Below are 113,254 nucleotides of genomic sequence, written 5' to 3' on the forward strand. Positions count from 1 at the left end.
GCGCGACGAGTTCGCCGAAGCCCAGCCCGGTGGCCTGCGCGATGCGCAGCGGGACATCGCCGACCCGCTCGCGCAGCGCCCGGCCCTGCTCGGTGAGGCCCACCTCGACCCGCCGCTCGTCGAGGGCGGACCGCCGTCGCACCACCAGGCCCGCCCCTTCCAGCCGCTTGAGCAGCGGGGAGAGCGTGCCGGAGTCCAGGCGCAGCTCGGTGCCCAACTCGGACACCGTCGGGGCGTCGTCGGGGCGCTCCCAGAGCACCAGCAGCGCCAGGTACTGCGGGTAGGTCAACCCGACCTCGTCGAGGATCGGCCGGTAGACGTCGGTCAGTGCGCGCGACGCGGCGTAGAGCGCGAAGCACACCTGCCGGCGCAGCACCAGGTCATCCGTCACCACCGAACCGTAGCCCACAATTAAGTTGTGCACAACTTATCGGACTACGGGACCCCTCAGGTGCCGCCAGGGCGATCACCTCAACGATCGCCGAGGTACGCCTCCAACTCCACCTCGACCAGGTGCTCCGGGTCCAGCAGAGCGGCCACCACCACCAGGGTCGCCACCGGCCGGACCGCGCCGAAGACCGCGTTGTGCGCCAGACCCACCTCGTCGGCGTGCAGCCGGTCCGTCACGTACATCCGGGTCCGGACCACGTCCCCCGGCTCCGCACCCACCTCGGCGAGCGCCGCCAGCCCGATCCGCAGCGCCTGCGCCATCTGTGCGGCCGGGTCACCGACGTGCACCACCCGGCCGTCCACAGTTGCCGTGCACCCGGCCGTCCACGCCCACTCACCGGCCCGGACCACCCGGGAGTACCCGTAGCGCTGCTCCCACGGGCCGCCCGACCCCAGTCGGGTCGTCGTCACGCCTCGGCCAGCGTCCGCAGCGCCTCGGCCACCGTGAAGGCGCCCGCGTAGAGCGCCTTGCCGGCGATCACACCCTCCACCCCGGCCGACTCCAGGGTCGCCAACGCCCGCAGGTCGTCCAGCGTGGACACCCCGCCCGAGGCGATCACCGGCCGGTCCGTACGGGCACACACCTCGCGCAGCAGATCCAGGTTCGGCCCGCGCATCGTGCCGTCCTTGGTGATGTCGGTGACCACGTACCGACTCGCGCCCGCCTTGTCCAGCCGCTCCAGCACCTCGTACAGGTCACCGCCGTCGCGGGTCCACCCCCGCGCCGACAGGGTGTTGCCCCGCACGTCCAGCCCGATGGCCACCCGGTCGCCGTACTCCGCGACCACCCGGTCACACCAGACCGGGTCCTCCAGGGCGGCGGTGCCGATGTTCACCCGGGCCGCCCCGGTGCCCAGCGCCGCGCGCAGCGACTCGTCGTCACGGATGCCCCCGGAGAGCTCCACCTTCACGTCCAACTGGCGCACCACCTCCGCCAGCAGGTGCGCGTTGGTGCCCCGACCGAAGGCCGCGTCCAGGTCGACCAGGTGGATCCACTCCGCGCCGTCCTGCTGCCAGGCCAGCGCCGCGTCCAACGGGTCGCCGTAGATGCTCTCGCTTCCGACGGCGCCCTGCACGAGCCGGACGGCCCGGCCGTCAGCGACATCCACCGCGGGTAACAGGGTGAGGCTCAAGGTCTTCTCCTCGATCAGGTACGACGGTCCAGGGCGATCACCACGATCGCCGGCAGTACGAGCAGCAAGAGCGCGATCAGCGCGATACGCAACGCCAGGTTGTCGACAAACGTCCAGATCAGCAGCAACGCCGCGCCGGTGAGCAGCACGATCGCGGCCCGCTCACCCCGAGTGTGCCGGGCCAGCCGCCCGGAGCGACCCCGCCGCAGCCGCGGCGTCAGACTGCGGACCACCGCGCGACGCCGTTGCCGGCGGGCGACCTGACGCTGCCGGACCGCCCGTTCCCGGGCCTGCTCCGCCTCCCGCTCGGCCCGTCGGCGGGCGCGCTCCCGGCTCACCGCGACGCCCCTCGCCCGGGCACCGCGCGACGGCGCTCAGTCACCGCTGGGCAACGTGGCGAGCCAGTTGCGCAACAGCGCGGCACCGGTGTCGGCGGACTTCTCCGGGTGGAACTGGGCCGCCGACAACGAGCCCCGCTCCACCGCCGCGACGAAATCCGTGTCGTGGTGGGCGGTGGTCACCGCGGCACCGGCGGCGGCCAACGCCGCCGGGTCGCCCATCGCGTACGAGTGGACGAAGTAGAACCGGCTCTGCTCCGTCAACCCGGCGAACAGCACCGACTCCCGCGGAGCCCGGACCGTGTTCCAGCCCATGTGCGGCAACCGGGTGGCGGCCAACCGGGTCACCCCGCCGGGCAGCAGCCCCAGCCCCTTGGTCACCACGCCGTGCTCGTCACCGTGCTCGAAGAGCACCTGCATGCCCACGCAGATTCCGAGCACCGGCCGGCCGGCGGCCACCCGTTCGGCGATCACCGGGCCGGCGCCCAGCGCCTCGATCCCCGCCATGCACGCCGCGTACGCGCCCACACCGGGCACCACCAGACCGTCGGCGGCAGCCGCCGCGGCCAGGTCGGAAGTCACCCGGACGTCCGCTCCGGCGGCGGCCAGCGCCCGCTCCGCCGAACGCAGGTTGCCCGAGCCGTAGTCGAGCACCACCACGTCACTCATGTCGTCACCCCGATCACCCGTTCTCCGGCAGCAGCCGCAGCACCCCGGCGACGGTGGCGAGCACCGCGAGCGCCGCGGTGATCAGCACGGCGGCCTTGGGCGCGCCCTGCCGGTAGAGCGACCAGGTGCCGCCCACCAGCACCCCGGCCAGGATCAGCAGCAACGTCGGCAACGCGGCACCCATCAGAGCCGCCCTTCATTCACGACTGCGGGGCTCCGCCGCGCTGCGCTCCTCGCGCTCATCAGAGCGCACCCTTCGTGCTCGGAATCGCTCCGGCGGAACGCGGGTCGATCGAGGTGGCCTCGCGCAACGCGCGGGAGACCGCCTTGAACTGCGCCTCCACCACGTGGTGCGCGTCCGGGTGACCACCCGGCCGGGCCGCCCGCAGCACGTCGACGTGCAGCGTGACCCGGGCCGCCTGGCCGAAGGACTCCCAGATGTGCCGCGTCATGCTGGTCGCGTACACCGGCCCGATGTACGGGGCGAGCACCGGCTCGTCGTGCACCACGTACGGCCGACCGGAGAGGTCCACAGCGGCCCGGACCAGCACCTCGTCCATCGGCACCGTCGCCGAGCCGTACCGTCGGATGCCGGCCTTGTCGCCCAGCGCCTGGTCGAACGCCGAACCCAGCGCCAGCGCGGTGTCCTCGATCGTGTGGTGCGCGTCGATCTCCAGGTCACCCACCGTGCGCACGGTCAGGTCGAAGCCGCCGTGCCGGGCGATCTGGTGCAGCATGTGGTCGTAGAAGCCGACGCCGGTGCTGATCTCGGCGGCACCGGTGCCATCGAGATCGATCTCGACGAGGACCTTGGTCTCCTTGGTGATCCGTTCCACCCGGGCGGTCCGACTCATTGCGAAGTCTCCATTGCAGAAAGGAAGGCGTCGGTCTCGGCGGCGGTGCCGGCGGTCACCCGCAGCCAGCCGGGCAGGCCGACGTCACGGACCAGCACCCCCTGCGCCAGCAGGGCGTTCCAGACGATGGTCTGGTCGCCGCCCACCTCGAAGAGCACGAAGTTGGCGTCGCTGTCGGCGACCCGCAACCCCCGCTCGCGCAGCGTCGCCACGATCCGGTCCCGCTGCGCCATGATCGCGCTCACCGTACCGAGAAGGGCATCGCGGTGCGCCACCGCCGCGCGTGCGGCGGCCTGGGTGAGCGCGGAGAGATGGTACGGCAGACGGACGAGCTGCACCGCCCGCACCACCGCCGGGTCGGCGGCCAGGTAACCCAGCCGGCCACCGGCGAAGCCGAACGCCTTGCTCATCGTCCGGGTGACCACCAGCCGCGGGTGGCCGGGCAGCACCGCGAGGGCGCTGACCGTCCCGGGCCGGGCGAACTCGGCGTACGCCTCGTCCACGACGACCATGCCGGGCGCGACGTCGAGCACCGCGGCGATCACCGCCGGGTCCAGCGCCGTGCCGGTGGGGTTGTTCGGCGAGCAGAGGAAGACCACGTCCGGCCGGTGCTCCCGGACCTGCGCGACCGCCTCCTCGGCGGTCAACCCGAAGTCGACGCCGCGCGCGGCGGGCACCCACCGGGTGCCGGTGCCGAGGGCCAGCAGCGGGTGCATCGAGTACGCCGGCACGAAGCCGAGCGCGGTGCGCCCCGGCCCGCCGAACGCCTGGAGCAGCTGCTGCTGGATCTCGTTGGAGCCGTTGGCCGCCCACACCTGCTCGACGGTGAGCCCGTGCCCGAGATAGTCGGCCAGGTCGGCGCGGAGCGCCACCGCGTCCCGGTCCGGGTAACGGTTCAGCTCGCGCAGCTCGGCCGCGAGCGCCTTGCCGATCGCCTCGACCACCGGCTCGGGGACCGGGTGGGAATTCTCGTTGGTGTTGAGCCGCACCGGCACGTCCAACTGCGGCGCCCCGTACGGCGACAGCCCTCGCAGGTCGTCGCGGATCGGAAGGTCGTCCAGACTGGTCACGCCGGCCCTCCCGGGAAACGCGCCTGGACCGCCTGGCCGTGCGCGGGCAGGTCCTCCACGGTGGCCAGGGTGACCACGTGCGGGGCCACGTCACGCAGCGCGGCCTCGGTGTATTCGATCAGGTGCACACCGCGCAGGAACGACTGCACGGACAGGCCGGAGGAGTGCCGGGCGCAACCGCCGGTGGGCAGCACGTGGTTGGAGCCGGCGCAGTAGTCGCCGAGCGACACCGGCGACCAGGCGCCCACGAAGATCGCCCCGGCGTTGCGGACCCGCAGCGCCCACTCCCGGGCGTCGACCGTCTGGATCTCCAGGTGCTCGGCCGCGTACGCGTCGACCACCCGCAGCCCAGCCTCAAGGTCGTCGACCAGGACCACGCCGCTCTGCTCACCGGTCAACGCCGTGGTGACCCGCTCGGTGTGCTTGGTCGCCGGCACCTGCCGGGCCAGCTCCGCCTCGACCGCCTCGACCAGCGCCACCGACGGGGTGATCAGCACGCTCGCGGCGAGCGGGTCGTGCTCGGCCTGACTGATCAGGTCGGCGGCCACGTGCGCCGGGTCGGCGGTGTCGTCGGCCAGGATGGCGATCTCGGTCGGCCCGGCCTCGGCGTCGATGCCGACCACGCCGCGCAGCAGTCGCTTGGCGGCGGTCACCCAGATGTTGCCGGGGCCGGTGATCAGGTCGACCGGGTCGCACCGCAGCTCGCCCAGCGGGTCGACCGCCGCGCCGTAGGCCAGCATCGCCACCGCCTGGGCACCGCCCACGGCGTACACCTCGTCGACGCCGAGCAGCGCGCACGCGGCGAGCACCCGGGCGTCGGGCAGGCCGCCGTTGTCCTTCTGCGGCGGGCTGACCACCACCAGCGAGCGCACCCCGGCCGCCTGGGCGGGCACCACGTTCATCACCACCGTCGACGGGTACATCGCCAGGCCACCGGGCACGTAGAGGCCGACCCGGTCGACCGGCAGCCACCTCTCGGTGACAGTGCCGCCGGGCACCACCTGGGTGACGTGGTCGGTGCGCCGCTGGTCGGCGTGCACCCGGCGGGCTCGGGCGATGGACTCCAGCAGCGCGGCACGCACCGCCGGGTCGAGCACCCCCTCCGCCTCGGTGATCGCCTCGACCGGCACCCGCAGCACCTCCGGGGAGATGCCGTCGAACCGCTCGCTGGCTTCCCGGATCGCCGGGTACCCATGCTCACGGACCGCCTCCACCAGCGGACGGATGCGCTCGACGGCGACGGACACGTCGAGCTGGGCACGGGGCAGCAGGCGGCGCGGGTCACCGAGACCGTCGCGCAGGTCGATCCGATTCAGCACCCTTGCGAGTCTAGGCGGCCGGTCCGACGCCCACCCGAGCCGCCCGTACGCCGGGACGGTGAGCCGGGCCACGCCGCCACGGGTGAGATTGGTTAGGCTCGACCATGTGACCGCACGGCTGCCGGTGTTCCCGCTCGCAACGGTGCTCTTCCCCGGGTTGGTGCTGCCGCTGCACATCTTCGAGGAGCGCTACCGGGCGCTGGTCCGACACCTGGTCGGCCTGCCCGACGGTGCTCCGCGCGAGTTCGGCGTGGTGGCCATCCAGTCCGGCTGGGAGGTCGCGCCCGCCGGTCCCGCCGGCGCGCCGGCCGCCCCGGGCGTCGGCCAAGTGACGCTGCACGAGGTGGGCTGCACCGCCGAGCTGCGCCAGGTGACCGAGTTGACCGACGGTGGTTACGACATCGTCACTGTCGGTCGGCGTCGTTTCCGGATCGCCGAGGTCGACGACAGCGCCGAGCCCTACCTGACCGCCGACGTCGAGTGGCTGCCCGACCAGGGCGGCCCGGACGAGGTGGCCGACCTGCTGGCCGCCCGGGTGATCGCGGTGTTCCGGCAGTACCTCGGCCTGATCCGCTCCGACCCGGAAGAGATCTCCGAGCAGTTGCCGGAGGACCCGACCGTGCTCTCGCACCTGGTGGCGGCGACCGCGGCGCTCACCGTCGACGACCGGCAACGGCTGCTGGCGATCGACGACACCGCCTCCCGGCTCCGCGCCGAGCTGCGGTTGCTCAACCGCGAGGCGGCTCTGCTGCGTCAGGTGCGGGCGGTTCCGGTGCCGCTGTCGGAGCTGGCGTCCCCGCCGGCACCCAACTGAACTCCCCCGGCTCGGGTTCGGGGCGCAGCCCCGGCCACCGCGACCAGCCGGCGAGCAGGGTGTACATGACCGCGGCCCCGAACGCCGGCAGCAGCAGGTTGCCGTGCGGCACCGGCAGCACGCCGAGCAGCCAGTCCACCCCACCGGCGCGCAGGTCGGCGGGTTTGCTGAACGCCTGCCCGGCCGGAGCGGTCGCCAGCAGCCGTTCGAAGGTGGCCAGACCGATCCGCCGGCCCACCTGCCAGGCCACCGGCGCGGCGACCAGGGTGCCGAGCACCGCGGCCAGCAACCCGACCGGGCCGCGCCGCCGTCGCAGCACGAACCACAGAGCGAGCGCCACGAGCAGCCCGAAGGCGAGCCCGAGCAGGCTGAACCAGCCGTCGGCGGCGATCGGCTGCTCCGGTTGCGGCTCGGCGTAGATCGCCCCCTCGGCGGTCTTGAGCACCGGAGTGTCCGGGGCGAGCGCGGCCCAGAGCAGCCCGAGCGGAACACCCAGCGCGGCGAGCGCGAGCACGACGCCCAGCACCGTCGCCAGGGCACGCAGCGGACGACGCGGTTCGTCGAACCGCAGCTCCAGCGAGCTCAGGTACGCCGCCGAGGCCAGCGGTTGACCCGGACCGAACTCGCCCGGCGCCGTCCCGGCCGACGGGTCGACCTGCGGCGGTTGCGCGTCCGGCGTACGGGGTGGCGTGGGTTGGTCGGGCTCGTCGACGGGCCGCTCACGGTCGGGGTTGTCCGGGCTCACCCGATGATCCTCTCAGGCCCGGTGCCCGGCCGGGGCTCCGGTGGCGGCAGAGCAGCTCACCGGGCGAACGGCTCCACCATCATCGCCGCGGCCCGCAGCCACGCCTGCCGGGTCTCCGGCTGGAGCTGGTGGTACTCGATCGACGACCCGGTCTCCAGCGCCGGGTCGTACGGTACGACGGCCACGCCCCTGGTACGGGTGGCGAAGTGCCGTTCCAGGTCGTCCTGGAGCGTCGAGCGACCCGGGGTCGGGCAGGAGATGAGAGTGATCGCGTTGTCCGCCAACTCGCCCATGCCCTCCTCGTGCAGCAGGTCGAGCATCCAGTCCGCGCTGAACGCCGCGTCCTCCCGGGGCACCGTGGTCACCACCAGTTGGTCGGCGGCCTGCATCACGGTGCGCCAGTTGGGGCTCTCCACGTTGTTGCCGGTGTCGACGCAGACCACGTCGTGGGTGCGCCGCAGCAGCTCCAGCACCCGCCGGACGGTGAACTGGTCCAGTCGCTGGGCGAAGCGCGGGCTCTCCTCGCCGGCCAGCACGTCGTACGAGCCGTCGGAGGCGTGCCGCAGGTAGTCGTCCAGCCGGTCCAGCAGGGTCGCGCCCTCCAGGATCTCGATCTGGGCGAGGTCGCTGATCAGGTGCCGGATCGTCCGGGCGTGCCGGGCGCTGCCGGCGCGCAGACCGAGGGTGCCGCGCAGCTCGTTGTCGTCCCAGGCCAGCACGCCCTTGCCGCGGACGCTGCCGACCGTCGCCGCGGCGAGCACGGTGGCGGTCGTCTTGTGCACTCCGCCCTTGGGGTTGGCGAAGGCGAAGACCCGGGGTGTGCCGAGGTCCCGTTGGAGCACCCCGTTGGCGCGCTCCTGCTCTTGGTCCACGGCCGGTGGACGCCATTCGACCCGGGCCGGGTAGGCACGTTCGGCGACCGCCGAGCCGACCGCCGGGGCGGGTGGTGGCGGGACGGGCACGGCAACCGGCGGCGCGGCGACCGGCGGTGGCGGGGCGGCCGGGTAGCCGGTCTCCGGCTGGTAGCCGGTCTCCAGCAGGGCGTACCGCGATTCCGCCGGCGGGTCGCCCGGTCGGTAGCCGTTGTCCAGCAACGCGTAGCGCGACGGGACCGGGTCGGGGCCGCGGGCCGGCGGCTCGGGCTCGGCCGGGTACGCCGGCTCGGCCCGGTAGTCCGGCTCGGCCCGGTACGCCGGCTCGGCCCGGTAGGGCGGGTCCGCCCGGTAGTCCGGCTCGGCCCGGTAGCCGGGCGTCGCGCGGTAGTCCGGCTCAGCGCGGTAGCCGGGCGTCGCGCGGTAGTCCGGCTCAGCCCGGTAGCCGGGCTCGGCGCGGTAGTCCGGCTGCTCGGTCCGGTACGCCGGTTCCGCTCGATAGTCCGGCTCGGCCCGATAACCCGGCTCGGTCCGGTACGCGGGCTCGGCCCGGTAATCCGGCTCGGCCCGGTACGCGGGGTCGACCCGGTAGGTCGCCTCGGCCCGGTAAGCAGGCTCCGCGCCGTACGACAGGTCGGCCGGATGCCCGATGGCGGGTGCCCGCCCGGCGTAGCCGTTGGGGGCCGCACGCCGTGGCAGCGGGTCCGGCGGCGGTTCCTCGCCACGCCGATCCGGCTCGGTCTGCTCCGCGCCGCGACCGCCCAGCCGGGCACGGTCCAACAGCGCGCGCCACCGCGGCGCTGGTTCGGCCGGCCGGCCCCAGCCGGTCTCACTGCCCTCCACGGCCCGCCCTCCCAGCGCCATCGATCTCTGTCTGACAGGCTACGAACCCAACCCTATTCGGACCACACCTCAGAGCGCACACCAGCCGGCGCAGATCACGACGACGGCGATGGCGGCAAGGGCTCGCTGAGGGTGGCGTCCGGCGAGGTGGTGACACTCGGCGGCGTCGACTCGGTGGGCTCCGGCGTCGACGGTTCGGGTGACGGAATCGTCACGACTGGTGCGGGTTCCGACGATTCGCCCACGGAGGCCGACGGCGCCGGCGCGCTGACCATCGGCGCCGGCCGCTCGGACCGGGTCGGCACCGGGCTCGGCCCCGTGTCGGCCGGCGGGCGCACCACGTCACGCTGCTCCGGCAGGGGTGGCGTGAAAACCGTCCGGTCCAGCCGGTACACCTCGGGGGCGGGGTCGACCGCCCGTACGTCCGGCCGGGCCGCCACACCGCGCAGCGCCACCGGCGTCGCGCGCACCACCGCCGCGTAGACGCAGGCGCAGCCGGTGCGGTAAGCGGCCGCCTCGGCGGCGGCCACCTCGGCGCCGCTGACGTACTGCTCCCGCAACTCCCGCTGGCCAACCCCGTCGCCGTCGACGGCGGCGGCCCTGGCCCGGTAGTCGGCCGCCTCGGTCTCCTTGCGGGCCGCCACCTGTTCCATCCCGGCGACCACGTCGTCGGGCACCCGCAGCGCGGGGATCTTGACGATCTCGGTCTGCCGGCCGGGCAGCGGAACCCGCCCGAAGACGGTGGAGACCCCCACGTCGCCAAGCACCGTCGCCAGCCGCTGCGGAGGCAGGTACACGTCGAGCGTGACCAGCGCGTACGTCCCGCCCTCGGCGGCCGCAGCGGACGCGGGCAGCGCCGCCAGGTCGGCCGCGGCGGAGCGCAGGTAGCCGGGGACGGAGTCGCCGTCGGCAACGCCGACCCGGGTCACCTCGCCGACAGTCCGGTCGCCGACCGGGCTGTCGTCGACGGCCCAGACGGCGGTGCCCAACACCGCCGCCGCGGAGAGCACCGCGGCCCAACTGAGCACGCCGGAGCGCGCCGACCGGTCGCCCAGCCGGGCCACCGCCCGGGTCAGCGGCGGCAGCAACCGCTGGTCCAGCTGCCGCAGCAGGTTGCCGGCGCGCACGGGCGGGATCCCCTCTGTGAAACGGTGTCGGGCGGTCGCCGCTCAGTCACGCAGGATCTGAAGCGCACGGTCCAGATCGTCAGGGTAGTCGCTGACGAACCGGACCTCGTCCCCCGTTCGGGGATGCAAAAAGCTCAGTTCGCGGGCGTGCAGCCACTGTCGGGCCAGGCCGAGACGGGCCGACAGGGTGGGATCGGCGCCGTAGGTGAGGTCACCCACACAGGGGTGCCGCAGGGTGGAGAAGTGCACCCGGATCTGGTGGGTCCGGCCGGTCTCCAGCCGGACGTCGACCAGACTCGCCGCCGGGAACGCCTCCAGGGTGTCGTAGTGGGTGATGCTCGGCTTGCCGCCGGACACCACAGCCCAGCGGTAGTCGTGGGTGGGGTGCCGGTCGATCGGCGCGTCGACGGTGCCCCGCAGCGGGTCCAGATGACCCTGCACCACCGCGTGGTAGCCCTTGTCGACCTCGCGGTACTTGAAGGCCCGCTTCAACGCCGTGTACGCCTGCTCGCTCTTGGCCACCACCATGATCCCGGTGGTGCCCACGTCGAGCCGGTGCACCACGCCCTGGCGTTCGGCGGCGCCGCTGGTGGAGATGCGGTGCCCGATCGCGGCGAGCGCGCCGATCACCGTCGGCCCGGTCCACCCGGGGCTCGGGTGCGCGGCCACCCCGACCGGCTTGTCGACCACGACGATGTCGTCGTCGGCGTAGACGACCCGCAGGCCGGGCACCGCCTGCGGCACCACCGTCGGCGGTGCGACCGGGGCGGGCAGCGTGACATCCAGCCAGGAGCCGGCCTTGACCTTGTGCGAGTTGGGCCGGGCGGAGCCGTCGACCAGCGCGTCCCCGGCGTCGACCAGGGCGGCGGCGGCGGTGCGGGAGAGCCCGAACAGGCGGGACACGGCCTGGTCCAGGCGCATGCCGTCGAGGCCGTCCGGGACCGGAAGGGAACGGTGGTCGCCGCCAGCGGCGAATGCCGAGGTCATGCCCGCTCCCGCTGCTCGGTGCCCGGCGCGGCGTCCGTCGTGGCCGGGTCGCCGTCGCGCCCCGCCCGCCGGCCGTCACGCTGGCGGCCGGTCAGCTCCAACAGGACGGCCAGCAGCACGCCGCAGACCAGCGAGCTGTCCGCCAGGTTGAACACCGGCCAGACCTGACCGTACGGGTCGAAGAGGCTGATCATGTCGACCACGTGCCCGTGGAACGGGGACGGCGCCCGGAAGATCCGGTCGACGAGGTTGCCCAACGCGCCGCCGAGCACCAGGCCGAGCGACACCGCCCAGGGCAGCGAGCGCAGCCGCAGCGCCATCCACACGATCCAGCCGACCACACCGATGGTGATCAGTGGGAAGACCCAGGTGTGGTCCGCGCCGATGCTCCAGGCCGCACCGCTGTTGCGGGTCAGGCTCAGGTAGACGAACCCGCCGAGCAGCCGGACCGGCTCCCGGTCGGTCAGCGCGGCCAGCGCGAGGTGCTTGGTGACCAGGTCGGCCAGCAGGGCCACCAGGGCGACCCCGGCGAGAATCGCGACGGCCCGGGGCCGGCGGGTTCCGCCGCCCGGATCGGTGCGGCCGGGTTCGGCGGACGGTACTGCGGTCATGCGCTCCCCATCGACAGTCTCGGCGGTGATCACTCACCGTCTCATCGCCGCCGGGGAACGGACCTCAGCGCCGCTCCTCCAGCTGCTTGCACGTCACACACAGGGTGGCCGACGGGAAGGCGGCGAGGCGCTCGACCGGGATCGGGTTGCCGCACCGCTCGCACCAGCCGTAACCACCCTCGTCGAGGCGCTCCAGAGCGCGCTCCACCTGCGTGATCCGTTCCAGAATGCTGTTGGCGAGAGAGATCTCCTGCTCCCGCTCGAGCGTCTTGGTGCCCGTGTCGGCCTGGTCGTCCCCGGCCGAGTCGGTCAGCCGATCGCGCTGCAGCTCGGTGATCTCACTCAGCGTCTGATCGTACTCGGCACGAAGGTCGTCCCGCCGCGCCGCCAGCGCCGCCCGGATCTTCTCGGTCTCCGCCGTGCTGCGGGTGGCCTTCGCCACCGGCTTGCGCCCGGCGGTCCTGGTGTCGGATGGCTTCGCCATGGGTCGCTCCCTCGGCCGGGGAACCGCGCGGGCCGCGGCGCCTGGTCAGGGGGCGCCGACAAAGGCGTCCCCTATGGACGAAAAGGGGCGCACGGCGACGATGGCCGCGCACTCCCGAGGTTGGCAAGAATACGGAACGTACAGGCGTCCGACAACGTGCCGCACCGCCGCACCGTCTAACAGCCCCTAGCCATGCCTAACTGGGGCAAAGGGAACGCTAGCAGATCAATTGGGCGCCTCATCGCCGTACTCACCAAACCATCGGGCCAGCCGACCCCGCCGACTGACCGCCCGCAGCCGCCGTTCCGCCGCGTCCCGCACCCCGGCGGTCGCCACGATCAGCAGACTGTCGCCGGTCTTCAACCGGGTGTCCGGGGCCGGCACGAAGCCCACGCCGTCGCGCAGCACCAGGGTCACCGACGCGCCCAGCGGAAGGCGCAGCTCGTCGACGTGCACGCCGGCCAGTCGTGAGCCCGGTGGCACCTCCACCTGGAGCAGGTCCGCCCGCATCCGCTCCAGCGGCGCGGTCTCCACGTGGATCTCGGCGGCCTCAGCCGGCGCGGTCACCCGCAGCCGGCGGGCGAACGGCCCCAACGTCCCGGTCTGCACCAGCGTGAAGATCACCACCAGCACGAAGACCACGTCGAAGAGCCGCTCCGCGCCGGGCACCCGCTCGGAGAGCGGAATGGTGGCCAGCACGATCGGCACCGCCCCGCGCAGCCCGGCCCAGGACAGGAACGCCTGCTCCCGAAGCCCGACCCGGAACGGCAACGCCGAGACGGCCACCGACAACGGCCGGGCCAGGAGCACCAGAGCCAGCCCGGCGACCACCGCGGGCAGCACCGCCGCGTCCAGCCGGCCCGGCGAGGCCAGCAACCCGAGCAGCACGAACAACCCGATCTGGGCGAGCCAGGCCAACCCGTCCGCGAAACCGAGAATCGCCTGCCGGTGCGACAGGCGGGCATTGCCCAGCAGCACCCCGGCCACATAGACGGCGAGGAAGCCCGAGGCGTGCAGGACGGCCCCGGCGGCGTACGCCAGCACCGTGATGCCCACCGCGGCGATCGGGTAGAGCCCGGCCGAGGGCAGCGCGGCCCGGCGCAGCGCCCACGTGCCGGCGACGCCGGCGGCGACGCCCACCGCCGCGCCGACGCCCAGCTCGTAACAGACCAGCGCGACCTCGTACCACCACGGGTGTGCGAAACCCCGGTGGGACAGCAGCACCACCAGCAGCACCACCGGGGCGTCGTTCATCCCCGACTCGGCCTCCAGGGTCGCCACCAGCCGGGGCGGCAACCGCAGTCGGCGCAGAGTGGCGAAGACGGCCGCCGCGTCGGTGGACGAGAGCACCGCGCCGTAGAGCAGAGCCAACCGCCAGTCCAGCCCCAGCAGCAGGTGCACGGCCACGCCGACCACCACGATGCTGACGACCACGCCGACAGTGGACAGCGCGGAGGCCAGCCCCAGCACCGGGCGCAGCGTGGTCCACCGGGCGGTGAGCCCGCCCTCCGCGATGATCACGATCAGCGCGCAGAAGCCGAGGGTCCGGGTCAGCTCGACGTCGTCGAAACGGATGCCCAACCCGCCCTCGCCGATCGCCACACCCAGAGCCAGGTAGACCAGGAGGCTGGGCACACCGAGCCGGGTGGAGAGTCGCACCGCGCCGACAGCGACCAGCAGCACCGCCGCACCGAGCAGCAGCGCGATGTCCAACCCGGGCGTCACGGCTGCCTTGCCTGGGCTGTCCTCACTCGGCGGATCCGTCACGCAGACGGCGCAGCACCTCGGGCAGGTCCGGGCCGGGCCGATCGACGAGGAAGAGCTTGTCCCGGCTGGCCGCGCCGGCACGCAGCGACACGAGGGCCGGCCGGACGCCCAACGCGCCGGCCAACGCCCGCCGGGCGGCCTCGGTGGCCCGCCCGTCGACGGCCGGGTCGTGGACCGCAATCACGAGGGCAGGCCCGTGCGGGCCGTCGAAGCGGCCACCCACCCGGTCCCGGGAGGCGCCGGGCTTCACCCGTACCGCCACTGTGAGCGTGTCCTGCGCGGGCACCGGCGCCGCTTCAGATCGGACGGGCGTCGGCGAGGAGAGCGGTCGCCGGCGCGCAGTGCGCGCACGGGGTGAAGCCGAGGTCCACCGCCTCGGCGACCGGCAACGTCTCGGGCTGCCAGCCGATCAGGTGGGGGCAGCCGTCCAGGTGGTAACGGGGGCGGCCGTCGACGACCTCGACAGCGTCGAGCAGTCGGGCCACCCGGGCCGCCTCGGCGGGCGTGATCTGCTGGGCGGCCGGCTCGTCGGCCGCGACCGCCGGGTCGAACACGTCGCCGGTCGACTCCGTGAGGGGCGACGCCGGGCTGACCGGCCGGGCCCGCGCGGGCGTCTCGTCCGCCGCACTCGCCATCGGCGACGCGTCGTCGACACGCGGCGGGTCGACCGGCGGCACCTCATCGACCGGCGGCACATGGTCGACCGGCGGCTCGGGTGGTTGCCGCCACCCGGCGCCGCCGGTACCAAACGTCGTGGGCACGTGCTGAACCGGCACCTCCGGCTCGACCAGCGGCGGCCCGTACGCGACACCCGGTGTGGCCTGGCTGGCCGTGCGGGGCGCGTCGGGGTGTCGCCGGTCGGTCCGGCCGGGATCCGCCATGGCGCGGTTGGCAGCTGCCTGGCGGGCCCCCACCACCAACGCCACGGCGGCCAGCAGACTGGCCGCGATGGAGATGACCAACAAGAAGCTGGAGCCACCGGCCAGGCCGAGCACCAGTAGCACCACCGCGACGAGGATGAGCAGGAGACTTGCGACTATCACGGCTCACCCCCGCCGCGTCGAACCGTCCAGGCCGGGCCGGCGACCGTCACCATTGGCGGACAGCGATCGCCGGCCGGTGCTCAGCGTCCGGCTTCGAGGGCGCCGGAGCGCCCGCCGCCGCCGTACGAACCAGCGAGGCCCGCTGCGGCCAGCCCGTTGCCGCCAGTGACCCGGCCAGCTTCGGAGCGGGTCATCTCGGCTTCGAGGCCCTGGCCACGACCGTCGAGGTCACGCAGCTGGCTCTCCAGGTACGCCTTGAGCCGGGTGCGGTACTCGCGCTCGAACTGCTTGAGCTCCTCGATGTGCTTCTGCAGCGCCGTGCGCTTGGCGTCCAGGCCGCCCATGGCCTCCTGGTGCCGCTGGCGGGCGTCCCGCTCAAGGGCGTCAGCCTTGGCGCGCGCCTCCCGGGTCACCTCCTCGGCCTTGCCGCGAGCCTCGGACAACAGCTGGTCGGCCTCGCGGCGAGCGTCGGACACGTGGTCGTCGGCGGTGCGCTGGGCCATCATCAGCACGCGCAGGGCCTGCTGCTCGCCGTCACCGGTGACGCCGCCGGCCGGGCCGCCGGTCGCGCGGACCTGCTCCAGCTCGGCCTGCATCGCGCGGGCAGCTTGCTCGGCCGCCGACTTGTCGCGCTGCACCCGGTCCAGTTGGGCCTTGACATCGTTGAGCTCCGCCGCCAGTCGGGCGTCGCCGCCGGGGCCGGCGGGGGCACCGCCACGGCCGCCGCGCTCCACCTGGGCGCGCAGCTCGTTGTTCTCCTCGATGAGACGGGCGAGCTCGCGCTCGACCTCATCGAGGAAGGCGTCGACCTCCTCCTCGTCATACCCCCGTTTGCCGATCGGCGGCTTTTTGAAGGCGACGTTGTGGACGTCGGCCGGGGTCAGCGGCATCGAAACTCCTCGGGTCAGTTGCGGCCGCGAAAGCGCGTCGGTCATCAGGCAGATGCCCTGATCGACGGCCCTAACACGAACTCCATCAGCACGAACAGGATAACCAGGAGCACAAGGGAGGCCAGGTCGATGCTCACGGTACCAATTCGCAGCGGAGGGATCACACGCCTCAACGCGTTGAGAGGGGGATCAGTGACGCTCCACACGGATTCCAATCCTGCCGATGCTCCACGCCCCGGTTGCCAGCGACGGCCGTACTGCAGGACGGCGCTCAACACGAACCGGGACAGAAGAACTAGCAGGAAGACATAAAGGATCAGGTACAGCACTTGCAGTAAGATCGACAACACGGTCAGCGACGTCCCTCGGGTCGGGCGGGATCAACTCAGACTGAAAAAGCCGCCCTCAGCGATCTTGGCTTTGTCCTCTGCGGTGACCTGGACGTTAGCCGGTGAGAGCAGGAACACCCGATTGGTCACGCGCTCGATCGTACCGCGCAGGCCGAACGCCAGCCCGGCGGCGAAGTCCACCAGACGGCGGGCATCCGCCTCATCCATCTCGGTGAGATTGATGATCACAGGGACACCGTCGCGGAAGTGCTCACCGATGGTGCGCGCCTCCCGGTAGGTGGTGGGGTGCAGCGTGGTGATCTGGTAACGCTGCTCCTCCTCCGGCAGGGCCCGCTCACGCGCCGTGACCTGCGGCGCGAGGGCCAGATTGTCCCGAGTGTGGTAGGTCAGCGCACCGGAGGTCTCGCCCACCGACGAGCGGGTGATGGACCGGACGCTGGACCGCTCGACCCGCTCCGGCCGCTCACCGTCACCACGCTCGGACTCGCTCAACCGGCCGCTCGACCGCTCGGAGAGTCGACCCCGCCCACTGTCGCGCGGCCGGGGAGCCGGCGGCTCCTCGGCGTCGTCCTCGTCGTCGTCGGCGAACTCCTCGGAGTACCGGCTCTGCCGGTACCGCGAGTCGCGGTAGCCACCCTTGTCGTAGCCACCGTCGTCGTAGGCCCGCTCGTCGTCTTCTTCGACCAGACCGAGCCAGACCCCCGCCTTGCGCAGTGCACCCATCCCGCGCCCTTCCGTCCGCCGTGCGGCACGCGCCCCCGTGCCATGTCGCCCGTCGCGAATGGACAACCATGCCCATCGGACCGGAACAGCAATCCCCCCGGCGCGCGATTCGCGTCGCGCGCCACGACCCCCGACCGGGAGACGCCCGCCCCTGAAACAACACTGATGTAATTTGCTTGTCTCGCGGTCAGGCTACCGCAGCGTGGGACGCATTCCGAGCAACGCGCTACCGACGCGGACATGTGTCGCGCCGTAACGGATCGCGGTGTCGAAATCCCCGCTCATGCCGGCGGACAGCGCGGTGGCTCCCGGATGGACAGCCCGAAACGCGTCGGCGACCTCCGCGAGCCGGGCGAACGCCCGCTCCGGCTCCCACCCCAGCGGAGCGACAGCCATGAGACCGACCAGACGCAACCCCGCCGCCTCGGCGACCGCCTCCGCCACCGGCTCCAGACCGGCGGCCGGGTCCGCCGAGCCGGGCAGCGCGCCGCCCCGGGCCGCGTCGCCGTCGATGCTCACCTGGACCAGAGCGTCCAGCGGCTCGCGCCGGTCCGCGGTCGCGGTGGCCAACGCCCGGGCCAGCCGGACACTGTCGACGGAGTGCACCACGTCGGCGTAGCGGACCACCGAGCGGGCCTTGTTGCGCTGCAACTGGCCGATGAAGTGCCAGCGGGGACGCACCCCGGCGGCAGCCACCTCGGCGGCCTTGCCGGCGGCCTCCTGGTCCCGGTTCTCCCCCATGTCGGTCACCCCGAGCCCGGCCAGCGCCACCACGTCACTGGCCGGGTAGGTCTTCGTCACCGCGATCATGGTCACCTCGGCGGGGTCCCGGCCGGCCTGCGCGCAGGCGTCGTCGACCCGGGACCGGACCTGGGCCAGACCGGCCGCGAGTTCGGCGTGCCGATCCGGTCGTACCGTGGCTGAGCTGTCGGTCATCGGCGGTGCTCAGGACCCGTTCTTGAGGAAGTCGGGAACGTCCACGTCGTCGAAGAGCACGCGACGCGGCGACTGGGCCGGGGCCGGGTTGGTGGCCGGCACGGGCGCCGGGGTGCTCTGCGGTGCCGGCTGGTTGGTGTTGGTCTTGCGGGTCGGTTCGGCCGCCTTGTACGCGGGCGTGCCGCCGTCGAAGCCCGCCGCGATGACAGTCACCCGCACCTCGTCACCGAGCGCGTCGTCGATGACAGCGCCGAAGATGATGTTGGCGTCCGGGTGAGCCGCGTCGGTGACCAGCTGGGCGGCGTCGTTGATCTCGAACAGGCCCAGGTCGGAGCCGCCGGCGATGGAGAGCAGCACGCCCCGCGCGCCGTCCATGCTCTGCTCCAGCAGCGGGCTGGAGATGGCCGCCTCGGCCGCCTCGACCGCGCGGTTCTCGCCGCGGGCGCTGCCGATGCCCATCAACGCGCTGCCGGCGCCGCTCATCACGCTCTTGACGTCGGCGAAGTCCAGGTTGATCAGACCCGGGGTGGTGATCAGGTCGGTGATGCCCTGCACACCCGAGAGCAGCACCTGGTCGGCCGTGCGGAACGCGTCCATCATGCTGATGTTGCGGTCGCCCAGGGCCAGCAGTCGGTCGTTCGGGATGACGATCAACGTGTCGCACTGGTTGCGGAGCTCGTCTATCCCGGTCTCGGCCTGCACCTGGCGGCGCTTGCCCTCGAAGGAGAACGGCCGGGTCACCACGCCGATGGTCAGCGCGCCGAGCTTGCGGGCGATGTTGGCCACCACGGGCGCGCCGCCGGTGCCGGTGCCGCCGCCCTCGCCGCAGGTCACGAAGACCATGTCGGCGCCCTTGAGCACCTCCTCGATCTCGTCGCGGTGGTCCTCGGCGGCGTTCTTCCCGACGTCCGGGTTGGCCCCGGCCCCCAGGCCGCGGGTCAGCTCCCGACCGACGTCGAGCTTGACGTCGGCGTCGCTCATCAGCAGCGCCTGCGCGTCGGTGTTGATCGCGATGAACTCGACGCCCTTGAGCCCAACCTCGATCATCCGGTTGACGGCGTTGACGCCGCCACCCCCGATGCCGACGACCTTGATGACCGCCAGGTAGTTGTGCGGAGGTGTCATCTCCGGTCCTTTCCTTCGAGATTGGCTTCGGCCGACCGGTTACGGCGTGGCCAGACCAGCGGCCGACGACAGCTGTCTCCAACGAGGATCAGGGGGTGAACCCTAACCCTCTACTAGAGGCTTACAGTTATGTCAACCACTGAAGCTCTTCGAGGAAACGTAAGCGCCACCGCGCGATGAGCCAAGGACCCGGGCGGCGTGTCGCCGCGCGGAGCGCCACGGGTCACGCCACGCACGCTCACTGGTCAACGAAAGGTCACCACATCCGGCGCGCTCACGTCGATCCGGTCGGCGTCCTCGTCGAGCAGGGCGGTGGCCACCCGGGCCTTGTCCGTACCCCGGCTCGCGTCGCCCCAGACCACCGTCCGGTCGCCGCGCAACCGCAGGCTGATCCGGGCCAGCCCCGCCACGTTCACGTCCACCAGCTCCGCGCGCAGCTGCGGCGTCAGCGCGACGAGCACCTCCAACGCGGCCCGGGTGCCGGGGTCGTCGGCGGCCGGCCGGGCGACAGTCACCTGCGGCAGATCGGCCGGGCGTCGCTCCACCGTTCGGAACGCCACCCCGCTGCGGTCGATCAGGGCGAACACCTGGCCCTGCGGCACCACCGCCACCGCTGTCCGCTCGGTCACCCGCACCACCAGCGCCCCGGGCCAGTCCCGGGAGACCGTGGCCCGCTCCACCGGCGGCAGCGCGCCGACCCGACGGGCGACGGCGGCCAGGTCCACCCGGGCCAGCGGCACCCCGTCCGGCACCTCCGCCGCGTCGTGCACCTGCACCGGGCTGACCAGGTCGGCACCCTCCACGCGCACCTCCCGCACACCGAACAGCCCGGTGCCGAGCACCGTCCAGGCGACCAGCCCGGCCAGGGCGAGCACCCCGGCGGTCACCGCCCACGGCAGCGCCGCACGCATACGACGCTGCCGGGCACGGGCCATGAACCGGCGGGTCGAGGGCGGCACCGCGTCGCGGCCCGCCCGGACCAACTGCCACCGCCGGGCCGGACCGCGGCGCGGAGCGCCACCGTCGGCGGCGCTGGTCCGCCCTCGGGCCGGGCCGGGACTCATCCGGCCGTGGGCGCCGAGCCGCCGGGCACGGCGGTGCCACCGAGAGCCGCGCCGTCGCCGCCGGACGTCGTCCCACCCGGCACCGGGTCACCGATCGCCGGGGTGGTGGCCACCGGGTCGACGGTCGCTGTCGGCGCCGAGCCGGACGCACGCTCACCCAGGGCGGCCAGCAGTTCGTCGCCCATCAGCGAGATCGGCGGAGCGCCCATGGTGACCACCACGTCCCCGGAGCGGGCGCGACGGGCCACCTCGATCGGGGCCTGCTCCCACGACTCCACGAAGACCTTGCGGTCGGCGGGCAGATCCACCGCCGCGATCAGTGCCGCCGAGCCCTCGCCGGGCTGACGCAGCTCACCCGGCCCGAAGACCTCCAGGAGCACCACCTCGTCGGCGATGGCCAGCGCCTCGGCGATCTCCGCCTGGTTGTCGCGGGTGCGGTACAGCCGGTACGGCTGGAAGACGACGATCAGCCGGCCGTCCCCGGCGACCTCGCGCAACGTCTGGTTCGCCAACGTCATCGAGGTCGGGTGGTAGGCGTACTCGTCGTAGACCAGCACACCGTCCGCGACACCCTTGCGCTCGAAGCGCCGCCGCACCCCGGGAAAGACCGCCAGCGCGGCCTCCGCCGCCTCCAGCGGCAGTTCCAGCAGGTACGCGGCCAGCACCGCGGCGGCGCTGTTCAGCCCCATGTGTCGGCCCGGCACCGGCAGCCGGAACTCGCCCAGTGACCGCCCGTCGATGGCGGCCAGGTAGCGCACTCCACGCGCGGAGGAGACCATCTCGGTCAACCGCAGGTCGGCGTCGGCCGCCTCGCCGTAGGTGAACACCCGTCGTCCCTCGGACCGCAGGCTCTCGGCCAACCGCCGACCGCCGGGGTCGTCGACGCAGGTGATGATGAACCCGTCCGGGTCGGTCAGGCGGGCGAACTCCACGAACGCCGCCTCCAGCGTCGCGTAGTCGCCGTAGGTGTTCAGGTGGTCCGCCTCGACGTTCGTGATGATCGAGACGTACGGGCGGTAGATGAGGAACGAGCGGTCGCTCTCGTCCGCCTCGACCACGAAGTGCTCGCCGGTGCCGTGGTGGGCGCCCGAACCGACCTCGGAGATCTCCCCACCGATCACGAAGGACGGGTCCACACCGGCCTGCTGGAGCACCATCGTCACCATCGAGGTGGTGGTGGTCTTGCCGTGCGTGCCGGCGACGGCCACCGCCCGACGGCCGGTCATCGCCGCGGCGAGCGCCTCCGAGCGGTGCAGCACCCGCAGACCGCGCCGACGCGCCTCGACCAGCTCCAGGTGGTCCTGGGGAATGGCCGACGAGTAGACGACGGTGTCCACGCCGTCGAGGTTGCTCACCTCGTGACTGAGGTGGATGGTGCCGCCGAGCGCCCGCAGGCCGGCCAGCGAGGGCCACTCCCGCAGGTCGCTGCCGGAGACCCGGATACCGCGGGTGAGCAGCAGCCGGGCCACGCCGAGCATGCCCACCCCACCCACTCCGATCAGGTGGACGGCACCCAGGTCCTCGGCGGTGAGCGTGCCGGCCGGGGTGAACTGCGCGGTCATCGGGCCACCGCCGCCAGCACGAAGGAACGCAGCGCCTCGTCGCCGTCGCGCCGCCCGTACGACCCGGCGGCGGCACCCATGTTGTAGAGCCGCTGTGGATCACGGATGAGCGGGATGACGGTGCGCTCCAGCCAGTCCGGGGTGAGCTCCGCGTCGTCGACCAGCAGCCCACCGCCGGCCTCCACCACGGGCAGCGCGTTGCGCCGCTGCTCCTGGTTGCTGTGCGGGTACGGCACGTAGATGGTGGGCAGCCCGATCGCGGCCACCTCGGCGACGGTCATCGCCCCGCCCCGGGCCAGCATCAGGTCGGCGGCGGCGTAGCCCAGCTCCATCTCGGACAGGTACGGCAGCGTCACGTACGGCACCGGCAGGTCGGTCGGGATCGGCACCGGCTCGTTGCGGGCACCCATCACGTGCAGCACCTGCACGCCGTTGCGGGCCAGCTCCTTGGCCGCCCCGGAGACCGCCAGGTTGATCGAGCGGGCGCCGGACGAGCCGCCGGACACGAAGAGCACCGGCAGGTCCGGGCGGAGCCCGAAGTGGGCGCGGGCGGCGTTACGCAGGGCGTACCGGTCCAGACCGGCGATGGCGCGGCGCAGCGGCACACCGACGACCGTGGCGTCCCGCAGCGACTCGGCCTGGCTCGGCTGGTTCGGGAAGCCGACGGCCACATTCTTGGTGAACTTCATGCCCAGCTTGTTGGCCACGCCCGGCGGCACGTTCACCTCGTGGATCACCATGGGCAGCTCGCGGCGCCACGCGGCCAGGTAGGCCGGCACCGAGACGTACCCGCCGAAGCCGACGACCACGTCGGCGCGCACCTCGTCGATCACCTTGCCCGCGGCGCGCGCCGCGGTCCACATCCGACCGGGGGTACGGACCAGGTTCATGTTGACCGACCGGGGCAGCTGGTACGCCGGGATCTGCCGCAGGTCGTAACCCTGCGGCGGGATCAGGTCGTTCTCCATGCCCCGCGGTGTGCCGAGGCAGGTGATCCGGACGCCCGGGTCGTGTCGGCGCAGGCAGTCGGCGAAGGCGAGCAGCGGGTAGACGTGCCCCCCGGTGCCACCTCCCGCGAGCACCACCGAACGCAGCGGACCCATCAGCGTCTCCTCTCGCTCGCCGTACCACCGCGGCTGCGGTCCTGTCGGACCCCGCGCGGCGCGGCCTGATCGTCGTGGCGCCGCTCGCGGGACCGGGGTACGGACCCTCGGCCAGCGGGCGGCGTCGCCGGGCGGCGACGCCGGCCGGGAAGCGGCGGCAACGGGGCCCAGAGTAGTCGGACCCACCGGGCCGGCGGACGGGCATGCAGTGCTCTGGCCGCATCGGGTTCGGCGCGGGCGAAGGACGCCAGCATGCCGATGCCGGCCAACGTCACCACCAGGGCACTTCCGCCGTCGGAGATGAACGGCAACGGCAGACCGGTGATCGGCAGCAGCCCCACCACCCCACCAATGTTGATCACGGCCTGGCTGACCAGCCAGGTGGTCACGGCGGTGGCGGCGAGCCGGCGGAACGGGTCGTCGACCCGCCGGGCGATCCGGAAACCGGTGTACGCGAGGACCGCGAAGAGGCTGAGCACCACGACGCACCCGATCACGCCCAGCTCCTCGGCGACGATCGCGAAGATGAAGTCGTTGTGCGCCTCGGGGAGCCAGTCCCACTTCAGGCTGCCCTTGCCCAGCCCGACACCGAACCAGCCACCGTGCTCGATGGCCAGCCGCCCCTGGTAGAACTGGAGGCAGTCGTTGAGTTTGCAGGTCTCCGGGTCCGGCGGGTTGAAGAACATGTCCAGCCGGGCGAGGCGGTAGTTGTCCGCGCCGCGCTCGCCGGAGCCGGCGCCCAGTGAGGCCACCGCCACGAGCAGGCCGATGCCGACCAGCCCGGCCGTGGCCAGGGCCCCGAAGACCCGCATCCGCACCCCGGCGGCCCAGAGCAGGCCCACGACCAGGGCCAGCAGACAGAGCATCGTGCCGGTGTCGTTGTAGCCGACCAGGACGAAGAGCAGGCCGACCACCGGAAAGAGCGGGGTGGCCAGTTCGCGCCACCAACCGAGCGCGGCGCCCTTGCGGGCGACCAGGTGCGCACCCCAGAGCACCATCGCGAACTTGGCCAACTCCGATGGTTGGAGCTGGATCCCGCCGACGAACAGCCAGTTCAGATGCGCCTCGACCGGCCCGAAGCTGGCCGAATCCTGGCCGGTCAGCCGGGCGAACGCGACGAGCAGGTTGAGCACCACCAGGAGGGCGATCGAGGTGAACAGCAGCGGCCGGCCCAACGACCGGTAGGTGCTGGCCGGCAGGCGCTGGCAGATCCAGAACGCGCCGATGCCGATCACCGCGAAGATGGCCTGCTTGGTCACCGAGGCCGAGGCGTTGCCATCCTCGGCGTAGTCCTTCACGCTGGTCGCCGAGAAGACCATGGTCAGCCCGATCAGCAGCAGCAGGCCGGCGCAGGACAGCAGCAGGTAGTAGGAGGTCAGCGGCCGGTCCAGCAGGCCGCGCAGCGCGGCCAGCCCGCCGGCCGCGTCGAACCCACGCGGCGGTGTCGCCGCCACGGCCTCCGGCCCGCGTCCCGCCGCCCCGGGCTCCCGTGCCCCGGGTCCGGGTTCGCGGGCCGCCGCGCCGCGCTCCGGACCGCGCGCCCCGGCAGCCACCGGCGTACGCGCCGCGCTCGGCGAGCGTCGCGGTCGTCCGACAGTCCCATCCTCGGTGCCGATTTCCTCCCCCACCCCGACATCATCACCGCTGAACACGCCCCACCGCCCCACAACGCCCCACCGGGCGTGTCGAACCCACCCCCGCGCCGCCCCCACGGCCCTCCCACGCCGCCCTCCCGCGCCCCCCTCCCGCCCCCCTCCCGCGTCGATCTTGCACTTTGTGCACCGGCAAAACGCCCAGGAAAGGACGTTCCGCCAGCCGAAAGTGCAAGATCGACGGATGAGGGGGTGGGGCGCGGGGGCGCGGGGCTGCGGGTCAGGTCATGTTGGCGAGGAACTCGCTGTAGAACAGGCCCAGGGCGATGGCCACGCCGATGCCGGCGATGATCCAGAAGCGCACCACGATGTTGACCTCGCTCCAGCCGGCCAACTCGAAGTGGTGCTGGAGCGGAGACATTCGGAACACCCGTTTACCGGTGGTCTTGAAGGAGATGATCTGGATCACCACGGACATCGTGATGATCACGAAGAGCCCGCCGATGATCGGCAGCAGCAGGATGGTGCGGGTGGACATCGCCATGCCGGCGATCAACCCGCCCAGCCCCAGCGCCCCGGTGTCGCCCATGAAGATCCGCGCCGGGGAGGTGTTCCACCAGAGGAAGCCCACACAGGCTCCCGCCGCCGCCCCGGCGATCAACGCGATCTCCAACGGGTCGCGAACCTCGTAGCAGTACGGCTGGGTGTAGTTCGGGTCGGCGCACCAGTGCCGGTACTGCCAGAACGCGATCAGCGCGTACGCGGCGAGCACCATCACCGACGCGCCGGTGGCCAGGCCGTCCAGGCCGTCGGTGAGGTTGACGCCGTTCGTCGCGGCCATCACCACGAAGATGAAAATGATCACCGCGCCGACCTTGCTGACCTCCAGGAAGTCGATGTCCCGGATGAAGCTCAGCGTGGTGCTGCCCACCGTCTCGGTGTTTGTCGCCAGGCCCGAGCCGTTGGTCATCGTGCTCGGGAACCACAGCGCGATCACCCCGAAGACCGCGCCGACCAGGATCTGGCCGAGCAACTTGCCACGCTTGTTCAGCCCGGCACTGTTGCGCTTGCGCACCTTGAGGAAGTCGTCGAGGAAACCCACAGCGCCGGAGAAGACCATCAGCCCCAGCAGCACCAGCGCGGTGATGGTCGGCTCCACCTGGGCGATCTGCTGATCCGGCAGGGTGGTCAGGGCGAGGTGCCCGGCCACGTACGCGATCACCGTGGCCAGGATGAAGACCACACCACCCATCGTGGGGGTGCCCTTCTTGCCCTGGTGCATGGCCGGGCCGTCCGACCGGATCGGCTGACCGGCCTTGAGCCGGGTGAACACCTTGATCGCGATCGGGGTGCAGAAGAGCGAGACGAGGAAGGCCACCCCGATGGCGACGATCACCGCCCTCATCGGGTCGGCTCCCCACCGGCGTCGGCGCGCAGTGCGTCGGCCACCTCCCAGGTCCGGTACCGGGAGCCCTTGACCAGGACGACGTCACCCGGTCGTAGCTCGCTCCGCAGCACCTCGACGGCCGCCGCCTGATCGGTGAGCAGCACCGACTCTCCTCCCCAGTTTGCTACCGCTGTCGCGCCTTCGTGAATCGGCGCGGCCGGCTCACCCACCACGAGCAGCCGGTCGACACCCAACTCGGCCGCGAGTTGGCCGACCTCGGCGTGGCCGTCGTACTCGAACGGGCCCAGCTCGGCCATGTAACCAAGCACCGCGACGGTACGCCGCCCCTGGCCCATGCTGGCCAGCGCCCGCACCGCGACCGCCATCGAGGCCGGGTTCGCGTTGTACGAGTCGTCGATCACGGTCACCCCGTCGGGGCGGTCGAAGACGTCCATCCGTCGGGTCGAGACCAGCCCCAGCTCGCCGAGGGCCGTGGCCAGCTCGGCCAGCGGCATCCCCAGCTCCCGGGCGACCGCCGCCGCCGCGAGCGTGTTCCAGACCTGGTGGCGACCGGCCAGTCGGAGCCGCACCGGCGCGCGCCCCTCCGGGGTGACCAGGGTGTACGACGGGTGACCCCGTTCGTCGAGCGTGACGTCCTCGGCGCGCACGTCGGCGTCGGACGCCTCGCCGTAGCGGACCACCCGGGCCTGCGTGCGGCCCGCCATCGCGTCCACCAGTGGGTCGTCGGCGTTCAGCACGGCCAACCCGTCCGGTGGCAGCGCCTCGACCAGCTCGCCCTTGGCCACGGCGATCGCGTCCTGGGAGCCGAACTCGCCGATGTGCGACGTGCCGACGTTGAGCACCACGGAGATCCGGGGCGGCACCAGCTCGCACAGGTAACGGACGTGCCCGATCCCGCGCGCGCCCTTCTCCATCACCAGGTAACGGGTGTCCGGGTCGGCCCGCAGCGCGGTGTACGGGTGCCCCAGCTCGTTGTTGAACGAGCCGGGTGGCGCCACGGTGGCCCCGAGCCGGGAGGTGAGCTGCCCGATCAGGTCCTTCGTGGTGGTCTTGCCGGACGAGCCGGTCACGCCGATCACGGTCAGCCCGGTCAGCCGGTCCACCACCGCGCGGGCCAGTCGGCCCATCGCGGTCAGGGCGTCGTCGACGAGCACCATCGGCACCCCGGGCACCTCCCGGCTGCCGAGCACCGCCACCGCACCGGCCTGGATCGCCGTCGCCGCGTAGTCGTGCCCGTCGACCTTCTCCCCCGGGAAGGCCACGAAGAGCGAGCCGGGCCCCACCTTGCGCGAGTCGAACTCCACCGAACCGGTCACCGTGGCGGCCGGGTCGGCGGCCACCAGCCGCCCGTCGACCGCCGCGGCCACCTCGGCCAGGCTCAGCGTGATCACCGCTGACCCGCCAGGTCCCCGAAGCGGGCCCGCAGCGCCTCGGACAACTCGATGCTGTCGTCGAACGGGAGCACCTGACCCGCCACCTCCTGGCCGCGCTCGTGGCCCTTGCCGAGCAGCGCGATCACGTCGCCCGGCTCCGACAGCCGCACCGCCTCGTCGATCGCCGCGCGGCGGCCCGCCACCTCGATGATCCGAGCGGCCGTGCCGGCCCGGTACGCCCCGGCCAGCACCTCGGCGCGAATCTCCCCCGGATCCTCGGTACGCGGGTTGTCGTCGGTCACCAGCACCACGTCGGCTCCCTCCGCCGCGGCGGCGCCCATCACCGGCCGCTTGCCCCGGTCCCGGTCCCCACCGGCGCCGATCACACAGATCAGTCGGCCGGCGCTCAACTCGCGCAGCGCGGCGAGCGCGGCCACGATCGCGTCCGACTTGTGGGCGTAGTCGACCACCCCGCGCACCGGCGCGGTGACGTCGACCAGCTCCAGCCGGCCCGGGACGCCTCCGCAGGCAGCCACACCGGTCGCAGCGGTCCCCGGGTCCACCCCGGCACCGACGAGCGAGGCGATGGCCAGCAGCCCGTTGGCCACGTTGTGCCGGCCGGGCAGCGCGACACCGGCGGACACCGCCACGCCGTCCGGGCCGTGCGCGGTGAACCGCTGCGCGTACCCCTCGCCGCTCACCCCGTCGGCCCACCAGGTAGCGCCCTGGTCACCGCCCGCCGAGTAGGTGACGGTGGCCGGCTTGAGCAGCGGCTTCAACGCCGGGTCGTCGTGGTTGAGCACCTCGACCGCGCAGCGCCCGTCGAAGAGCAGGGCCTTCGCGGCGAAGTAGTCGTCGCTGTCGGCGTGGAAGTCCAGGTGGTCGGAGCCGAAGTTGGTGTAACCACCGACGGCGAACCGGACCCCGCCCACCCGGCCCATGGCCAGCGCGTGGCTGGAGACCTCCATGACCACGGCGGTGACCCCACGCTCGCGGGCGGTGGCCAGCATGGCGTGCAGGTCGGTCGCCTCGGGGGTGGTACGCACACTGTCGATCACCAGATCACCGAGGCGGGTCTCCACCGTTCCGACCAGTCCGGTGGTGTGCCCGGCGGCCCGCAGCCCCGACTCGATCAGGTACGCGGTGGACGTCTTGCCCGCGGTGCCGGTCACCCCGATCACGGTGAGATCGGCGGTCGGGTCGCCGTACACGGCCGAGGCCAGCTCGCCGAGCACGGCTCGCGGGTCGGGCACCACCAGGGCGGGCAGGCCGGTTCCCGCCGCCAACTCCGCACCGGCAGGGTCGGTCAGCAGCGCCACGGCACCCGCCTCGACGGCGCCGGCGGCGAACTCCGCCCCGTGCCGACGGGCACCGGGCAGCGCCGCGTACAGGTCGCCGGGGCGAACCTCCTGGCTGGCATGGGTGACCCCGGTGACGACCACCGCGGCGGCATCCGCCGGAAGGTCGACGGCGAGTCGGACGGCGAGATCACCGAGCCGGACTCCGGTCACGGTACGTGGACGTGGATTGCCGGGCACGGCGTCAGACCCTACCCGGTCGTCCGGTTCCGGCCGCACAGCCGCCCCGGTGGTTCGTCGGCACTCACCGATGATGTCCCGCCATCGCTGCTCAGGGCGGATAGACCACGAACTTGGGCGCGGATCCGCCGGTCGAGGGCGGCACCCGGTAGTGACGCAGAGTGAACTGCATCATGTCGCGGAACGCTGGATTGGCGATCGCCGCGCCCCCGCCGTTGGGCGCGTACACGAAGACCGCGATCACGTAGCGGGGGTTCTCGGCGGGGGCCATGCCGATGAACGACGACACCTCGCCGGGCTGCTTCTTGCCGTTCACCAGCCGCCACCCGGTCCCGGTCTTGCCGGCGACCCGGTAACCGGGGACGGCGGCGGTCAGGCCGGTGGCGTGGTCGACGGTGGTGACCGCCTCCAGCATGGTGCGCAGGGCCGCCGCGTTCTGCGGGCTGAGCACCGACCGGGTCACCGGGGCCGGCGCGGGGGTGCGCTTGCCGTCCGGGCCGATCACCTCCTTGACCAGGTGCGGCTGCACGTACGTACCGTTGTTGGCGATGGCGGCGTACGCGGCGGTCATCTGCAGCGGTGTGGCGTCGACGCTGTGCCCGATGGGCACCGACCCGTACGACGAACCGCTCCACTCGTCGGCCGGCAACAGGCGCCCGCTGGCCTCCCCGGGCATCCCCTCGCCGGTGGGCTTGCCCAGCCCGAATCGCTTCTGGTAGTCGATCAGCCGGTCCCGGCCGAGCCGGTCGGCGACAGTGATGGCGCCGACGTTGGACGAGTAGGCGAGCATGCCCGGGATGCTCATCCGCTTGCCGTCGGCCGGGTGTGTGTCGGGGAACCAGGTGTCGCCCATCTTGATGCCGTTGGCGACGGGGAACGTGGTGTCCGGGGTGATCACCCCCTCCTGCAACGCCGCGCCGTAGGTGATGGCCTTGTGCACCGAGCCGGGGTCGACCACGAAGCTGGTCGCGGCGTCCTCCCGGGCCACCGGGTCGCTGGGCGTCGGCTTCGCCGCGTTGTACGTCGGGTTGCTGGCCTGGGCCAGCACCGCGCCGGAGGGAATCTCCATGACCACTGCCGCGCCGGTGCCGCCCGGCGCCTTGGCCATGCCCGCGCTGAGGATCTGCTGGGTTCGGAACTGCAGGTCGCGGTTGAGGGTGAGAGCCAGCGAGCTGCCCGGCTTGGCGAGAGTGGTCCGGCTGTAGCCGCCCGGGATCGGCGCTCCGAGGTCGCCGAGGCCAGCCTCGTACACCCGTTTGCCGTCCTGCCCGGCGAGCACGTCGTCGTAGCGAGCCTCCAGCCCTTCCAACCCGTCCATGTCCTGGCTGGTGAAGCCGATCAGGTTGGCCGCCAGGTCACCGCCGGGCACCTCGCGACGCTCGTCGCGGTGCACCCCGATGCCGGGCAGTTCCAGCGCCTGCACCCGCTTGGCGGTGGAGATCTCCACGCCTCGGGCCAGGTAGGCGAACGTGGACGACTTGCCGTTCTCCAGCTTGCGGGGCTTCATCTGCTCGACGAGCTTCGACACCGCGATGCCGAGCAGCGGGGAGAGCGCCTTGGCGACGGCGGCGGAATCCTCCACCTCGGTCGGGTCGGCGTACACGTACCTCGCCTCGACGCTGCGGGCCAGCGCCGCGCCGGTGCCGTCGTAGATCGCGCCCCGCGGTGCCGGCAACTCAACGGTGCGGAGTCGATCAACGATGCCGCCACCGGCGTACGCCGGAGCGTCGACCGCCTGGAGGTAGATCAGTCGGATCCCGATGGTGGCGAAGAGCGTCAGGGCGAGCACAGTGCCCAGCCGCAGCCGCAGCCGCGAGTCGGCCAGCTTCGGCGGGCGTCGCGGCTTGCGCGACGGCCGCCGGGCCGCCGGTCGGTCGGTGCGCCGCGGCGCGCGGGGCGTGGTCCGGCGACGCGGCGGCGGCTCGTCGCCACCCGGGCCACGGGGGGTACGCGGTGTGACGGTGCGCACCACCCCACCGCGTCCGGCGGCCGGAGCGTCGCGCCGGCCGGCCCGGGCGGCGGCCCGACCGCCGTCGAGCACCTGCAACGCCGGCCGGAACGGGTCACCGGACCGGCTGCTGCGCGGCGTACGCCGCTGTTCGGCGCCCTGACCGCGCGCCGGCGTGCCGCGCTCCTCGCGGACGGTCCGGCCCCTCGGGGTGTACGCCCGGGCGCCGGAGATGCCCCCGATGCCCGGCTCGCCGGTGCGTGGCTCGCCGTCGGCGGGCCGGGCGTCACGCGCAGAACCGCGCCGGGACCCCGTAGGGTCCCGGCGCGGCTCGTCCGACCTTGGTGGCACCGGTCAGCCTCCCGCACCCTGGCTGGTCACCGACGGCTGGCCGTTCGCCGGCTGCGGCACCCCGATGGTCTTGCCGTCCGGCAGTCGGATGTAGCCCGGCTCGCCGGCGTCGACCAGGCCCAGCCGCCGTGCCTCGGCGGTCAGGTTGCCCGGCGCCTCGGCGTCGGCGATCTGCTTGTCCAGTTCCTGCTTCTCCAGGTCCAGTCGGGCCTGCTGCTGCTGCAACCGCTCCAGCCGGAACGCGTTCTCATTGATCTTGGTGTTGACCGCCAGGATGCCCAGCACCCCGCCGACCACCAGCACCACGATCAGCGCCGCGAACGGCGCACGCGGCACCGAGATCGGCGGCGGCGGCGCCACCCGCAGCCGCGGCGGCCGGGCACCGGTGGCGCTGGCGGCCTTCTCGACCGGTCGCAGCGCGGCGGTGCCCTGAGTCGGGAACTCGCGCGCCCCCCGGGCGCGAGTCTCCCCCTGCCGGTTCACTCGATCGATGCGTGACGTACCGTTACCGAGGCGCGGAGCCCGCTCCGCCGCGGTCCGGCCCCCCGACCGCGGTGCGCGCTGCCCGCCGCCGGTGACGTCCCGGCGGTCGCGCTTGTCAATGCTCATGTCCCTCCCCCTCAACGTCCGTCCCTCTAGCCGTCCCGGTGCCCCTGACCCCCCACGGATCAGGCGGACCCCGTGCCCGGTTGGTGCATTCCCTTCACCCGTCGGCGAGACCGTTCGCGGTCGGTCCGCCCCTGCTCTGTCGCGTTCGGGTCGAGTCGCTCCGCGGCCCGTAGCCGCACCGAGGCGGCCCGTGGGTTCGCGGCGACCTCCGCCTCCCCCGGCAGTTCGGCGCCCCGGCTGAGCAGCCGGAACGTCGGACCGGACCCGGGGAGCTCGACCGGGAGGTCAATCGGGCCCTTACTGCGAACCCGGTCCGTGAGGGCCGCCTTGGTGAGCCTGTCCTCCAGCGAGTGGTAGGACAGGACCACCATGCGACCGCCCACGGTCAGCGCGTCGAGTGCAGATGGCAACGCTGTCTCCAGCGCTGCCAGCTCTCTGTTTACCTCGATCCGTAAAGCCTGAAACGTTCTCTTTGCCGGGTGCCCACCCGTTCGTCGGGCTGGTGCCGGAATGGAGTCCCGAACCAGCTCCGCCAGCAGCGCGGACGAGGTGATCCGGGCCCGCTCCCGCTGCCGGATGATCGCCGAGGCGATCCGGCCTGCGAACTTCTCCTCGCCGTAGACCCGCAGCACCCGGGCCAGGTCCGGGTGCGCGTACGTGTTGACCACCTCCTCGGCGGTCACCCCCCGGGTCTGGTCCATCCGCATGTCCAACGGCGCGTCCTGGGCGTAGGCGAACCCCCGGTCGGGCGCGTCCAACTGCAACGACGAGACACCCAGGTCGAACAGGATGCCGTCGATGGCCGGATAGCCCAGCCGGTCCAGCACGTCCGGCAACTCGTCGTAGACGGCGTGCTCCAGGTGCACCCGGTCAGCGAACCGGGCCAGCCGGACCCGCGCGTGAGCGAGCGCCTCGGTGTCCCGGTCGAGCCCGATCAGCACCGTCTCCGGATGCGCCTCGAGCACCGCCTCTGCATGCCCGGCCAGACCGAGCGTCGCGTCGACGTAGACCGTCCGGCCGCCTCGACCCAGCGCGGGGGCCAGCAGCTCGAGACACCGCTCGAGCAGCACCGGCACGTGTGTGCCGCGCAACTCCCCCATGATGACCCCCACTGGTTGAAACGTCCGTTCTTCTCGTGCGCCTGTCGTCGGACGGCGCTGCCGTCGTACCGCCAGATCCCCATCCGCTCCCGCCTGACACCGGACCGTCGCCCAATGACCGGATCGTGCGCCTGGCACCGGGGAAGTGATGCCAGGAACTCGAAAGCGGCTGGAGATCTCGCAGTACGTCGGGCGCCGTTGCCGCCCTACAGACCGCCGGGCAGCACCCCCTCCTCGATGTCGGCGAAGTCGTCTTCGCTCTCGGCGAGGTAGGTCTCCCAGGCGACCTTGTCCCAGATCTCCACCCGCGTGCTCGCGCCGATCACGACCAACTCGCGGTCCAGTGCGGCATAGGCCCGCAGGTGAGCCGGGATGGTCACCCGGCCCTGCTTGTCCGGAACCTCGTCGTGCGCGCTGGCGAAGAAGACCCGGCTGTAGGCACGGGCCGCCTTGTGGGTCATCGGCTGTGCGCGCAACTGCTCCGCGATCCGCTGGAACTCAGGGGTCGGGAAGACGTAGAGGCAGCGCTCCTGCCCTTTGGTGACCACGACACCCCCCGCCAGCTCATCCCGAAACTTGGCCGGAAGGATCAACCGGCCCTTTTCGTCCAGGCGCGGAGTGTGGGTGCCGAGAAACATCGGCCCAACCCCCTCGCCCTTGAGCGGCGTTCGCGGCGCCGCTGACCCCCCGGGCCGGTGAGCCCTCCCGGCCTCACCATTGGTCCCCACTCTACTCCACTTCCCTCCACCCGCAACCAAATTCGCCCGCGTGGCGCGCCTGGCCCGAGGACAAAACCGCACGTCACAGGGGGTGGAGCGGAGTGGAGGGCTTCAGCCGCCCCTCGGCGTGGTCCGCTTTCCGACATTGATCGACTCCGTCCGGGGGACGCCGACCCGGCCGCCCGCGCGGTCACCACGGCCGAACGGTTCACCGTCGGCGGCGATCTGGCGAGGCCGGCGGTCCGGTAACCTCGCTCGCGTGACGGACGCGAAAATGCCCCTACGGGCCAAGGTGGCCAGCTCCGTGTCACGGACCGCCGCGGCGCTCTCCCGGGCGGCCGGCCGTGGCGACGGTTCAGTGATCGGCGGGTGGATCGGCCTGAAGATCGACCCGGACCTGCTGGCCCACCTGTCGGCCGGGCGCGCGATCGCGCTCGTCTCCGGCACCAACGGCAAGACCACCACCACCCGGTTGACCTCCGCCGCGGTCGGCGTGCTCGGCCGGGTCGCCACCAACTCGTTCGGCGCCAACATGCCCAGCGGGCACACCTCGGCGCTGGCCAAGGCCGGCAGCACCCCGTACGCGGTGCTGGAGGTCGACGAGCACTACCTGGCACAGGTGCTGGAGGCGACCGAGCCGCACGTGGTCGCGCTGCTGAACCTCTCCCGCGACCAGCTCGACCGCGCCAAGGAGGTCGCCATGATGGCGCAGCTCTGGCGTGCGGCGCTGGTCCGGCACACCAACGTACGGGTGGTGGCCAACGCCGACGACCCGCTGGTGGTGTGGGCCGCCACCCCACCGGGTGATCCCGCCCGGGGCATCAACCCGCCGCACGTCACGTGGTTCAGTGCCGGCCAGCGGTGGCACGACGACTCCTGGGTCTGCCCGGAGTGCGGCTCCACCATCCAGCGCTCCGGCGAGCAGTGGTGGTGCACCGGCTGCCCGCTACGCCGACCGGAGCCGCACTGGGTCGTCGAGGACGAGGGTGTGCTCGATCCCACCGGCGCCTGGCACAAGGTCTCCCTCCAGCTGCCCGGCAAGGTCAACCTCGGCAACGCCGCGACAGCGCTGGCGGTGGCCGCCGAGTTCGGCGTCCGCCCGGTCGACGCGGTGTCCCGCCTCGGCATCGTCACCTCGGTGGCAGGCCGTTACGCGCAGGTCGACAAGGACGGGCGCAACATCCGGCTGCTGCTGGCCAAGAACCCGGCCAGTTGGCTGGAGGCGTTCGACATGGCCGACAACGCGCCGACCCTGCTCTCCATCAACGCGCGCGATCCCGACGGTCTGGACACCTCCTGGCTCTACGACGTCGACTTCGCCCCGCTCCGGGGCCGGCAGGTGCTGATCACCGGCGACCGGGCATACGACCTGGCGGTTCGACTGGACGTCAACGACGTGCCGTTCCAGCACGTCCGCACGTTCGACGACGCCCTCCGGTCGGTCCCGCCCGGGCGGCTGGAGGTCATCGCGAACTACACCGCGTTCCAGGACATCCGAGCGGAGTTGGACCGTGTCATCTGAGAGTCTGCGCATCGTCTGGATCTACCCCGACCTGCTCTCCACCTACGGCGACCGGGGCAACGCCCTGATCCTCGCCCGGCGGGCCCGTCAGCGGGGGATGCCGGTCGAGGTGCTGGAGGTCCGCTCCGACGAACGGCTGCCGGCGACCGCCGACATCTACCTGGTCGGTGGCGGCGAGGACGGCCCGCAGGCGCTCGGCGCCCAGCGGCTGCTGGCCGACGGCGGCCTGCACCGCGCCGTCGCGCAGGGCTCGGTGGTGTTCGGCGTCTGCGCCGGCTACCAGCTGCTCGGCACCTCGTTCTTCGCCAAGGGTGTGCAGTGCCGCGGGCTGGAGCTGCTCGACCTGCACTCCGACCGGGGCGAGAGCCGGGCCGTGGGCGAGCTGGCCGGTGAGATCGACCCCCGGCTGGGTCTGCCCCCGCTGACCGGTTTCGAGAACCACGGCGGCCGCACCCACCTCGGTCCGGAGGTCTCGCCGCTGGCCCGGGTCACCGCCGGGGTCGGCAACGACAGCGCCACCGAGGGCGCGTGGCGCGGCAAGCTGCTGGGCACCTACTCGCACGGGCCGGCGCTGGCTCGCAACCCGGCCCTGGCCGACCTGCTGCTGCGCTGGGCCACCGGGGCGCACCAGCTGCCGCCGTTGGACGACACCTGGTCGGACCGGCTCCGCAACGAGCGCCGCTCCGCGGTGGCCGCCGCTCGGGCATGATCCGTGCCGTCCGGCGGCTGCTGCGGCAGCCGCCGGCCGCCCGGTTCGCCCTGCTCGTGCTGCTGATCGGCGGGTGCGGGTTACTGCTGCTGCTGGTGCCCCGGCCGGATCCGGCGCAGTTGCCGCTGGTCGCCGACCGGCTGGGCGACCTCGCCCCGGTGGCGGCGATCCTCGGTGGCGCGCTGCTGCTTGTAGCCCTGGTGCCCCGGACCTTCATCACACTCGCCGCGGGTGCGATCTTCGGCCCGCTGGAAGGTGCCGCGTACGCCCTGGGCGCCGCGCTGGTGGCGGCGGCGATCGGGTTCACTGTCGGCCGGTTGCTCGGTCGGGAGTTCGTGGCCGAACGCGTCCGGGGTCGACTGGCCCGCCTCGACGGCTGGTTCGCCCGGCAGAGCGTGCTCGGTGTGGTCACCGTCCGGCTGCTGCCGATCGCCGGCTTCGGCCTGGTCAGCTACGGCTACGGCACGACCGGCGCCCGAGTGCTGCCGTTCCTGGCCGGCAGCGTGATCGCGTCCGCGCCGACCGCCTTCGGTTACGCGGCGATCGGCGCTGCGGTCAGCTCCCCCGGCCACGTCAACTGGTACGCCGCCGCCCCGGCCAGCCTCGGCCTGATCGCCAGCCTGGTGCTCATCCACCAGTGGTGGCGCGCGGAGCGCCGCCGCCGCACCATGCCGGTCTGACCCCGACCGCCCCATCCCGTCCCCAACCTCCGCGATCTTGCACTTTCTGTCCCGGCATTACTGAACAAAAAGGGCATAACCCGCACCGAAACTGCAAGATCGCGGAGGCGGAGGGCGGGGGCGGAGGCGGGGCGGGGCGGGGGATGCGCCGAGGAGCGTGATGACTCAGAGACATATTGATGTCTCTGAGTCATCACGCTCGTTTCAGTGTTCGCTTCGGTGGAGGTTACTGTGCGTCTCGCTCACGACGCGGGGCACCGTTGTCAGGCGACGACCGAGACCATCCGGCCCTTGACCACGATGACCTTGCGCGGCTCCTTGCCGTTCAGGGTCGCCGCCACCGCGTCCAGGGCCGCCGCGCGGACGCTCTCCTCGGAGGCGTCGGCGGGGACCTCGACCCGGCCGCGGACCTTGCCGTTGACCTGCACCGGGTAGGTCACCGTGTCGGCCACCAGCAGAGCCGGATCGGCGGTCGGGAAGTCCGCGTACGTCAGCGAGGTGTCATGGCCCAGCTTGCGCCACAACTCCTCGGCCAGGTGCGGGGCGAACGGCGCGACCATCAGCACCAGCGGCTCGGCCACCTCGCGGGGCGTGGCCGACAGGCCGGTCAGCCCGTTGGTCAGCTGGATCAGCTTGGCGATCGCGGTGTTGAACCGGATGGCGTCCATGTCACCACGGACCCCGTCGATCACCGTGTGCAGCAGCCGGCGGGTCGCCTCGTCGGCCGGGTCCTCGGTGATCCGCAGGTCGCCGGTCTGCTCGTCGACGACGGCCCGCCACACCCGCTGCAGGAACCGGTACGAGCCGACCACCGCCCGGGTCTCCCAGGGGCGGGAGACCTCCAGCGGGCCCATCGACATCTCGTACACCCGGAAGGTGTCCGCGCCGTACGCGGCGCACATGTCGTCGGGGGTCACCACGTTCTTCAGGGACTTGCCCATTTTGCCGTACTCGCGGTTGACCACCAGGTCTTCCAGGTAGTACGCGCCGTCGCGCTCGACCACGTCCTCGGCCTGCACGTAGCTGCCACGCGAGTCGGTGTACGCGTACGCCTGGATCATGCCCTGGTTGAACAGCTTGCGGAACGGCTCGAACGACGACACGTGCCCCAGGTCGAACAGCACCTTGTGCCAGAAGCGCGCGTACAGCAGGTGCAGCACGGCGTGCTCGGCGCCACCGACGTACAGGTCGGTGCCCCCGCAGTCGCCGTCGCCGCGCGGACCCATCCAGTACCGCTCGTTCTCCGTGTTGACGAACCGCTCGCTGTTGGTCGGGTCCAGGTAACGCAGCTCGTACCAGCAGGAGCCGGCCCACTGCGGCATCACGTTGGTTTCCCGGGTGTAGCGCTTCGGCCCGTCACCCAGGTCCAGCTCGACCTCGACCCAGTCGCGCCGCCGCGACAGCGGGGTCTCCGGGTTGCTGTCGGCGTCGTCGGCGTCGAACGTCTTCGGGGAGAAGTCGTCCACCTCCGGCAGCTCGACCGGCAGCATCTCCTCCGGCAGGGCGATGGCCGCGCCGGTCTCGTCGTAGACGATCGGGAACGGTTCGCCCCAGTAACGCTGCCGGGAGAACAGCCAGTCACGCAGCCGGTAGGTCACCGCGCCGGTGCCGTGCCCGTTCGCCTCCAACCAGGCGATGATCGCCGCCTTGGCGTCGGCGACCCCCAGGCCGTTCAGGTCCAGGCCGCGCTCGGGCGCGGCGCTGTTGATCGCCGGGCCGTCCCCGGTGTACGCCTTGCCGTCGAAGCCCTCCGCCGGCTGCACGGTACGGACGATGGGCAGCTCGAAGACCTCGGCGAACGCCCAGTCCCGCTCGTCCTGCGCCGGCACCGCCATGATCGCGCCGGTGCCGTAGCCGGCCAGCACGTAGTCGGCGATGAAGATCGGGATCTGCCCGCCGGTGACCGGGTTGGTGGCGTACGCGCCGATGAAGACCCCGGTCTTCTCCTTGGTGTCGGACTGCCGCTCGACGTCGGTCTTGGCGCCCGCCGCCTTGCGGTACGCCTCGACGGCCTCCCGGGGGCTGGCGTGCCCACCGGTCCAGGCGTCCCTCGTCCCGTCCGGCCAGGCGGCCGGGGCCAACGTGTCGACCAGCTCGTGCTCGGGCGCCAGCACCATGTAGGTGGCCCCGAAGACGGTGTCCGGACGGGTCGTGAACACCCGCACCGGTGCCGCGCTGGTCGGGAAGTCGACGTGGGCGCCCTGGGAGCGACCGATCCAGTTGCGCTGCATCAGCTTGATCGGCTCAGGCCAGTCCAGGCTGTCCAGGTCGTCCAGCAGCCGGTCGCCGTAGGCGGTGATCCGCATCATCCACTGCTTCAGGTTGCGCTTGAAGACCGGGAAGTTGCCCCGCTCGGAACGGCCGTCGGCGGTGACCTCCTCGTTGGCCAGCACGGTGCCCAGCCCCGGGCACCAGTTCACCGGCGCCTGCGAGACGTACGCCAGGCGGTGGTCGTCGACGACCTGGCGGCGCTCGGCGACGCTCAGCTCGGCCCAGGCCCGGCCGTTTGGGGTGGGCCGGTTACCGCCCTCGAACTCGGCGATCAGCTCGGCGATCGGGCGGGCCCGGCCAGCCTCGCTGTCGTACCAGGAGTTGAAGATCTGCAGGAAGATCCACTGGGTCCAGCGGTAGAAGTCGGTGTCGATGGTGGCCACCGAACGACGCTCGTCGTGCGCCAGCCCCAGCCGGCGCAGCTGCGCCTTGTACCGCTCGATGTTCGCGACGGTGGTGGTCCGGGGGTGGGTGCCGGTCTGCACCGCATACTGCTCGGCGGGCAGGCCGAACGCGTCGAAGCCCATCGCGTGCAGCACGTTGCGACCGGCCATCCGCTGGTAGCGGGCGTAACAGTCGGTGCCGATGTAGCCCAGCGGGTGGCCGACGTGCAGCCCCGCTCCGGAGGGGTACGGGAACATGTCCAGCACGTACAGCTTCTCCGCGCCGGCGCGTGGGTGGGTCGGGTCGGCCAGCGGGCCGGTCGGGTTCGGTGCGTGGAAGGTGCCCTCGCGCGCCCAGGTGTCCTGCCAACGAATCTCGATCTCGTCGGCCAGGGCCGCGGTGTACCGGAACGGGGGGATGTCGCCCGCCGGTGCGGCTGCCTCACTCATCGTCTCTCCTCGCTTCGCTTCGCTTCGTCTCGGCACCACCGGGCCGGGCCGGCGGAGGGCACAAAAAAGCCCCTCGCGCAGGAGGGGCCGCCGTGCTGTCGCTGGGTTCAGCGCATCAGCACGGCCCGGTAAGAAGCAGGAAGACTCCGGCCATGCCCCGCAGTGTACCTCGCCGCCCGGTCCGCTGACGCGCCACTACCGCCGAGGCCGGACAGCCGGGGGCTCAGCGACCACGCTCGGCTGGCCGGCGAATATTCCGGGGAGTAACCGACGGACTACCTGCGGGGGTCGGCGATAACGACAAACATGGTTAGCCTGAGAGACTAGTGAGATTCCTGCGGCATACGAGGCTCGACGTCGCGAACCCAACGGCGGGTCCAGGTGCTCTCTAGAGAGCTGCCGTGACGGCGACGAGGAGGAGGCCCGTGACACAACAGACCTGGGACGAGGTGGGCGGCCTGTTGCCGCACGACGAGTTCCGAGCCGCCAGCGAGGCCATCGTGGCCAACATCGAGCAGGTCATCGAGGGTAAGACCGCCACCGTGCGGCTCGCCCTGGCCGTCCTGCTCGCCGAGGGTCACCTCCTGATCGAAGACGTCCCGGGTGTCGGCAAGACGAAGCTTGCCAAGGCCCTCGCGCGGTCCATCGACTGCACGGTACGACGGATCCAGTTCACCCCCGACCTCCTGCCCAGCGACGTCACCGGCGTCAGCGTCTACAACCAGGAGACGCACGACTTCGAGTTCCGCCCCGGGGCCGTGTTCGCCAACCTGGTGGTCGGCGACGAGATCAACCGGGCCTCGCCGAAGACCCAGTCGGCGTTGCTGGAGTGCATGGAGGAGCGGCAGGTCACCGTCGACGGGGTGACGTACCAGCTCCAGACCCCGTTCATGGTGATCGCCACCCAGAACCCGATCGAGATGGAGGGGACCTATCCGCTGCCGGAGGCGCAGCGCGACCGGTTCACCGCCCGCATCGCGATGGGTTACCCGGACTCCAACGCCGAGCTGGCCATGCTCGACGGGCACGGCGCCACCGACCCGCTGCACGAGCTGCGCGCGGTCGCCGACGCGGCCATCGTCCGACAGCTGATCGCCACCGTCCGGCAGGTGCACGTGGCGGACGCCGTCAAGCAGTACGCGATCGACCTGGTCACCGCCACCCGCGAGGCCCCCGACCTCCGGCTCGGCGCGTCCCCCCGGGCGACCCTGCAACTGTTGCGCACCGCCCGGGCGGTGGCCGCCCTGGAGGGCCGCGACTACGTCCTCCCCGACGACCTTCAGGCCCTGGCGGTGCCGGTGCTGGCCCACCGGATCATCCCGAACGCCGACGCGCAGCTCGCCCGGCGCACCACCGACGCGATCGTCTCCGAGCTGGTGCACCGCCTGCCGCTGCCACACGACAGGCAGCGCAATCCGTACGACACCCGGCCCCCCGCCACCGGCAACGGTCGCGCACCCTACGAGCCGCGGAGGCCATGACGTGCGTGCCGGGCTACGCGGGCTGACCACCCGCGGCCGGTCCTTTCTTGCCGCTGCGGTCGCGGCGGCGATCTCAGCCGGCATCCTCGGCGAGAAGGACCTGCTCCGGGTGGCTGTGCTGTTGGCCATCCTGCCGTTGCTGGCCGCCGCCTACGTCGGGCGGAGCCGCTACAAGCTGGCCTGCAACCGTTCGCTCGACCCGCACCGGGTTCCGGTCGGCGCCAACTCCCGGGTGGTGCTGCGCCTACAGAACCTCTCCCGGCTGCCGACCGGCACCCTGCTCCTGGAAGACCGGCTGCCCTACGCGTTGGGCAGCCGACCCCGGGTGGTGTTGGAGCGACTCGGCGCTCACCAGGCCAGCTCGGTGGCGTACACGGTGCGGGCCGACGTGCGGGGCCGCTACGACGTGGGCCCGCTGGTCGTCCGGATGACCGATCCGTTCGGCCTCTGTGAACTCACCCGCTCCTTCCCCAGCACCGACCACCTGACGGTCATCCCGCAGGTCACCCCGCTGCCGTCGGTCCGGCTCCCCGGCGAGTACGCGGGCAGCGGCGACAGCCGGGCCCGCTCGGTGGCCGTGCACGGCGAGGACGACGCGGCGACCCGGGAGTACCGGCGCGGCGACGACCTGCGCCGGGTGCACTGGAAGTCCACCGCCCGCACCGGTGAGCTGATGGTGCGTCGCGAGGAGCAACCGTGGGAGAGCCGCGCCACCGTCGTCCTGGACACCCGGGCGTACGGCCACCGGGGCGAGGGGCCGACCGCCAGTTTCGAGTGGTCGGTCTCGGCCGCCGCGAGCATCGCCGTCCACCTGCGGCAGGCCGGTTACAAGTTGCGCCTGGTCACCGGTTCGGGGGCGGATGTGGACGCCTCGGAGGCCGGCGGGGACGGCACGCTGCTCGATCACCTCGCGGAGGTGCGACTGGACCAGCGTGCCGAGGTCACCGGCCTGGTGCAGCGGGTCCGCCAACGCGCCGACGGCGGCCTGATCATCGGCCTGTTCGGCGCGGTGAGCGTCGCCGAGGCGGAGGTACTGGCCGGGCTGCGGGGCAACGGCGCCACCTGCGTCGGCTTCCTCCTGAACAGCTCCACCTGGCTCAGCCTGCCGGAGAAGGCGCGCAGCGAGGCGGAGCACGCGCACGCCGCCGCCGTCCTCGCCATGGTGCAGAGTGGCTGGCGGGTGGTCGGCGTCGACCACGGCGGCCGGCTGCCGGCGCTGTGGCCGCAGGCCGGTCGGGGGGCCCAGGGGTTCGCCCTGCGGGCCGCGCTGGCCGAGACCGTCGCCGGCGGCGTGCGATGAACGGAAGGCTCCCCTCATGATCAGCAGTCGGAACATCGGCATGGTGGCGGCCGCTGCCACGCTGCTGGCCGCCGCGCCGCTGTCGGCCATCTTCCAGGGCTGGACGTGGCTGATCGAGTCCATCATCGCGGTTGCTGTGGTGGCCGGGGTGGCCGCGCTGACCCGCCTCGCCCGGGCACCGCTGTGGGGTCAGGTGCTGGGCATGCTGGCCGGGCTGATGCTCGCCCTGACCTGGCTGTTCCCCAGCGGCCAGGAGCTGTTCGCGATCCTGCCCACCCCGGGCACGTTCGCGTACTTCGGCGACCTGCTCGCCGGCTCCATGCAGGACATGCGCTCGTACGGGGTCGAGGTCCCGGACACCGACCCGTTGCTGTTCATCGCCGTGCTCGGCGTCGGCGGGGTCGCCGTGCTGGTGGACGTGCTGGCCGTGGGGCTGCGCCGGCCCGCACTGGCGGGGCTGCCGATGCTCGCCATCTACTCGGTGCCGGTCGCCGTCTACGTGGACAGCGTCCCCGCCGTGCCGTTCGTGGTGGGCGCCGCCGGTTACCTCTGGCTGCTGGTCACCGACAACGTCGACCGGGTGCGCCGCTTCGGGCGGCGGTTCACCGGTGACGGCCGCGACGTCGACGTGTGGGAGGCCTCTCCGCTGGCGTCCGCCGGCCGCCGGCTCGCGGCGGTCGGGGTGGCCCTGGCGGTGGTGCTGCCGCTGGCGGTGCCCGGCATGACCGGCGGACTGCTCGACTCGCTGAGCCGAGGGCCGGGCAACGGCACCGGCAACGGGTCCGGCTCGGGCGGCACGTCGGGTCGGATCGACCTGTTCGCCTCGCTCGCCGGCCAGCTCAACCAGTCCCAGGTAGCCGACCTGGTCAAGGTCAAGACGTCCGAGCAGAACCCGTTCTACCTGCGCTACGCGGTCGCCGACGAGCTACGACCCGCTGGTTTCCAGGCGCGCAACCCCAGCGGCCGGTCGGTCAACCGGGACCTGCCGAACCCGGCCGACCGGGCCGGTCCAGGCGTGCAGCAGACCACCTACAAGGCGACCGTCGAGGTCACCAAGAGCTTGAGCATGTCGCTGATGCCGGTCTACGCCGAACCGACCCGCGCCGACGACCTCAGCGACAACTGGCTCTACGACACCGGCCAGCAGGTCGTCTTCTCCAACCGGGAGAACTCCCGCGGTCGGAAGTACTCCTTCGACTACGTCCGCTCGACCTTCACGCCCGAGGCGTTGCGGGCCGCGCGATCACTGCCGACCGAGCACCCCCTACGCCGACAGATGACCGCCACCCCCGGGCCGGTGCCCGAGGTGGAGGAACTGGTCAAGGGCCTGATCCAGGGCAAGCGCACGGACTACGACCGGGTGCTGTCGATCTACCAGCACTTCTCGGCGGACAACGGTTTCAGCTACCGGTTGAGCACCGAGAGCGGCAGCAGCGGTCAGGACATCGTCAACTTCCTGACCAACAAGGTGGGCTACTGCCAGCAGTACGCCGCCGCGATGGCGTGGCTGGTCCGTTCGGCCGGCATTCCGGCCCGGGTGGCGTTCGGCTTCACCAACGGCAGCAAGCGCGACGGTGACACCTTCACGCTGACGAACCTCAACCTGCACGCCTGGACCGAGGTCTACTTCGACGGGGCCGGTTGGGTGCCGTTCGACGCCACCCCGGCGTACGGGGTGCCCGGCTCCACCCGGTCGGCCTGGGCACCGGACACTGACGCGCCGGAGGAGCCCAGCCCGAGTTCCGGCGCCACGAGCGCCCCGACGGACCCGGGCGCCTCGACGGAGCCGACCGGCCCGGACAACGCCGACCGGGACGCCGACGACGGGCTCTCTCTCGGCGGGACGACGCCGAACGAGCAGCCACCGGTCTGGCCCTGGTGGGCAGCGGGCCTGGTGGCCCTGCTGCTGCTGCTCGCGGTGCCCGCGCTGCGCCGGATGGCCCTGCGCCGCCGACGCAGTGGTCGCGCGACGAGCGGGGCGATGGCCTCCGCCACGGTCGGCGGCGACAGCGAGCCGGGGGCACGTCCGGTGGTGGTCAGCGCGGACGCCAACCGGGCCCGCGCGGACGCGCACGCCGCCTGGGCGGAGCTGCTCGACACGCTTGTCGACTTCCGGGTGCCGGTCGATCCGACCGAGACGCCCAGGGCAACCGCGGACCGGCTGGTCCGGGACTCCCTCGACGATGACGACGCGATCGGGTCGGCGCGGCTGCTCGGCCGGGCCGAGGAGCGGGCCCGCTACGCGCGGGATCCGCTGACCGGTGAGCCGTTGCTGCCGGCGCTGCGAGCGGTCCGTGCGGCGCTCGCGACACAGGCGGACCGACGGACCCGCCTGCGCGCCGCCGTGCTGCCGCCTTCGGTGCTGCTGCGCTGGCGCACCAGCATGGCCGACAGGTCCAGCCGGATGGTGGCGTTCACCGGGCAGGCCCGGTACCGACTGCTGCGGTGGAATCCTCGACGGCTGCTGGCCGGCCGGGCAGCTCGCTGACCGACCGGTCCCTGGGTTGGGACGGCGACTCACCCGCCGCCGTCCCAACCCAGCCCGTCCCAGCCCGTCCCAGCCCCGCCCGTCCTAGCCCGCCCGACCCAGCCCAGCGCAGCCCGCCCCGCCCAGCCCCAGCCCGCCCAGCCCGGCCCAACCCAGCCCAACTCAGCCAGCCCAGCCATCGCGCCAGCCTGCCCAGCCCATCGCGCCAGCCTGCCCAGCCCAGCCCGGCATCCCTACGCCCGGCTCACCATCCCTACGCCCGGCTCACCATTCCCATGATCATGTGATGAAAAGTAGGTCTCTCGGACCTTCGGTGCCTACTTTTCATCACATGATCATGCGTCAGGTGCCGGCACGCGACGCGGCCAGCCGGGCGACGCGGCCAGCGCGGCACCGAGAGCCAGCGCGGCGGTGCGGCGACGCAGCCGGCACAGCGACGAGAGCAGGCGCGGCGGCGGGACGCTGGCAGCGGCAGAGGGCGCGCGGATACGACGGAGGTCGCCGGGGGCTGTGCCCGGCGACCGCTCGTCGCGGCGTACGGCCCGCCTCAGCGGCGGGACCGGCTCAGCGGTGCCCCTCCGGGCGCTGCCGCCACCTGTCCTCCATGCGGTCCAGGATTGACGACCGGCGACCGGATCGGCCACCGCGGGGACGACGACGACTCGTCGTGCCGCCCACCACGTGCAGGTCGGGTGACTGCGCCCGCCGGTGCGACTGCACCGCGAACGCGGCCGACGCCAGCATGACGACGAAGCCCGCCACCGCCAGTGGTGGAGTCTTGATCACCGCGCCATAGACCAGTAGAGCCAAGCCAGCGATGATGACGCCGGCGGCGACGAGCAGGCGACGCCGCGCATGGAAGCGCGGATCGCTGGCGCGCACGGCCGAGGCGAATTTGGGGTCCTCGGCAAGCGACCGCTCGATCTGCTCGAACAGCCGCTGCTCGTGCTCCGAGAGCGGCACGGCACTCCTCCCCGGTCACGTTGGTCGGGCCCACTCGGGCCGACAGACCGTGGCAGCCAACCGGCTGCTTACCCGCAAGTCTACGAGGGGGCTCGCGCGTCGGAAAGCGGGACGACCTATGGGCGGGGTGGATTTTCGTTTCGACGGGGATCACGGTCGCCCATCAGACTGGCCGGACCTATGACGGACCGCCCGAAACGGGCAGCCGCGGCGTCCGCGGCAGCTTCCGCTTCGCGCCACCCGCGCTCGGGAGCGCCGAGGGTGAGTTGCCGGGGGGCGCCCTGCGCCGGGGCGAGCCCTTCCACCCGGACACCCACGAGTCGGATCCGCTCGCCCGGGTCCAATGCGGTGTAGAGCGCCCATACCGTGTCGAACATCTCGCGGGCGGTGTCGGTGGGAACGTCGAGGGTGCGAGATCGGCTGACGGTGCGGAAGTCGGCCAGCCGGACCTTGAGTGAGACGGTGCGCCCGACCTGCCCGGAGCCGCGCAGACGGACACCGACCTTCGCGCTGAGCGCGAGCAACGCACGGCGGATCTCCAGCGGGTCGGCCACGTCGACGTCGAAGGTCACCTCGGCGCCGATCGACTTGTCGACGTGCTCGGGGCTGACCCCGCGCGGGTCGCGCCCCCAGGCCAGCTCGTGCAGGTGCGAGGCCGAGGCGGCACCGACGGCTCGGCGGAGCATGCCGACCGGAGCCTCGGCGAGGTCGCCGACGGTGGCCAGACCGAGTCGGCGGAGCGCCTCGGCGGCGCGCTCCCCCACCCCCCACAGGGCGTCCACCGGCAGCGGGTGCAGAAAGTCGAGCACCTGCCCCGGGGGCACGACCAGCAGGCCGTCCGGCTTGGCCCGGGTGGAGCCGAGCTTGGCTACGAACTTGGTCGGGGCCACCCCGACCGAGCAGGTCAGCGCCTGCTCGTCGGCGACCCGGCGACGGATCAGCCGGGCGATGGTGGCCGGGGAGCCGAAGAGCCGACGGGCACCCGTCACGTCGAGGAACGCCTCGTCGAGGGAGAGCGGCTCGACCAGCGGCGTGACGTCCCGGAAGATCTGCATGACGGCCCGGGAGGCGGCCGTGTAGGCGGAAAAATCCGGTGGCAGGTAGACCGCGTGGGGGCAGCGGGCCCGGGCCTGACTGGTCGGCATCGCGCTGCGGACGCCGTACCGGCGGGCCTCGTAGCTGGCCGAGCTGACCACCCCGCGCGGGCCGACACCGCCGACGACCACCGGCCGGCCGCGCAGCTCCGGGCGACGGCGCACCTCGACGGCGGCGAAGAAGGCGTCCATGTCGACGTGCAGGATCGGGCTGGCGGAGTCGTCGGCGTCCGGTCCGAAGCGCGGATCGTCGCCCCGGGGCAACGACTGGCTGCGACCCATCCCGGCAGGTTAACCCGGAGGTACGACACCACCGTCGGCCGGCGGGCCGAACCGTCCGCCTGGGTCAGCCCCGGACGACGAGCAGCGGTACGGTCAGCTCCGCGGCGGTGTCCGACCCGTGGTAGGCCACCAACTTCGACGCCATCGGCCGCTCGGTGCGACTGGCCATGACCGCGTACGTGTCGTTGCAGATCACCACCACGTCGCCGATCCGACCCAGGTGCTCCTCGGCCACCGGCCCGAACCAGCCGGTGGCCACCATCTCGTCGCGGGTGCGTACCCGGGCCGTGGCGCCCAGCACCTCCGACCAGGTGGCCCGCACGTCGTCCACCGCGCCCGGCTCGACGTGCAGGTAGCGGACCCGGGCCTCGCCGGCCACCAGCCGCAGGCCTGCGCGCAGTCGCGGGTCGGTGTCCAGGTCGAAGCGGTGCGCGGCGGGGATGTCGAGCTGCCCGTGGTCGGCGGTCACCAGCAGCGCCGCGTCCGGCGGCAGCCCGTCGACCAGTCGGGCGAGAAGGGCGTCCACCTCGGTCGCGGCGACCCGCCAGGGTGCCGAGTCGACGCCGCTGAGGTGGCCGTGCCGGTCCAGGTCGGCGTGGTAGCCGGAGACCAGGGTGGGCCCGGCCCCGGCGGTCAGCGCGGCCAGCATGGCGGTGGCCACCGCGTCCGCGCCGGCGGCGCCCCGGAAGTCGCCACCCCGGTTGGCGGCCACTGTCAACCCGCTGCCGCCGAACTCCGGCCGGCTCACCACGCTCGTCGTGACTCCGGCGGCGCGGGCCCGCTCCAACTGGGTGGGCACCGGCTGCCAGCACAGCGGCGACGGATCGGCGGCCCAGTCGGTGTGGGTGAGCACCCGCTCGGTGCCGGGCACCCGCACGGTGAAGCCGAGCACACCGTGTGCGCCTGGCGCGACGCCGGTGCCCAGCGACACCAGGCTGGTCGGGGTGGTGGACGGGAAACCGGCGATGAGCGGCCGGGCCACCGTCGCGGCGAGTCCGGCGAGAGTCGGCGCGTACGGCGCCGCGGTCGGCAGCTGGTACCAGCCGAGCCCGTCGACGAGCAGCACCGCGATCCGGCGTACCCCGGCCAGCGCGGGCCGGAGCCCGAGCGGGTCGGTCGAGCCGGGCACCCCGAGCACGGCCAGTGCGCTGGGCAGCACGTCGGCGAGGCGACCGCCGCCGTGACCCGGCCCGAGGATGTCCAGCGCTGCCGGCTGGCCACCGGCCTCGGCGATCATGCCGGCCGGCGGGCGAACAGGTGCAGTTGGGCGGCCAGGTCCCGGTACGGCGGTTGGGCGGCCAGCGCCCGTTCCAGCTCGACCACGGCCGCGGACTGCCCGTCGGCGACGGCGGCCGGCAGCAGGTCGGCCAGCACGCGTACCCCGTGGATCTCCTCGACCTCCAGCCCGGCGGCGCCGAGCAGCGCGGCGGCGGTGGCGGCGTCGTAGCGTCGGCGCAGCGTGTCGCGCGGGCCGGCGGTGCCGGCCGGATCGGCGGCCAGGGTGGTCGCGACGTCCAGGTGCCCGTTCATCGCGCGGCCCAGCACGGCGGCGGCCCGGCCGGCCACCAGCACACTGGCCGCGCCACCCGGGCGCAGCGCGGTGGCCAGCGCGGTCACCACCGGCGTCGGGTCGTCGACCACCTCCAGGACGGCGTGGCAGAGCACCAGGTCGACGCCGGCCGGCTCGACCAGCCCGGCTAGGGCGTCACCGTCGCCCTGCACGGCGGCGATCCGGTCGGCCACCCCGGCCTCGGCGGCGCGGCGGGTGAGCGCGGCGAGCGCGTCGGGGCTGGCGTCGACGACGGTGACCCGGTGCCCGGCGCGGGCCAACGGAACGGCGAAACCACCGGTGCCGCCGCCCACGTCCAGCACTGTGAGCTCGGCGTCGCCGCGCCGGTCCAGCTCGGCGCGGAGCACCGACCAGATCACGGCGGTGCGGGGTGTCAGCGGCGGCTCGGCGAACCGGCCTCGGGTCTGCTCCACCCGGCCGAGCCTAGTCACTCGGCCCGGTGATGGTGTGGGCGTGTGGCGGGGGCGCCCACCACACGCCCGATCGGTGCGTGGCGCGGCGGCGGTCAGGCCTCGGTGCCCTCGGCCTCGTCCTCCGCCCGGGACCGGCGCTCGTTGGCCACCGGGCCGTTCGTCACCTCGTACTCGCGGGGGTCGGCGAGGTGCGACGGCACCCAGCCGGTGCCCAGTCGGGTCCGCCGGGCGTTGGCGATTCCACCGGTGTACGCGTGATTTCCCGTCACTGTCGTTCCCCCTCACGGATCACGGGCCGCTCTGCCCGCTCGGGACGAGTCTCCCGCCCGGCGGCTCCGGAAACCGTAATGTGGATCACTGAATTCAGCGGAAGTCGCGGGACGCCGGACGCACCGGAGGCTCGATGGCGTCCAGCCGGTCGGCGACCAGGTTGGTCACCCCCTCGTGCCGCTGCAACCGCCCCCGTACCACCAGCGCGGCACTGGTCCGCGCCACCCGCCGGTAGCGCTGCCACAGCCCCGGCGAACAGGTGACGTTGAGCATCCCCGTCTCGTCCTCCAGGTTGAGGAAGGTGACCCCGCCCGCGGTCGCCGGGCGTTGCCGGTGGGTGACGATGCCGCCGACCCGGATCCGTTGCCCCGGCTCCACCCGGCCGAGCCGGGCGATCGGCACCGCGCCGAGCACGTCGAGCTGCCCCCGGATGAAGCGGGCGGGGTGGCTCTCCGGCGACAACCCGGTGGCCCACACGTCGGCGACCAGCCGGTCCACCGCCTCCATCCCGGGCAGCGTGGGCGCCGCCGCGCCGGTCACCGTGCCGGGCAACCGGCCCGGTCGGTCCTGGGCCGCCGCACCGGCGGCCCACAGCGCCTGCCGCCGGGTCAACCCGAAACAGGCGAAGGCGTCCGCGGTGGCCAACGCCTCCAACTGCGCGGCGGTGAGACCGACCCGCCGGGCCAGGTCCGGCATGTCGGTGTACGGCCCGCGCCCGGCCCGCTCGGCCTCGATCCGCTCGGCCACGTCGGCACCGAGTGTGCGCACACTGGACAGGCCGAGCCGGACGGCGGGGCCGCCCAGCCCCCAGGCGTGCGGCGGCTCCCCCGGCCCGCTGCCCCACCGGGTCTCCGGAGTGGACTCCAGCACCGCCACCGCCCCGCTGGCGTTGATGTCCGGACGGCGGACCTCCACCCCGTGCCGACGGGCGTCGTCGACCAGGGTCTGCGGCGAGTAGAAACCCATCGGCTGGGCGTTGAGCAGCGCGGCCAGGAACGGCGCGGGGTGGTAACGCTTGAGCCAGGAGCTGGCGTAGACCAGGTAGGCGAAGCTCATCGCGTGGCTCTCCGGAAAGCCGTAGCTGGCGAACGCGGTGAGTTTGCGGTAGACGTCGTCGGCCAGCTCACCGGTGATGCCCCGCTCCGCCATCCCAGCGTAGAGCCGGTCGGCGATCCGGGTCATCCGCTCCACCGACCGTTTGGCGCCCATCGCCCGGCGCAACTGGTCGGCCTCGGCCGCGTCGAAGCCGGCCAGGTCGATGGCGAGCTGCATCAGCTGCTCCTGGAACAACGGCACACCCAGGGTCTTCTCCAGGGCGTTGCGCATCAGCGGGTGCGCGAAGGTCACCGGCTCCTGGCCGTTCTTGCGGCGGATGAACGGGTGCACCGAACCGCCCTGGATCGGGCCGGGACGGATCAGCGCCACCTCGACCACCAGGTCGTAGAACTCGCGGGGCTTGAGTCGGGGCAGGGTGGCCATCTGGGCCCGGCTCTCCACCTGGAACACCCCGACCGAGTCGGCCCGGCAGAGCATGTCGTAGACCTCCGGGTCGTCCAGGGTCATGTCACCGAGGTCGAGGCTCATCCCGATCATGTCGTAGCCGTAGTGCAGGGCGGAGAGCATGCCCAGGCCGAGCAGGTCGAACTTGACCAGGCCCACCGCGGCGCAGTCGTCCTTGTCCCATTGCAGGACGCTGCGCCCGGGCATCCGCCCCCACTCCACCGGGCAGACCTCGATCACCGGCCGGTCGCAGATCACCATGCCGCCGGAGTGGATGCCCAGGTGCCGCGGGAACGTCTGCAGCTCGTTGGCGTACTCCACCACCTGCTCGGGGATGTTCTCGACATCGACGGTGGCGACCGAGCCCCACCTGTCGATCTGCTTGCTCCAGGCGTCCTGCTGCCCCGGGGAGTAGCCGAACGCCTTGGCCACGTCCCGTACGGCCGACCGGGGCCGGTAGGAGATGACGTTGGCGACCTGGGCGGCGTGCTCCCGGCCGTAACGGGTGTAGACGTGCTGGATCACCTCCTCCCGGCGGTCGGACTCGATGTCCACGTCGATGTCGGGTGGGCCGTCCCGCTCCGGGGCGAGGAACCGCTCGAAGAGCAGTTGGTGCCGGACCGCGTCCACATTGGTGATCCGCAGCGCGTAACAGACCGCCGAGTTGGCCGCCGAACCCCGACCCTGGCAGTAGATGTCCTGGTCACGGCAGAACGTGACGATGTCGTAGACCACCAGGAAATAACCGGGGAAACCCAGCTCCTCGATCATGTTCAGTTCGTGCTCGAGTTGCGCGTACGCCGTCGGGTGCGCCTGCGGCGGCCCGTAGCGCTCGTGCGCACCGTCGGCTGTCAGCTTCCGCAGCCAACTCATCTCGGTGTGCCCCGGCGGCACCGGGTACGCCGGTAACTGCGGCGCGACGAGCTGAAGGTCGAAGGCCAACTCGGCGCCGAACTCGGCGGCCCGCGCCACCGCACCCGGGTACGCGGCGAACCGGGCCGCCATCTCCGCGCCGCTGCGCAGGTGGGCGGTGGCCGCCGCGGGCAACCAGCCGTCGATCTCGTCCAGGCTGCGTCGGGCCCGGACCGCGGCGACGGTGGTGGCCAGCCGACGCCGGCCGGGGCTCGCGTAGTGCACGTTGTTGCTGGCCACCGTCGGCAGCCCGGCCGCGGCGGCCAGCTCGGCGAGCGCGTCGTTACGGTCGGCGTCGACGGGATGGCCGTGGTCGGTCAGCTCCACCGCCACCGTCTCCGCGCCGAAGAGCGAGGTCAGCCGGTCCAGCTCGCGGGCCGCCGCGTCCACCCCCTCGGTGAGCAGGGCACCCGGCACGTGCCCCTTGCGGCAGCCGGTCAGCACCAGCACGTGATCCTTCAGCTCGGCGGCGACCTCCTCCAGGCTCCCGTAATCCGGGCGGCCCTTCTCCCCGCCGCGCAGCTGGGCGCGGGCGATGGTGGTGGCCAGCCGGGCGTACCCCTCGTGGCCGTGCGCGAGCACCAGCAGGTGCGCGCCGTGCGGGTCGGGCTCACCGTTCTGCGGGCCGGGCAGGCCGAGGGACAGCTCCGCGCCGAAGATGGTCGGCAGCCCCAGCGTGCGGGCCGCCTCGGCGAAGCGGACCACCCCGTAGAAGCCGTCGTGGTCGGTGACGGCGAGCGCGGTGAGCCCCAGCCGGGCCGCCTCCTCGGCCAGCTCCTCCGGGTGGCTGGCGCCGTCGAGGAAGCTGAAGTTGGTGTGCGCGTGCAGCTCCGCGTAGGGCACCACGCCGTCGGGGCGGGTCAGCTCCGGTGGCTGGTACTGCTCGCGGCGGCGGCTCCAGGCCGGGGAGTCGCCGCCATCGGCGTCCACGGCGAGCGGGTCCACCACGTGCAGGTGCCGCTCCTCGCGCGACCGCCCGCCACCCGACCGGCCGGCGCCGCCGCTGGCCCGCCCGGAGAGCACCCGCTCCAGCTCCGACCAGGGCATCTTCGGGTTGTGGAAGCTCATCCGGCCGCTCCGGCCGCGTTGCTCGGCCCGGTCCTGCTCGGCCCGGTCCTGCTCGGCCGAGGGATGCCGGGTGACCGGGTCGACGACGGACACGACGACGGTCGCCCCGACGGCGGCGAGAGGTGCGATGAGCGTGATGACTCACAGGCATCAAGATGTCTGTGAGTCATCACGCTCATCAGGACATCTGCTCCCCGGCCAGCGCGGAGCCAGCCGACGCCGGGCAGGGATCGACCTGACCTAGTCATAGATCGCTTCCACCAACCACTGCCCCGACTCCACGGCCAGCAGCAGGGCGGCACCGTCGGCCAGGCTGACCTGGAACCGGGCCCGTCGGCGGGCCTCGGCCGGCGCCCACCAGCGCTCGTCCACCGGCCACGGCCCGGCCCAACCCACGATCTCCGCCGGCTGACCGGCACCGACCACCAGTCGGGCGGGCGCGGCGCTCACCGCCAACCGCGCGCTGATCACCACCGGCTCGCCAGCGGCGTCGTGCACGGTCGCGGCGAGCGGGCTGGGCAGCACCACGGCGGGCGCGGGCGGCGGCAGCCGGCCCGGCCACGGCGGAGCACTCCCGCCCTGGCCGGTGGTCGGGCCGACACCGGCATCGGGCGGCGGGCCGGGGCGGGTGGGGACGCGTTCGTCGCCCCACGGCACCAGTCGCACCTGGTCGGCCGGGGCGCGCCCACCACCGAGCACCGCGGTCACCACCGCCTCCGGGCCGAGGATGCCCTGCACCCGGCTCAACGCCCGGTGCGCGCGTTCCCGCTCCTCGCCGGTCTCCCCCCAGAGACCGGCCTGCAGACCAGCCTGGGCGATCACCCCGTCCGGGATCAGTCGCAGCCGGATGATGCCGGCCGTCGGCCGGGCCGGTCGGGCACCGGCCCGGCCATTGCTGCCGGAGAGCCACCCGTCGAGCTGCCAGCGCACCCGGTCGGCGATGGCCGCGGCGGTGAGCAGGCCATCGTGCCGCCACACCCGGTGCAGCTCCTGCCCGTGCTCGGTGACCGCCTCGATGCCGAGCCGGGTGCAGGCCAGACCGTGCCCGGCCAGGCGTTCGTGCAGCTGCTCGGCCAGCGCCCGGGCCACGAACGCCGCCGCGTCGACCCGGTCGATCGGGTCGTCGTGCTCCGCGGTCACCGTCAGGTCGGCCGGCGGCTGCCGGACGGCGAGTGGGCGGTGGTCCCGCCCGGCGGCCAGCCGGTGGGCCAGCGCACCGTCGAACCCGAACCGGGCCAGCACGTCGCCGGCCGGCAGGGCGGCGAAGTCGCCGAGGGTGCGTACTCCCAGCCGGCGCAGCAGGTCGGCGAGCGCCGACCGCCCGAGCGCCTCGACCGGCAACCCGGCCAGGAACCCCGGTGTCCCACCCGGTGCCACCACCCGGCCGGCGCGAGCGGCCAAACCGGCCGCGAACACCCCGTCGGCGATGCCGACCTGGCTCTCCACCAGGCACGACTGCGCCACATGCTCGATGATCCGCTCAGCGGCCGCCTCCTCGCCGCCGAGGTAACGGCCCGGCCCCCGGGCGGCCACCGCGCAGGCGCCCGGACGGACCACCTCGACACCGGCGACCAACTCCTCCACCGCGGCGACCACCGGTTCGAACGCCCGGGCGTCCCGGCCGGGGTCGTACTCCACGACGGTGAGCTGCGGACAACGCCCCTGTGCCTCCCGCTTGCGCAGCCCTCGACGCACCCCTTCGGCGCGGGCCCGCTCGGAGCAGGCGACCACCCGGTTGGCGTGCAGCACGGCGACCGGGCCGGTCGCCGGCACCCCGTCGACGATCTCGGCGGCGAGCACCGGCCAGTCCGGGCACCACAGCAGCAGCGTGCGTGCCGGCGTGCCGGTCACCCCTGACCGACCAGCGCGAGTGGCGCGGCCGATCGACCCACGGGCGACGGCAGCGTACGAGGGATCACCCGGGTCAACTCGTCACCCGGGAGCCAGACCTTGATCTCCTTGGGCCGGGCAGCCGCCCCGCGCCCGCGCGCCGAGACGGTGATCTCCCGACGGCGCAACCGCCCCCGGCCCAGCCCGAGACCCTCCCAGACTCCCCGGACCACCTGCAGCGTCACGTCCGCGCCGTCCCACCGGCCGTACGGAACGAGCACGCTGCCGCGCTGCCGGGCCCGGGCGGCCAACCGGGTGGCGACCGAGGCGGAGACCGAGGCCGGCACGGTGGTGACCACGACGTCCACCCCGTCGATCAGCGCGGCGACCACGGTGGCCCACTCGGGGCCGGGGTTCGGCACCAGGGCCAGCCGGTCCAGGGCGATGCCCAGCTCGGCCGCCGCGCCCGCGCCGAACGTCGGCACCCCGACCACGGCGCACCACGAGCCGGCCCGGGACGCCTCGGCGAGCAGGGCCAGCATCAGCGAGGTGCCACCGCTGCGGCGGGGCTGGCCGGCGGCGACCGCGATGGTGCTGCCCCGGCGCAGGCCCCGGTTGGGCAGCAGACCGGTCAGCTCGGGCACCACCGGCAGCACCCGGTGGCCACCGACCGGGTCGGGCGCGCTCGCCGGGCGCACCAGATCGGCCAGCGCGGCGGAACCAGCCACCATGCGGCCCGCCATTGGACCAACTCCCCCGTCGTTGCTGTGGATCAGATGAGGACCGGCACGCCGTGCCACCGGCCGCCCGGCTCCCCTAGCGGGGCGGCCGGTGGCACGGCGGGATCAGGCGGCGAGACCGTCCAGGGCCGGTTGGTGGGCCACGCCGAGCGCGGTTTCCACCACCGTGACGAACTGTTCGGCTGCGCGGAGCAGATCGTCGGCCTCCCGGGCGCTGACCACCCGGGGGATGCCGGCCTCGGCGGCGGCGCGCTTGCTGGCCCCCGCGGCGAAGAACCGGGACCACTCGTCGAGCTCCGGAGCGACGGCGCAGAGGAGGACCCAGACACTGGTGATCCGGTTGCGTCGACTCGGCGCGGGGCGGGCCCGGGCGGCCAGCAGAGCTGCCGCCGCGCGCAGGGCGGCCAGGTGGGCAGCCGCGTAGCGCAGGCCATCGGGTCGGGTCTGGCCGGCCTCGACCAGCCCACGGCGGGCCAACGTGAGGAGTTGGGTGGGGGTGCGGTGCGGCAGCACGTGCGCCGGCACCGTCGGTGCCTGAGCCGGGTTGGTCGGCATGGATGTCTCTCCTCCACGTGGCCGAGACGTCACTGCGGTGGCTGATGCCACCGACGAGACGCCGAGGTCGGGGTGGTGCGGAGGAAGACGCACCGGGTGTGGCCGGCCGGGTGTGGATGCTTCCCCACACCACACCCGGCCGGCGGACCGGCGGGTGCGTCGCCCGCCGCCCGGGGGTCGTGGGCGGCGAGCGACGCTCCTGCCTAATGGGGACCAGGCTCGCGACTGCCCGGAAACCCCGGTGCGGCCCGCGGAGCCGCACCGCCCGGAGGTGGCGCCGCGAAACGCCGCGCTCCGGCTGGTTGGAACGGGCGTTCGAGGCAATCGAACACTCGTTCTAACTGCTGCTGACAGTACACCTCCCCTCCGACGAAAATGCAACGTGTGACGCGCCGAGCGTGCCGGCCGACTGAACCGGCCACCGACGGACCGGGAAGAATGGCGGGATGCAGCCACACCCGAACGTACGGGCGGTGCAGGACGCGCTCACCGCCGCCGGCACCCTCGACGGCGGCGGTGAGCCCAGCGTGGTCCGTCTGCTGCCCGACGCGGTGCACACCGCCGCGGCGGCCGCCGAGGCGCTCTACGTCGAGGTCGGCCAGATCGCCAACTCGCTGATCTTCGACGCGGACGACACGCCGTTGCTCGTCCTCACCTCCGGCGCACACCGGGTCGACACCGCCGGCCTGGCGGCATCGATCGGCGTCACCCGACTGCGTCGGGCCACCCCGGAGTTCGTCCGGGCCCACACCGGGCAGCCGATCGGCGGGGTCGCCCCGCTCGGGCACCCGCGCCCGCTGCGCACCCTGGTGGACACGGCGCTGGCGGCGTACCCGGAGATCTGGGCCGCGGGTGGCGTGCCCCAGGCGGTCTTCCCGACCACCTACCCCGAGCTGTTGCGGGTCACCGCCGGCACCCCGGCCGAGGTGGCGTGAGCGAGCGGAGCGAGCGGACCAGCAGGCACAGCAGCGACACGTTCGCGTCGCCGCGAAGCGGTGGCGCAAACGAGCGGAGCGAGCGGACCAGCAGGCACAGCAGCGACACGTTCGCGTCGCCGCGAAGCGGTGGCGCGAACGAGCGGAGCGAGCGGACCTGCGGGCACAGCGGCGACGTCAGCGCGGCTCCGGAGCTGGTCACGCTGCACGTGTGGCGGACCTCCCGTGGCGCGTTGCCCCGGGCGCTGACCCGGATGGCGGTGGACCCCCGCCGGTTGCGGGCCCTCCCCGGCGTTCGTTTCGGCAAGCTGCTGGGCACCGGGACCGGCACCGACTTCGGGCCCCGGGACGCCGACCTGACCCGCTGGGCGGCGCTGACCGTCTGGGACTCCCCCGCCGCGGCGGCCGGCTTCGACGACTCTCCGGTCGGGCGGGCCTGGGCGCGCATCGCCCACGCCCAGGTACGAATCGACCTATGCCCGTTGACCAGCCGGGGCGAGTGGTCCGGCCAGCGACCGTTCGGCGACCCGTCGGGCGGCCGGGTCACCGGCCCGGTGCTGGCACTGACCCGGGCCCGGCTGCGGGCCCGCCGGGCGGCCACCTTCTGGCGGGCGATCCCGCCGGTGGCCGCCGCGTTGCGCGACGCGCCCGGGCTGCTGGCCCGGTTCGGGGTCGGAGAGGCCCCGCTGGGTTGGCAGGGCACGGTGAGCGTGTGGCGCGACCCGACGGACCTGGTGGCGTTCGCGTACCGTCACCCGGAGCACCGGGCGGCGATCATGCGAACCCCCACCGCGGGCTGGTACGCCGAGGAGCTGTTCGCCCGGTTCGAGGTGCGCGACGTGGTCGGCGACCGGTCGGTGCTCGGATGGGTCGTCGACGACGGCTCGGAAACGGTGAAGGGTGGACGGGCATGAGGTTGGTGCGCTGGACGCCGGACGATCTCGTCCGGCGGCTGGACGACGTGGTGGCCGTCTACGGCGAGGCGATGGGATACCGCACCGACCTGCTGGAGGCCCGGCGCGGTTACATCGCCACCCATGTCCGCCGACCGGGTTTCCGGGCGGTCGCCAGCCTGACCAGTGAGGGTCATCTCGCCGGCTTCGGCTACGGCTACCTGGGCGCGTCCGGTCAGTGGTGGCACGACCAGGTGCACCGCGCACTGAACGCCCCGACCCGCGCGCGCTGGCTCACCCACTGCTTCGAGGTGGTCGAGCTGCACGTCCGGCCACCGGCGCAGGGGCACGGCCTGGGCACCGGTCAGCTGCGGGCGCTGCTCGGCATGGCGGAGGGCGACACCGTACTGCTGTCCACTCCGGAGGCCGACGAGCAGACCTCGCGGGCCTGGCGGTTGTACCGACGGTTCGGCTTCGTCGACGTGCTGCGCGACTTCCACTTCCCCGGCGACGAGCGACCGTTCGGCGTACTCGGTCGGGATCTGCCGCTCGAGCCACCGGCGTCATGACCCGGCGGATCTCCTGGACGCTGCTCGCCGTCCTGGTCCTCGCCCAGATCTGCTACCCGCTCACCACCGGCGCCACCCGGGCCGGGCTCACAGTGGCCACCGTCGTCCTCGGTTGGCTGCTCTCGGTCGGCCACGCGCTGCTCAGCCGGGGCCCCCGGGTGGCGGCGGCGCTGGTCGCGGTGGCCACCGGCGGCGGGTTCGCGATCGAGGCGATCGGGGTGGCCACCGGCGTGCCGTTCGGCAGCTACGACTACTCCGGAGAGCTGGGTCCGAAGCTGGCCGGCGTGCCGCTGATCATTCCGCTGGCCTGGACCTGGATGGCCTGGCCGGCCTGGCTGGCAGCGGTCCGACTGACCGGCGGCAGGACCACGACGGCCGGCGGCAGCGGGCCGACGGTGGGGCGGTGGGTGGGGCGGATCGCGCTGGCCACCGTGGGGCTGGCCGCCTGGGACCTTTTCCTCGACCCGCAGATGGTGGCCGAGGGCTACTGGGTCTGGCGCGATGCCACCCCGGCCCTGCCCGGCCTGGCCGGCATTCCGGTCAGCAACTATCTGGGCTGGCTGCTCTTCGCGGTGCTGATGATGAGCGCGCTACGCCCGCTGGCCGGGCCGGCCGCCGAACACACCGATCGGCGGGACCACCCGATGCTCGCGCTCTACCTGTGGACGTACTTCTCCAGCATCCTGGCCCACGCCGTCTTCCTCGACCTGCCCGCCTCGGCGCTCTGGGGCGCCGCCGGCATGGCGGTGACCGCCGTACCCCTGGCGGTGACCCTCCTGCGTGCCCGCCGGGGCGGTGACCCCGCTCGGGAGGCCCACCAGCCACACCGCCCCGGCGTCGACGCGACCCGATGACCGTCCTGCTCGCCCTGCTCATCGCCGTCGCCGCGTTGACCGGGCACACCTGGCTCAACGCCACCCGGTGGCTGCGCCGACCCACCGACCGGCCCGACGACGTCGACGAGCCGGTCACCGTGCTGCTGCCGCTGCGCGACGAGGCCACCCGGGTCACGCCCTGCCTGCGTGCCCTGCTGGCCCAGCGCGGCGTACCCGGGCTGCGCGTCGTGGTCCTCGACGACGGGTCCACCGACGGCACCGCCGACGTGGTCCGCGCGGTGGTCGGCGACGACCCCCGGGTCACGTTGCTCACCGGGGTCGCTCCACCGCCGGGCTGGCTGGGCAAGCCGCACGCCTGCTGGCAGCTCGCCACCCGGGCCGATCCGGACGCCACCGCACTGGTCTTCGTCGACGCCGACGTGGTGCTCGCCCCGCACGCCGTGGCCGCTGCCGTCACCGAGCTGCGCGCCGCCCGCGCGACGTTGCTGTCGCCGTACCCCCGGATCGTGGTGGCGACGGCCGGCGACCGGTTGGTGCAGCCGCTGCTGCAGTGGCTCTGGCTGACCTTCCTGCCGCTGCGCGCGATGGAGCGCTCACCGCGGCCGTCGCTGGCCGCGGCGGGCGGGCAGTTCCTGGTGGTGGACCGGCGCGGCTACACCGCCGCCGGCGGGCACGCCGCGGTCGCCGACAAGATCCTGGAGGACGTCGAGCTGGCCCGGGCGGTCAAGCGGGCCGGTGGGCGGATCGCCCTGGCCGACGGCTCCCGGCTGGCCACCTGCCGGATGTACGACGACTGGCCGCAACTGCGCGACGGGTACTCGAAGTCGCTCTGGGCGTCGTTCGGGCACCCGGGCGCGGCGGCGGCCGTGGTGGCGGCGTTGCTGCTGCTCTACACCGCCCCACCGCTGATCGCGTTGACGGGTGCGGCGGCCGGCGCACCGAGGGTGGCCACCGTGGGCCTGGCCGCGTACGTGCTCGGGGTGCTCGGACGGGTGCTCACCGCCCGCGCGACAGGTGGCCGGTGGTGGCCCGACGCGCTCGCACACCCCGTGTCGGTCGTGGTCCTCGGTTGGCTGACCCTGCGGTCGTACCATCTGCGGAAGCGACGCCGCCTGACCTGGCGGGGCCGCCCGGTCAGCTAGGGAGGACGCGGCATGGCGCGGATCGTGGTCGTGGGTGCCGGGGTGGGTGGCCTCGCCACCGCCGCCCGGCTGGCCGCCACCGGGCACCAGGTGACCGTCTTCGAGCGGGCCGACACCGTCGGCGGCAAGCTCGGCCGGTACACGCACGACACCCCGGCCGGGTCGTTCCACTTCGACACCGGGCCGAGCCTGCTCACCCTGCCCGAGGTCTTCCACGACCTGTTCGAGGCGACCGGGGCGAAGCTCGACGAATACCTGGACCTGGTTGCCCTGGACCCGATCGTCCGGCACGTCTTTCCCGGCGGTGGCCCGACCCTGGACTCGTGCGCCGACCCGGCGGAGTTCACCGCCCGGATCGGTGCCGCGTTCGGTGACCGGGCGGCGGCCGACTGGCAGCGGCTGTGGCGTCGGGCGGCGCGGGTGTGGAACGCCTCCTCACGGGACATCCTGCGCCGTACCGTCGACTCTCCCCGCGACCTCGCGTCGCTGGCCTGGCGCGTCGGCGACCTGGCCGCCATCGCCCCAGGCCGTAGTCTGCGCGGCCTGGGCCGCCGGCACCTGTCCGATCCCCGGCTGCGGATGATGCTGGACCGGTACGCCACCTACACCGGCGCCGACCCACGTCGGGCACCGGCGGCGCTGGTCGCGGTCCCCTACGCCGAGCTGGCCTTCGGCGGCTGGTACCTGCGCGGTGGTCTGGGCACGCTCGCCGACGCGCTGCTGACCCGCTGCCTGGACCTCGGCGTGGTCGTGCAGACCGACGCCACCGTCACCCGGATCGACGCCACCGGCGGCCGGGTGCACGGGGTACGCCTCGCCGGCGTCACCGCCCCGGTACCCGCCGACGTGGTGGTGGCCAACGTGGACGCGCTCACCGTCTACCGTGACCTGCTGCCCCACCCGGGTCGGCTGGCCGCGCTGACCGACCGAAGCCTCGCCGGCTTCGTGCTGCTGCTCGGCGTCTCCGGCAGCACCGGGCTGGCCCACCACAACGTCTTCTTCCCGGACGACTACGACGCCGAGTTCGACGCGGTCTTCGGTGACCCCGGGCGCGGGGTACGGGCCCGGCCGGCGGTCGACCCGACGGTGTTCGTCACAGTGGCCGACGACCCGATGGTCCGCCCAGCCGGACACGAGGCGTGGTTCGTGCTGGTCAACGCCGCCCGACAGGGCACTGCGGCGGGTGCTGTCGACTGGCGACGCCCGGGGCTCGCCGACGCGTACGCCGACCGGATCCTGGACGTGCTGGCGCGGCGCGGCGTGGACGTGCGCGACCGGCTGCTGTTCCGCGAGATCCGTACCCCGGCCGACCTGGACGTGGCGACCGGCGCACCGGGTGGCTCAATCTACGGCACCGCCGGTGGGCTGCTGCGCCCGGCGAACCGGGGCCCGGCTGACGGGCTGTGGCTGGTGGGCGGCTCCACCCACCCGGGCGGCGGGTTGCCGATGGTGACCCTCTCCGCGCAGATCGTCGCCGACGAGATCGGCCCCGCCTGGTAGGGACTGCGTCGAGCCGGGCTGGCCCGGCCGGGCTCAGTCGGCGTCGAGCAGGGCGCGACGGATGCTGGAGAGCAGTTGCCCCAGGCCGAAACCGGCCAGCAGCACCCAGACCGCGGTCGCCATGGTGATGGTGCCGGCGGCCAGGTCCGGCTCGATCAACCCGGCCAGCCCGGCGACCAGCAGGCCGGCCAGCGCCACCGAGACCCGGGTGGGGCGTTCGCCCACCGTCACCGCGCCGATGTCCCGCATACCCGCGGCGACCGCCCGCGCCCGGACGTACTCGTGCAACCAGGACAGCGCGCCGCCCGCGACCACCAGCCCACCTGGCGCGCCCACCAGCCAGAAGGCCAGCAGCCACGCCACCTCACCGAGCCGGTCGGCGACCGAGTCGTAGACGTAGCCGAGCCGGGTGGTGCGGCCGGTGGCGACCGCCACCGCACCGTCCACGCTGTCCGCCACGGCGGCGAGCAGCACGAACAGCGCGCCGAGGAACAGCCCGTCCCCCGGCCGGCCCACCAGCAACGGTACGCAGAAGCAGAGCAGCACCCCGGCCACGGTGACCGCGGTGGGGCTGACCCGCAGTCGACCCAGCACGTATCCGACGTGGTACGCGAATCGCAGCCAGGCGCGCACCACCGGCGCGGCGACCCGAGGGTCGAACCCGCCGTGCAGCCGCGCCCACGCCGTGGCGTACTGATCCCAGTTCAGCTGTGTGCCCACCACGGATCAACCGTCGTGCCGGGCAACAGGTGTCGCAAACGCAGCGTTCACACGCGGGCGCCGGCCTTCAGGTTCTGCCAGACCTCACGGGTCGCCGTGGACCGGTTGAGGGTGATGAAGTGGATTCCCGGCACGCCCTCGTCCAGCAGTCGGCGGCACATCTCGCTGGCCTGCTCGATGCCGAGCCGACGGACGGCGTCCGGGTCGTCGGCGACGCGTTCGAAGCTGGCCGCCAACGCCGGTGGGAACGGCGCACCGGACAGCTGCACGGACCGCTCGATGGTGCTGAACTGGGTCACCGGCATCACCCCGGCCAAAATCGGGGTGTCACAGCCAGCAGCGGCCACCCGGTCACGTAGCCGCAGGTAGTCGTCGGCGTCGAAGAACATCTGGGTGACCGCGAACTCCGCGCCGGCCCGGCACTTGCGGACGAACTGGGCGGTGTCGCTGGCCACGTCGGGCGAGCGGGGGTGCTTGTACGGGAAGGCCGCCACGCCGACGCTGAAGTCGCCGGCGTCGCGCACCAGCCGGACCAGGTCCTCGGCGTAGTCCACGCCCTCGGGGTGGCGGATCCACTCACCGCCCGGGTTGCCCGGGGGGTCGCCACGAACGGCCAGCACGTTGCGCACCCCCACCCCGGCGAGCCGGCCGACCACGTGCCGCAACTCGGCGACGGAGTGGTTGACCGCGGTCAGGTGGGCCATCGGCAGCAGCGTCGTTTCGGTGGCGATCCGCTCGGTCACCGCCACCGTGGTGTCCCGGGTCGAGCCGCCGGCGCCGTACGTGATCGACACGAACGACGGGCGCAGGGACTCCAGCTCGCGGATGGCCTGCCAGAGCAGCTGCTCCCCCGCCTCGGTCTTGGGCGGGAAGAACTCGAACGAGAAGGTCGGCTGGCGCTCACGGATGAGCTCCCCGATCGCCGGCTGCGGATTGGGGAGTGTCGAGGGAAGACCGAGCGCCACGACCCGACTCTAGCGGTCGATGGCACCAGGACCCAGGCCCTTCCCACCCAGCGGCCGGTGCCGCCCGGCCCGGCGGGCGGCGTCATCTGGCCGGCGGCCGGCGTCGTCCGGTCTGCGGGGAGACTGTGGGCGGTGTCGCCGGGTCCGCCGTGAGCCGGCGGATGTGTCGCACCGCGCGCCCGACCTGACGACGGAAAGGCGTCGTACCCCCGAGGTAGAAAGGGACGGTGCGGGAGGGGCGGCGGGGGTGGCCAGGTCCCGCGCGGGGGTCAGCAACCGAGCGGTGACGCCGATCCCGTCCGGTCAGCCGGGTGGGTCGTCACCGCACCGACGCCCGCCAGGAGGACCCATGATCCCGCTCGCATCGCCGCGTCCCGCGCAGCTCGGGCCGCTGCTGGCCCGGTGCCGACTGGCCCGTGGCTGGAGCCAGCAGCGAGCCGCTGCCGAGTTGTGTGCCGCCGCCGGGGTGCCGACGCTGAGTCGGCACGAGGTTTCCCGGTGGGAACGACAGCGTCGCGTGCCGGGCGGGTTCTGGCTCGGCTGGCTCGCCGTCGTCCTGGACGTGCCGCTGGTGGTGCTCGCGGAGGCCGCCGCGGCCACCCGTCGGGCCGGCTCGACGCGGGCCACCGGGCCGGGCCGCACCGCGGCGGCCGGCGCGCGACCGGCCGGGCGGACGGGTCCCGGCCGCACCGGCGGGACCACGCGTGGCGGTGGAGCACGAGCACGGACGACCGGCTAGCGTCGGGGCGTGACCCACGCTGCCCCCGTCTCCCCCGTCGACCGTGCCGGCCTGCGGCAGCGGGTCGACAAGGCTCTCACCGAGTTCCTGGCCGGCCAACGGGCTCGGCTCGTCGCCGTGGACGAGGCGTTGGTTCCGGTGGCCGAGGCGATCGAGGCGTTCGTGCTCGGCGGCGGCAAGCGACTGCGTCCCGCATTCGCCTACTGGGGGTTCCGGGGGGCTGGCGGGCTGGACGGTGACCAGGTGGTGACCGCCCTGGCCGCGCTGGAGTTCGTCCAGGCCAGCGCCCTGATCCACGACGACCTGATGGACCGTTCCGACACCCGGCGCGGCGAGCCGGCGGTACACCGACGGTTCGCCACCCGGCACCGGAAGGCCGGCTGGGGCGGCAGCCCGGACGGTTTCGGCGACGCCGCGGCCATCCTGCTCGGTGACCTGTGCCTGGTCTGGTCCGACGAGTTGCTGCACTCCGCCGGCCTGGACCTGCGCTCGTTGGCCCGAGCCCGGCCGGTCTTCGACGAGATGCGCACCGAGGTCACCGTCGGGCAGTACCTCGACGTGCTGACGCAGGTCACCGGGGACACCTCGGTGGAGCGGGCCAGCAAGGTCGCCCGGTACAAGTCCGCGAAGTACACCGTCGAGCGTCCGATGCTGCTCGGCGCCGCGCTGGCCGACGCGCCGGAGGACTTGCGGACGGCCTACTCGGCGTACGGGCTGCCGCTGGGCGAGGCGTTCCAGCTCCGCGACGACGTGCTGGGGGTCTTCGGCGACCCGACGCTGACCGGCAAGCCGGCCGGGGACGATCTGCGCGAGGGCAAGCGCACCTACCTGGTGGCGGCAGCCGTGGAGGCCACCGACGACGCGGGCCGCGAGCTGCTGCTCGGCCGGCTCGGCGAGCCGGAGCTGGACGAACACGGGGTGGCCCGGCTCCGCGAGGTGATCTCGGGGAGCGGGGCGCTGGCCCGTACCGAACAGCGGATCGCCACCCTCACCGACGCCGCCCTGGCCGCCCTGACCACCGTCGACCTCGACACCGAGGCTCGCCAGGCCCTGGTCGACCTGGCCATAGCCGCAACCCGCCGAGCCGACTGACCCACCCCCGCCGGGTTGATCATGAGGTTGGCGACGTTCGCCTCGGCGTGTCACCGCCAACCTCATGATCAACGCCGGAAGGCGCGGGGTGGGGCGGGGTCAGAAGCCTTGGGCTTGGGCTCGGCGCTTCACCTCGCGGGCCTGGTCGCCCGAGAGGGCGGCGGCCGGGGTGGCACCGGGGAGGGTGTCGTCCGGCTCGTAGAGCCAGCGCAGGGCGGCCTCGTCGTCGTAGCCGTTGTCGGCCAGCAGATTGAGCACGCCGGGCAGGTGCTTGAGCACGGTCTGGTTGGCAACCAGGTCCGCCGGGATCCGACGGACGCCGTCGCGGCGGACCGCCAACAACTCGCGGTCACGGATCATCTGGTGCACCTTGCTGATCGACACGTCGAGGCGTTCGGCGACGTCGGGCAGGGTCAACCAGCCGGCCGGGTCGGTGGGGCCGGCAAGCTCCGGGCCGGGCGCGGCCTGGTCGGGTACGGGTTCGGTCACCCGACCACCCTGCCACGCCACCGCCGCGACGAGCCACCGGCACCCCGGGCGGGCCCTCCGCGTCCTCTTTCCTGATCCCCGCTGACCAGCGAACAAGGGGCGGGGAGCGCGGCGGGACGGACCGGTTCGGCGTACGGCTGTAGCATCCTGTTCATCCTTCACCCTCTGGACACATAGACTGCCTGCCGATGGACACTCAGGTCGCCGACACGTTGCTGGGCTCGCTGATCGACGGGCGCTACCGCATTCGCGGTCGCGTGGCCCGTGGTGGCATGGCGACCGTATATACCGCCACCGACGAACGCCTAGAGCGCACCGTCGCTGTCAAGATCATTCACCCGACCCAGGCGAGCGATGCACGGGCCCGGATCGCCAACTTCGTAGCCCGGTTCACCGACGAGGCGAAGACCATCGCCCGGCTGACCCACCCGAACGTGGTGGCGGTCTACGACCAGGGCACGCACGCCGGCCTCCCGTACCTGGTGATGGAGTACGTCCGGGGCCGCACGCTGCGTGACGTGCTGGCCGAGCGACGCCGGCTCAACCCGGACGAGGCGCTGGCCATCGCCGAGCAGATGCTCGCCGCGATCGCCGCCGCGCACCGGGCCGGCCTCGTGCACCGCGACGTCAAGCCGGAGAACGTGCTGGTCGCGGAGGCGCCTACCGGTGGCGTCGCCAACCTGGTCGACAGCGTCGTGAAGGTGGCCGACTTCGGCCTGGCCCGGGCGGTCGAGGCGAGCGCCGACGAGGAGCAGGGCAACCAGCTGATGGCCACCGTGGCGTACGTCGCCCCGGAGTTGGTCACCGAGGGCCGCGCGGATCCGCGCACCGACGTCTACTCGGCCGGCATCGTGCTCTTCGAGATGCTCACCGGTCGGGTGCCGTACGACGGTGACCGCCCGGTGGACGTCGCCTGGCAGCACGTCGACCGGGACGTGCCGGCGCCCTCGACGCTGGTGCCGGGCCTGCCGTCGGTCCTCGACGACCTGGTGCAGCGGGCCACCCGCCGCGACCCGGGAGCACGGCCCGCTGACGCTGGCGCGTTGTTGACCGAGGTGCAGGTGGCCCGGGATCGTCTGGGCGACGCCAACAGCCACACCGCGGTGCTCAGCCCGGTCAGTGACGCACCGTCGCTCGCCCAGCCGACCATGATGGTCGCGACGCTCCAGCCGCCCAATCGCCCGTCGTGGGCACGCCTGCCCGAGGGCGCCGGCAGCCAGGGGCCGGGGCGGCGTCGGGCCGCGCCGGAGCCGGCGGAGGGCCTGGGCGCCCGCCTCGCCACGCTGCGCAGCACGCTGCTGAGCAGCCCGCGTGGCCGGCTGGCCGTCGCGGCCGTGGTCGTGACGCTGGGCCTGGTGGCCGCGCTCGGGGGCTGGTGGTTCGGCGTCGGCCGTTACACGGACGCTCCGCAACTGGTGAGCCTGAGCAAGGCCGATGCGCAGGCGCGGGCCGACCGCGCCGGGCTTCTCGTCGCGTACGCCGAGCCACGCTTCGACGAGAAGGCTCCGAAGGACAGCGTGCTGGAGCAGAGCCCAGCCTCCGCCGCCGAGATTCTCAAGGGTGGCACGATCACCCTGACCCTCTCCCTGGGTCCGGAGCGTTTCCCCGTCCCCGACGTGATCGGCAAGGAGTTCGAGCTCGCCGAGGCGGACCTGGTCAACGTGAAGCTGGTGGTGGCCAGGGGCACCCCCCGCTACGACGACAGCCTGCCGGCCGGGGTCGTGGTGGACAGCTCCCCGAAGGTCGGCACCGAGGTCAAACCCGGTGCGAAGGTCACCCTCGTTCTGAGCCGGGGCAGGGCGCCGGTGACGGTGCCGAACCTGGTCGGCAAGAGCCTGACCGACGCCCGGACGACCCTGGCCCAGCTCAACCTGGTGCTGAAGGAGACCTACAAGGAGTCCGACAAGCCGAGGGACGAGATCCTCGGCCAGAGCCCGGCCGACGGCGCCGGTGTGGAGAAGGGCACCGAGGTCAAGCTGGACGTCAGCAAGGGGCCACCGCTGCTCGCCATGCCGCGGGTGATCGACCTGCCGTGCCAGCAGGCCAAGCAGGCGTTGGAGGGTCAGGGCTTCCCGGTGACAATGGCGATCAACCCGAACGCCGTGGTCCGGATCCAGATCCCGGGCGAGAATTCGCAGGTGGCGCCCGGCACCCCGGTCACCCTGACGTGCTTCTGATGCCGACGATCTCCGCGCGGCCGGTGGGCACGCACACTCCGACCTCGGGTGGGCTGGCGAAGGCCGCCCTGCCGTACGCCGACGCGACCGGCGCGCAGGTGGTGCAGGTCTACGTCTCCAACTCGCGAGGCTGGGCACTGCCCGCCGGTGACCCGGTGCAGGACGCGCTGTTCCGCGACGGTTTCGCCGAGCGGGGCGTTCCCACGTTCATCCACGCCGCTCTGCTGGTCAACCTCGGCTCGCCCACTCCGGCCACTGTCGAGAAGTCGGGCCAGACGCTGGCGCACGCGCTGCGTCGGGGCGTGGCGATCGGTGCGCGCGGGGTGGTGTTCCACGCGGGCAGTTCGGTGGACGAGGGTCACGCCGAGGCGGCGATGGGACAGGTCCGCGAGGTGCTGCTGCCGCTGCTCGACTGGGCTGCCGACGCCGGCGGGCCGATGTTGCTGGTCGAGCCGAGCGCCGGCGGTGGCCGCTCACTGGCCTCCCGGGTGGAGCAGCTCGGGCCCTACCTGGACGCGGTGGACGGGCATCCCATGCTCGGGGTCTGCTTCGACACCTGCCACGCCTGGGCGGCCGGCCACGACCTGGCGGCCGAGGGCGGCATGACGGCGACCCTGGACACCCTGGTGGCCACTGTCGGCGCGGACCGGCTGCGGCTGATTCACGCCAACGACTCGAAGGATCTGTGCGGCTCCACCCGGGATCGGCACGAGAACATCGGCAAGGGCAGCATCGGCGAGCCCGCCTTCGCCGAGCTGATGGCGCACCCGGCGACCGCTGGCGTCCCGATCGTGGTGGAGACCCCCAGCGAGAAGCACGTGGGCCACGCCGCCGACATCGCCACCCTCACCCGCCTGTCCCACCCCTGACCCACCCCACCCCACCCCACCCCACCCCGCCCCGACCCCTCCCTCTCCGGCGCACCCACCCCCCGGGTGATCATGAAGTTATTGCCATGACACGCCGATGCGAGTGGCAACAACTTCATGATCACCCGGGGGTCGGAGGGCCCGGGTGAGAGGGTCGCAGGGGCGGGGTTTGTGGGGTGGGGTGGGGTGGGGGTCAGGCTGCGGCGAGGATGCGGGGTAGGGCTGCCAGGGCGCGGTCGATGTCCGCGTCGCTGACGCCCAGGTGGGTGACCAGGCGGGCGGTACGGGGGCCGAGCACCGAGATGAGCACCCCCTCGGCCCGCGCTGCGGCGGCCAGGGCCCGGGCGTCCAGGGTGTGCTTGGTGAGGTCCAGCGCGACCAGGTTGGTACGGACGGTGGTGGCCAGCACACCGAACGGCGCGATCGCCTCGGCGAGCCGGGCCGCCCTCGCATGGTCGTCGGCCAACCGGTCGATGTGCTGCGCCAGCGCGTACCGACCGGCGGCGGCGAGAATGCCGGCCTGGCGCATCCCCCCGCCCATCCGCTTACGGATCAGCCGGCCACGTTCGATCTTGTCAGCGCTGCCCACCAGCAGCGAACCGACCGGCGCGCCGAGGCCCTTGGAGAGGCACACCGACAGCGTGTCGAAGAGCCGGCCGTACTCGATCAGCGGCACCCGGTCGGCGACGTGCGCGTGCCAGATCCGGGCGCCGTCGCAGTGCAGCGCGACGCCCGCCTCGTCAGCCACCCCGCGCAGATCCCGCAGGGTCGCCAGCGGAATCACCCCGCCGCCGCCGCGATTGTGGGTCTGCTCGACGGCGATGGCGCGGGTGGGGACGGCGAAGTAACCGTCCGGCCGGATCATCCCGGCCACCACCTCCGGGTCGATGTCCGCGCCCACCGAGGGCCAGGTCCGCGAGGAGATCCCGCCGTACGCGGCCGCGGCGCCGATCTCGTACGTGACCACGTGCGCGTCGGCGTCACAGAGCAACTCCTCGCCGGGCGAGACCAGCAGTTGCAGAGCGATCTGGTTGGCCATCGAGCCACTCGGGGCGAACAGCGCCGCCTCGTGCCCGAACATCGCGGCGACCTCGGTCTCCAGCGCGTTGACGGTCGGGTCCTCGCCGTAGACGTCGTCACCGACCTCGGCGGCGGCCATCGCCTCCCGCATCCCGGCGGTGGGTCGGGTCACCGTGTCGGACCGCAGGTCCACGAACAGATCAGGCACTGTCATCCTTTCCACAACCGACTGCTGGCTCGCACGCTCGTTCCTCGCGTCGGCCCTGGCCATCCTCCGGCTGCCGGCTGCGGGCTCGCAAGCTCAGCCACGCAGCATTTCGGCTACGAGGAAGGCCAACTCCAACGACTGCTGGGTGTTCAGTCGCGGGTCGCAGGCGGTCTCGTACCGGTCGGGCAGGTCGAGATCCTCGATCCCCTGGGCGCCACCGAGGCACTCGGTGACGTCCTCGCCGGTCAACTCGACGTGCAGGCCGCCGGGGTGGGTGTCCAGCCCCCGGTGCACCTCGAAGTAGCCGAGCACCTCGTCGACGATGCGGTCGAAGTGTCGGGTCTTGTAGCCGTTGGACGACTCGTGCGTGTTGCCGTGCATCGGGTCGCACTGCCAGACCACCTTGGCCCCGGCGGCGGTGACCTTGGCGACGATCGGCGGCAGCGCGTCGCGTACCCGGTGGTTGCCCATCCGACTGATCAGGGTGAGCCGACCGGGGATGTTGTCCGGGTTGAGCTTCTCGCACAACTCGATCGCCTCGTCCGGGGAGGTGGTCGGGCCGAGCTTGACCCCGATCGGGTTGGCGATCCGGGAGATGAAGTCGATGTGCGCCCCGCTGATCTGCCGGGTGCGCTCGCCGATCCACAGGAAGTGCCCGGAGAGCCCGTACGCCCGACGGTCGGAGACCCGGGTGAGCGCGCGGTCGTACTCCAGGGCCAGGGCCTCGTGGGAGCAGTAGAGCGTGACGGTGCGCAGCGCCTCGTCGTCGGTCATGCCGCAGGCCCGGATGAAGGCCAGCGCCCGGTCGATCTCCCGGGCGATGGCCTCGTAACGCTCCCCCGCCGGGGAGTTCTTCACGAAGCCCTTGTTCCAGTCGTGCACGGCGTGCAGGTCGGCGAGCCCGCCGGCGAGGTACGCCCGGAGCATGTTCATCGCCGCCGCCGAGTTCGCGTACGCGCGGATCATGCGCTGCGGGTCGGCGACCCGGGCGGCCGGGTCGGCCTCCAGCGAGTTGATCATGTCGCCGCGGTACGCGGGCAGGCCGCGGGCGTCGGTCGGCAGCGAGCGGGGCTTCGTGTACTGCCCGGCCACCCGGGCGACCTTGACCACCGGCAGGGACGCGCCGTAGGTGAGCACGATCGCCATCTGGAGCAGGGTGCGGGCGTTGGCCAGCAGGTGGCTCTCGGTGTTGTCCACGAACGTCTCGGCGCAGTCACCACCCTGCAGCAGGAACGCCTTGCCCTCGCAGACCAGGGCGAGCTTCTGCCGGAGCTGGTCCACCTCGTAGGGCGCGACGACCGACGGCACTGTGTCGAGGACCTTGCAGACGGCGGCCACGGCAGCCGGGTCGGACCACGGCGGGACCTGCTCGCGGGGCAGTTCCCGCCATCGGTCCAGACCCAGCGCGGCGTCCTCGGCGGAGTCGATCGTCGGTCGGCTGGTCTGCAGGCCCGGGCTGCCCACCGCGGGATGGCTCAGCTGATGCCACTCATGGCGCATGACAGAAAGCGTACGGCGACGGTCGGGGTGGCCGGGCGGCGAGGGGGACGGTTCCGGCAGATGGGAGATCAATCTGCCGGGCGCTGGTCAGGACGCGGGCGAGGGGACCACACCGGTCGGCGTCGGGTTGGCGACCGGTGTGCCGTCCGGCGCCTCCCCGGCGATGCACCAGTCGCTGCCGTCGCGGGTGACGGTGAAGACCAACGGCCGGACGACCGTGCGCTTGCCGACCGCGACCGAGACCGAGACGCGGACCTCCTGCCCGAGCGGACCGGACCGGATGTCCGTGATGGCCGCCTCCGGCACCTGGAAGTGGTCGGCGAAGTCACCGTTGGGGCCGGTGGCACCACGGTCGAAGCCGTCGTGCAGCAGAGCGCAGAGCTGGCTGCGGCCGGCGGCGACGTCCTTGGCCGTCATCGCGTCGAGGTACGCCTGCACCCGCTCACGGGAGCGGGTGGCGGCCTCCTCGGCGGGGGCCCGGGCCGGCTTGGGGGCCGACTTCTCCTCGTCCTTGTCGCCGATCCCGCAGCCGACCAGGGCCACCGGCAGCAGCATCAGCCCGGCAGCGGTCGCCGCCAGCCTGCTCTGTGTCGGGCGCATGATCACCTCCGTCGGCGGTGAGATCGAGACGTGCCGAGCCGCGAGTCTGCCACATCCGGCTGTACGAGCCCAACGGCGGCGGCCCGGTCGACGCGCTGGGCGTCGGCCGGGCCGCTGTGTCACGGGCGGGAAGGGACGGTGCGGGCCCCTTCCCGCCGTGTGGGTGGTGCGTCGGCCCTCGGCTCAGCCGAGACCGCCCTTGATGGCGCCGATGAGCTCGCCGTTGCTCGTGTCACCGGAGAGCTCCCAGAAGAACGCGCCACCGAGGCCCTGGTTGTTCGCGTACGCCATCTTGCCGTTGATGGTCGACGGGGTGTCGTAGCTCCACCAGTTGCTACCGCACTTGGCGTACGCGGTGCCGGCGATCGTGCCGGTGGCCGGGCAGGTGTTCTTCAGGACCTTGTAGTCCTCGATGCCGGCCTCGTAGGTGCCCGGCGCCGCGCCGGTGGCGCTGCCACCCGGAGCGGCCTGGGTGACACCGGTCCAGCCTCGACCGTAGAAGCCGATGCCGAGCAGCAGCTTGTTGGCCGGGACGCCCTTGCTCTTGAGCTTCTGGATCGCCGCGTCGGAGTTGAAGCCCTGCTGCGGGATGCCGGTGTACGAGGTGAGCGGCGAGTGCGGTGCCGTCGGACCCTGGGCCGCGAAGGCGCCGAAGTAGTCGTAGGTCATCGGCATCAGCCAGTTGAGGTTGCCGATGGCACCCGCGTAGTCGGTGGCGTCGATCTTGCCGCCGTTGCTGCCGTCCGCGGTGATGGCGGCGGTGACCAGGGCGCTGGAACCGAACTTCGACCGCAACGCGCTGATCACGTTCTTGAACGCGTTCGGGCCGCTGTTGTCACAGCTCAGACCACAGGCGTTGGGGTACTCCCAGTCGACGTCGATGCCGTCGAAGACGTCCGCCCAGCGCGGGTCCTCGACCAGGTTGTAGCAGCTCTCGGCGAACGCGGCCGGGTTCTGCGCCGCCTGGGTGAAGCCGCCGGACCAGGTCCAGCCACCGAACGACCAGATCACCTTCAGGTGCGGGTTGAGCTGCTTGAGCTTGCGCAGCTGGTTGAAGCTGCCGCGCAGCGGCTGGTCCCACGTGTCGGCGACGCCGTCCACGCTCTCCGCAGCGGTGTACGCCTTCTCGTAGTCGGCGTAGCTGTCACCGATCGAGCAGCGACCGCCGGTGGTGTTGCCGAAGGCGTACAGGATGTGGGTCAGCTTGGCGGCCGAGCCGCTGGTCTGGATGTTCTTGACGTGGTAGTTGCGCCCGTAGACGCCCCACTCGGCGAAGTAGCCGACGATCTTCTTACCGCCCGGGTTCGGCGGGTTGGTGGTCGGCGGCGGCGTGGTGGGCGGAGGGGTGGTGGGCGGCGTCGTCGTCGGCGGGGTGGTGGTCGGCGGAGTGGTGGTCGGCGGGGTCGTTCCGCCGCCGCACGCGGCACCGTTGATGGTGCAGTTCAGCGGAGCCTTGTAGGCGCCGCTGCCGTTGTAGCCCCAGCTGAACGAGGCGCCGGGGGCGATGCCGCCGGCCCAGCTCTTCTTGACCGCGACGTAGTGGTTGCCACTGCTGGTGACGTCGGCGTCCCACGCGCTGCTGATGGTGGTGCCCGACGGCAGGTCGAACTCGATGCGCCAGGTGGTGACGGTGGCGCTGGAGCCGTTGGTGACCGTCACCCTCGTCTCGTGACCGGTCCCCCAGTCCTGCGCCTTGGTGAAGGTGGTGGTGACCGTGCCGGCGCCGAAAGCGGTGGTCACCGGCACCGCTGCGACGGTCACGGCGACCACGGCACCGGCCCAGAGGGCCCGGCGGAGCGATCTTTTCATGAGGCGTCTCCCGAACTGTTAGGAAACTTTCCAAAAGAGATGGTGAGACCGTACTCACACCGTCATCCGTTCGTCAAGATGTGCATGTTTCGATTTCTCCTGGTGCACGGAGTGCGTACGCTGCGCCCACCCCGCCCCGACGCCCGGCCGGCGCGTAGCCTCGGCCCATGACCGTCTTCGACACCCCGATCGACGCCCTCAACGGCGGCCCCGCCGACCTCGCCCGCCACCGCGGCAAGGCATTGCTGGTCGTCAACGTGGCCTCCCGCTGCGGCCTCACCCCGCAGTACGCCGGCCTCCAAGAGCTGGCCGACACCTACGCCGACCGGGGCCTGGTGGTGCTCGGCGTGCCGTGCAACCAGTTCGCCGGGCAGGAGCCGGGCAGCGCCGCCGAGATCAGCGACTTCTGCCAGGTCAACTACGGGGTCACCTTCCCGCTGACGGAGAAGGTCGACGTCAACGGCCCCGACCGGCACCCGCTCTACGCCGCGCTCGTGAACACCCCGGACGCCGACGGGCACACCGGCGACGTGCGCTGGAACTTCGAGAAGTTCCTGGTGGCCCCGGACGGCTCGGTCGCCGCCCGCTTCGCTCCCACGGTCGCGCCCGACTCCGACGACCTGCGGGCAGCCATCGAGAAGACCCTCCCCACCCCCTGAGCCGGGCCTCCTGACTTCGAGATGGCGCGATCACGGTGGGGCCGCTCGTCACCGGAGAGTGGCAGGTCCTCGGAGAGCCGGTCCGCGGTCGGCGTGAGCGCTACGTTGGGCGGGCGGACCCGCGTCGCGACCAGGCATTCGCCGGGCGACGACGATCGCGAGCAGTCCGCGTAGCTACCGGCAGCGGGTGATCCGAATAACCCACCAGTGCGGTCGGGAATGCGTCGTGGGTGGACGAAGTTGGGAACGAGCATGACAACTGTGGGACTGATCGGCAGTGGCAACATCGGCGGCACCGTGGCACGGCTGGCCGTCGACGCCGGCTACGACGTGGTGCTGAGCAACTCGCGGGGCCCGGAAACCCTCACCGACCTGGTGGAGACCCTGGGCGGGCACGCCAGCGCCGGCACGGCGCAGGACGCCGCACAGGTGGGCGACCTGGTGGTGGTCAGTGTGCCGCTGAAGGCGTACCGCGCGGTGCCCGTCGAACCGCTGTCCGGCAAGGTCGTCATCGACACCAACAACTACTACCCGCAGCGCGACGGCACCTTCCCGGAGCTGGATTCGGGCGAGACCACCAGCAGCGAGCTGCTCCAGCGGCACCTGCCGAACTCGCGAGTGGTCAAGGTCTTCAACAACATCTACTTCAAGGGCCTGGCCGCGCTCCCCCGGCCGACCGGCGCGGCCGACCGCAGCGCCCTCGCGATCGCCGGTGACGACGCCGCCGCGAAGGCCGAAGTGAACGCCTTCCTGGACCGGATCGGCTACGACGCGGTGGACGTCGGCCCGCTGGCCGAGGGGTGGCGCTACCAGCCGGACACCCCGGCGTACGGCACGCTCTACTCCGCGAGCCCGACCGACTGGGAGCACCCGGCCCCGGGCGACGCCGCGAAGGTGCGCGCCGCCGTGGCCGCCGCCACCCGCTGAGCAGCGCCCGCCGCCGCCCTGCCAGCGACCGCCTACCTGGTGGCCGTGCGGAGGGCGGCGGCGAGTTCGTCGTCGTAGCTGGCGATCGGCTGCCCGTCCGCGGCGTACGCGACGAGCCGACCGTGGGCCATCGTCGCCGAGCGGAACGAGAAGGTACGCGGACCCGGGTACGCGGCCAGCAGCGGAATGTCCCGGGGTGCTCCACCCGGTGCTGAGTAGTACTCCAGGCGGGTCACCTGCGGGGAGACTACGCCGTTGACCCGCACCTTGGTCTTCTCGGCGCGGGTGCCGAAGGTGACCGGCACGTCGGTCGCGTAGGCGGCGCATTCGGCCGCACCCCGGCAGACGAAGAAGTATCGCGGGTTGACCACGTCGTCGAGGCTGTACGCCTTGAAGGTGGGGTCGGCCCCGGCCGGCAGCGGCTGCACGGCGAAGAAGGCGACCGCCACAGTTGCCGTGACGCCCACCCTCAGCCAGGCACTGCCGGCGGCCGGTCGTCTGCTCGTGCGCCGGGCGGCGACGGCGACACCGCCGAAGCCGACGAGGCACAGGACGCACACCCCGAGGGCGCGGGCGTTCTCGAAGAGGAACTGCACCCCCGGCCGCGTCGAGATCGGGCTGAGCACCGCACCCAACGAGACGACCACGGCGGCGAGCAGCGCCGCGCCGGCGACCCGTTGGGTGACGCCGGACGCGCCGATCAGCAGCATCGCGGCGAGCACCGGCCACACCTGGTGGTGGGTCCAGGACACCGGGGACGCGGCCACTGTGGCGCAGCCGACGAGCACTGCGGCGTGCCCGGGGCAGCCCTGCCGCGTCAACTGCCGGGCCCGGAGCAGCGCCGCCACGCAGATCAGTGCCACCATGCCGGCCCACAGCAGGGGCAGCGCCGTCTCGTCGACGCCGACGCGCAGCAACAGTCCGTGCAGGGACTGATTGCCCAACGAGGACAGATTGCCGATGCGGGAGGTCTGTCGCACGGTCTCGGTCCAGTAGGACCAGCTCTCCCGGGGCAGCACGATCGCGGCGAGCCCCGCGCAGGCCACGAACGCGGCCACCGATCGGCCGGCGTCACGGTAGCGCCCGACGGCCAGGAAGTAGACCACGAACAGCAGCGGGGTGAGCTTGATCGCCGCGGCCACCCCGACCAGCGTCCCGCGCAGTCGGGGTGGGACGACGCCCAGCCCGTCGAGCAGGGCCATCAACACGATGAAGATGCTGACCTGCCCGAAGCGTAGGTTGCTCTGCACCGGCGCGGAGAGCATCAGCACCGTGGCCGCCAGCGCCACGACGAGCGGGCGTCGGGACCGTCGGGTGGTCAGCGCGACACCCACCGACCTGGCGATGGCGACGACCGCCGCGCACGTCGCCACCAGCCAGATCCCCTGGAGCACGCCCTCGCTGAGGGCGGTGATCGGCCACAGCACGAGAGCGGCGAACGGCGGATAGGTGAACGGGCCGCCGTTCTCCGCCACGTACCCGTACAGCGGCTCGCCGGCCTGCAGGTCGGACAGCGCACCGTAGTAGATGTGCAGGTCGGAGAGGCGATCCGGGCGGCGCAGAACGAGCACACAGGACACCAGCGCGACGACGACGAAGGCCGCCCACGCCAGCGCCACCCGGCGATCCCGCATCGCCCGAGAATAGGCGACCGCCGTCATCCCGGTGGGCCCGGTCAGGGCCGGCGCGGGGCTTCGGGCGGGGTCAGGTCATGGGGTCGGGCGACGGCTCTTCCGCGACGCCGGCCGCCCGGTGCGCCAGTTCGGCGCGCAGCCGGTGGAGGTTCGGCGTGACGGCAACCACCGACAGGTGGACCTCCTGCGAGTTCCGCCCGCGCGCCCGGTTCCACACGCCCACCCGACCCCATTCCCAGCGGTCCAGCACCGGCCGGGTCCGATCCCGATCAGCGATGTCGAGGATCAGGCTCGGGCTGATCCGGCCGCGTACCTCGGCTCGGGTCAGGTCGGCCCAGTCGATGTGCACCGTCCCGCCGGCAGGCAGAGTCAGTTCGAGGAAGTCACCGGTCAGCCGAAGTGGCAGCCCACCCTGACGTCGTAGTTGCACGGGGTAGCGGATCGCCGCCCACAGAAGTATCGGCCCGTGCGGAAGCGGGTGGTACCAGGCGTTGCCGAACGCGACCCCGAGCAACGCGAAGGCCGGCAGGACCACAAGGCCCGCGCAGGCCACCCGGGCCAGCACCCGCCAACGGGATCGTCGGAACCAGGTGTCCCCCGCATCGACCTTCGTCACCACCGTTGTTCAGTAGCCACACCGGAGCGGCCGCAAACGCCCTACTTCTGCCGTCGGAAGAACGGGTCTCCCGCGCGGACGCCGACTCGTAGCCTCGGCGAATGGGGACGACGAGCACACCGGCGTACGACGCGCACGCGGACTGGTACGAGGGCTTCATCTCCGGCGGCGGCGACTATCTGCGGCGGGTGCACGCGACGGTGGCGGACCTGCTCGGCGCGGGTGAGGGTCCCTGCCTCGACATCTGCTGCGGTACCGGTGCGCATGCTCGGGTGTCGACGGATCTGGGGTGGACGCCGGTGGGCGTGGACCTGTCTGGCGGGCAGTTGCGGCACGCGCGAGGGCGGCTGCCGGTGGTCCGGGGTGACGCAAGCGCCCTGCCGGTCGCCGACGCGTCGCTGCCGGCCGCGATGTGCGTGCTGGCCAGCACCGACCTGCCCGACTACCCGGCCGTGCTGCGCGAGGTCGCCCGGGTGCTGCGCCCCGGCGGGCGGTTCGTCCACGTGGGTGTGCACCCGTGTTTCGTGGGCGCGTTCGCCGACTGGAGTCACCATCCGCGTGTCGTCGTCGACGCCCGGTACGCCGACCGGTCGCACAGCTTCGACAGTTGGAACGTCACCGGCGTGCGGGTGCGGGTGGGTGCCTGGCACGTCCCCCTCGCCGACCTGGTGAACGCGACAGTGGACGCCGGCCTTCGGCTGGTCCGGGTCGTCGAGGCGGGCCCCGGCGGAGTCCCCGACCTGTTCGGCCTCCTCGCCGTCCGCGAGCGGTAGCGACAGCAACAAAAAGATCGCTGTGGCAACTTGCGTTGCAGTCCTGTTCACGGGACCCTGTTTCCCTGGGTTGCCGCCCGCTCACCGAACGTGCCCCCGGAGGCGACATGCACACGCTTCGTACCGTGCCCCGCCGGCTGCTGGCCGGCTCCGGCGCGCTCCTGCTCGGCACCGCTCTCGCGACCGCCGCCATTCCGGTTCCGGCCAACGCCGGCGCGGACACCGTCGGTTACGTCCGGCTCGCGCACCTGTCTCCGGACACCCCGGCGGTGGACGTCTACCTTGCCGCGCCGGGCGCGGAGAAGCCGCAGGTCTTCCCCGGGGTCGGTTACGGCGTGGTCTCCGACTACCTCGAACTCGCGCCGGGCCGGTACGCGGTGGCCATGCGCGAGGCGGGCGCCCCCGCCAGCGACCCCCCGGTGTTGACCACCGAGGTCGCGGTGACCAGCGGGGACGCCTTCACGGTGGCCGGCGTCGGCCGGCACGCGGACCTCGGCCTGCGGGTGCTCAACGACGATCTCAGCGCCCCCACCCACGGCCGCGCCAAGGTGCGGGTCGTGCAGGCGTCGGTGCGCACCCCGGTGCTCGACGTGGCCGCCGCCAACGGTCCGATGATCGCCGACGGGGTGCAGTTCGCCACCACCACCGACTACCAGCAGGTCGAGCCGGGCAGTTGGCGGCTCAAGCTGACCGGCGCGGGCGGGCCGAGCACCGACGCCGAGGTGCGGCTCACCGGCGGCGCCGTCTACTCGCTGCTGGTGCTCGACGCGAAACAGGGCGGGCTCACCGCCGAGCTGCGCCGCGACGCCGAGGGCGGCACCGTCGTCCCGGCCGGCGGGGTGGACACCGGCGCCGGTGGCACCGCCCGGGCAGGACTCGACGCGTACCCCCTGATGGCCGGCGGTTTGGCCGCGGCGGCCGGCGCGGTGGCCCTGCTGCTCTGGCGTCGGCGGCGGCGCACCACCTGGTGAGCGCCGGGCCGGACCCGTCGATCCGGCGACACCGTGAGCGCCGGACACCGCTGGCCGCGCTGGTCGCGGCCGGCGCGGCGGTCTGCCTGGCCGCCGGCACCGGGGTCGGGCTGGCCACCACCGGCCCGCCACCACCGGCGGCGATCTGGCACCCCGGCTGCGGCGACGACTGTCCGTCGGTGGCCGCCGCGCCCACGCCGGACGGTCCACCCACCCGGGTACGCGTACCGCGCATCGACGTCGACTCACCGCTCACCGTGCTCGGTCTGGACCGCGCGGGCGTGCTGATTCCGCCGACCGACTTCCACACCGCCGGCTGGTACGGCGGCGGTCCGGCCCCGGGCGACACCGGTCCGGCCGTCCTCGCCGGGCACCTGGACTCCCGACGCGGCCCGGCGGTCTTCGCCCGGCTCGGCGAGCTACGGCCCGGCGACCTGGTGGAGGTGTGGCGCGGCGGGCAGCGGTTGCCGTTCCGGGTGACCGGGTCGCTGCGTACCCGCAAGGACCAGTTTCCGACAGCGGTGGTCTACGGGCCGACGCCCGGTGCGGAGCTGCGCCTGGTCACCTGCGGGGGCGACTTCGACCGGCGGCGGGGCCACTACGTCGACAACGTGGTGGTGTTCGCGGTGACCGATGCCCCCGACCCGGTCCTGCCGACCTCCGCGGCGGGCTGAGCCGCCCCGCCTTGATCCACTCGGAATCACGGAAGTCGGGGCATCCGCCGCGCTCGAATACCGCGATTTCCATGAACACGAGTGGATCAAGCGAGTGAGGCGGCAGGGTTCAGAGGGGGCGGCGGCCGGCGAAGCCACACTCGGCCCGGTGGTACCAGCGCACGTCGGAGTCGCCCTCCAGCCAGCACCAGAGCACGGCACGGCCGGCCCGCTCGCCGGGGAAGTCGAGCAGCACCGGGGCGATGCCCTTGACCTGGATGTCGTGCTGGTGCAGCTCGTCGACGACGCCGTGCAACCGAGCTTCCAGTGCCTTGACCTCGGCCAGCCCGCCGAGCGCGCTCATGCCGTGGTCGGCCAGGTCGGCGCGCAATTCGGCCAGGTCGGCCCGGACCCGGATCAACTCGTCGACGCGCGGTTGCAGGGTGGCCACCAGGTGCCGGGCCTGGGCAAGTGTGAACACCGGGCCAGTATGCGGCACGTACGGCCTCACGACGTGACCCGATCGCTCAGTCGGCCTGTGCCGCCAACTCGCGGGCGCGGTCCCGGGCGGCCTCCAGCGCGGCGAGCAACGCCGCGCGTACGCCGTGCTTTTCCAGCTCGCGGATCGCGGAGATGGTGGTGCCGGCCGGTGAGGTGACCGCCTCGCGCAGCTTGACCGGGTGCTCGCCGGAGTCGCGCAGCATCACCGCCGACCCGATCGCGGTCTGCACGATCAACTCGTGCGCCACCTGACGGGGCAGTCCGAGCAGGATTCCGGCGTCGATCATGGCTTCGACGAGGAGGTAGAAGTAGGCCGGGCCGGAACCGGAGAGCGCGGTGACAGCGTCCTGCTGCGATTCGGGCACCCGGATCGTCTGGCCGAGCGGCTTGAACATCTCCTCGGCCAGGGTGAGATGCGCGCCGGTGGCGTGCGCGCCGGCCGAGATCGCGGTCATCGCCTCGTCCACCAGCGCCGGGGTGTTGGTCATCACCCGCACCACCGGGGTGCCCTCGGGCAACCGGCGGCTGAAGAAGCTGGTGGGCAGACCGGCGCAGAGCGAGATGACGAGCTTGTCGGCCGGAACCTTGGGGCCGATCTCGTCGAGGAGCGCGGCGGCGTCCTGCGGCTTGACCGAGACTGCGAGCACGGCGGCCTCGTCCACCGCGGTCAGGTTGTCGACCACTCGTACGCCGTACCGCGCGGTCAGCTCCTGCGCGCGAGCGGGTCGGCGGGCGGTGGCGAGCAGTCGGTCCACGGGCCATCCCGAGCGCAGCAACCCGGAGAGCATCAGCTCACCGATCTTGCCCGCGCCGATCACCGCGACCGTGTGCACTCCGGCTGACATGTCGGCCCGTACCCCCTCTATCGGGTCGCGGCGCGGCGGACCCGCAGGCCCGCCGCGCCGCCGACGATCGATCAGCTGCCGAAGAAGACCTCGGCCTCGGCGTACCGCTCCAGCGGCACGGTCTTCAGCTCGCGGGTGGCCTCGGCGAGGGGCACCCGGACGATGTCGGTGCTCTGCATCGCGACCATCTTGCCCCAGTCGCCGTCGTTGACGGCGTCGATGGCCTGCAGGCCCAGGCGGGTGGCGAGCACCCGGTCGAAGGCGGTCGGGGTGCCGCCGCGCTGAATGTGGCCCAGCACCACGGTGCGGGCCTCCTTGCCGGTCTTGGCCTCCAGCTGCTCGGCGAGCCACTGGCCGATGCCGCCGAGGCGGACGTGGCCGAACGAGTCGAGCTCCTGGTTGGCGAGCACCATCTGACCGTCGAGCGGCTGGGCGCCCTCGGCGACCACGACGATCGGGGCGTACTGGTGCTGGAAGCGCTTCTCGACGTAGCCGGCCACCTGGTCGACGTCGAACTGACGCTCGGGCAGCAGGATCACGTTGGCGCCACCGGCCAGGCCGGCGTGCAGGGCGATCCAGCCGGCGTGCCGGCCCATCACCTCGACGACCAGGGTGCGGTGGTGGCTCTCCGCCGTGGTGTGCAGCCGGTCGATGGCCTCCATCGCGATGTTGACCGCGGTGTCGAAGCCGAAGGTGTAGTCGGTGGCCCCGAGGTCGTTGTCGATCGTCTTCGGCACGCCGACGACCTGCACGCCCAGCTCGTAGAGCTTGGTGGCCACGCCGAGGGTGTCCTCGCCGCCGATCGCGATCAGCGCGTCCACGCCCTGGGCGGCGAGGTTGTCCTTGATCCGCTCGACGCCGTTCTCGATCTTGAACGGGTTGGTCCGGGACGAGCCGAGGATGGTGCCGCCGCGGGGCAGAATGCCGCGAACGTCCGCGATGTCCAGCGGGCGGGACAGACCCTCCAGCGGGCCCTTCCAGCCGTCGCGGAAGCCCACGAACTCGTGACCATAAGTGGCGACGCCCTTGCGGACCACCGCCCGGATGACCGCGTTGAGACCCGGGCAGTCGCCGCCGCCGGTGAGCACGCCGATACGCATGATCCGCTCATCCTCCTGGAGCATCAGGTAAAGCCCGATATGCCCCAGGGTATGTGTCAGGTCAGACCATCGGCGCCGTTGCCGGCCCGGGGCGGGCCGTCACTGCGAACTGTAGTCGGCCCGCCGGTACGACGACAGCGCGCCCCGGGCACCCGGCCCCGGTCAATAGGTCACCTCGTGGTTCTCGCCAGCCTTCGGCGGCCGGCCGGTGACCGCGGCCCTGGCGTAGTCGAGCAGGTTCACCACCGTGCTGTTCGGCGAGTCCCAGTACTCGGCGGAGCTGGCGTGCACCTTGATCAACGTGAGACCGGAGGTGTCCAGCCCGTCGGGGAACCACGCCTTGAGCAGCGGGTTCCACAGCCGCTCGGCCCGGGCCCGGTCGAACCCCTCGGTGGCGGTGCCGGAGATCGACACCCACGCGTTGTTCTTCTGGTCGGAGAAGGCGACGTTGACCTCCGGGTTCACCCGGAGCTGGCGGACCTTGGCCGAGTCGGCGTAGGCGAAGAACCACAGCTCGCCGTCGAACTCGACCTCCTGGAGCCCCATCGGTCGACTCACCTGCCGCCCGTCCAGAGCGGTCGTGGTGAGCATGCAGATCCGCGCGGCCCGGGCCAGCCCGGTGACTCGGGCGCGTGCCTCCGCCGCGCTGCTCGGCTGGTGGCTCATGGCAATCTCCCTCGGCTCGGCTGGTCGAACCGTTGCCCGGGACAGAACCGGTCAAACCTACGGCGGCGCGGCCACCCTCAGCGGGAGGTCATCGCCCGCCAGCGGGCCAGATTGTGCCGGGCATCGACCAGCGCGTCGTGCCGGGCCGCGTCCGCGTCCGGCAGAGGCGGGCGGCCCCGGTCGTCCCAGAGCTGCCGCAGCTCCTTGGTGTAGCGGGGAATCTCCCGGGGCAGCGCCGGCATCGCGCCCCAGAGCTGGGCGAGCACCACGTGGTCGTACGCGGCGAACCACGCCCACAGCTCCAACTGCTCCCCCGGCCGGTCCCGGATCGGCTCCATCAGGAAGTCGTACAGGTCGTCGCGGATGCGCTCACGCGAGCGCCAGGCCCGGTCCGCCGGGGAGGGCAGCTTGTCCAGCACGTTGCGTCGAACCCAGGGCACGGCACGGGAGTCGTCGAACTCGGTGGAGACCGCGTAGAACTCGCGGCCGTACTCGTCGACGACACCGATCGAGACGAGGTCGACGGTCGTGCCGTCCTCGATGAACTCGCAGTCGTAGAAGTAGCGGTAGACCATTCCGGGCATCCTCGCCCACCGCCGCCCGGCCGCGTCGGGCGGGGCCCGTCCGACGGTGGAGCGCACCGCCGCGACACTTCGCGTACGGCGCGTCGCGGACCGTGACGGTCACGGAAGTGCTTCGAGGGGTGTACAGCAAGCGACCGGACCGTCATGATCTGATGTGTACCGCTACCGGACGCCGGATCGGCGTCAGTTCACCTTGTCGGGGCCCATCAGGTTCGCCCGGTGAGCGAGTTGTGGTCCATGACCGGGGGAGGGGTTGGGCCGTGGAGGTTCGCCTGCCGGAGCCGGGTGACGCGCTCACGGGTGTCGAGATGTTCGCCGGGCTGGAGCCCGAGGTGCGGCAGCGCGTCATCGCTGCCGCGGTTCCGCGCACCTACCGCAAGGGCCAACTGCTCTTCGTGGAGAACGACCCCGGCGAGTCCCTGATCGTGCTGCGCCGCGGCGCGGTGGCGGTCTTTCGCACCGCGCCCACCGGCGAGCGGGCCGTGCTGTCGGTTATCCGTCCACCGGACGTGCTCGGTGAGGTCTCCCTGCTCGACGCGTCCACCCGGTCCGCCTCGGCGGAGGCCATCGAGGACTGCGCGGCGCTCGCGCTCTCGCGGGGCGCGTTCATGGAGTTGGTGCACTCCAACCCCCGCATCCTGGACGCGGTGATGCGCTCACTGGGCGGGCTGATCCGCCGGCTCACCGAGCAGAACGCCGACCACGTCTTCCTCGACCTGCCCGGTCGGGTGGCGAAGACGCTGGTGCGGCTGGCGGGCGAAAGCCAGGCACCGATGATCACGATCGAGCTCAACCAGAGCCAACTGGCCGAGATGGCCGGTGGTTCTCGGCAGAGCGTCAACCAGGCGATCGGCTCGTTCGCCAGCCGTGGCTGGCTGCGCACCGAGGGCCGCCGGATCGTGGTGACCGACGTGGCCGCGCTGCGCCGCCGCGCCGGCATGGCCGACCGCTGACCGACCGGCACCTCGCTCAAGCGTCCGATCTGGACAGGCCCCACCCGAATGCACGGCTGCGCCGGCTGCCAGTGGCGGCCGGCGTCACCATGCTCGCGGCTCAGCGCGTGGGGTTCAGCGGGTCGCGCCCGGCCAGCGACCGACTGGTAGCCGGGGCCCGCCCCGAACTGGTTGGTGCATGGTGCCTGTCGGGCCGGGGACGCTACGGCGTAGAGCGGGTGCGGCCGGTGGACCGAGGGCCCGCCGACCGCACCCGGGCGATCACTTCTCCGTGCTGTCGGCCGGCGGCGCACCCGGCCCCGGCCCGATCTTCTTCGGGTCGGTCGGCTTACCAGCCGTGGACGTGCTCGACGAGGTGGTCGTGGTCTCCCCCGACCCGCCCGACTGACCCTCAGGCTCTTCCACCATGCCCTGCTCCTCCAGTTCGGCGAGAGTGACCGCATCGACGTCGATCGTGTCGCCCGGCGCCCAGAGCGTGCCACCCGGATCGGTCCACGAGGCGGACAGTCGTACCTGCACGACACTCTCCCTGACATGAAACTTCCTGGTACGGAACACTAACCCCGACCGATCGATGCCGTTGCCCGTCCGCACGTCGGGTACCCGACTGGCCGACCGGGCGCGATACTGACCTCTTTCGCCCACGGAGCTGAACATCGACCTCAAGTGTGGACACTGCGCACGCGCGGCCGGGCCGGACGACCGCTTCTGCGGCGGGTGTGGCCAGCCGCTGGGTGTCAACTGTGCGCACTGCGGGCACGCCAACAGCACCGAGGTCAACTTCTGCACCGGCTGCGGTCGACCGCTGCGCGACCATGCCGTCGCGGTGCAGGAGGACCGGCGTCAGGTCAGCGTGCTCTTCGTCGACATCGTGGACTTCACCAGCTACGCGGAGCGGGCCGACCCGGAGCAGGCCCGCAGCTTGCAGCAGACCTACTTCGCCACGGTGCGCCGGATCGTGCACCAGTACGGCGGGGTGGTCGAGAAGTACATCGGCGACGCGGCGATGGCGCTGTTCGGCGCGCCGGTGGCCACCGACAACGACGCGTTGCGGTGCGTCCGCGCCGGCCTGGAGCTGCAACGGAGCCTGGCCCGCCAGCCCGCCGGTCCGCAGCCGCCGCTGAGCTTCCGGGTCGGCATCGCGACCGGCGAGGCCCTGGTCGACCTCTCCGCCACCCGCGACGGTGGGCAGGCGTTCGTGACCGGAGACGTGGTCAACACGGCCTCCCGCCTACAGGGGTTCGCCCCGCCGGGCGGCGTCGTGGTCGACGAGAGCACCTGGTCGGCCACCCGACACGAGATGGAGTACGCGGACCAACCACCGGTCACCCTGCGCGGCCGCTCCGCGGTGAGCCGGATCTGGCTGGCCGTCCAGGTGCGACCACACCGGGACCCGCGCGGCGCCGAGCTGACCCCGATGGTGGACCGGGAGCACGAGCGCGGCCTGCTGGTCAACGCGCTGCACCGGATGGTGACCGAACGGACGTCGCAGTTGGTGACGGTGTTCGGCCCGGCCGGGGTAGGCAAGAGCCGGCTGCTGCGCGAGCTGGCCCGGCACGCCGGCAGCCTGCCCGGACCGCCGATCACCTGGCTCGTCGGGCAGTGCCCGCCGTTCGGCGAGAACGTCACCTGGGCCGCCCTGTCGGACATCGTGAAGACCTGGGTGGGCGTGCCGGAGGTCGACGGTCCGACCGCGCTGCGCGAACGGCTACGGTCCCGGCTGGGGCAGCTCGCCGACCCGCACGCGACCCGCCTGGCCGAGGCGCTCGGCCCGCTGATCGGCGTACCCGGTGAACGGCTCACCCCCGGTGAGACCGAGGCCGCCTGGCGGCGGTTCCTGATCACCCTGGCGACCACCAACCCGACCGTGCTGGTCTTCGAGGACATGCACTGGGCGGACCAGCCGATGCTCGCCTTCGTCGAGCAGTTGGGCGCGTCAGCCCGCGGCGTACCGCTGCTGGTCGTGGCGACCGCCCGGCCGGAGCTGCGGGAACGACACCCGGCCTGGACCGGCACGATCAGTGGCGCGATGTCCATCTCGGTGCCGCCGATGCACGACACGGACATCGACACGCTCTACTCGCTGTTGCTCGGGCAGGCGACGCTGCCGTCCAGCTCGCGTACTCCGCTGATCGAGTTCGCCGACGGCAACCCGCTCTACGCCCAGGAGTACGCCCGGATGCTGCTGGACGGCGGCCTGCTCGACGCGGTCGGCGCGACCGCCCACCCCGACCTCGACGGCGGCGCGGAGATGCCCCGCACCGTGCAGGCGGTCATCGCCAATCGGCTCGACCTGCTGGACCCGGCCGACCGGGCGGTGCTCCAGGCCGCCGCCGTGGTCGGCGTGGTGTTCTGGGCCCCACCGGTGGCAATGGCCTTGGGACGGCCGGTGGAGTGGGTGGAGCGCGCGCTGGACCGCCTGCAACGTCGCGACCTGGTGTACGAGCAGAGCACGTCGACGATGCCCGGAAAGTCCGAGTACCGGTTCCGGCACATCCTGGTACGCGACGTCTGCTACCAGCGACTGCCCCGGGCCGAACGGGTGCTGCGCCACCAACGCACCGCCGACTGGATGGCACAGCTCACCGACGGCCGGCAGTACGACCTGGCCGAGGTGCTGGCCAACCATCGCTGGGCGGCGCACCAGATCGCCCGGACGGTCGGGCTGGACACCGCCCCCTACGCCCCGCCGGCGCGGGCCGCGCTGCACCGGGCGGCCCGCCGCGCGTACGAGCTGCACGCGCTGGACACCGCCGCCGCGCTGGTCGGCCGGGCGCTGGCCCTGGACGTCGGGCCGGACCCGGCGCTGGAGCTGTTCGACGCCCAGCTGGCGTTCTATCGGGACGGGGACGCCTTCCTGGTGGCGGGGGGCACGGACATCCTCTCCCGGTTGGCCGCTCGGCTCACCGCGAGCGGCGACCGGACGGGGGCGGCGCGCGCCTGGACGCTGCTGGCCACCGCGGCCTGGAGTCGGGCCGACCGGTCGGCGACCCTGCACTGCCTGGACCAGGCGATCGGCATCTACGGCGACCTGCCGGACAGTCAGGAGAAGGCGGGCGCGCTGCTGGAGCTGGCCCGGGTGCACATGCTCAACGCGGAGACCGAGCCGGCGTGCACCGCGGCGCAGGCGGCGGCGTCCCTCGCCGAGCGGCTCCAGCTGCGCGAGGTCCAGGCCAACGCGCGCATCACCCTGGCCGTGGCGCGCTACCTGGCCGGCTCCGCCGAGGCGTTCCCGGAGCTGGCGGAGGTGACCGAGCACTGCCGGGTGGAGCGGCTGACCAGTCGCCGCCGGGCGGTGCAGAACCTGGCCTGGGCGTTGCAGGAGGAGGGTGACCTGGCCGGCTCGGCCCGGTTGGTCGACGAGCAGCTCACCCTCGACCTGAGCGGCGAGCACAGCCTCGCCACGAACTTCGCCGACCAGTGGGCGCGGTCGTACTACGCGGGTGACTGGACGGCGGCGCTGGCGATGGCGGCGGAGTCGACCCGGCGGCCGACAGCGGAGTGGGATCTGCACATCGTGGCCGTCTCGGGTTGGATGCGCGGTCTGGCCGGAGCCGAGCTGGTCGGCCCCGACGGGCCTGACGACACCATAGGGCCGGACGCACCGGGTGGGGATCTGGTCGAACAGGCGCTGGTCGCGGCGCGGCGTACCGGATTCCACCGGGTGCTGCGCTCCACCCTGGCGCACGCCGCCCTCTGCCGCGCGGCGCAGGGCCGCCGGGACGAGTCGATGGCGCTGCTCACGGAGCTGGACGAGGACTGGCGACGGACCCGGATGATCCCGTTCGCGGAGTGGGTGCCGGCCGTCGGGCACGTCGCCGGGGTGCTCGGCGCGGACGCGGCCCGGCTGGTCCGACAGTTGCTCGACCGGGCGCCCCGGACGACCCCGTGGGCTCACGCGGCCGGTCAGGTCGCCGACGCCACGTTGGCCCGGCACGCCGGGGATCCCTCGACCGCGGCGAACCTGCTGCGCTCGGCGGCGGCGAGCTACGCCCGGATGAACGACGTGACCGACGAGATCATCACGCTGGCGCTGGCCATCGGCCCGCTTGCCGAGACCGACCCACCCTCCGCCGCGGCGACCCGGGCCCGCCTGCACGACTTCGCCAACCGCCACCACGCCCCCGCCCTGCTCCACCTGCCCTGACCGCCGACCGGGGCCGGCGGCGGTCAGGCGGCCAGCGGCGTCGCAACGGGCTGCTTGAGCTTCTGGGCGTAGACGTCCACGTACTCCCGGCCGGAGAGTTCCATCAACTCGTACATGATCTCGTCGGTGACCGCGCGCTCGACGAACCGGTCACCGGCCAGCCCGGCGTAGCGGGAGAAGTCCAGCGGCGCGCCGAACCGGATCCGCACCCGATCGATCTTGGGGATGAGCTTGCCCGGGGGCTGGATCTCGTCGGCGTTGAGCATCGCCACCGGCACCACCACCGCGCCGCTCTCCAGGGCGAGCCGGGCCACCCCGGTCTTGCCCCGGTAGAGCCGTCCGTCCGGGGAGCGGGTGCCCTCGGGGTAGATGCCGGCCACTCCCCCGGCCCGCAGCACCTGCAACTGGGTGTCCAGGGCGGCGCGCGCGGCCTGGCCGCCGGAGCGGTCCACCGGAATCGTGCCGGTGCCGACGAAGAACATCCTGGTCAGCCAGCCCTTGATCCCCTTGCCGGTGAAGTACTCGGCCTTGGCGACGAAGGTGACCTTCCGGGCGGTGATCAACGGCGTGAAGATCGAGTCGGAGAAGGAGAGGTGGTTGCTGGCCAGGATCACCGGACCGGTCGCCGGGACCTTGCCCAGGCCCTCCACCTGCGGGCGGAAGATCAGCTTGAGCAGCGGACCGAGGATGACGTACTTCAGCAGCCAGTAGAGCACCGGCGTCCTTTCCCGTGGTGGGCCCGCGACAGCGCCAGCCGTCGTCGCCGACGAGCCTACGAAGCGAGCGCTCGCACCACAACGGACGATGCCCGCAGCCGAGGCGTCGACCCCGTTGACGTTCACCAGGCGACCGCGTTGACCCCGGTCAGCAGGGCCGCGAGCAGGTAGTCGGGCGAGCGGGCCAGCATCGCCGCCCGCCACAACCGGCTCCGGGGGTTCCACAGACGCTCGGGCAGATACCAGACCAGCAGCATCTTCGCGGCGTGCACGGCCATCATCCAGAAGGGGAAGAAGATCGCCCACTCGCCGACGTCGAACGCCAGGTCCTTGACCTGCTCGTCGGCGAAGACGGACACCGGGACCAGGACGAGCGCCCCGAGGATGAACGTCACCCCGAACAGGACGAACCAGGCGGCCGCCAGGGTGACGTGCCGCAGGCCGAGGTCGGCCAGGTCGTCCCCCGGCAGGCTCGCGTGCTCGATCACCTCGGCGCGGCGCTCCTCGGGCGTCTCGCCGTCGGCGTCGACGACCTTCGCGACGGGACCAGCCAGCCAGCGGGTGATGCCCAGCGCCAGATCCATCTCAACCCCTCAGTGCACGGCTGTCACTCCCCGCCCTTCCACTGTAGGTATTCGTGTTCACCATCCGTCACGTGGGCCTCTCCGCACTCATCGATCGCTGGCAGGTCAGCAGGGCGACGCTCGGCGTGTCGCATCGCCCCGCTGCCAACGATCACCGATCGCACGTGTCGCGCAAGAACGGACAAAGGAGCCCCGCCGCGACCTGCGGTAGCAGCCGTGACTTTGGAAGACGCGACACAACGCACTCCCGGAACCGGGTCCTGACGTGTCACGATTCAAAGCACGGCGTGCCGTCGGGCGTCGAGGGGCAGAGGTGGCCGCGCCGGAAGGCGCGTTAAAGGGGGATGTCCGGGTGTCAGCGGGTGGGGCCCGCCGGGGACGGCGGGACAACGGGCTCGACGCGAACGAGTACGCCGTCGTCGGCGACGTCGATCCGCGCGTCGGTGAGCACCTGCTCGACGTGCTGGCCGCCGGTGGGATCGCCGCCTACCTCCAGCCCTCCGCCGACCTCAACCCGGTCACCCGCACCACCACGGTGCCGGCCCGGCCGGTCGACCGGCTCTACGTCGACCGCTCGCACCTGACCACCGCCCGGGACTACCTGACCCAGCTCGCCGACGAGACCGCCCCGGAGCAGCCACCGGCTCGCGACGAACCGGACATCGACGCCGAGTGGGCACGGATCGTGGCCAGCTTCCACACCACCTCCACGCCCGGTGACAACCCGTGGCCGGCCTCGGAGGACGTGGACGAGCGGGACACCCGGGACGAGCCGACCTCCGGGCCGCTGACGCGCTCCGGCACCGACGAACCGGGTCCGACCGCCACCGACGTTCGCCGGCTGCCGTCCGCGACGGACATCTCCGGAATCTCGGTGGGGCGCGGCACCCGGCCGGACGAGCCGTCGCTGCTGGACGGGTTGGACACCTTCGGCGCCGACCTGCCCGACGACGAGGACGACGAGGGCTACCACCCGCCGCCACCGCCGCCGCTGCCGCGGGTCAGCAAGTACGCGGTGATCGGCGTACTCGGGGTGGTCGTCGGGTTCGTGCTGTTCCTCTTCCCGTGGCTGCTCCCGATCGACCGCTCGGCGGTCACGCTGTTCGGGTTCACCGGCATCCTGGCCGGTTTCGTCACGCTGATCTGGCGGCTGCGCCCCGGCGACGAGGACGAGGACGACCCGGACAACGGCGCCGTCGTCTGACGGTCGGCCCGCATCCCGAGACAGCAGCGCCCCGCCGGGCGCGTAACAGTGGTGTAACTTACTGTCAGTAGGAATACCGCTGTACGTCACTTCCCCCGCTGACTGACCGGTTTTTCCTTGCTCGCGGCGGTCAGTCCTCTGCTGATCGGAATGCCCGAGATGCGACAGAGTTCTCTCGTGGTGGTGGCCAACCGCCTCCCCATCGACGACAATCAGGCCCCCGACGGGGCCTGCGAGTGGCGGCGCAGCCCGGGTGGGTTGGTCAGCGCGCTGCTCCCGCTCCTGCGACACACCCCAGCCACCTGGGTCGGCTGGGCCGGTGGCACCGGGCCGGCCCCCGCCCTGCCGGACGTGGACGGCGTGCGGATGCACACCGTCGCGCTCAGCCCGGAAGACCTGCGCGACCACTACGAGGGGTTCGCCAATGCCACCCTCTGGCCGCTCTACCACGACTCGGTGGAGCAGCCACAACACCACCGCCGGTGGTGGGAGGCGTACCAGCGGGTCAACCAGCGCTTCGCCGAGGCGACCGCGGAGGTGGCCGAGCCGGGTGGGGTGGTCTGGGTGCAGGATTACCACCTGCAACTGGTCCCCGGTCTGCTGCGCGCGCTCCGCCCGGACCTGCGCATCGGGTTCTTCCTGCACGTCCCGTTCCCGCCGCCGGAGTTGTTCATGCAACTGCCCCGTCGGGCTGAACTGCTGCGCGGCATGCTCGGCGCGGACCTGGTCGGTTTCCAGCGGGGGCAGGCAGCGCACAACTTCGCCCAGTTGGTGACCCGGGTGCTGGAGCTGCCGGCCACCGACCGGCGGATCGGCATCGACGACCGGGTCGTCCGCATCGGCGCGTTCCCGGTCTCCATCGACACCGCCGAGATGGCCGCGCTCGCCGACCGCCCGGACGTTGCCGCCCGGGCCCACCGGCTCCGGCAGGACCTCGGTGATCCCCGCCAGGTCGTCCTCAGCGTGGACCGGATGGACTACACCAAGGGCATCGAGCAGCGCCTCAAGGCGTACAGCGAGTTGCTGGCCAGCGGCGACGTCAAGGTCCGCGACACCGTGCTGGTGCAGGTCGCGATGCCGAGCCGGGAGCGCGTCGGCCAGTACCAGATCCTCCGCGAACGCATCGAACGCGAAGTCGGCCGGATCAACGGCGAGTTCGGTCGGGTCGGTGAGCCGGCGATCCACTACCTCACCCAGCCCTTCGACCGGGCCGAGTTGGCCGCGCTGTACCGGGTCGCCGACGTGATGGCGGTGACCCCGCTACGCGACGGCATGAACCTGGTGGCCAAGGAGTACGTGGCCGCGCGGGTCGACGACACCGGCGCGCTGCTGCTCAGCGAGTTCGCCGGCACCGCCGCCGAGCTGTCCCAGGCGTACCTGGTCAACCCGCACGACCTGGAAGGGCTCAAACAGGCCCTGCGCGCGGCGCTACGGGCCGACCCGGCCGACATCGTGCAGCGGATGCGGGCCATGCGTGCCCACCTGCACCAGCACGACATCCGGGCCTGGGCCCGCTCCTACCTGCGTGCCCTGGACGAGGGTGGTGCCCTGATCAGTCGCCTGACCAGCACCGACACCGGCCCCGACGGCGCTGCCCGGGTGCCCCGACCGGCCACCCCGGCGGGCAGCCCGGCCGTCCACCAGGCCGGCGGCTGACCGCCGGCGGCCTGGCCGCTCAATGCGCTGCCGGCTCCTTCTCCAGCCAGTCCAGGATGGCGTCGATCGGCTCCGCCCACCGGGCGTCCAGCATCAGGTCGTGGCCCATGCCGGGAAAGAGCAGCGGGGCCGACCCGTACCGGCGGGCCACCCGGGTCAACGTCGACGCCGGCACCACCCGGTCGTCCGGGCTGCCCAGCACCAACACCGGGGGCGCGCCCACGGCCGGCTCGGCCTCCGGCTCGCCCAGCAGCGCCCACTGGGCCCGCCGACCCGCCCGGCCGAGGCGTCCGACATACCGCCGGGCCTCCTCGTCGGGCAACTCGCGGCTGAACAACTGCCCCCGGTTGAGCCGCAACGGCCCGCCGAACACCGCCGGCAACGTGCCCGCCGGGTTGCGGCGCAACGCCGCGCCCAGCACTCCCCAACCGCCGAAGACCGGCGCCACCAGCACCGCGCCCCGCGCCGGGTAGCGGGCCAACGCGTGCGCCACCACCAGCGCCCCGGCGCCGTGCCCCACCAGCACCGCCTGCCGCGGCAGGCTCGCGGCCACCTGGACCACGTCGTGGGCGTACGCCCGCAGCGTCGCCTCCGGCGCCGGCTCGCTGCCACCGTGCCCGCGCAGGCTCACCGCGTACGCCGGGAACCCGCGCGACGCCACGTGGCCCAACCAGTGCTCGGCGAACGCCCACGCGCCGTGCCCGAACCCGGGTACGAACAGCAGCGGCGGTCGCCCCTGCTCCAACTCGGGGACCGCGCTGAGGACCTCCCGCCGGGCCGGCCGGACCGGCCGGGACCACTCCCGGCCCCGCATGATCCGCAGCTCGCTACTCGCGCTCACCGTGCCAGCCTTTCGTTCGCGACTGCGGGGCTCGCAAGCTCACTCCTCGCGCTCACTTGCCCTCCAGCTCGACCAGGGCGCGTTGGATGGCGCGCAGATAGTCGGCGTGCCCGACCTCGAACCAGTGCCGGCTGCTGTCCTTGACCGGCCCGGAGTACCGCTCCCCCGCCCGCTCCCGCACCCGGGCCGCGAACGCCGTGGCCCGTTCCGGCCGGTCCCGGCGGGCCTGTAGCAGCCGGGCGAAGAGCACCGTCTGCCAGTGCGACAGGGTGAACAACCCGGAGTCCGGTTGCAGCAGACCGGCGACGGCCAGGGTGGGGTGCCCCGGCGTGAACGCGTTGAGCCACAGCGTGGGCCGGCCCGCGCCCGCGCTGTCACCGAACACCGACGCGTCGAGGAACTCGAAGCGCGGCAGGTAACCGGTGGCGAAGACGACCACCTCGGGGTCGATCTCGCGGCCGTCGGTCAACTCCACCGCGTACGGGTGGAACCGGGCGACGTCCGGCACCGGGCCGATCCCGCCGTGGCCCACGTAGTACACGAGCTGGCTGTTCGCGATCGGGTGCGTCTCGTACACCCGGTGGTCGGGCTTGGGCAGGCCGAAGCGGGTCAGGTCGCCGACGGTCAGCCGCAGCGTCCAGTGGTAGAGCCACTGCCGCACCCGCAGCGGCACCCGCAGCGCCAGCAGGCTGTCGTTCACCTGGTCGGCGGGGCGGCCGAGGACGTACTTCGGCGCGTACCAGTAGCCCCGGCGGGTGGAGTGCCAGCAGCGCGACGCCTGCTGGGCGGCCTCGACGGCGATGTCGCAGCCGGTGTTGCCGGCGCCGACCACCAGCACCCGCTTACCGCGCAGCTGCGCCGGGTCCTTGTAGGACGAGGCGTGCATGATCTCGCCGCGGAACTCCTCCAGGCCCTCGTAGCGGGGCAGCTTCGGCGACCAGTTGTGGCCGTTGGCGATCACCACGGCGGCGTACCGGGCGGTGCGCTCGGGGCCGTACCCACCGGTGGAGCGGGTGGTCACGTCCCACCGGTCCCCCTCGACGGGCTCGACCCGGATCACCTCGGTGCCGAACCAGATGTGCGAGCGCAGGTCGAAGTGGTCGGCGTACCGCTCGAAGTAGGACAGCAGCTGACTGTGGTGCGGGTAGTCCGGCCAGGAGTCCGGCATCGGGAAGTCGGGGAACTGGGTGAACGGCTTCGACGAGATCAGGTGGGTGCTGGCGTACACGGGGCTGCGGTCGTGCCGCCAGTTCCAGGCGCCGCCGACGCCCGTCTCCCGCTCGTAGCAGTCCACGCCGAACCCGTGCTCACGCAGGTTCTTGATGGCGGTCAGCCCGCTGGCCCCGGCCCCGATGACGCAGACCGTGTCGCCCCGGTCGGAGACCGGGCGCCCGTCGCTGTTCGCCGTGGGCGAGGTCGCCTCCGGGTCGGGCCGGCCGTGGTCGGTGGAGGTGGACACCGGGGACATCTCCTTTTGGTACGGCAGGCGTGCCGGTCGCCGCGAAATCCTCTCCACAACCGGGCCGGATGTCCAGTCCTGAGCCGGAGGCGCCGACGGTCGAGCCGGGGTCGGGGGTCAGCCGTCGGCGGGCAGCAGCAGGTCGACCAGGACCGGGAAGTGGTCGCTGGCCCGGCGGGTCTGCGGGGTGTCCACCACGTCGTAGTCGACCACTGTGATCCTCGGGGCGACGAAGAGCGCGTCGATGCGTCGGCGCGGGTCGGCGCAGGAGTAGGTGAGCCGCTCGGCCCGGTCGGCCGCCACCGCCGCGTCGGTCAACCCGCGCGACACGGTGGCCCAGGCCGGCCCGTCCGGACCCTCGTTGAGGTCGGCTCCGGCCAGCACCGGGCTGGTCGCCGCGTCCAGACCACGCTTGAACTCGGCGGCCTGGGAGGGCCGCTCGGCCGGGTCGGTGGACAGGTGCGAGCCGGCGAGGGTGAACCGGGCGTCACCGACGCGGCAGTCGGCGTACGCGGCACCGCGCAGGTGCCGGCCCGGGGTCAGCGGAAAGCGCTGGCAGCGGGTGCCCAACACCTGGACCCGCAGGCTGGTCAGGAGCAGGTTGCCCAGCGCGGGCAACCCACCGGCGGCCACCACCAGGCCGAACGACTCGGCCAACGTGGCGGACTTCTGCCGCCACCGGAACCGGCGCGGCCCCTCCTGCACGATCACCACGTCCGGCGTCGCGGCCCGGACCACAGCCGCCAGCGCGTCGGTGTCGTCGCGCTGGCTGTGGACGTTGTACGACACCACGCGCAGCGGCACGCCCATCGGAGACCCGCCTCAGATCCGGCGGGCCAGGTCGGCGGCGCCGATCACCCCGGCGCTGTTGCCCAGCTCCGCCGGGAGCACCTCGGCCACCGGCAGGCGACCGCGCTGGGCGAGCGCGTCGAGGTACGAGCGGCGGGTGGGGCCGAGCAGCAGGTCACCGGCGTCGATCACGCCGCCGCCAACCACCAGGGTCTGCGGGTCGAGGATCTGCGCCATGTCGGCGAGGCTGGTGCCCAGCCACCGGCCGATCTGGGCGAACGCCTCGGCGGAGACCGGGTCGCCGCCCTGCGCCGCGGCGGTCACCATCGGGCCGGTGATCGCCTCGGCCTCACCGCCGGCCAGCTTCAGCAGTGCGCTGGCCCGGTTGGGCTCCTGCCGGGCGCCGGCCCGGGCGAAGCGGACCAGGGCGCTGCCGCTGGCGTACTGCTCGATGCAGCCCAGCCGGCCGCAGCCACACTGGTGCCCGTCCGGTACGGCCAGCATGTGGCCCAGTTCCGCGGCGATGCCGTGCGCGCCGCGCATCAGGTCACCACCGAGGACGACGCCGCCGCCCACACCGGTGCCGATGGTGAACATGATCATCGAGTCGTCGGCGTCGCGGGCCGCGCCGTAGCGGAACTCGGCCCACGCGGCGACGTTCCCGTCGTTCTCCACGATCACGGGCAGCCCGATGGCCTCGCTGACGTACTCGCGCAGCGGTTCGTCACGCCAGGCCAGGTTGGGCGCGAAGAGCACCGTCGAACGGCTGGCGTCGATCCACCCGGCCGCGCCGATGCCGACGGCCTCGATCGTCCGCCCGGCAGCCAGTTCGCCGACCAACTCGATGATGACGTCGCGGGTCTTGGCCACGTCATCGGCGGGAGTGTCCCGTCGGGTCTGCACGAGGACCGTGCCGGTGTCGTCCACGACACCGCCGGCCACCTTCGTGCCACCGACGTCGACTCCGATGGTCAGCGTCACCGCTACCGCCCCCCTCTGCTGTGCTGTCCGGCCCGGTCCCGGCCCACTGCCGGCCCGGGTCGGAAAGGTCCCGCGCTCAGGCGCCGTCGCCCGATGCTTCCGCGTCGGCGTCGTCGGGCACCCGCGAGGCGGGCACCGCGGGACGGGTGGTCGGCGCCGGTACGGTCGCCGTCCCGGCCTCGTCGACGGGTGGTACGGCGGCCGGGGCGAGTGGGTCCGCCGTCCGGGTGGCGACCGACCAGACATCCCGCTCCGGCGCCGGCTGAGAATCATGCCCGGTACGGGTGGCATCGCGCCACACGTGCTCGTCTACGGTCGCGGTGGGCGGGGCGCTCGGGGGTGGCTCGGGGAGCACGTCGTCGGTGCTCGCGGCGGGTGCCGGCGAGGACGGGGTGCTCGGCTCGGCAACCGGCTCGGCGGTCCCCGGCGCGGACGGTTCCGCCGGGGAGAACGCGCGGAGCAGGCTGGCGACGCCCGCGGCGAGGTCACCGGCGCCGGTGGCGAGCCGTTCGGCGAATTCGGGACTCGGGTCGCGCAACGCGGCGATCCCCCGACAGACCGGGCAGACGCAGCATTCGGCCGAACCGGTGGCGAAAGCACCACCCGTCGCGGGGCGGGCGTCCGGACCCGTGCTGTGACCGAGGACACCGGACAGCATCCCGCCCAACGAGCCGAACGCGCCGCCCGCCGAGCCGGCGGAGGCCAGTCGCGCCCCTGCCAGCAGGGTGGCGACCAGCCGCTCCGCCTCTTCCCGGGCCGAACCCGGATCCGTTCCGCCCACCGTCGGCTCCTCTACCGTGCCACCGGACACGTCACTGCGCCGCACCGGTTGCTTCTACCCGGCGCTTGAGCTGCTTCAACGCGGTGTCCATGATCATTTTCTCGGCTTTGCGCCGAAACATCCCGAGCATGCCGACCGACAGGTCGACCTCCAGCGTGTAGGTCACCGTCGTGCCGCCGTCCGCGTTACCCACCAGGTCGTACGAACCACGCTGGGCCTTCTGCATCTTCGAGGGCGCGACCAGGTGCCACTCGATCCGGGACAGGTCCTCGGCGTACTCGTAGGCGAGCACGTACTCGTCGGCCATCACCCCGGCGTCGATGGTGAACCGCACCTGACTGGCGTAGCCGTCCTCGTACTCCTCGACGACCTCGGCGCGACGCACCGCGTCGGTCCACTCCGGGTAGCGCGCGAAGTCGCAGATGACCGCCGTCACCCGATCCGGTGCGGCGCCGATGATGATCGACTGGGTGGAGGAGTCCGCCATGGGGGGAGGCTACCCGCCTCCTGGGTGTCTCACCCCGACCGCCCGCCGGGTAGGTTTCGACACATGCCGACGCCACGGCGGCGGCCGGCCCAACCAGTGCGAGCACGAAGGAGTGCAGGTGCGCGAGTTCTCCGTCCCGCCGATCGTCACCGTTGGCGACGCGGCCAACCTCACCGATCCGGTCTGGGACAACGCCGAAGTCGCGCCCGACACCGTCCAGTTCGCCCGCCCCACTCCGCGCGCCGACGGCACCGTCACCGAATGGACCGAGGTGACCTGCCTTGAGTTCCGCGACGAGGTGGCCGCCGTGGCCCGCGGGCTGATCGCCGCCGGCATCGAGCCCGGTGCCCGGGTCGGGCTGATGAGTCGCACCCGCTACGAGTGGACGCTGCTGGACTACGCCATCTGGGCCGTCGGCGCGGTGACAGTGCCGATCTACGAGACGTCCAGCGCCGAGCAGGCCGCGTGGATCCTCGAAGACTCCAACGCGGTGGCCGTCGTGGTGGAGAGCGAGGCGCACGCCGCCCTGATCGCCGGTGTCCGGCACCGGCTGCCCGAGCTGGGCCAGGTCTGGCAGATCGACAGCGGCGGGGTCGACGAGCTGGTCACCAGCGGTGCCACCGTCGAGCTGGCCGAGGTCGAGCGGCGGCGCAAGGCCGTTCGTGCCGGCGACCTCGCCACCATCATCTACACCAGCGGCACCACCGGCCGGCCGAAGGGCTGCGTGCTCACCCACCGCAACATGTACGCCGACATCGCCAACGCCGTGCCGGTGCTGCCGAACCTCTTCAACGCCGGCGCGAGCACCCTGCTCTTCCTCCCGCTGGCGCACGCCTTCGCCCGACTCATCCAGATCGGCGTCGTGCAGGCGCGAGCCACCATGGCGCACTGTGCCGACACCAAGAACCTGGTCGCCGAGCTACAGGCGTTCCGGCCGACCTTCGTGCTCTCCGTACCCCGGGTCTTCGAGAAGGTCTACAACGCCGCCAAGCAGAAGGCCGAGGCGGACGGCAAGGGCGGCATCTTCGCCCGCGCCGAGCAGGTCGCCATCGCCTACAGCGAGGCGCTGGAGACCCCGGGCGGCCCTGGCCTCGCGCTGCGCGCCCAGCACGTGGTCTTCGACCGGCTGGTCTACCGCAAGCTGCGCGCCGCGCTCGGCGGACGGTGCCGGGACGCGATCTCCGGCGGGGCGCCACTCGGCGCCCGGCTCGGCCACTTCTTCCGGGGCATCGGCGTGACGGTCCTGGAGGGCTATGGCCTCACCGAGACCTCGCCCGCCGCCGCCGCGAACCTGCCCAGCGGCACCCGGATGGGCAGCGTCGGCCGTCCGCTGCCCGGCGTGACAGTGCGCATCGAGGACGACGGCGAGATCCTGATCTCCGGCGACCTGGTCTTCCAGGGTTACTGGCGCAACGAGACCGCGACGAGCGAGACGATCAGCGCCGACGGCTGGTTCCGCACCGGCGACCTGGGCCAGCTCGACTCCGACGGCTTCCTGAGCATCACCGGTCGCAAGAAGGAGCTGATCGTCACCGCCGGCGGCAAGAACGTCGCCCCGGCGGTGCTCGAGGACCTGGTCCGGGCACACCCGTTGATCAGCCAGTGTGTCGTGGTCGGTGACGCCAAGCCGTTCATCGCGGCGCTGGTCACCGTCGACGAGGAGGCGCTGCCGACCTGGCTGGAGAACGCCGGGTTGCCCCTCGACACCACCGTCGAGCAACTGCGCGAGCACGAGGGCCTCCGCAAGGAGATCCAGGCCGCGGTCGACACCGCGAACCAGGCTGTGTCGAAGGCCGAGGCGATCAAGGTGTTCCGGGTCCTGCCGCGCGACTTCACCGAGGCGACCGGCGAGCTGACCCCGTCGCTCAAGGTCAAGCGCCAGGTTGTCCACAAGACGTACGCGGCGGAGATCGCCGATATCTACCGAGGCTGACTACCATCCGTCACGTGCCCGCATCCACAGCCACCGCCCCGCACCCGCATCCCCTCGCCGCGGCCGCCCGCGTGGTGATGCTGGCGCTGGTCGCCATCCTGACCCTGTTCGCCACCCGCGACGTCACCCAGCTGTGGTGGATCGCGCTGCTGGCGGTGGCCGGGCTGCCGTCGCTGCTGGCACCGCAGCACCGGCTGGTCGGCCCGCTGAGCCGGGTGGCCGAGGTGGTGGTGCTGGGGCTGGCCGCGAGCCACGTCGCCGCGGTGGCGTCCATCGGTGGCACCGTCGACGGCCTGGGCGCCTCGGCGGTGCTGCCCTACCTGGCGGTCCCGGTGACCGTCACCGCGCTGCGCCGCCGCTTCCCGGAGGGCGCCGCGCTGCTCGTGGTCACCGCCGCCACCCTGCTGCTCAGCGGCGCGCTGACCCGGGTCGACGGTGGTCTTCAGCTCGGCCAGCCGGGTTACCTCGCGGTCTGCGCGCAGTGGCTGATCCTGGCGGCGTTGGGGCTCTACGCCGCCGGCACGCTGCACCGGGTGATGGCGGTCCGCGGTGAGGGCAAACCCCAGCCGTACGCCGAGGCGACCCGACTGCTGACCCAACTGCGGACGGTGGCCCGGCAACTGCCCGGAGCGACCCTGGACCCCGGCGGCATCTCCGAGCACCTGCTGGAGGAGCTGCGGACGGTGGCCCGCGCGGACCGCGGCGCGGTGTTGTCGGCCAGCGGCGGCGGTCGCCTCGTGGTGCTCGCCCAGGCCGGCGTCGACCGGGTGGACTGGGAGACGACGCTGGACGCGGACTCGGCCATCGCCGACGCCTGGGCCACCCAGCAGGCCACCACGGCCGCCCGGTCGCAGTCCCGCTCGCACCGCGGCGGCGACGTGTCCGCGCTGATCATTCCGCTGGTCGCCGGCGTACGCACGGTGGGGCTCGTGGTGCTGGAGGCCGACGCCACGCAGGCGTACCCACCACCGGTGGTGTCCCGGGTGACCGCGCTGACCCGCCCGGCCGCGCTGCGACTGGAGGCGGCGCTGCTCTTCGACGAGGTGCGCTCGCTGGCCACCAACGAGGAGCGGCAGCGGCTGGCCCGGGAGATCCACGACGGGGTGGCCCAGGAACTGGTGATGGTCGGCTACGGCATCGACAACGCCCTGGCCACCGTCTTCGACGACGCCGACGAGACCGCCGAGGCCCTGCGTACGCTGCGCGGCGAGGTCACCCGGGTGATCCAGGAGCTGCGGCTGAGCCTCTTCGAGCTGCGCAGCGAGGTGGACCGGCAGGGTGGGTTGGCCGCGGCGATCGCCGAGTACGCGCGCACCGTCGGCGCGTCCGGCGGGCTGCGGGTGCACCTCTCGCTGGACGAGTCCACCGCCCGGCTGCCGGCCGCCACCGAAGCCGAGTTGCTGCGCATCGCGCAGGAGGCGGTGACCAACGCGCGCAAGCACGCCGGGGCGTCGAATTTGTGGGTCACGTGCGAGATCGACCCCCCGTACGCGCAAATAGAAGTGTCGGATGACGGTCAGGGGATGGCTGACCAGCGCCCGGACGGACGGTACGGTCTTGCGATCATGGCCGAGAGGGCGGAACGTATCCGGGGCCGGTTGGAGATCAGGCCGCGGCAACCCAGCGGCACGACCGTGGCGGTGGTTCTCGGCACCTCGGCCCGGCGCGATAACGTGCGCGGCAGCGCAGCACCAGAAGGGGAGTAACCCGAGGATGACCACAAGTCCGATACCGGCCACCCGTACCAAGGTCCTCCTTGTCGACGATCATGACCTGATTCGCAAGGGTTTGCGGCACGCCTTCGAGCGCGACCGCCAGTTCGAGGTCGTCGGTGAGGCGGCCACGGCGGCGGAGGGAGTACGCCAGGCCGGCGCCTTGCAGCCGGACGTGGTGATCATGGATCTGCGGCTGCCCGACGGCAGCGGCCTGGAGGCCACCCGCGCACTACGTAAGTCCAGCGCGTCGATGGGCATCGTGGTGCTGACCATGTACGCCGGCGACGACCAGCTCTTCGGCGCCCTGGAGGCCGGCGCGAGCGCCTTCGTGCCGAAGACCGCCCCGGCCGACGAGGTGGTGGCCGCCGCACGGCACGCCGCCTCCTCCCCCAGCGCGTTCACCGCGGCCGACCTGGCCGAGGCGATGAAGCGCCGGCTCGCCCCGTCCGGCCCGCAGTTGTCTCCCCGGGAGGGGCAGGTGCTGCGGCTGCTGGCGGACGGCATGAGCGTGGCGGGCATCGCCAAGCAGCTGTTCGTCAGCGAGTCCACGGCGAAGACGCACATCTCGAAGCTCTACGAGAAGCTCGGCGCGGCCAACCGGGCTCAGGCCCTGATGACCGCGCTGCGGCTGGGCCTGCTCGAGGCACCGGACGCGCCCAAGTTCTGACCTGCCCCCCGCTCGTCGAGCGGGACGACGCGACCGACGGTCCGCGCCAGCTGCTGCCGGCGCGGACCGTCGCGCATCGACCGACGTCGGCGGGTAACCTTCGGCACGCTATGGTCTGGCGTGCGTGGCGGGTGCACAATACCCGCGCGGGCGATGAAGCTCGCGTCGCGGATTCGAGGGGTGAAACGCATGCAGCGGCCGGACTGGGCACCCGACACCATCGACATCGAGCGCCCGAGCGTCGCGCGGATGTACGACTACTACCTCGGCGGCTCGCACAACTTCGCCGCCGACCGGGCCGCGGCGCAGGCGATGGTCGCCGCGGTGCCCGAGGCACCGTTGATGGCCCAGGCCAACCGGGCGTTCCTGCGTCGCGCCGTGCACCACCTCGCCGACGCCGGGATCCGGCAGTTCCTGGACATCGGTTCGGGCATCCCGACGGTCGGCAACGTGCACGAGATCGCCCAGCAGCTCGACCCGCGGTCGCGAGTGGTCTATGTGGACGTCGACCCGGTGGCGGTGGCGCACAGCCGCGAGATCCTCGCCGGCAACGAGCAGGCCGCGGTCGTGCAGGAGGACCTGCGCAACCCGGAGGCGATCCTGGCCCATCCGGACGTCCACAAGCTGCTCGACCTGAGCCAACCGGTGGCCGTGATGATCGTGGCTGTCCTGCACTTCGTCCCCGACGACGACCGGCCGGCGGAGCTGCTGCGGACGCTGCGAGAGGCGTTGGCGCCCGGCAGCTACCTGGTGCTGTCGCAGGCCAGCGACGACGGGCGCAGCGAGGACGAGCGCGCCGAGGCGGAGCGGGTCTACCGGCGCACCGACAACCCGTTGTCGGTGCGCAGCCGCGCCGAGCTGACCGCGCTCTTCGACGGCTTCGAGTTGCTCGACCCCGGCGTGGTCTGGGTGCCCGAGTGGCGACCGGACACCCCGGAGAGCGCGGAGGACGCCGAGCGCGCGGTCTTCATGGGCGGCGTCGGGCGCCTCGGTGACTGAGTCGCCTGGGGCGGCCCCCTACCCGGGGACGTTCGCCCGGGCCTGGGCGAAGGCGGTTTCCGGCACCAGCTACCTACCGATGACCCAGGCGCAGTTGGAGTCCCTGCTGGACCGGCTCACCGGGGAACTGGCCGGGGCGTTGCTCACCGAGCCGTTCGACCTGCGGGCCGGGCACCGGGTCGGCGCCGAGTTGGTCGCCGCGCACATCGCTTCCGCCGAGGGACTGGGTCGTACCGTCGAGGTCATCCAGCTCCGCCTGGTCCGCGACCTGGGCTTGGTGGCCGAGGACGTCGAGGACCGGATGGCCCGGCTGCTGGCGGCCGTGGCAACCGGCTACGCCCGCGCGCTGCGCGACCGGACGCTCGACGAGCAGGAGTCGATCCGCCGCGCCGCCATGCGGGCTCGCACCCAGGCCGAGCGGGCGCTGCGCGCCAGCGAGGCCCGTTTCCGGCATCAGGCCACCCATGACCCGCTGACCGGCCTGCCCAACCGGACGTTGTTCACCGAACGGCTCGCCGCCGCGCTCAACGAACCGGGCCGGGGCGCGCAGCGGGTCGGGGTGTGCTTCCTGGATCTGGACCGCTTCAAGGTGGTCAACGACACGCTGGGGCACCAGATCGGTGACCTGCTGCTGGCCACGGTGGCCGAGCGGCTGCGCAAGGCCATGGGTGAGCACCTGGTGGCCCGGCTCGGCGGCGACGAGTTCGTCATCCTGGTGGAACGCACCGCCGGCACCGACGACATGGTGGCGGTGGCCGAGACCGCGCTCGCCGCGGTAAGCACACCGGCCCTGGTCGACGGGCACGAGTTGCAGATCTCCGCGAGCATCGGCATCGTCGAGCGCCAGGTCGCCGGGGCCAACCCCACGGACCTGATGCGGGCCGCCGGCAGCACCCTGCACTGGGCGAAGTCCGCCGGTGGGGCACGCTGGGCGCTCTACGACGCCGAGCGCAACCAACGTGAACTGGCCCGCTACGCGCTCTCCGCGGCCATCCCGGCGGCGTTGGAGCGGGGCGAGTTCTACCTCGACTACCAGCCGCTGACCTCACTGCGCGACGGCAGCCTGGTCGGCGTGGAGGCGCTGGTCCGCTGGCGGCACCCCGAGTTGGGGGTGCTGCGCCCGGACAGCTTCATCGGGTTGGCCGAGGAGACCGGCCTGATCGTCCAGCTGGGCGGTTGGGTGTTGGCCGAGGCGTGCCGCGAGGCCGAGGCGTGGTCGGCCGGGGGTGCCGCCGCGCCCTTCGTCAGCGTCAACCTGGCGGTACGGCAGGTGCACCGACCCGGGTTGGTGCAGGAGGTCCGGGCGCTGCTGCGGCAGACCGGCCTGCCGCCGGAGCGGCTCCAGCTGGAGATCACCGAGAGCACGATGATGAGCACCGCCGAGGAGCCGGTGCGCGCCCTGCGGGTCCTCGCCGACCTCGGGGTCCGCATCGCCATCGACGACTTCGGCACCGGCTACAGCAACCTGGCCTACCTGCGGGACCTGCCGGTGACCGAGCTGAAGGTGGCCGGGGAGTTCGTGGCCGGCCTGCGGTCGCCCTCCGTCGGCCGCACCGACGAGCGGATCCTCGCCAGCCTCGTCTCGCTGGCGCACGCGCTGGACCTGACCGTCACCGCCGAGGGGGTGGAGACCGCCGGGCAGGCCGAGCGGCTGCGCGCGATCGGCTGCGACGCCGCCCAGGGCTGGCACTTCGGCCGTCCGGCCCCCGCCGATCGCATCCTGGCCCGCATCCGCTGAACGTCCCCGGCGAGCCCCACCCCCGCCGACCACCTGGGCCGTGCGGCTGGGGGTGTGTCGCGCCAGGGCCGCCCTTTGCTCTGCACCCGCCGATGCGCCAAGCGCCCACGCGCCACCCATGCCCAACATCGCCAGGCGCGCACCACGCCCGCCCACGCGCAGGTCACGCACTCCACGACAGGTCATCACCCCCATGCGCAGGTTGCGCGGATCGTGCGGCTGTGCGCAGCGTCCCGGCCGGCAAGATCGCGCAATTTCCTGGTTGTAGTGGTGTCGGTACGTCGATGAGGCCACTACATCCTGGTTCGAGCAGGATCTTGGCGGCCGGCGGTGTCTCGACCCTCGCCCCCGGTACCAGGACACCCCGACGTCACCACACGGGATCTGGGGACCCGGACAGACGGCAGGCGTGCTGCGCCGTAGCCCGAAGGGCACCGGCGGTAGACACCGTCTACGGCGACTGGTAGACATTGTCTATGGACGCGGACGAGACGGGGCTGCGAGCCCGGTTGGTGGCCGCCGGGGTGGACCTCGTGCTGCGCGAGGGCCAGTCGGCGGTGTCGCTGCGGGAGATCGCCCGGCGCGCCGGGGTCTCGCACGGCGCACCGCGCCGCTACTTCCCCACCCACGTCGACCTGCTCTCCGCCATCGCCCGGGAGGGCTTCGCCGACCTCACCGCCCAGGTCGAGCGCACGTTGCGCGACGTCGATCCGGACCCTCGTACCCGCTTGACCGCGCTGGCCCGGACGTACCTGGACTTCGCGGCGGCCCACCGCGGCATGTTCGAGCTGATGTTCCGCCACGACCTGCTGGACAGCGGCCGCCTTCGGCTGCGCGAGACGAGCCTGCCGCTCTTCGCCATGCTGGCCGAGCTGGTGGCGCAGGCACGCCGGCCCACCGACGCGCCCGCGGCGGTGCTGGCCGGCGCGCTCTGGGCGAACCTGCACGGCATCGCCCAACTCTGGGCCTGGGGCAGCCTGCCGCTGGCCACCGGCGCCACCAACGACGATGCCCTGCTGCACGCCGCGTTGGACGCGCACCTCGGCCCGACGCCCGCCTGAAAAACCGACCCGGAGGACACGTGCCCCTGCTGTACGACGTCACCAAGCTGACCGTCGGCACCGCGCTGCGGTTCGGCTGGCAGCCCCGGGTGGAAGGGCTGGAGCACCTGCCCCGACACGGCGGCGCGATCCTCGCCGGCAACCACCTGTCCGTCGCCGACGAGTTGTTCCTCGTCACCTCGACGCCCCGACACGTCACCTTCTGGGCCAAGGTCGAGTACTTCAACGGCCGAGGCCCGGCTGGGTGGCTCAACCGGCGGATCGTCGCCGGCATGGGCGCCATCCCGGTCGACCGCGCCGACGGCCGGGCCGCCCTGCGCGCCCTCGACGCCGCCGTCCCGGTGCTCCGCTCCGGTGGCCTGGTCGCCGTCTATCCGGAAGGCACCCGCTCCCCGGACGGGCGGCTCTACCGGGGCCGGGTCGGGATGACCCGGCTGGCCCGCGACGCCGAGGTGCCGATCATCCCGGTCGGCGTGCTCGGCACCGCCGAGGTGCTGCCGGTCGACGCGCGGCTGCCCCGTCGCCACCCGATCACCCTTCGGTTCGGCCCGCCGATCCCGGTCGCCGAGCGGATCAACGGGCCGCGGGACATCCGGACGGTCACCGACGAGGTGATGGCGGCGATCCAGCAGCTCACCGGCCAGGAGTACGTGCCGCACTACGCGCCCGCCCGGGAGAGCTGAACGCGGCCGGCGATCAGCCGGCGAGCAGTGCCGCCATGCGGCCCGCCTGCGCCTCCCAGCGCCACTCCCGTTCCACCCAGGCCCGGCCGGCCGCGCCCAGCTGACGGGCCAGGTCCCGGTCGGCGAGCAGCCGGGCGACCCGATCGGCGAGTTGGGCGATGTCCCGACCGCCCACGACGTAGCCGGTCTCCCCCTCCCGGACCGCATCCGGCGCTCCCCCGGAGTCACCGGCCACCACCGGCAGGCCGGTCGCGGATGCCTCCAGGTAGACGATGCCCAGCCCTTCGACGTCGAGGCCACGGTTGCGGGTGCGGCACGGCATCGCGTAGACGTCACCGGCCGCGTAGTGCGCCGGCAACTCGACCGACGGCACCGTGCCGGTGAACACCACGTCCCGTTCCACCCCGCTCTGGCGGGCCAGCTTCTCCAGGGTCGCCCGGTACGGCCCGCCACCGACGATCAGCAGCGCCGCGTCGGGCACCCGGCGGCGGATCTCCGGCAGGGCCCGGATCAGGGTGTCCTGGCCCTTGCGCGGCACCAGCCGGGACACACAGACGACCACCGGCCGGTCGGTCAGGCCGAGCCGGGCCCGGACCTGTTCACCGTCCACGCTCGGGTGGTAGGTGTCCACGTCGACCCCGGGCGCGAGGCGGCGCAGCTCGGTCACCCCGTCCAGCACCCGGGCCAACCGGCTGCGGGTGTACTCGCCGAGATAGGTGGTCACGTCCACACCCCGACCGATGCGCCGTAGCGCCGGCCGGGCGGCCGGCACGGCCGCCCAACCGACCTCGTGGCCATGGGTCTGCGCCACCACCCGACGGATGCCGGCCCGCCGCCGCAGCCCGGCCGCGAGCAGACCCAACGGGGCCGCCGCGCCGAACCACACCGTGTCGCAGTCGTACGCGCGAGCCAACCGGGCCGCCCGGCGGGCGATCAACGGGGTGGGCAGCAACACCCGGGTGCGTTCCCGGATCACCTCGTACGGCTGGTCGGCGTCGAACTTCGCCGCCCCGCGCCAGTTCGACGCGTAGACGACCACCGAGCCGGCCGGTTGACGGACCGCGAGGTGGTGCACGAACGACTGGATCCCACCCGGGCGGGGCGGAAAGTCATTGGTGATCAGCAGGGTGCGGTTCATCGGCCGGCCTCCCGGGCGTACGCGCGGGCGGCGGCCATCCGCTCCACTGTGGACGGGTGTGAGGCCGAGTAGAGGTATTCCCAGCGGGGCGGGTCGGGGTCGCCGAGGTTGACCGAGCCGAGCCGGCGCTGCATCGACTCGAAGGACTCCGGGTCGTTGGTGAGCGCGAGCGCGTGCGCGTCGGCCCGCGCCTCCACCCGTCGGGACATCAGCGCCTGCACCGGCGCGGCAACCAGCCCGGCCACCGTGACCAGGGCGACCAGCAGCGGGAACGCGCGGGGTTGGGCCACCGAGTCGACACCGGCCAGCCGCAGCAGCGGCCCCCACGAGCCGAGCAGGTAGAGCGCCACCACGGCCGCCGCGGCACCGAGCGCCCCGGTCAGCGTGCCGGTCGCCACGTCGGAGTCCTTCGCGTGCCCCAACTCGTGCGCCACGACGGCGGTCACCTCGGCCGGGGTCGCCTCGCGCAGCAGTGTGTCGTAGACGACCACCCGTCGGGTCGGCCCGAGACCGGAGACGTACGCGTTGACCGCCCTGGTGCGCCGGGAGGCATCGGCGACCAGCACGTCACGCACCGGCACCCCGTCGCGGGCGGCCATGCTCATCAGCTCGGTGCGCAACGGGCCCTGCTCCATCGGGGTGAACCGGTTGAACACCGGCTCCACCAGCACCGGCAGCACGAACGACAGCAGCACCACGAGCACGGCGGCGCCGGCCGCACCGAACGCCCACCACCACCGGGGCGCGAGCCGGATGACCGCGTAGAAGCCGAACAACGCCACCGCGCCGATCACCGCGCTGACGGCGTACGACTTGAGCAGGTCGACGGCCCAGCCGCTCCAACCGTTGGTGCTCAGCCCGTAGCGGGTGAGCACGCTCTGGCGCCAGGCGGCGAACGGGAGCGTCACCAGGTCGGCGACGAGCACCACCGCCAGCCCGCCGAGCACAGCCTGCGCCGCCCAGTGCCCACCGAAGGGCCGGCCGACCAGCTCGACCAGGCGACTGCCCAGCGGGGTCAACCCGAGCGCGAGGGCGATCAGCAGCCCAACGGCGAGCGCGGTGTAGCCACCGGGACGCAGCGCGGCCCGGAACTCCCGCCCCTTGGCCACCTGCTCGGCCGGCAGGTCGCCCAGCGCGGCGAGCTGGTCGGCCCGGGGTGCCGGCGGGCGGTGCCACGGGATGAGCAGCGCGGCCAGCACGACCAGTGCGAGGGCCAGCCCGGCCAGGGTCAGCAGCGCCCAACCCCGCGGGGTCACCGCGTCACCGCCCGGCGGGTCGGATCGCCGCCACCGAAAGCAGCACCACCGGACGCAACACCACCGGAAGCGGCACCACCGGACGCAACGCCACCGGACGCAGCGCCGCCGACCAGCCCGCCGTCGTCCCGCCGTACCTCGCTCATCGCGCCGCTCCTCCCGCCGTGACCGCTCATCCTATGGCCCGCGAGAAGCCTGCTTCCGGGCGCGGTGGAACGCTCAGGCGACCCGGCGGGTGGGATGGCGGGGAGCGGCCTCCGGGCGCGCGGGGGCGGCCAGCACCTCCACGTCGAAGCCGGCCCGGGCGAGCACCTCGATGGCCTCGACCTCGGCGGCGACCAACCCGGCCGCCGGGGACGTCTCGTCGAACAGGGCGGTCAGCGGGCAGCCGGAACAGCCGTCGGCCCGCTTCGCGCACCCGTCGCAGTCGATGAGCATCACGCCTCCTGATCGGCTCGCGGCGCACGGGCGACTCCTGCTGTCGTCGACCGGGCACCGTCGGTGACATCGACACTAACCACCGGGTACGACAGCAACCCCATCCGACCGCCTGTTTCAGGGCTAGATCCACTCCAGATCAGCGATATCGGGGTATCCCACCCGACCGGGAGCCTCGACCAACGACACCGACGACCTCGTGCCGGCCGAGCCAAGGAGAGAATCGTTTGACCGACCGACCACTCGGGCACTGGGCGACCGTGGCCGATCTCGATGCGTCGTCAGTCGTGGAATTCCGGCACTCCCCGCGCCGGGTTCGCATCGCCATGGTTCTCGCCGTGCTGGCCGGCGCGGCTCTCCTCACCTTCTACACCCTGGTGTTCGACGAGGCGTGGTGGAAGGTGCTGCTGCGCTTCGGCATGATCGGTGCCGTCGTCGGGCTGACCACCAACTGGCAGCTTCGCCATCAGCCTCGCCTGCCGCTGCGGTTGACCGACGAGACGCTGCACCTGAGCGGACCGAAGGGGACCACACTCAGCATCGACTGGGTCAACGTGGCCAGCGCCCAGGTGCGGGGACGCCTGGATCCGCGACTGGTGGTCGTCACCCGCGACCCGCAGCAGACTCGTCCGCCCCTGCGAGCCGGGCAGTGGTCGACCCCCGGACGTGGCCCCTACGAGCTGGTCGTCCGGCTCACCTGGATGGAGCCGGGCACCGACGCCCTGCGTCGCGAGCTGACCCGGCGACTACCGGCCACCTGAGCTGGCTGCGGTTCGAGCGCTGGGCCGGCCGAGCAGCCGTCGGGGACGGGGGGTCAGCGCTGCGCGTCGAGGTCACGCAGGGCGAAGCGCAGGTGCTGCCACTCCTCGTTCAGGATCACGTGGAGGCAGTGCCGGACGGACACCACCTTTTCGGGCCACCACGCGCTCGGCCGAGACTCGGCCAGCACGTCCGGCGTGAGGGTCGTGAGGAAATCGCGCACCATCTGCTGCCGCTCGGCCCGCGCCCGCAGGACCGCCTCGAAGGTCGGCTGCTCCGTGGCGAAGACCGACATGTCGAAGCCGTCGGTCTCGTACTCGACATGGGGCTGACCGAGCGGGTGGAACGGCTGCGGCAGACGCAGGATCGCCTTGCCCAGCCAGGCGTCGGCGGCGAACACGAGGTGACGCAGCGTCTGCGCGAACGACCACTCGCCGTGGATCGAGACGTCGACCGCGCCCACGGGCATGGCGAGGACCCGGTCGACCGCCGCCGCCCAGGCCCGCTCGGCCGCCGCCCATCCCGCCCTGAGACCGGCGGGTTCGCTGGCCCGTCTCAGATCGCGGCCGGGAAACCGCCGGTCCAGCTCAGCCTCGACGAGCGGCACCACGTCGACTCCGTTGACCAGCAGCGCGGTCTCGGCCAACCACGGCGCGTCGATGTCCAGGCCACTCACGTCGACGCCGCGCATCACCGCGCCGGCGAGCGTCGACCTGTCGAAACGCGCACCCCGCAGATCCTCGTCGACGAAGACCTTGACCTCGTTCCGAGCCATCACGACTCCCGTCCCTCGGCGGTCGCGGCGATGCTAGCGCCCGGGTGCGACAGCCGGGGCGGTACGGCAGCGGGACGTGTCCCCTCAGGAGCGGGCGAGCCGCCGCAGGAGCGAGTCCGCGCCCAGCGGGTACGCGCCGTGCCGGCGTACCCCGTCGGCGACCTCGCGGTCCGACGAGACGACGACCACCGGCCGGCCCGCCGGCTCGGCGCGGACCAGTCGCCGGATCAGCTCGTCGGCGGTCTCACCCTTGCGGGAGAAGAGCACCCGGACGCCGCGCGGCGCGGGCGGCAGCCCGTGCATCCGCTCGGCGCCGTCGAAGACCACCGTGACCTCGTCGCCGGTCTGTGCGGCGATCCCACCCAACCCGGTGATCAGGCGTTTGCGCTGCTGCTCCAGGGACATCTCGCCGAAGCCTCGCTTGGTGACGTTGTAGCCGTCCACCACGAGGTGCGCCCGGGGCAGGGCGAGCAACTGGTCGAGCCGGGCCGGGTCGTCGGTGTCGCGCGCGCGGGCGGCGGGGCCGGCCGGCGCGGTGCCCGGCTGCTCGGCGAACGCGTCGGCGACGAAGTCGGCCGGGAGTTTGTCCACCGGGTCGAGCGCCAGTTCCCGACGTAGCCCGACGGCGGCCTGGCCGATGGTCTCCAGGAGCAGCCAGAGCCGGGCGTCGTCGACCGAGCGCGCCTCCTTGGCGCTGGCGCGGGCCACCCCGGCGGCGGCCTCGGCCTCGGCCAGCCGGGACCGGGCGCGGCGGAGTTCGGCGTCCACGTCGGCGCTGGCGCGGGCCGCCCGGCCGCGCTCGGTGGCCAACAGCTCGGTGGCCTTGCGCTCGCGGGCCTGGGTCTCGCGCAGGGTGCGGGCCACCTGCCGGGACTCCTCGCGGAGCTGACCCAGCTCCTCGCGGACGCGGGCCAACTCGTCGCGGAGCTTCTCGGCCTCGACCCGGGCCACCGCGCGGTCGTGCTCGGCCCGGGTGGCCCGCTGCTCGGCCTCGCGGACCAGCTCGGCGACGACGGCGCTGTCCGCCTCGGCGCGCACGGCCGCGCCGCTGGCGTCGATCAGCTCCCGCCAGCCACGGGGCCGGGCCAGGTAGGCCAGCGCGGCCACCTCGACCGGGTCGGCGGCGGCCGGCGCGGTGCCGTCGACCACCGCCGCACCGAGGTCACCGGCGTCGGCCAGGACCCGCGCGGTGACCCGCTGCCGGAACAGCGGATCGGCGGTGAGCTGGGCGGCGATGACGGGCGCGCCGAGCCGGGCGCGCCGGTTGGGGGCGAACTTGGCCACCCGGCGCAGCGGCACCGGGACCTCGTCGGTGGGGAGGGTGGGCAGCACCGCGGCGGTCAGCGTCACGATCCGCTGCCGGACCGGCTCGGGCAGTGTCGGCTCCGGCTCGGCGGCGGCGCCGTCGCCCATTGTCGGGTCCGATGCGTCCGATGGGTCGCTGACTACGTTGTCGTCCGGGTTGCCCACAGCACCGTCGAGCGCGACCTGGTCCTCCTGCGGG

106 protein-coding genes and 1 pseudogene (2 of these 107 running past the window's edge) are annotated in these 113,254 nt (G+C 72.8%); 34 read left to right on the top strand and 73 right to left on the bottom strand.

The window, feature by feature from the left end; genetic code table 11:
• The 9 genes from ACZ6NZ_RS26870 to hisD form a co-directional block, all read right to left on the bottom strand.
• On the bottom strand, positions 1–391 hold the 5' portion of the coding sequence (locus tag ACZ6NZ_RS26870) for a MarR family winged helix-turn-helix transcriptional regulator (RefSeq protein ID WP_465860818.1). Its footprint begins 56 nt before the window's first position; only the first 391 of its 447 coding nucleotides appear in the window; it begins with the start codon at positions 389–391; its stop codon lies off the left edge, out of view.
• An 80-nt stretch (positions 392–471) separates the two neighbouring features.
• Complete coding sequence (locus ACZ6NZ_RS26875) at positions 472–861, bottom strand: RidA family protein (protein ID WP_465860819.1); 390 nt, start codon at positions 859–861, stop codon at positions 472–474.
• Entirely contained in the window at positions 858–1,583 is a 726-nt protein-coding gene (priA, locus tag ACZ6NZ_RS26880) for a bifunctional 1-(5-phosphoribosyl)-5-((5-phosphoribosylamino)methylideneamino)imidazole-4-carboxamide isomerase/phosphoribosylanthranilate isomerase PriA (protein WP_357202526.1), read from the bottom strand. The genes ACZ6NZ_RS26875 and priA overlap by 4 nt, the downstream gene beginning before the upstream one ends.
• 14 nt (positions 1,584–1,597) lie before the next feature.
• Complete coding sequence (locus ACZ6NZ_RS26885) at positions 1,598–1,921, bottom strand: hypothetical protein (RefSeq protein WP_355007656.1); 324 nt, start codon at positions 1,919–1,921, stop codon at positions 1,598–1,600.
• A gap of 36 nt (positions 1,922–1,957) precedes the next feature.
• Positions 1,958–2,590: an imidazole glycerol phosphate synthase subunit HisH gene (gene hisH, locus ACZ6NZ_RS26890; protein ID WP_465860820.1), complete on the bottom strand. Its 633-nt coding sequence runs from the start codon at positions 2,588–2,590 to the stop codon at positions 1,958–1,960.
• Between the two features lie 13 nt (positions 2,591–2,603).
• Positions 2,604–2,774, bottom strand: coding sequence for a hypothetical protein (locus tag ACZ6NZ_RS26895; protein WP_167362522.1), 171 nt, complete (start codon positions 2,772–2,774; stop codon positions 2,604–2,606).
• A 58-nt stretch (positions 2,775–2,832) separates the two neighbouring features.
• Positions 2,833–3,444: an imidazoleglycerol-phosphate dehydratase HisB gene (gene hisB, locus ACZ6NZ_RS26900; protein ID WP_465860821.1), complete on the bottom strand. Its 612-nt coding sequence runs from the start codon at positions 3,442–3,444 to the stop codon at positions 2,833–2,835.
• A complete protein-coding gene (locus tag ACZ6NZ_RS26905) occupies positions 3,441–4,514 on the bottom strand; it encodes a histidinol-phosphate transaminase (protein ID WP_465860822.1) in 1,074 nt (357 codons plus the stop codon). Before ACZ6NZ_RS26905 ends, hisB begins: the two co-directional genes overlap by 4 nt.
• Positions 4,511–5,833: a histidinol dehydrogenase gene (gene hisD / locus ACZ6NZ_RS26910; RefSeq protein ID WP_465860823.1), complete on the bottom strand. Its 1,323-nt coding sequence runs from the start codon at positions 5,831–5,833 to the stop codon at positions 4,511–4,513. The genes ACZ6NZ_RS26905 and hisD overlap by 4 nt, the downstream gene beginning before the upstream one ends.
• 106 nt (positions 5,834–5,939) lie before the next feature.
• Here hisD and ACZ6NZ_RS26915 point away from each other — a divergent pair, with 106 nt between their 5' ends.
• Entirely contained in the window at positions 5,940–6,647 is a 708-nt protein-coding gene (locus tag ACZ6NZ_RS26915; protein WP_366608760.1) for an LON peptidase substrate-binding domain-containing protein, read from the top strand.
• Here the strand turns inward: ACZ6NZ_RS26915 and ACZ6NZ_RS26920 are convergent.
• The 25 genes and pseudogenes from ACZ6NZ_RS26920 to mraZ all read right to left on the bottom strand — a co-directional run bounded on the left by ACZ6NZ_RS26920 (position 6,562) and on the right by mraZ (position 33,436).
• Complete coding sequence (locus ACZ6NZ_RS26920) at positions 6,562–7,392, bottom strand: DUF2567 domain-containing protein (RefSeq protein ID WP_465860824.1); 831 nt, start codon at positions 7,390–7,392, stop codon at positions 6,562–6,564. The genes ACZ6NZ_RS26915 and ACZ6NZ_RS26920 overlap by 86 nt on opposite strands.
• A gap of 56 nt (positions 7,393–7,448) precedes the next feature.
• Positions 7,449–9,128: a MinD/ParA family ATP-binding protein gene (locus ACZ6NZ_RS26925; protein WP_465860825.1), complete on the bottom strand. Its 1,680-nt coding sequence runs from the start codon at positions 9,126–9,128 to the stop codon at positions 7,449–7,451.
• 74 nt (positions 9,129–9,202) lie between these two features.
• Positions 9,203–10,234, bottom strand: a complete 1,032-nt coding sequence (locus ACZ6NZ_RS26930; protein ID WP_366608763.1) for a hypothetical protein — start codon at positions 10,232–10,234, stop codon at positions 9,203–9,205.
• A 42-nt stretch (positions 10,235–10,276) separates the two neighbouring features.
• Entirely contained in the window at positions 10,277–11,221 is a 945-nt protein-coding gene (locus ACZ6NZ_RS26935) for an RluA family pseudouridine synthase (protein WP_091407730.1), read from the bottom strand.
• Complete coding sequence (lspA, locus tag ACZ6NZ_RS26940) at positions 11,218–11,832, bottom strand: signal peptidase II (RefSeq protein WP_366608764.1); 615 nt, start codon at positions 11,830–11,832, stop codon at positions 11,218–11,220. Before lspA ends, ACZ6NZ_RS26935 begins: the two co-directional genes overlap by 4 nt.
• Positions 11,833–11,896: 64 nt before the next feature.
• Positions 11,897–12,316 carry a TraR/DksA family transcriptional regulator gene (locus ACZ6NZ_RS26945; RefSeq protein WP_366608765.1) on the bottom strand — a complete coding sequence of 140 codons (420 nt, stop codon included), beginning with the start codon at positions 12,314–12,316 and terminating at the stop codon, positions 11,897–11,899.
• A gap of 225 nt (positions 12,317–12,541) precedes the next feature.
• Positions 12,542–14,041: a potassium/proton antiporter gene (locus ACZ6NZ_RS26950; RefSeq protein ID WP_465860908.1), complete on the bottom strand. Its 1,500-nt coding sequence runs from the start codon at positions 14,039–14,041 to the stop codon at positions 12,542–12,544.
• Positions 14,042–14,063: 22 nt separating this feature from the next.
• Entirely contained in the window at positions 14,064–14,369 is a 306-nt protein-coding gene (locus tag ACZ6NZ_RS26955) for a DUF167 domain-containing protein (RefSeq protein WP_465860826.1), read from the bottom strand.
• A 10-nt stretch (positions 14,370–14,379) separates the two neighbouring features.
• On the bottom strand, positions 14,380–15,081 hold the full coding sequence (locus ACZ6NZ_RS26960; RefSeq protein ID WP_465860909.1) for a hypothetical protein: 702 nt from the start codon (positions 15,079–15,081) through the stop codon (positions 14,380–14,382).
• Between the two features lie 125 nt (positions 15,082–15,206).
• The gene (locus ACZ6NZ_RS26965) at positions 15,207–16,016 is read right to left on the bottom strand and encodes a DivIVA domain-containing protein (protein WP_465860910.1); all 810 of its coding nucleotides are present in this window, start codon (positions 16,014–16,016) and stop codon (positions 15,207–15,209) included.
• 44 nt (positions 16,017–16,060) lie between these two features.
• Positions 16,061–16,366 (bottom strand): YggT family protein, encoded by a 306-nt coding sequence (locus ACZ6NZ_RS26970; protein WP_366608769.1) that lies wholly within the window; start codon positions 16,364–16,366, stop codon positions 16,061–16,063.
• Between the two features lie 30 nt (positions 16,367–16,396).
• Entirely contained in the window at positions 16,397–17,089 is a 693-nt protein-coding gene (locus tag ACZ6NZ_RS26975; RefSeq protein WP_465860827.1) for a cell division protein SepF, read from the bottom strand.
• Positions 17,090–17,281: 192 nt separating this feature from the next.
• A complete protein-coding gene (locus ACZ6NZ_RS26980) occupies positions 17,282–18,025 on the bottom strand; it encodes a YggS family pyridoxal phosphate-dependent enzyme (RefSeq protein WP_465860828.1) in 744 nt (247 codons plus the stop codon).
• A gap of 9 nt (positions 18,026–18,034) precedes the next feature.
• Entirely contained in the window at positions 18,035–19,150 is a 1,116-nt protein-coding gene (ftsZ, locus tag ACZ6NZ_RS26985) for a cell division protein FtsZ (RefSeq protein ID WP_366608772.1), read from the bottom strand.
• 245 nt (positions 19,151–19,395) lie between these two features.
• Positions 19,396–20,214, bottom strand: a complete 819-nt coding sequence (locus ACZ6NZ_RS26990; RefSeq protein ID WP_465860829.1) for a cell division protein FtsQ/DivIB — start codon at positions 20,212–20,214, stop codon at positions 19,396–19,398.
• Positions 20,211–21,776: a UDP-N-acetylmuramate--L-alanine ligase gene (gene murC / locus ACZ6NZ_RS26995; RefSeq protein ID WP_465860830.1), complete on the bottom strand. Its 1,566-nt coding sequence runs from the start codon at positions 21,774–21,776 to the stop codon at positions 20,211–20,213. The genes ACZ6NZ_RS26990 and murC overlap by 4 nt, the downstream gene beginning before the upstream one ends.
• Positions 21,773–22,879 (bottom strand): undecaprenyldiphospho-muramoylpentapeptide beta-N-acetylglucosaminyltransferase, encoded by a 1,107-nt coding sequence (gene murG, locus ACZ6NZ_RS27000; RefSeq protein WP_355007673.1) that lies wholly within the window; start codon positions 22,877–22,879, stop codon positions 21,773–21,775. Before murG ends, murC begins: the two co-directional genes overlap by 4 nt.
• Complete coding sequence (locus ACZ6NZ_RS27005) at positions 22,879–24,333, bottom strand: FtsW/RodA/SpoVE family cell cycle protein (RefSeq protein WP_465860911.1); 1,455 nt, start codon at positions 24,331–24,333, stop codon at positions 22,879–22,881. The genes murG and ACZ6NZ_RS27005 overlap by 1 nt, the downstream gene beginning before the upstream one ends.
• Positions 24,334–24,751: 418 nt before the next feature.
• Positions 24,752–25,876: a phospho-N-acetylmuramoyl-pentapeptide-transferase gene (gene mraY, locus ACZ6NZ_RS27010; protein WP_030334519.1), complete on the bottom strand. Its 1,125-nt coding sequence runs from the start codon at positions 25,874–25,876 to the stop codon at positions 24,752–24,754.
• Positions 25,873–27,270, bottom strand: a complete 1,398-nt coding sequence (locus ACZ6NZ_RS27015; RefSeq protein ID WP_465860831.1) for a UDP-N-acetylmuramoyl-tripeptide--D-alanyl-D-alanine ligase — start codon at positions 27,268–27,270, stop codon at positions 25,873–25,875. Before ACZ6NZ_RS27015 ends, mraY begins: the two co-directional genes overlap by 4 nt.
• On the bottom strand, positions 27,267–28,829 hold the full coding sequence (locus ACZ6NZ_RS27020; protein WP_465860832.1) for a UDP-N-acetylmuramoyl-L-alanyl-D-glutamate--2,6-diaminopimelate ligase: 1,563 nt from the start codon (positions 28,827–28,829) through the stop codon (positions 27,267–27,269). The genes ACZ6NZ_RS27015 and ACZ6NZ_RS27020 overlap by 4 nt, the downstream gene beginning before the upstream one ends.
• Before the next feature lie 52 nt (positions 28,830–28,881).
• Positions 28,882–31,089, bottom strand: a complete 2,208-nt coding sequence (locus ACZ6NZ_RS27025; protein WP_465860833.1) for a peptidoglycan D,D-transpeptidase FtsI family protein — start codon at positions 31,087–31,089, stop codon at positions 28,882–28,884.
• A 3-nt stretch (positions 31,090–31,092) separates the two neighbouring features.
• On the bottom strand, positions 31,093–31,698 hold the full coding sequence (gene ftsL, locus ACZ6NZ_RS27030; protein ID WP_465860834.1) for a cell division protein FtsL: 606 nt from the start codon (positions 31,696–31,698) through the stop codon (positions 31,093–31,095).
• Positions 31,688–32,798 (bottom strand): annotated as a pseudogene (gene rsmH / locus ACZ6NZ_RS27035) (16S rRNA (cytosine(1402)-N(4))-methyltransferase RsmH). Before rsmH ends, ftsL begins: the two are co-directional and overlap by 11 nt.
• A 206-nt stretch (positions 32,799–33,004) precedes the next feature.
• Positions 33,005–33,436: a division/cell wall cluster transcriptional repressor MraZ gene (gene mraZ, locus ACZ6NZ_RS27040; protein WP_030488958.1), complete on the bottom strand. Its 432-nt coding sequence runs from the start codon at positions 33,434–33,436 to the stop codon at positions 33,005–33,007.
• Between the two features lie 355 nt (positions 33,437–33,791).
• On the opposite strand from mraZ, the gene ACZ6NZ_RS27045 reads away from it, so the two are divergent.
• Genes ACZ6NZ_RS27045 through ACZ6NZ_RS27055 form a run of 3 tightly spaced genes read left to right on the top strand, consistent with a single transcriptional unit; the run spans position 33,792 to position 36,428 of the window.
• Entirely contained in the window at positions 33,792–35,039 is a 1,248-nt protein-coding gene (locus ACZ6NZ_RS27045) for a MurT ligase domain-containing protein (RefSeq protein ID WP_355007801.1), read from the top strand.
• Positions 35,029–35,748 carry a type 1 glutamine amidotransferase gene (locus tag ACZ6NZ_RS27050; protein ID WP_355007678.1) on the top strand — a complete coding sequence of 240 codons (720 nt, stop codon included), beginning with the start codon at positions 35,029–35,031 and terminating at the stop codon, positions 35,746–35,748. Before ACZ6NZ_RS27045 ends, ACZ6NZ_RS27050 begins: the two co-directional genes overlap by 11 nt.
• Positions 35,745–36,428 carry a TVP38/TMEM64 family protein gene (locus tag ACZ6NZ_RS27055; RefSeq protein ID WP_465860835.1) on the top strand — a complete coding sequence of 228 codons (684 nt, stop codon included), beginning with the start codon at positions 35,745–35,747 and terminating at the stop codon, positions 36,426–36,428. Before ACZ6NZ_RS27050 ends, ACZ6NZ_RS27055 begins: the two co-directional genes overlap by 4 nt.
• A gap of 263 nt (positions 36,429–36,691) precedes the next feature.
• Here the strand turns inward: ACZ6NZ_RS27055 and leuS are convergent, their stop codons facing one another.
• The gene (gene leuS / locus ACZ6NZ_RS27060; protein ID WP_465860836.1) at positions 36,692–39,532 is read right to left on the bottom strand and encodes a leucine--tRNA ligase; all 2,841 of its coding nucleotides are present in this window, start codon (positions 39,530–39,532) and stop codon (positions 36,692–36,694) included.
• A 425-nt stretch (positions 39,533–39,957) separates the two neighbouring features.
• Here leuS and ACZ6NZ_RS27065 point away from each other — a divergent pair, with 425 nt between their 5' ends.
• From ACZ6NZ_RS27065 to ACZ6NZ_RS27075, 3 genes are read left to right on the top strand one after another with little or no spacing between them, the layout of a single operon-like run.
• A complete protein-coding gene (locus ACZ6NZ_RS27065) occupies positions 39,958–41,013 on the top strand; it encodes an AAA family ATPase (RefSeq protein ID WP_366608781.1) in 1,056 nt (351 codons plus the stop codon).
• Position 41,014: 1 nt separating this feature from the next.
• Complete coding sequence (locus ACZ6NZ_RS27070; RefSeq protein ID WP_366608782.1) at positions 41,015–42,313, top strand: DUF58 domain-containing protein; 1,299 nt, start codon at positions 41,015–41,017, stop codon at positions 42,311–42,313.
• A 16-nt stretch (positions 42,314–42,329) separates the two neighbouring features.
• A complete protein-coding gene (locus ACZ6NZ_RS27075; RefSeq protein ID WP_465860837.1) occupies positions 42,330–44,801 on the top strand; it encodes a transglutaminase TgpA family protein in 2,472 nt (823 codons plus the stop codon).
• A gap of 564 nt (positions 44,802–45,365) precedes the next feature.
• Here ACZ6NZ_RS27075 and ACZ6NZ_RS27080 read toward each other — a convergent pair.
• The 9 genes from ACZ6NZ_RS27080 to ACZ6NZ_RS27120 all read right to left on the bottom strand — a co-directional run bounded on the left by ACZ6NZ_RS27080 (position 45,366) and on the right by ACZ6NZ_RS27120 (position 55,998).
• The gene (locus tag ACZ6NZ_RS27080) at positions 45,366–45,764 is read right to left on the bottom strand and encodes a DUF3040 domain-containing protein (protein WP_030334542.1); all 399 of its coding nucleotides are present in this window, start codon (positions 45,762–45,764) and stop codon (positions 45,366–45,368) included.
• Positions 45,765–45,880: 116 nt separating this feature from the next.
• Positions 45,881–47,140, bottom strand: a complete 1,260-nt coding sequence (locus ACZ6NZ_RS27085) for a DNA polymerase IV (RefSeq protein ID WP_465860838.1) — start codon at positions 47,138–47,140, stop codon at positions 45,881–45,883.
• 64 nt (positions 47,141–47,204) lie between these two features.
• Positions 47,205–48,377: an alkaline phosphatase family protein gene (locus ACZ6NZ_RS27090; protein WP_465860839.1), complete on the bottom strand. Its 1,173-nt coding sequence runs from the start codon at positions 48,375–48,377 to the stop codon at positions 47,205–47,207.
• A complete protein-coding gene (locus ACZ6NZ_RS27095) occupies positions 48,374–49,141 on the bottom strand; it encodes a methyltransferase domain-containing protein (RefSeq protein WP_465860840.1) in 768 nt (255 codons plus the stop codon). The genes ACZ6NZ_RS27090 and ACZ6NZ_RS27095 overlap by 4 nt, the downstream gene beginning before the upstream one ends.
• A gap of 74 nt (positions 49,142–49,215) precedes the next feature.
• Complete coding sequence (locus ACZ6NZ_RS27100; RefSeq protein WP_167492956.1) at positions 49,216–49,392, bottom strand: hypothetical protein; 177 nt, start codon at positions 49,390–49,392, stop codon at positions 49,216–49,218.
• Positions 49,393–49,486: 94 nt separating this feature from the next.
• A complete protein-coding gene (locus ACZ6NZ_RS27105) occupies positions 49,487–52,873 on the bottom strand; it encodes an error-prone DNA polymerase (RefSeq protein ID WP_465860912.1) in 3,387 nt (1,128 codons plus the stop codon).
• A 240-nt stretch (positions 52,874–53,113) separates the two neighbouring features.
• On the bottom strand, positions 53,114–54,724 hold the full coding sequence (locus ACZ6NZ_RS27110; protein WP_465860841.1) for a DNA polymerase Y family protein: 1,611 nt from the start codon (positions 54,722–54,724) through the stop codon (positions 53,114–53,116).
• Positions 54,721–55,446 carry a hypothetical protein gene (locus tag ACZ6NZ_RS27115; RefSeq protein ID WP_355007688.1) on the bottom strand — a complete coding sequence of 242 codons (726 nt, stop codon included), beginning with the start codon at positions 55,444–55,446 and terminating at the stop codon, positions 54,721–54,723. The genes ACZ6NZ_RS27110 and ACZ6NZ_RS27115 overlap by 4 nt, the downstream gene beginning before the upstream one ends.
• Before the next feature lie 102 nt (positions 55,447–55,548).
• A complete protein-coding gene (locus tag ACZ6NZ_RS27120) occupies positions 55,549–55,998 on the bottom strand; it encodes an SAV_6107 family HEPN domain-containing protein (RefSeq protein ID WP_393138878.1) in 450 nt (149 codons plus the stop codon).
• 446 nt (positions 55,999–56,444) lie between these two features.
• Between ACZ6NZ_RS27120 and ACZ6NZ_RS27125 the strand changes: the two genes are divergently transcribed.
• The 6 genes from ACZ6NZ_RS27125 (at position 56,445) to ACZ6NZ_RS27150 (ending at position 61,873) form a co-directional block, all read left to right on the top strand.
• A complete protein-coding gene (locus ACZ6NZ_RS27125) occupies positions 56,445–56,933 on the top strand; it encodes a YbaK/EbsC family protein (RefSeq protein ID WP_465860842.1) in 489 nt (162 codons plus the stop codon).
• A 194-nt stretch (positions 56,934–57,127) separates the two neighbouring features.
• Positions 57,128–57,847: a monooxygenase gene (locus ACZ6NZ_RS27130; protein ID WP_465860913.1), complete on the top strand. Its 720-nt coding sequence runs from the start codon at positions 57,128–57,130 to the stop codon at positions 57,845–57,847.
• A complete protein-coding gene (locus ACZ6NZ_RS27135; RefSeq protein ID WP_366608791.1) occupies positions 57,844–58,395 on the top strand; it encodes a GNAT family N-acetyltransferase in 552 nt (183 codons plus the stop codon). The genes ACZ6NZ_RS27130 and ACZ6NZ_RS27135 overlap by 4 nt, the downstream gene beginning before the upstream one ends.
• A complete protein-coding gene (locus ACZ6NZ_RS27140) occupies positions 58,392–59,249 on the top strand; it encodes a carotenoid biosynthesis protein (protein ID WP_465860843.1) in 858 nt (285 codons plus the stop codon). The genes ACZ6NZ_RS27135 and ACZ6NZ_RS27140 overlap by 4 nt, the downstream gene beginning before the upstream one ends.
• Entirely contained in the window at positions 59,246–60,373 is a 1,128-nt protein-coding gene (locus tag ACZ6NZ_RS27145) for a glycosyltransferase family 2 protein (RefSeq protein WP_465860844.1), read from the top strand. Before ACZ6NZ_RS27140 ends, ACZ6NZ_RS27145 begins: the two co-directional genes overlap by 4 nt.
• 12 nt (positions 60,374–60,385) lie before the next feature.
• On the top strand, positions 60,386–61,873 hold the full coding sequence (locus ACZ6NZ_RS27150) for a phytoene desaturase family protein (RefSeq protein WP_465860845.1): 1,488 nt from the start codon (positions 60,386–60,388) through the stop codon (positions 61,871–61,873).
• 33 nt (positions 61,874–61,906) lie between these two features.
• On the opposite strand, the gene ACZ6NZ_RS27155 is transcribed toward ACZ6NZ_RS27150, so the two are convergent.
• Together ACZ6NZ_RS27155 and metF are read right to left on the bottom strand one after the other, a co-directional pair.
• The gene (locus tag ACZ6NZ_RS27155; RefSeq protein WP_465860846.1) at positions 61,907–62,596 is read right to left on the bottom strand and encodes a CDP-alcohol phosphatidyltransferase family protein; all 690 of its coding nucleotides are present in this window, start codon (positions 62,594–62,596) and stop codon (positions 61,907–61,909) included.
• 44 nt (positions 62,597–62,640) lie between these two features.
• Positions 62,641–63,558 (bottom strand): methylenetetrahydrofolate reductase [NAD(P)H], encoded by a 918-nt coding sequence (gene metF / locus ACZ6NZ_RS27160; RefSeq protein ID WP_366608796.1) that lies wholly within the window; start codon positions 63,556–63,558, stop codon positions 62,641–62,643.
• A 349-nt stretch (positions 63,559–63,907) separates the two neighbouring features.
• On the opposite strand from metF, the gene ACZ6NZ_RS27165 reads away from it, so the two are divergent.
• Both ACZ6NZ_RS27165 and ACZ6NZ_RS27170 read left to right on the top strand, forming a co-directional pair.
• Positions 63,908–64,297, top strand: coding sequence for a helix-turn-helix domain-containing protein (locus ACZ6NZ_RS27165; protein ID WP_366608797.1), 390 nt, complete (start codon positions 63,908–63,910; stop codon positions 64,295–64,297).
• Between the two features lie 9 nt (positions 64,298–64,306).
• Positions 64,307–65,389 (top strand): polyprenyl synthetase family protein, encoded by a 1,083-nt coding sequence (locus ACZ6NZ_RS27170; protein WP_465860847.1) that lies wholly within the window; start codon positions 64,307–64,309, stop codon positions 65,387–65,389.
• Between the two features lie 99 nt (positions 65,390–65,488).
• On the opposite strand, the gene ACZ6NZ_RS27175 is transcribed toward ACZ6NZ_RS27170, so the two are convergent.
• The gene (locus ACZ6NZ_RS27175) at positions 65,489–65,878 is read right to left on the bottom strand and encodes an Rv2175c family DNA-binding protein (protein WP_465860848.1); all 390 of its coding nucleotides are present in this window, start codon (positions 65,876–65,878) and stop codon (positions 65,489–65,491) included.
• Between the two features lie 188 nt (positions 65,879–66,066).
• On the opposite strand from ACZ6NZ_RS27175, the gene pknB reads away from it, so the two are divergent.
• Together pknB and ACZ6NZ_RS27185 are read left to right on the top strand one after the other, a co-directional pair.
• Entirely contained in the window at positions 66,067–68,055 is a 1,989-nt protein-coding gene (gene pknB, locus ACZ6NZ_RS27180) for a Stk1 family PASTA domain-containing Ser/Thr kinase (RefSeq protein WP_465860849.1), read from the top strand.
• Positions 68,055–68,924, top strand: a complete 870-nt coding sequence (locus ACZ6NZ_RS27185; protein WP_366608800.1) for a deoxyribonuclease IV — start codon at positions 68,055–68,057, stop codon at positions 68,922–68,924. The genes pknB and ACZ6NZ_RS27185 overlap by 1 nt, the downstream gene beginning before the upstream one ends.
• A 193-nt stretch (positions 68,925–69,117) precedes the next feature.
• On the opposite strand, the gene ACZ6NZ_RS27190 is transcribed toward ACZ6NZ_RS27185, so the two are convergent.
• The 4 genes from ACZ6NZ_RS27190 to ACZ6NZ_RS27205 all read right to left on the bottom strand — a co-directional run bounded on the left by ACZ6NZ_RS27190 (position 69,118) and on the right by ACZ6NZ_RS27205 (position 74,061).
• Entirely contained in the window at positions 69,118–70,158 is a 1,041-nt protein-coding gene (locus tag ACZ6NZ_RS27190) for a threonine aldolase family protein (RefSeq protein ID WP_465860850.1), read from the bottom strand.
• 87 nt (positions 70,159–70,245) lie between these two features.
• Positions 70,246–71,652 carry a class II 3-deoxy-7-phosphoheptulonate synthase gene (locus ACZ6NZ_RS27195; RefSeq protein ID WP_091407607.1) on the bottom strand — a complete coding sequence of 469 codons (1,407 nt, stop codon included), beginning with the start codon at positions 71,650–71,652 and terminating at the stop codon, positions 70,246–70,248.
• Positions 71,653–71,739: 87 nt separating this feature from the next.
• Positions 71,740–72,252: a nuclear transport factor 2 family protein gene (locus ACZ6NZ_RS27200; RefSeq protein ID WP_465860851.1), complete on the bottom strand. Its 513-nt coding sequence runs from the start codon at positions 72,250–72,252 to the stop codon at positions 71,740–71,742.
• Positions 72,253–72,435: 183 nt separating this feature from the next.
• Positions 72,436–74,061: a glycosyl hydrolase family 18 protein gene (locus tag ACZ6NZ_RS27205; RefSeq protein ID WP_465860852.1), complete on the bottom strand. Its 1,626-nt coding sequence runs from the start codon at positions 74,059–74,061 to the stop codon at positions 72,436–72,438.
• A 167-nt stretch (positions 74,062–74,228) separates the two neighbouring features.
• On the opposite strand from ACZ6NZ_RS27205, the gene ACZ6NZ_RS27210 reads away from it, so the two are divergent.
• Together ACZ6NZ_RS27210 and ACZ6NZ_RS27215 are read left to right on the top strand one after the other, a co-directional pair.
• Positions 74,229–74,720 carry a glutathione peroxidase gene (locus ACZ6NZ_RS27210; protein WP_465860853.1) on the top strand — a complete coding sequence of 164 codons (492 nt, stop codon included), beginning with the start codon at positions 74,229–74,231 and terminating at the stop codon, positions 74,718–74,720.
• A 252-nt stretch (positions 74,721–74,972) separates the two neighbouring features.
• A complete protein-coding gene (locus ACZ6NZ_RS27215; RefSeq protein WP_465860854.1) occupies positions 74,973–75,647 on the top strand; it encodes an NADPH-dependent F420 reductase in 675 nt (224 codons plus the stop codon).
• Positions 75,648–75,679: 32 nt separating this feature from the next.
• On the opposite strand, the gene ACZ6NZ_RS27220 is transcribed toward ACZ6NZ_RS27215, so the two are convergent.
• Positions 75,680–77,281: a glycosyltransferase 87 family protein gene (locus ACZ6NZ_RS27220; protein ID WP_465860855.1), complete on the bottom strand. Its 1,602-nt coding sequence runs from the start codon at positions 77,279–77,281 to the stop codon at positions 75,680–75,682.
• A gap of 70 nt (positions 77,282–77,351) precedes the next feature.
• Positions 77,352–77,900 (bottom strand): hypothetical protein, encoded by a 549-nt coding sequence (locus ACZ6NZ_RS27225; protein ID WP_465860856.1) that lies wholly within the window; start codon positions 77,898–77,900, stop codon positions 77,352–77,354.
• A gap of 98 nt (positions 77,901–77,998) precedes the next feature.
• Here ACZ6NZ_RS27225 and ACZ6NZ_RS27230 point away from each other — a divergent pair, with 98 nt between their 5' ends.
• The 3 genes from ACZ6NZ_RS27230 (at position 77,999) to ACZ6NZ_RS27240 (ending at position 80,315) form a co-directional block, all read left to right on the top strand.
• A complete protein-coding gene (locus tag ACZ6NZ_RS27230) occupies positions 77,999–78,670 on the top strand; it encodes a class I SAM-dependent methyltransferase (protein WP_465860857.1) in 672 nt (223 codons plus the stop codon).
• A gap of 107 nt (positions 78,671–78,777) precedes the next feature.
• Positions 78,778–79,641 carry a DUF4397 domain-containing protein gene (locus tag ACZ6NZ_RS27235; RefSeq protein WP_465860858.1) on the top strand — a complete coding sequence of 288 codons (864 nt, stop codon included), beginning with the start codon at positions 78,778–78,780 and terminating at the stop codon, positions 79,639–79,641.
• Positions 79,638–80,315: a class F sortase gene (locus ACZ6NZ_RS27240; protein WP_465860859.1), complete on the top strand. Its 678-nt coding sequence runs from the start codon at positions 79,638–79,640 to the stop codon at positions 80,313–80,315. Before ACZ6NZ_RS27235 ends, ACZ6NZ_RS27240 begins: the two co-directional genes overlap by 4 nt.
• Before the next feature lie 109 nt (positions 80,316–80,424).
• On the opposite strand, the gene ACZ6NZ_RS27245 is transcribed toward ACZ6NZ_RS27240, so the two are convergent.
• The 5 genes from ACZ6NZ_RS27245 to ACZ6NZ_RS27265 form a co-directional block, all read right to left on the bottom strand.
• Positions 80,425–80,775, bottom strand: a complete 351-nt coding sequence (locus ACZ6NZ_RS27245) for a DUF2203 domain-containing protein (protein ID WP_366608810.1) — start codon at positions 80,773–80,775, stop codon at positions 80,425–80,427.
• Between the two features lie 46 nt (positions 80,776–80,821).
• A complete protein-coding gene (gene proC / locus ACZ6NZ_RS27250; RefSeq protein WP_238667415.1) occupies positions 80,822–81,640 on the bottom strand; it encodes a pyrroline-5-carboxylate reductase in 819 nt (272 codons plus the stop codon).
• Positions 81,641–81,711: 71 nt separating this feature from the next.
• A complete protein-coding gene (locus ACZ6NZ_RS27255) occupies positions 81,712–82,740 on the bottom strand; it encodes a 6-phosphofructokinase (RefSeq protein WP_366609031.1) in 1,029 nt (342 codons plus the stop codon).
• A gap of 162 nt (positions 82,741–82,902) precedes the next feature.
• Positions 82,903–83,406, bottom strand: coding sequence for a pyridoxamine 5'-phosphate oxidase family protein (locus ACZ6NZ_RS27260; RefSeq protein WP_465860860.1), 504 nt, complete (start codon positions 83,404–83,406; stop codon positions 82,903–82,905).
• Between the two features lie 77 nt (positions 83,407–83,483).
• Positions 83,484–83,981: a polyadenylate-specific 3'-exoribonuclease AS gene (locus tag ACZ6NZ_RS27265; RefSeq protein ID WP_366609032.1), complete on the bottom strand. Its 498-nt coding sequence runs from the start codon at positions 83,979–83,981 to the stop codon at positions 83,484–83,486.
• A gap of 269 nt (positions 83,982–84,250) precedes the next feature.
• Between ACZ6NZ_RS27265 and ACZ6NZ_RS27270 the strand changes: the two genes are divergently transcribed.
• Positions 84,251–84,943 (top strand): Crp/Fnr family transcriptional regulator, encoded by a 693-nt coding sequence (locus ACZ6NZ_RS27270; RefSeq protein ID WP_091407574.1) that lies wholly within the window; start codon positions 84,251–84,253, stop codon positions 84,941–84,943.
• 261 nt (positions 84,944–85,204) lie between these two features.
• Here the strand turns inward: ACZ6NZ_RS27270 and ACZ6NZ_RS27275 are convergent, their stop codons facing one another.
• A complete protein-coding gene (locus tag ACZ6NZ_RS27275) occupies positions 85,205–85,462 on the bottom strand; it encodes a hypothetical protein (protein ID WP_366608812.1) in 258 nt (85 codons plus the stop codon).
• Between the two features lie 136 nt (positions 85,463–85,598).
• Here ACZ6NZ_RS27275 and ACZ6NZ_RS27280 point away from each other — a divergent pair, with 136 nt between their 5' ends.
• Positions 85,599–89,090 (top strand): AAA family ATPase, encoded by a 3,492-nt coding sequence (locus ACZ6NZ_RS27280; RefSeq protein ID WP_465860914.1) that lies wholly within the window; start codon positions 85,599–85,601, stop codon positions 89,088–89,090.
• Positions 89,091–89,113: 23 nt separating this feature from the next.
• Here ACZ6NZ_RS27280 and ACZ6NZ_RS27285 read toward each other — a convergent pair whose 3' ends face one another.
• On the bottom strand, positions 89,114–89,806 hold the full coding sequence (locus tag ACZ6NZ_RS27285; RefSeq protein WP_465860861.1) for a lysophospholipid acyltransferase family protein: 693 nt from the start codon (positions 89,804–89,806) through the stop codon (positions 89,114–89,116).
• A 122-nt stretch (positions 89,807–89,928) separates the two neighbouring features.
• Positions 89,929–90,390, bottom strand: a complete 462-nt coding sequence (locus ACZ6NZ_RS27290; protein WP_465860862.1) for a hypothetical protein — start codon at positions 90,388–90,390, stop codon at positions 89,929–89,931.
• 352 nt (positions 90,391–90,742) lie between these two features.
• On the opposite strand from ACZ6NZ_RS27290, the gene ACZ6NZ_RS27295 reads away from it, so the two are divergent.
• Both ACZ6NZ_RS27295 and ACZ6NZ_RS27300 read left to right on the top strand, forming a co-directional pair.
• Entirely contained in the window at positions 90,743–91,594 is an 852-nt protein-coding gene (locus ACZ6NZ_RS27295) for a DUF308 domain-containing protein (RefSeq protein WP_465860863.1), read from the top strand.
• 159 nt (positions 91,595–91,753) lie between these two features.
• Positions 91,754–93,250 (top strand): alpha,alpha-trehalose-phosphate synthase (UDP-forming), encoded by a 1,497-nt coding sequence (locus ACZ6NZ_RS27300; RefSeq protein ID WP_465860864.1) that lies wholly within the window; start codon positions 91,754–91,756, stop codon positions 93,248–93,250.
• A gap of 19 nt (positions 93,251–93,269) precedes the next feature.
• Here ACZ6NZ_RS27300 and ACZ6NZ_RS27305 read toward each other — a convergent pair whose 3' ends face one another.
• From ACZ6NZ_RS27305 to ACZ6NZ_RS27330, 6 genes are all read right to left on the bottom strand, one after another.
• Positions 93,270–94,064, bottom strand: a complete 795-nt coding sequence (locus ACZ6NZ_RS27305) for an alpha/beta hydrolase (protein WP_357199736.1) — start codon at positions 94,062–94,064, stop codon at positions 93,270–93,272.
• A 79-nt stretch (positions 94,065–94,143) separates the two neighbouring features.
• Positions 94,144–95,550: a flavin-containing monooxygenase gene (locus ACZ6NZ_RS27310; protein ID WP_465860865.1), complete on the bottom strand. Its 1,407-nt coding sequence runs from the start codon at positions 95,548–95,550 to the stop codon at positions 94,144–94,146.
• A 117-nt stretch (positions 95,551–95,667) separates the two neighbouring features.
• A complete protein-coding gene (locus ACZ6NZ_RS27315; protein WP_465860866.1) occupies positions 95,668–96,360 on the bottom strand; it encodes an endonuclease/exonuclease/phosphatase family protein in 693 nt (230 codons plus the stop codon).
• A gap of 12 nt (positions 96,361–96,372) precedes the next feature.
• Positions 96,373–97,320: an ROK family glucokinase gene (locus tag ACZ6NZ_RS27320; protein ID WP_465860867.1), complete on the bottom strand. Its 948-nt coding sequence runs from the start codon at positions 97,318–97,320 to the stop codon at positions 96,373–96,375.
• 76 nt (positions 97,321–97,396) lie between these two features.
• On the bottom strand, positions 97,397–98,101 hold the full coding sequence (locus ACZ6NZ_RS27325; protein WP_465860868.1) for a hypothetical protein: 705 nt from the start codon (positions 98,099–98,101) through the stop codon (positions 97,397–97,399).
• A 31-nt stretch (positions 98,102–98,132) separates the two neighbouring features.
• On the bottom strand, positions 98,133–98,588 hold the full coding sequence (locus ACZ6NZ_RS27330; RefSeq protein ID WP_366608821.1) for an SRPBCC family protein: 456 nt from the start codon (positions 98,586–98,588) through the stop codon (positions 98,133–98,135).
• A gap of 118 nt (positions 98,589–98,706) precedes the next feature.
• Here ACZ6NZ_RS27330 and ACZ6NZ_RS27335 point away from each other — a divergent pair, with 118 nt between their 5' ends.
• The 7 genes from ACZ6NZ_RS27335 (at position 98,707) to ACZ6NZ_RS27365 (ending at position 107,384) form a co-directional block, all read left to right on the top strand.
• Positions 98,707–100,521 (top strand): AMP-dependent synthetase/ligase, encoded by a 1,815-nt coding sequence (locus tag ACZ6NZ_RS27335; protein ID WP_465860869.1) that lies wholly within the window; start codon positions 98,707–98,709, stop codon positions 100,519–100,521.
• A gap of 14 nt (positions 100,522–100,535) precedes the next feature.
• Positions 100,536–102,227 (top strand): sensor histidine kinase, encoded by a 1,692-nt coding sequence (locus ACZ6NZ_RS27340; RefSeq protein ID WP_357229566.1) that lies wholly within the window; start codon positions 100,536–100,538, stop codon positions 102,225–102,227.
• 7 nt (positions 102,228–102,234) lie between these two features.
• Positions 102,235–102,903, top strand: a complete 669-nt coding sequence (locus ACZ6NZ_RS27345) for a response regulator transcription factor (RefSeq protein ID WP_030337723.1) — start codon at positions 102,235–102,237, stop codon at positions 102,901–102,903.
• A gap of 189 nt (positions 102,904–103,092) precedes the next feature.
• Positions 103,093–103,902: an SAM-dependent methyltransferase gene (locus ACZ6NZ_RS27350; protein ID WP_366609035.1), complete on the top strand. Its 810-nt coding sequence runs from the start codon at positions 103,093–103,095 to the stop codon at positions 103,900–103,902.
• 79 nt (positions 103,903–103,981) lie between these two features.
• Positions 103,982–105,640, top strand: coding sequence for a putative bifunctional diguanylate cyclase/phosphodiesterase (locus ACZ6NZ_RS27355; RefSeq protein ID WP_366609036.1), 1,659 nt, complete (start codon positions 103,982–103,984; stop codon positions 105,638–105,640).
• A gap of 476 nt (positions 105,641–106,116) precedes the next feature.
• On the top strand, positions 106,117–106,701 hold the full coding sequence (locus tag ACZ6NZ_RS27360; protein ID WP_465860870.1) for a TetR/AcrR family transcriptional regulator: 585 nt from the start codon (positions 106,117–106,119) through the stop codon (positions 106,699–106,701).
• Positions 106,702–106,721: 20 nt separating this feature from the next.
• Positions 106,722–107,384 carry a lysophospholipid acyltransferase family protein gene (locus ACZ6NZ_RS27365; protein ID WP_465860871.1) on the top strand — a complete coding sequence of 221 codons (663 nt, stop codon included), beginning with the start codon at positions 106,722–106,724 and terminating at the stop codon, positions 107,382–107,384.
• Positions 107,385–107,397: 13 nt separating this feature from the next.
• Here ACZ6NZ_RS27365 and ACZ6NZ_RS27370 read toward each other — a convergent pair whose 3' ends face one another.
• The 4 genes from ACZ6NZ_RS27370 to ACZ6NZ_RS27385 all read right to left on the bottom strand — a co-directional run bounded on the left by ACZ6NZ_RS27370 (position 107,398) and on the right by ACZ6NZ_RS27385 (position 110,216).
• The gene (locus ACZ6NZ_RS27370; RefSeq protein ID WP_465860872.1) at positions 107,398–108,522 is read right to left on the bottom strand and encodes a glycosyltransferase family 4 protein; all 1,125 of its coding nucleotides are present in this window, start codon (positions 108,520–108,522) and stop codon (positions 107,398–107,400) included.
• Positions 108,519–109,778, bottom strand: a complete 1,260-nt coding sequence (locus tag ACZ6NZ_RS27375; protein ID WP_465860873.1) for a M48 family metalloprotease — start codon at positions 109,776–109,778, stop codon at positions 108,519–108,521. Before ACZ6NZ_RS27375 ends, ACZ6NZ_RS27370 begins: the two co-directional genes overlap by 4 nt.
• Positions 109,775–109,924, bottom strand: a complete 150-nt coding sequence (locus ACZ6NZ_RS27380; RefSeq protein ID WP_465860874.1) for a hypothetical protein — start codon at positions 109,922–109,924, stop codon at positions 109,775–109,777. Before ACZ6NZ_RS27380 ends, ACZ6NZ_RS27375 begins: the two co-directional genes overlap by 4 nt.
• A 73-nt stretch (positions 109,925–109,997) precedes the next feature.
• Positions 109,998–110,216, bottom strand: coding sequence for a hypothetical protein (locus ACZ6NZ_RS27385; protein WP_366608828.1), 219 nt, complete (start codon positions 110,214–110,216; stop codon positions 109,998–110,000).
• A 227-nt stretch (positions 110,217–110,443) separates the two neighbouring features.
• On the opposite strand from ACZ6NZ_RS27385, the gene ACZ6NZ_RS27390 reads away from it, so the two are divergent.
• A complete protein-coding gene (locus tag ACZ6NZ_RS27390; RefSeq protein ID WP_465860875.1) occupies positions 110,444–110,977 on the top strand; it encodes a hypothetical protein in 534 nt (177 codons plus the stop codon).
• Between the two features lie 53 nt (positions 110,978–111,030).
• Here the strand turns inward: ACZ6NZ_RS27390 and ACZ6NZ_RS27395 are convergent, their stop codons facing one another.
• Both ACZ6NZ_RS27395 and ACZ6NZ_RS27400 read right to left on the bottom strand, forming a co-directional pair.
• Positions 111,031–111,750: a DinB family protein gene (locus tag ACZ6NZ_RS27395; protein WP_465860876.1), complete on the bottom strand. Its 720-nt coding sequence runs from the start codon at positions 111,748–111,750 to the stop codon at positions 111,031–111,033.
• An 84-nt stretch (positions 111,751–111,834) separates the two neighbouring features.
• Positions 111,835–113,254, bottom strand: partial view of an NYN domain-containing protein gene (locus ACZ6NZ_RS27400; protein WP_465860877.1) — the 3' portion only. It continues 32 nt past the right edge of the window; the window shows 1,420 of its 1,452 coding nt (coding positions 33–1,452); its start codon lies off the right edge, out of view — the gene reads right to left on this strand; the stop codon is at positions 111,835–111,837.

Source organism: Micromonospora sp. NPDC047756, assembly GCF_055587245.1.

Bases quoted from the DNA above. Each gene is read 5' to 3' on its own strand.
- ftsL (WP_465860834.1), bottom strand. From the start codon at position 31,698: ATGAGCATTGACAAGCGCGACCGCCGGGACGTCACCGGCGGCGGGCAG.
- murC (WP_465860830.1), bottom strand. From the start codon at position 21,776: ATGACCGCGCAGTTCACCCCGGCCGGCACGCTCACCGCCGAGGACCTG.
- hisB (WP_465860821.1), bottom strand. From the start codon at position 3,444: ATGAGTCGGACCGCCCGGGTGGAACGGATCACCAAGGAGACCAAGGTC.
- ACZ6NZ_RS26935 (WP_091407730.1), bottom strand. From the start codon at position 11,221: ATGACCTCGGCATTCGCCGCTGGCGGCGACCACCGTTCCCTTCCGGTC.
- lspA (WP_366608764.1), bottom strand. From the start codon at position 11,832: ATGACCGCAGTACCGTCCGCCGAACCCGGCCGCACCGATCCGGGCGGC.
- ACZ6NZ_RS27135 (WP_366608791.1), top strand. From the start codon at position 57,844: ATGAGGTTGGTGCGCTGGACGCCGGACGATCTCGTCCGGCGGCTGGAC.
- ACZ6NZ_RS27090 (WP_465860839.1), bottom strand. From the start codon at position 48,377: ATGATCGCCGAGGCCGGTGGCCAGCCGGCAGCGCTGGACATCCTCGGG.
- ACZ6NZ_RS27195 (WP_091407607.1), bottom strand. From the start codon at position 71,652: ATGCGCCATGAGTGGCATCAGCTGAGCCATCCCGCGGTGGGCAGCCCG.
- ACZ6NZ_RS27190 (WP_465860850.1), bottom strand. From the start codon at position 70,158: ATGACAGTGCCTGATCTGTTCGTGGACCTGCGGTCCGACACGGTGACC.
- ACZ6NZ_RS27345 (WP_030337723.1), top strand. From the start codon at position 102,235: ATGACCACAAGTCCGATACCGGCCACCCGTACCAAGGTCCTCCTTGTC.
- ACZ6NZ_RS27210 (WP_465860853.1), top strand. From the start codon at position 74,229: ATGACCGTCTTCGACACCCCGATCGACGCCCTCAACGGCGGCCCCGCC.
- ACZ6NZ_RS27395 (WP_465860876.1), bottom strand. From the start codon at position 111,750: ATGGCTCGGAACGAGGTCAAGGTCTTCGTCGACGAGGATCTGCGGGGT.
- ACZ6NZ_RS27355 (WP_366609036.1), top strand. From the start codon at position 103,982: ATGACCCAGGCGCAGTTGGAGTCCCTGCTGGACCGGCTCACCGGGGAA.
- hisH (WP_465860820.1), bottom strand. From the start codon at position 2,590: ATGAGTGACGTGGTGGTGCTCGACTACGGCTCGGGCAACCTGCGTTCG.
- ACZ6NZ_RS27330 (WP_366608821.1), bottom strand. From the start codon at position 98,588: ATGGCGGACTCCTCCACCCAGTCGATCATCATCGGCGCCGCACCGGAT.
- ACZ6NZ_RS27125 (WP_465860842.1), top strand. From the start codon at position 56,445: ATGCAGCCACACCCGAACGTACGGGCGGTGCAGGACGCGCTCACCGCC.
- ACZ6NZ_RS27145 (WP_465860844.1), top strand. From the start codon at position 59,246: ATGACCGTCCTGCTCGCCCTGCTCATCGCCGTCGCCGCGTTGACCGGG.
- ACZ6NZ_RS27385 (WP_366608828.1), bottom strand. From the start codon at position 110,216: ATGCTCATCGACTGCGACGGGTGCGCGAAGCGGGCCGACGGCTGTTCC.
- ACZ6NZ_RS27300 (WP_465860864.1), top strand. From the start codon at position 91,754: ATGCGACAGAGTTCTCTCGTGGTGGTGGCCAACCGCCTCCCCATCGAC.
- ACZ6NZ_RS27380 (WP_465860874.1), bottom strand. From the start codon at position 109,924: ATGAGCGAGGTACGGCGGGACGACGGCGGGCTGGTCGGCGGCGCTGCG.
- ACZ6NZ_RS27290 (WP_465860862.1), bottom strand. From the start codon at position 90,390: ATGGATCTGGCGCTGGGCATCACCCGCTGGCTGGCTGGTCCCGTCGCG.
- leuS (WP_465860836.1), bottom strand. From the start codon at position 39,532: ATGAGTGAGGCAGCCGCACCGGCGGGCGACATCCCCCCGTTCCGGTAC.
- ACZ6NZ_RS26895 (WP_167362522.1), bottom strand. From the start codon at position 2,774: ATGGGTGCCGCGTTGCCGACGTTGCTGCTGATCCTGGCCGGGGTGCTG.
- ACZ6NZ_RS27185 (WP_366608800.1), top strand. From the start codon at position 68,055: ATGCCGACGATCTCCGCGCGGCCGGTGGGCACGCACACTCCGACCTCG.
- ACZ6NZ_RS27305 (WP_357199736.1), bottom strand. From the start codon at position 94,064: ATGCGGGGCCGGGAGTGGTCCCGGCCGGTCCGGCCGGCCCGGCGGGAG.
- ACZ6NZ_RS27220 (WP_465860855.1), bottom strand. From the start codon at position 77,281: ATGCGGGATCGCCGGGTGGCGCTGGCGTGGGCGGCCTTCGTCGTCGTC.
- ACZ6NZ_RS27115 (WP_355007688.1), bottom strand. From the start codon at position 55,446: ATGGCGGGCCGCATGGTGGCTGGTTCCGCCGCGCTGGCCGATCTGGTG.
- ACZ6NZ_RS27120 (WP_393138878.1), bottom strand. From the start codon at position 55,998: ATGCCGACCAACCCGGCTCAGGCACCGACGGTGCCGGCGCACGTGCTG.
- ACZ6NZ_RS27265 (WP_366609032.1), bottom strand. From the start codon at position 83,981: ATGGTCTACCGCTACTTCTACGACTGCGAGTTCATCGAGGACGGCACG.
- ACZ6NZ_RS27105 (WP_465860912.1), bottom strand. From the start codon at position 52,873: ATGAGCTTCCACAACCCGAAGATGCCCTGGTCGGAGCTGGAGCGGGTG.
- ACZ6NZ_RS26990 (WP_465860829.1), bottom strand. From the start codon at position 20,214: ATGAGTCCCGGCCCGGCCCGAGGGCGGACCAGCGCCGCCGACGGTGGC.
- mraZ (WP_030488958.1), bottom strand. From the start codon at position 33,436: ATGTTTCTCGGCACCCACACTCCGCGCCTGGACGAAAAGGGCCGGTTG.
- ACZ6NZ_RS27360 (WP_465860870.1), top strand. From the start codon at position 106,117: ATGGACGCGGACGAGACGGGGCTGCGAGCCCGGTTGGTGGCCGCCGGG.
- ACZ6NZ_RS26965 (WP_465860910.1), bottom strand. From the start codon at position 16,016: ATGCCGCTGACCCCGGCCGACGTCCACAACGTCGCCTTCAAAAAGCCG.
- mraY (WP_030334519.1), bottom strand. From the start codon at position 25,876: ATGAGGGCGGTGATCGTCGCCATCGGGGTGGCCTTCCTCGTCTCGCTC.
- ACZ6NZ_RS27350 (WP_366609035.1), top strand. From the start codon at position 103,093: ATGCAGCGGCCGGACTGGGCACCCGACACCATCGACATCGAGCGCCCG.
- ACZ6NZ_RS27205 (WP_465860852.1), bottom strand. From the start codon at position 74,061: ATGAAAAGATCGCTCCGCCGGGCCCTCTGGGCCGGTGCCGTGGTCGCC.
- proC (WP_238667415.1), bottom strand. From the start codon at position 81,640: ATGTCAGCCGGAGTGCACACGGTCGCGGTGATCGGCGCGGGCAAGATC.
- ACZ6NZ_RS27260 (WP_465860860.1), bottom strand. From the start codon at position 83,406: ATGAGCCACCAGCCGAGCAGCGCGGCGGAGGCACGCGCCCGAGTCACC.
- ACZ6NZ_RS27055 (WP_465860835.1), top strand. From the start codon at position 35,745: ATGATCCGTGCCGTCCGGCGGCTGCTGCGGCAGCCGCCGGCCGCCCGG.
- ACZ6NZ_RS27150 (WP_465860845.1), top strand. From the start codon at position 60,386: ATGGCGCGGATCGTGGTCGTGGGTGCCGGGGTGGGTGGCCTCGCCACC.
- ACZ6NZ_RS26975 (WP_465860827.1), bottom strand. From the start codon at position 17,089: ATGGGTGCACTGCGCAAGGCGGGGGTCTGGCTCGGTCTGGTCGAAGAA.
- ACZ6NZ_RS26980 (WP_465860828.1), bottom strand. From the start codon at position 18,025: ATGACCGACAGCTCAGCCACGGTACGACCGGATCGGCACGCCGAACTC.
- ftsZ (WP_366608772.1), bottom strand. From the start codon at position 19,150: ATGACACCTCCGCACAACTACCTGGCGGTCATCAAGGTCGTCGGCATC.
- ACZ6NZ_RS27215 (WP_465860854.1), top strand. From the start codon at position 74,973: ATGACAACTGTGGGACTGATCGGCAGTGGCAACATCGGCGGCACCGTG.
- ACZ6NZ_RS27315 (WP_465860866.1), bottom strand. From the start codon at position 96,360: ATGGGCGTGCCGCTGCGCGTGGTGTCGTACAACGTCCACAGCCAGCGC.
- ACZ6NZ_RS27200 (WP_465860851.1), bottom strand. From the start codon at position 72,252: ATGCGCCCGACACAGAGCAGGCTGGCGGCGACCGCTGCCGGGCTGATG.
- ACZ6NZ_RS27045 (WP_355007801.1), top strand. From the start codon at position 33,792: ATGCCCCTACGGGCCAAGGTGGCCAGCTCCGTGTCACGGACCGCCGCG.
- ACZ6NZ_RS27140 (WP_465860843.1), top strand. From the start codon at position 58,392: ATGACCCGGCGGATCTCCTGGACGCTGCTCGCCGTCCTGGTCCTCGCC.
- ACZ6NZ_RS27255 (WP_366609031.1), bottom strand. From the start codon at position 82,740: ATGCGTATCGGCGTGCTCACCGGCGGCGGCGACTGCCCGGGTCTCAAC.
- ACZ6NZ_RS27165 (WP_366608797.1), top strand. From the start codon at position 63,908: ATGATCCCGCTCGCATCGCCGCGTCCCGCGCAGCTCGGGCCGCTGCTG.
- ACZ6NZ_RS27235 (WP_465860858.1), top strand. From the start codon at position 78,778: ATGCACACGCTTCGTACCGTGCCCCGCCGGCTGCTGGCCGGCTCCGGC.
- ACZ6NZ_RS27370 (WP_465860872.1), bottom strand. From the start codon at position 108,522: ATGAACCGCACCCTGCTGATCACCAATGACTTTCCGCCCCGCCCGGGT.
- ACZ6NZ_RS26925 (WP_465860825.1), bottom strand. From the start codon at position 9,128: ATGGCGCTGGGAGGGCGGGCCGTGGAGGGCAGTGAGACCGGCTGGGGC.
- ACZ6NZ_RS26945 (WP_366608765.1), bottom strand. From the start codon at position 12,316: ATGGCGAAGCCATCCGACACCAGGACCGCCGGGCGCAAGCCGGTGGCG.
- ACZ6NZ_RS27230 (WP_465860857.1), top strand. From the start codon at position 77,999: ATGGGGACGACGAGCACACCGGCGTACGACGCGCACGCGGACTGGTAC.
- ACZ6NZ_RS27075 (WP_465860837.1), top strand. From the start codon at position 42,330: ATGATCAGCAGTCGGAACATCGGCATGGTGGCGGCCGCTGCCACGCTG.
- murG (WP_355007673.1), bottom strand. From the start codon at position 22,879: ATGGGTCCGCTGCGTTCGGTGGTGCTCGCGGGAGGTGGCACCGGGGGG.
- pknB (WP_465860849.1), top strand. From the start codon at position 66,067: ATGGACACTCAGGTCGCCGACACGTTGCTGGGCTCGCTGATCGACGGG.
- ACZ6NZ_RS27085 (WP_465860838.1), bottom strand. From the start codon at position 47,140: ATGGGTCGCAGCCAGTCGTTGCCCCGGGGCGACGATCCGCGCTTCGGA.